115 protein-coding genes, 2 tRNA genes and 2 pseudogenes (2 of these 119 only partly in view) are annotated in these 113,995 nt (G+C 67.6%); 14 read left to right on the plus strand and 105 right to left on the minus strand.

Annotated features, from left to right (window positions below; translation table 11 throughout):
- On the plus strand, positions 1-1,116 hold the 3' portion of the coding sequence (locus ACOGXI_RS05980; protein ID WP_419937974.1) for a peptidylprolyl isomerase. Its footprint begins 720 nt before the window's first position; 1,116 of the gene's 1,836 nt are visible here — the last part of the coding sequence; the start codon falls outside the window, past its left edge; its stop codon occupies positions 1,114-1,116.
- A gap of 64 nt (positions 1,117-1,180) precedes the next feature.
- Here ACOGXI_RS05980 and ACOGXI_RS05985 read toward each other — a convergent pair whose 3' ends face one another.
- From ACOGXI_RS05985 to radC, 20 genes are all read right to left on the minus strand, one after another.
- A complete protein-coding gene (locus tag ACOGXI_RS05985; RefSeq protein ID WP_419937975.1) occupies positions 1,181-1,423 on the minus strand; it encodes a Sec-independent protein translocase subunit TatA/TatB in 243 nt (80 codons plus the stop codon).
- Between the two features lie 39 nt (positions 1,424-1,462).
- Positions 1,463-1,744, minus strand: coding sequence for a DUF4321 domain-containing protein (locus tag ACOGXI_RS05990; protein WP_419937976.1), 282 nt, complete (start codon positions 1,742-1,744; stop codon positions 1,463-1,465).
- A gap of 3 nt (positions 1,745-1,747) precedes the next feature.
- Entirely contained in the window at positions 1,748-2,734 is a 987-nt protein-coding gene (locus ACOGXI_RS05995; protein WP_419937977.1) for a polyprenyl synthetase family protein, read from the minus strand.
- A gap of 64 nt (positions 2,735-2,798) precedes the next feature.
- A complete protein-coding gene (locus ACOGXI_RS06000; RefSeq protein WP_419937978.1) occupies positions 2,799-5,780 on the minus strand; it encodes an LPS-assembly protein LptD in 2,982 nt (993 codons plus the stop codon).
- A 125-nt stretch (positions 5,781-5,905) separates the two neighbouring features.
- On the minus strand, positions 5,906-6,703 hold the full coding sequence (gene tatC / locus ACOGXI_RS06005) for a twin-arginine translocase subunit TatC (protein ID WP_419937979.1): 798 nt from the start codon (positions 6,701-6,703) through the stop codon (positions 5,906-5,908).
- Complete coding sequence (gene nrdR, locus ACOGXI_RS06010; RefSeq protein ID WP_419937980.1) at positions 6,700-7,212, minus strand: transcriptional regulator NrdR; 513 nt, start codon at positions 7,210-7,212, stop codon at positions 6,700-6,702. The genes tatC and nrdR overlap by 4 nt, the downstream gene beginning before the upstream one ends.
- A 42-nt stretch (positions 7,213-7,254) precedes the next feature.
- The gene (locus ACOGXI_RS06015) at positions 7,255-8,055 is read right to left on the minus strand and encodes a tetratricopeptide repeat protein (protein WP_419937981.1); all 801 of its coding nucleotides are present in this window, start codon (positions 8,053-8,055) and stop codon (positions 7,255-7,257) included.
- Complete coding sequence (locus tag ACOGXI_RS06020) at positions 8,056-8,616, minus strand: OmpA family protein (protein ID WP_419937982.1); 561 nt, start codon at positions 8,614-8,616, stop codon at positions 8,056-8,058.
- Positions 8,617-8,850: 234 nt separating this feature from the next.
- Positions 8,851-10,212, minus strand: a complete 1,362-nt coding sequence (locus tag ACOGXI_RS06025) for a hypothetical protein (protein ID WP_419937983.1) — start codon at positions 10,210-10,212, stop codon at positions 8,851-8,853.
- Positions 10,213-10,932: a TonB C-terminal domain-containing protein gene (locus tag ACOGXI_RS06030; RefSeq protein WP_419937984.1), complete on the minus strand. Its 720-nt coding sequence runs from the start codon at positions 10,930-10,932 to the stop codon at positions 10,213-10,215.
- Positions 10,929-11,354 carry an ExbD/TolR family protein gene (locus ACOGXI_RS06035; RefSeq protein ID WP_419937985.1) on the minus strand — a complete coding sequence of 142 codons (426 nt, stop codon included), beginning with the start codon at positions 11,352-11,354 and terminating at the stop codon, positions 10,929-10,931. Before ACOGXI_RS06035 ends, ACOGXI_RS06030 begins: the two co-directional genes overlap by 4 nt.
- Before the next feature lie 51 nt (positions 11,355-11,405).
- Positions 11,406-12,152, minus strand: coding sequence for a MotA/TolQ/ExbB proton channel family protein (locus ACOGXI_RS06040; protein WP_419940162.1), 747 nt, complete (start codon positions 12,150-12,152; stop codon positions 11,406-11,408).
- Positions 12,152-13,495: a glutamyl-tRNA reductase gene (gene hemA, locus ACOGXI_RS06045; protein WP_419937986.1), complete on the minus strand. Its 1,344-nt coding sequence runs from the start codon at positions 13,493-13,495 to the stop codon at positions 12,152-12,154. The genes ACOGXI_RS06040 and hemA overlap by 1 nt, the downstream gene beginning before the upstream one ends.
- The gene (locus tag ACOGXI_RS06050) at positions 13,473-13,913 is read right to left on the minus strand and encodes a single-stranded DNA-binding protein (protein ID WP_419937987.1); all 441 of its coding nucleotides are present in this window, start codon (positions 13,911-13,913) and stop codon (positions 13,473-13,475) included. The genes hemA and ACOGXI_RS06050 overlap by 23 nt, the downstream gene beginning before the upstream one ends.
- Positions 13,914-14,000: 87 nt before the next feature.
- A complete protein-coding gene (rimI, locus tag ACOGXI_RS06055; RefSeq protein WP_419937988.1) occupies positions 14,001-14,480 on the minus strand; it encodes a ribosomal protein S18-alanine N-acetyltransferase in 480 nt (159 codons plus the stop codon).
- Positions 14,464-15,147: a tRNA (adenosine(37)-N6)-threonylcarbamoyltransferase complex dimerization subunit type 1 TsaB gene (gene tsaB / locus ACOGXI_RS06060; protein ID WP_419937989.1), complete on the minus strand. Its 684-nt coding sequence runs from the start codon at positions 15,145-15,147 to the stop codon at positions 14,464-14,466. Before tsaB ends, rimI begins: the two co-directional genes overlap by 17 nt.
- Positions 15,141-15,641, minus strand: a complete 501-nt coding sequence (gene tsaE, locus ACOGXI_RS06065; protein WP_419937990.1) for a tRNA (adenosine(37)-N6)-threonylcarbamoyltransferase complex ATPase subunit type 1 TsaE — start codon at positions 15,639-15,641, stop codon at positions 15,141-15,143. Before tsaE ends, tsaB begins: the two co-directional genes overlap by 7 nt.
- Positions 15,638-17,674, minus strand: a complete 2,037-nt coding sequence (uvrB, locus tag ACOGXI_RS06070) for an excinuclease ABC subunit UvrB (protein WP_419937991.1) — start codon at positions 17,672-17,674, stop codon at positions 15,638-15,640. Before uvrB ends, tsaE begins: the two co-directional genes overlap by 4 nt.
- A 16-nt stretch (positions 17,675-17,690) precedes the next feature.
- On the minus strand, positions 17,691-19,913 hold the full coding sequence (locus tag ACOGXI_RS06075; RefSeq protein ID WP_419937992.1) for a RelA/SpoT family protein: 2,223 nt from the start codon (positions 19,911-19,913) through the stop codon (positions 17,691-17,693).
- 137 nt (positions 19,914-20,050) lie between these two features.
- Entirely contained in the window at positions 20,051-20,734 is a 684-nt protein-coding gene (gene radC, locus ACOGXI_RS06080; RefSeq protein WP_419937993.1) for a RadC family protein, read from the minus strand.
- 266 nt (positions 20,735-21,000) lie between these two features.
- Between radC and ACOGXI_RS06085 the strand changes: the two genes are divergently transcribed.
- A complete protein-coding gene (locus tag ACOGXI_RS06085) occupies positions 21,001-21,678 on the plus strand; it encodes a DUF6263 family protein (RefSeq protein WP_419937994.1) in 678 nt (225 codons plus the stop codon).
- A gap of 7 nt (positions 21,679-21,685) precedes the next feature.
- Here ACOGXI_RS06085 and ACOGXI_RS06090 read toward each other — a convergent pair whose 3' ends face one another.
- The 3 genes and pseudogenes from ACOGXI_RS06090 to ggt (ACOGXI_RS06100) all read right to left on the minus strand — a co-directional run bounded on the left by ACOGXI_RS06090 (position 21,686) and on the right by ggt (ACOGXI_RS06100) (position 27,204).
- Complete coding sequence (locus tag ACOGXI_RS06090) at positions 21,686-23,581, minus strand: CocE/NonD family hydrolase (RefSeq protein WP_419937995.1); 1,896 nt, start codon at positions 23,579-23,581, stop codon at positions 21,686-21,688.
- Entirely contained in the window at positions 23,578-25,317 is a 1,740-nt protein-coding gene (gene ggt, locus ACOGXI_RS06095) for a gamma-glutamyltransferase (protein WP_419937996.1), read from the minus strand. The genes ACOGXI_RS06090 and ggt (ACOGXI_RS06095) overlap by 4 nt, the downstream gene beginning before the upstream one ends.
- Positions 25,318-25,459: 142 nt before the next feature.
- A pseudogene (gene ggt, locus ACOGXI_RS06100) lies at positions 25,460-27,204 on the minus strand (gamma-glutamyltransferase).
- A gap of 166 nt (positions 27,205-27,370) precedes the next feature.
- Between ggt (ACOGXI_RS06100) and ACOGXI_RS06105 the strand changes: the two are divergent.
- Positions 27,371-28,900 (plus strand): hypothetical protein, encoded by a 1,530-nt coding sequence (locus ACOGXI_RS06105; protein WP_419937997.1) that lies wholly within the window; start codon positions 27,371-27,373, stop codon positions 28,898-28,900.
- A 4-nt stretch (positions 28,901-28,904) separates the two neighbouring features.
- Here ACOGXI_RS06105 and ggt (ACOGXI_RS06110) read toward each other — a convergent pair whose 3' ends face one another.
- From ggt (ACOGXI_RS06110) to ACOGXI_RS06120, 3 genes are all read right to left on the minus strand, one after another.
- On the minus strand, positions 28,905-30,644 hold the full coding sequence (ggt, locus tag ACOGXI_RS06110; RefSeq protein ID WP_419937998.1) for a gamma-glutamyltransferase: 1,740 nt from the start codon (positions 30,642-30,644) through the stop codon (positions 28,905-28,907).
- Between the two features lie 70 nt (positions 30,645-30,714).
- Positions 30,715-30,996 carry a DUF3006 domain-containing protein gene (locus tag ACOGXI_RS06115; RefSeq protein WP_419937999.1) on the minus strand — a complete coding sequence of 94 codons (282 nt, stop codon included), beginning with the start codon at positions 30,994-30,996 and terminating at the stop codon, positions 30,715-30,717.
- On the minus strand, positions 30,993-32,309 hold the full coding sequence (locus ACOGXI_RS06120; RefSeq protein ID WP_419938000.1) for an MBL fold metallo-hydrolase: 1,317 nt from the start codon (positions 32,307-32,309) through the stop codon (positions 30,993-30,995). Before ACOGXI_RS06120 ends, ACOGXI_RS06115 begins: the two co-directional genes overlap by 4 nt.
- A 262-nt stretch (positions 32,310-32,571) precedes the next feature.
- On the opposite strand from ACOGXI_RS06120, the gene ACOGXI_RS06125 reads away from it, so the two are divergent.
- From ACOGXI_RS06125 to ACOGXI_RS06135, 3 genes are all read left to right on the plus strand, one after another.
- Complete coding sequence (locus ACOGXI_RS06125) at positions 32,572-34,176, plus strand: BCCT family transporter (protein WP_419940163.1); 1,605 nt, start codon at positions 32,572-32,574, stop codon at positions 34,174-34,176.
- Positions 34,177-34,364: 188 nt separating this feature from the next.
- Positions 34,365-37,511: a WD40/YVTN/BNR-like repeat-containing protein gene (locus ACOGXI_RS06130; protein WP_419938001.1), complete on the plus strand. Its 3,147-nt coding sequence runs from the start codon at positions 34,365-34,367 to the stop codon at positions 37,509-37,511.
- 76 nt (positions 37,512-37,587) lie between these two features.
- Positions 37,588-40,116 carry a GcvT family protein gene (locus tag ACOGXI_RS06135; RefSeq protein ID WP_419938002.1) on the plus strand — a complete coding sequence of 843 codons (2,529 nt, stop codon included), beginning with the start codon at positions 37,588-37,590 and terminating at the stop codon, positions 40,114-40,116.
- Between the two features lie 48 nt (positions 40,117-40,164).
- Here ACOGXI_RS06135 and ACOGXI_RS06140 read toward each other — a convergent pair whose 3' ends face one another.
- From ACOGXI_RS06140 to ACOGXI_RS06490, 71 genes and pseudogenes are all read right to left on the minus strand, one after another.
- On the minus strand, positions 40,165-41,481 hold the full coding sequence (locus ACOGXI_RS06140) for a glycine cleavage T C-terminal barrel domain-containing protein (RefSeq protein ID WP_419938003.1): 1,317 nt from the start codon (positions 41,479-41,481) through the stop codon (positions 40,165-40,167).
- Positions 41,482-41,543: 62 nt separating this feature from the next.
- Complete coding sequence (locus ACOGXI_RS06145; protein WP_419938004.1) at positions 41,544-41,804, minus strand: type II toxin-antitoxin system RelE family toxin; 261 nt, start codon at positions 41,802-41,804, stop codon at positions 41,544-41,546.
- Positions 41,791-42,015, minus strand: a complete 225-nt coding sequence (locus ACOGXI_RS06150; RefSeq protein ID WP_419938005.1) for a hypothetical protein — start codon at positions 42,013-42,015, stop codon at positions 41,791-41,793. Before ACOGXI_RS06150 ends, ACOGXI_RS06145 begins: the two co-directional genes overlap by 14 nt.
- 97 nt (positions 42,016-42,112) lie before the next feature.
- On the minus strand, positions 42,113-43,135 hold the full coding sequence (locus ACOGXI_RS06155; protein ID WP_419938006.1) for an NAD-dependent epimerase/dehydratase family protein: 1,023 nt from the start codon (positions 43,133-43,135) through the stop codon (positions 42,113-42,115).
- Positions 43,035-43,247, minus strand: a pseudogene (locus tag ACOGXI_RS06160) (epimerase); the annotation flags it as partial. The gene ACOGXI_RS06155 and the pseudogene ACOGXI_RS06160, both read right to left, overlap by 101 nt.
- A gap of 83 nt (positions 43,248-43,330) precedes the next feature.
- Positions 43,331-44,515: a pyridoxal phosphate-dependent aminotransferase gene (locus ACOGXI_RS06165; RefSeq protein WP_419938007.1), complete on the minus strand. Its 1,185-nt coding sequence runs from the start codon at positions 44,513-44,515 to the stop codon at positions 43,331-43,333.
- A gap of 63 nt (positions 44,516-44,578) precedes the next feature.
- Entirely contained in the window at positions 44,579-45,058 is a 480-nt protein-coding gene (locus ACOGXI_RS06170) for a hypothetical protein (RefSeq protein ID WP_419938008.1), read from the minus strand.
- A 23-nt stretch (positions 45,059-45,081) separates the two neighbouring features.
- Entirely contained in the window at positions 45,082-48,462 is a 3,381-nt protein-coding gene (gene secA / locus ACOGXI_RS06175) for a preprotein translocase subunit SecA (protein ID WP_419938009.1), read from the minus strand.
- 7 nt (positions 48,463-48,469) lie between these two features.
- Positions 48,470-49,099: a nicotinate (nicotinamide) nucleotide adenylyltransferase gene (gene nadD / locus ACOGXI_RS06180; protein ID WP_419938010.1), complete on the minus strand. Its 630-nt coding sequence runs from the start codon at positions 49,097-49,099 to the stop codon at positions 48,470-48,472.
- Positions 49,080-49,883, minus strand: a complete 804-nt coding sequence (locus tag ACOGXI_RS06185) for an outer membrane protein assembly factor BamD (RefSeq protein WP_419938011.1) — start codon at positions 49,881-49,883, stop codon at positions 49,080-49,082. Before ACOGXI_RS06185 ends, nadD begins: the two co-directional genes overlap by 20 nt.
- Positions 49,884-49,897: 14 nt before the next feature.
- Positions 49,898-50,818, minus strand: coding sequence for a tetratricopeptide repeat protein (locus tag ACOGXI_RS06190; RefSeq protein WP_419938012.1), 921 nt, complete (start codon positions 50,816-50,818; stop codon positions 49,898-49,900).
- A gap of 34 nt (positions 50,819-50,852) precedes the next feature.
- Positions 50,853-51,662: a glycosyltransferase family 2 protein gene (locus tag ACOGXI_RS06195; protein WP_419938013.1), complete on the minus strand. Its 810-nt coding sequence runs from the start codon at positions 51,660-51,662 to the stop codon at positions 50,853-50,855.
- Positions 51,659-52,609, minus strand: coding sequence for a UDP-glucuronic acid decarboxylase family protein (locus ACOGXI_RS06200; protein ID WP_419938014.1), 951 nt, complete (start codon positions 52,607-52,609; stop codon positions 51,659-51,661). The genes ACOGXI_RS06195 and ACOGXI_RS06200 overlap by 4 nt, the downstream gene beginning before the upstream one ends.
- Positions 52,606-53,934, minus strand: a complete 1,329-nt coding sequence (locus ACOGXI_RS06205; protein ID WP_419938015.1) for a UDP-glucose dehydrogenase family protein — start codon at positions 53,932-53,934, stop codon at positions 52,606-52,608. The genes ACOGXI_RS06200 and ACOGXI_RS06205 overlap by 4 nt, the downstream gene beginning before the upstream one ends.
- Positions 53,935-53,956: 22 nt before the next feature.
- Positions 53,957-54,946: a GDP-mannose 4,6-dehydratase gene (locus tag ACOGXI_RS06210; RefSeq protein ID WP_419938016.1), complete on the minus strand. Its 990-nt coding sequence runs from the start codon at positions 54,944-54,946 to the stop codon at positions 53,957-53,959.
- Positions 54,947-54,958: 12 nt separating this feature from the next.
- Positions 54,959-55,936 (minus strand): porphobilinogen synthase, encoded by a 978-nt coding sequence (gene hemB, locus ACOGXI_RS06215; protein WP_419938017.1) that lies wholly within the window; start codon positions 55,934-55,936, stop codon positions 54,959-54,961.
- A complete protein-coding gene (locus ACOGXI_RS06220) occupies positions 55,929-56,738 on the minus strand; it encodes a uroporphyrinogen-III synthase (protein ID WP_419938018.1) in 810 nt (269 codons plus the stop codon). Before ACOGXI_RS06220 ends, hemB begins: the two co-directional genes overlap by 8 nt.
- Positions 56,739-56,823: 85 nt before the next feature.
- Positions 56,824-57,015 (minus strand): 50S ribosomal protein L28, encoded by a 192-nt coding sequence (gene rpmB, locus ACOGXI_RS06225; protein ID WP_419938019.1) that lies wholly within the window; start codon positions 57,013-57,015, stop codon positions 56,824-56,826.
- 19 nt (positions 57,016-57,034) lie between these two features.
- Positions 57,035-57,538 carry a hypothetical protein gene (locus tag ACOGXI_RS06230; protein WP_419938020.1) on the minus strand — a complete coding sequence of 168 codons (504 nt, stop codon included), beginning with the start codon at positions 57,536-57,538 and terminating at the stop codon, positions 57,035-57,037.
- An 18-nt stretch (positions 57,539-57,556) separates the two neighbouring features.
- On the minus strand, positions 57,557-57,919 hold the full coding sequence (gene rplQ / locus ACOGXI_RS06235; RefSeq protein ID WP_310756615.1) for a 50S ribosomal protein L17: 363 nt from the start codon (positions 57,917-57,919) through the stop codon (positions 57,557-57,559).
- Entirely contained in the window at positions 57,909-59,012 is a 1,104-nt protein-coding gene (locus tag ACOGXI_RS06240; RefSeq protein ID WP_419938021.1) for a DNA-directed RNA polymerase subunit alpha, read from the minus strand. Before ACOGXI_RS06240 ends, rplQ begins: the two co-directional genes overlap by 11 nt.
- 76 nt (positions 59,013-59,088) lie before the next feature.
- Complete coding sequence (gene rpsD / locus ACOGXI_RS06245) at positions 59,089-59,721, minus strand: 30S ribosomal protein S4 (RefSeq protein ID WP_419938022.1); 633 nt, start codon at positions 59,719-59,721, stop codon at positions 59,089-59,091.
- Complete coding sequence (rpsK, locus tag ACOGXI_RS06250; protein WP_310756609.1) at positions 59,722-60,102, minus strand: 30S ribosomal protein S11; 381 nt, start codon at positions 60,100-60,102, stop codon at positions 59,722-59,724.
- A 41-nt stretch (positions 60,103-60,143) separates the two neighbouring features.
- Complete coding sequence (gene rpsM / locus ACOGXI_RS06255; protein WP_310756607.1) at positions 60,144-60,524, minus strand: 30S ribosomal protein S13; 381 nt, start codon at positions 60,522-60,524, stop codon at positions 60,144-60,146.
- Positions 60,525-60,534: 10 nt separating this feature from the next.
- Positions 60,535-60,651: a 50S ribosomal protein L36 gene (gene rpmJ, locus ACOGXI_RS06260; RefSeq protein ID WP_310756605.1), complete on the minus strand. Its 117-nt coding sequence runs from the start codon at positions 60,649-60,651 to the stop codon at positions 60,535-60,537.
- 98 nt (positions 60,652-60,749) lie between these two features.
- Positions 60,750-60,968, minus strand: a complete 219-nt coding sequence (gene infA / locus ACOGXI_RS06265) for a translation initiation factor IF-1 (protein WP_310756603.1) — start codon at positions 60,966-60,968, stop codon at positions 60,750-60,752.
- A gap of 1 nt (position 60,969) precedes the next feature.
- Positions 60,970-61,752 (minus strand): type I methionyl aminopeptidase, encoded by a 783-nt coding sequence (map, locus tag ACOGXI_RS06270; protein ID WP_419938023.1) that lies wholly within the window; start codon positions 61,750-61,752, stop codon positions 60,970-60,972.
- Positions 61,749-62,411, minus strand: a complete 663-nt coding sequence (locus ACOGXI_RS06275) for an adenylate kinase (RefSeq protein WP_419938024.1) — start codon at positions 62,409-62,411, stop codon at positions 61,749-61,751. Before ACOGXI_RS06275 ends, map begins: the two co-directional genes overlap by 4 nt.
- Entirely contained in the window at positions 62,411-63,769 is a 1,359-nt protein-coding gene (gene secY, locus ACOGXI_RS06280; protein WP_419938025.1) for a preprotein translocase subunit SecY, read from the minus strand. The genes ACOGXI_RS06275 and secY overlap by 1 nt, the downstream gene beginning before the upstream one ends.
- A gap of 3 nt (positions 63,770-63,772) precedes the next feature.
- Positions 63,773-64,213 carry a 50S ribosomal protein L15 gene (gene rplO, locus ACOGXI_RS06285; protein ID WP_419940164.1) on the minus strand — a complete coding sequence of 147 codons (441 nt, stop codon included), beginning with the start codon at positions 64,211-64,213 and terminating at the stop codon, positions 63,773-63,775.
- A gap of 10 nt (positions 64,214-64,223) precedes the next feature.
- Positions 64,224-64,445, minus strand: a complete 222-nt coding sequence (rpmD, locus tag ACOGXI_RS06290) for a 50S ribosomal protein L30 (RefSeq protein WP_419938026.1) — start codon at positions 64,443-64,445, stop codon at positions 64,224-64,226.
- Complete coding sequence (gene rpsE, locus ACOGXI_RS06295) at positions 64,411-64,935, minus strand: 30S ribosomal protein S5 (protein ID WP_419938027.1); 525 nt, start codon at positions 64,933-64,935, stop codon at positions 64,411-64,413. Before rpsE ends, rpmD begins: the two co-directional genes overlap by 35 nt.
- A 12-nt stretch (positions 64,936-64,947) precedes the next feature.
- Complete coding sequence (gene rplR, locus ACOGXI_RS06300; protein WP_419938028.1) at positions 64,948-65,325, minus strand: 50S ribosomal protein L18; 378 nt, start codon at positions 65,323-65,325, stop codon at positions 64,948-64,950.
- A 26-nt stretch (positions 65,326-65,351) separates the two neighbouring features.
- Entirely contained in the window at positions 65,352-65,894 is a 543-nt protein-coding gene (gene rplF / locus ACOGXI_RS06305) for a 50S ribosomal protein L6 (RefSeq protein WP_419938029.1), read from the minus strand.
- 58 nt (positions 65,895-65,952) lie between these two features.
- On the minus strand, positions 65,953-66,351 hold the full coding sequence (gene rpsH / locus ACOGXI_RS06310; RefSeq protein WP_419938030.1) for a 30S ribosomal protein S8: 399 nt from the start codon (positions 66,349-66,351) through the stop codon (positions 65,953-65,955).
- Position 66,352: 1 nt separating this feature from the next.
- On the minus strand, positions 66,353-66,538 hold the full coding sequence (locus tag ACOGXI_RS06315) for a type Z 30S ribosomal protein S14 (protein ID WP_310756586.1): 186 nt from the start codon (positions 66,536-66,538) through the stop codon (positions 66,353-66,355).
- 14 nt (positions 66,539-66,552) lie between these two features.
- Positions 66,553-67,128, minus strand: coding sequence for a 50S ribosomal protein L5 (gene rplE / locus ACOGXI_RS06320; RefSeq protein ID WP_419938031.1), 576 nt, complete (start codon positions 67,126-67,128; stop codon positions 66,553-66,555).
- Between the two features lie 9 nt (positions 67,129-67,137).
- Entirely contained in the window at positions 67,138-67,485 is a 348-nt protein-coding gene (gene rplX, locus ACOGXI_RS06325; RefSeq protein ID WP_419938032.1) for a 50S ribosomal protein L24, read from the minus strand.
- A gap of 41 nt (positions 67,486-67,526) precedes the next feature.
- Positions 67,527-67,895: a 50S ribosomal protein L14 gene (rplN, locus tag ACOGXI_RS06330; RefSeq protein ID WP_419938033.1), complete on the minus strand. Its 369-nt coding sequence runs from the start codon at positions 67,893-67,895 to the stop codon at positions 67,527-67,529.
- Positions 67,896-67,910: 15 nt separating this feature from the next.
- Positions 67,911-68,180, minus strand: coding sequence for a 30S ribosomal protein S17 (gene rpsQ, locus ACOGXI_RS06335; protein ID WP_419938034.1), 270 nt, complete (start codon positions 68,178-68,180; stop codon positions 67,911-67,913).
- Complete coding sequence (gene rpmC, locus ACOGXI_RS06340) at positions 68,173-68,388, minus strand: 50S ribosomal protein L29 (RefSeq protein WP_419938035.1); 216 nt, start codon at positions 68,386-68,388, stop codon at positions 68,173-68,175. Before rpmC ends, rpsQ begins: the two co-directional genes overlap by 8 nt.
- Positions 68,389-68,799: a 50S ribosomal protein L16 gene (gene rplP / locus ACOGXI_RS06345; protein ID WP_419938036.1), complete on the minus strand. Its 411-nt coding sequence runs from the start codon at positions 68,797-68,799 to the stop codon at positions 68,389-68,391.
- 6 nt (positions 68,800-68,805) lie between these two features.
- The gene (gene rpsC, locus ACOGXI_RS06350) at positions 68,806-69,498 is read right to left on the minus strand and encodes a 30S ribosomal protein S3 (RefSeq protein ID WP_419938037.1); all 693 of its coding nucleotides are present in this window, start codon (positions 69,496-69,498) and stop codon (positions 68,806-68,808) included.
- Entirely contained in the window at positions 69,498-69,848 is a 351-nt protein-coding gene (gene rplV, locus ACOGXI_RS06355) for a 50S ribosomal protein L22 (RefSeq protein WP_419938038.1), read from the minus strand. The genes rpsC and rplV overlap by 1 nt, the downstream gene beginning before the upstream one ends.
- Complete coding sequence (gene rpsS, locus ACOGXI_RS06360; RefSeq protein ID WP_419163609.1) at positions 69,848-70,132, minus strand: 30S ribosomal protein S19; 285 nt, start codon at positions 70,130-70,132, stop codon at positions 69,848-69,850. The genes rplV and rpsS overlap by 1 nt, the downstream gene beginning before the upstream one ends.
- A gap of 14 nt (positions 70,133-70,146) precedes the next feature.
- A complete protein-coding gene (rplB, locus tag ACOGXI_RS06365) occupies positions 70,147-70,986 on the minus strand; it encodes a 50S ribosomal protein L2 (RefSeq protein WP_419938039.1) in 840 nt (279 codons plus the stop codon).
- 3 nt (positions 70,987-70,989) lie between these two features.
- On the minus strand, positions 70,990-71,346 hold the full coding sequence (gene rplW / locus ACOGXI_RS06370; RefSeq protein ID WP_419938040.1) for a 50S ribosomal protein L23: 357 nt from the start codon (positions 71,344-71,346) through the stop codon (positions 70,990-70,992).
- Complete coding sequence (rplD, locus tag ACOGXI_RS06375; protein WP_419938041.1) at positions 71,343-71,990, minus strand: 50S ribosomal protein L4; 648 nt, start codon at positions 71,988-71,990, stop codon at positions 71,343-71,345. The genes rplW and rplD overlap by 4 nt, the downstream gene beginning before the upstream one ends.
- Entirely contained in the window at positions 71,987-72,610 is a 624-nt protein-coding gene (rplC, locus tag ACOGXI_RS06380) for a 50S ribosomal protein L3 (protein ID WP_419938042.1), read from the minus strand. The genes rplD and rplC overlap by 4 nt, the downstream gene beginning before the upstream one ends.
- A gap of 4 nt (positions 72,611-72,614) precedes the next feature.
- Positions 72,615-72,923: a 30S ribosomal protein S10 gene (gene rpsJ, locus ACOGXI_RS06385; RefSeq protein ID WP_419938043.1), complete on the minus strand. Its 309-nt coding sequence runs from the start codon at positions 72,921-72,923 to the stop codon at positions 72,615-72,617.
- Between the two features lie 34 nt (positions 72,924-72,957).
- On the minus strand, positions 72,958-74,151 hold the full coding sequence (gene tuf, locus ACOGXI_RS06390) for an elongation factor Tu (protein ID WP_419938044.1): 1,194 nt from the start codon (positions 74,149-74,151) through the stop codon (positions 72,958-72,960).
- Positions 74,152-74,208: 57 nt separating this feature from the next.
- Positions 74,209-76,305: an elongation factor G gene (fusA, locus tag ACOGXI_RS06395; RefSeq protein ID WP_419938045.1), complete on the minus strand. Its 2,097-nt coding sequence runs from the start codon at positions 76,303-76,305 to the stop codon at positions 74,209-74,211.
- Between the two features lie 52 nt (positions 76,306-76,357).
- Positions 76,358-76,828, minus strand: a complete 471-nt coding sequence (gene rpsG / locus ACOGXI_RS06400) for a 30S ribosomal protein S7 (protein WP_419938046.1) — start codon at positions 76,826-76,828, stop codon at positions 76,358-76,360.
- Positions 76,829-76,947: 119 nt separating this feature from the next.
- On the minus strand, positions 76,948-77,319 hold the full coding sequence (gene rpsL, locus ACOGXI_RS06405; protein ID WP_310779551.1) for a 30S ribosomal protein S12: 372 nt from the start codon (positions 77,317-77,319) through the stop codon (positions 76,948-76,950).
- Positions 77,320-77,558: 239 nt separating this feature from the next.
- Positions 77,559-81,812: a DNA-directed RNA polymerase subunit beta' gene (rpoC, locus tag ACOGXI_RS06410; RefSeq protein ID WP_419938047.1), complete on the minus strand. Its 4,254-nt coding sequence runs from the start codon at positions 81,810-81,812 to the stop codon at positions 77,559-77,561.
- 20 nt (positions 81,813-81,832) lie between these two features.
- A complete protein-coding gene (gene rpoB, locus ACOGXI_RS06415; protein WP_419940165.1) occupies positions 81,833-86,380 on the minus strand; it encodes a DNA-directed RNA polymerase subunit beta in 4,548 nt (1,515 codons plus the stop codon).
- Positions 86,381-86,624: 244 nt separating this feature from the next.
- The gene (gene rplL, locus ACOGXI_RS06420; protein WP_419938048.1) at positions 86,625-86,999 is read right to left on the minus strand and encodes a 50S ribosomal protein L7/L12; all 375 of its coding nucleotides are present in this window, start codon (positions 86,997-86,999) and stop codon (positions 86,625-86,627) included.
- 66 nt (positions 87,000-87,065) lie between these two features.
- Positions 87,066-87,590, minus strand: coding sequence for a 50S ribosomal protein L10 (rplJ, locus tag ACOGXI_RS06425; protein ID WP_419938049.1), 525 nt, complete (start codon positions 87,588-87,590; stop codon positions 87,066-87,068).
- A gap of 4 nt (positions 87,591-87,594) precedes the next feature.
- The gene (gene rplA, locus ACOGXI_RS06430; protein ID WP_419938050.1) at positions 87,595-88,284 is read right to left on the minus strand and encodes a 50S ribosomal protein L1; all 690 of its coding nucleotides are present in this window, start codon (positions 88,282-88,284) and stop codon (positions 87,595-87,597) included.
- A 19-nt stretch (positions 88,285-88,303) separates the two neighbouring features.
- A complete protein-coding gene (rplK, locus tag ACOGXI_RS06435) occupies positions 88,304-88,735 on the minus strand; it encodes a 50S ribosomal protein L11 (RefSeq protein ID WP_310779559.1) in 432 nt (143 codons plus the stop codon).
- On the minus strand, positions 88,735-89,316 hold the full coding sequence (gene nusG / locus ACOGXI_RS06440; RefSeq protein WP_419938051.1) for a transcription termination/antitermination protein NusG: 582 nt from the start codon (positions 89,314-89,316) through the stop codon (positions 88,735-88,737). Before nusG ends, rplK begins: the two co-directional genes overlap by 1 nt.
- Positions 89,309-89,515, minus strand: a complete 207-nt coding sequence (gene secE, locus ACOGXI_RS06445; protein ID WP_419938052.1) for a preprotein translocase subunit SecE — start codon at positions 89,513-89,515, stop codon at positions 89,309-89,311. Before secE ends, nusG begins: the two co-directional genes overlap by 8 nt.
- Before the next feature lie 9 nt (positions 89,516-89,524).
- Complete coding sequence (gene rpmG / locus ACOGXI_RS06450) at positions 89,525-89,674, minus strand: 50S ribosomal protein L33 (RefSeq protein WP_419938053.1); 150 nt, start codon at positions 89,672-89,674, stop codon at positions 89,525-89,527.
- 9 nt (positions 89,675-89,683) lie between these two features.
- Positions 89,684-90,877, minus strand: coding sequence for an elongation factor Tu (tuf, locus tag ACOGXI_RS06455; protein ID WP_419938044.1), 1,194 nt, complete (start codon positions 90,875-90,877; stop codon positions 89,684-89,686).
- A gap of 120 nt (positions 90,878-90,997) precedes the next feature.
- Positions 90,998-91,080: transfer RNA gene (locus tag ACOGXI_RS06460), tRNA-Tyr, on the minus strand.
- Positions 91,081-91,164: 84 nt separating this feature from the next.
- A tRNA-Thr gene (locus ACOGXI_RS06465) sits at positions 91,165-91,237 on the minus strand.
- A gap of 102 nt (positions 91,238-91,339) precedes the next feature.
- Positions 91,340-92,815 carry a cysteine--tRNA ligase gene (cysS, locus tag ACOGXI_RS06470; protein WP_419938054.1) on the minus strand — a complete coding sequence of 492 codons (1,476 nt, stop codon included), beginning with the start codon at positions 92,813-92,815 and terminating at the stop codon, positions 91,340-91,342.
- A complete protein-coding gene (locus tag ACOGXI_RS06475; protein WP_419938055.1) occupies positions 92,812-93,435 on the minus strand; it encodes a hypothetical protein in 624 nt (207 codons plus the stop codon). Before ACOGXI_RS06475 ends, cysS begins: the two co-directional genes overlap by 4 nt.
- A 37-nt stretch (positions 93,436-93,472) precedes the next feature.
- On the minus strand, positions 93,473-93,949 hold the full coding sequence (locus ACOGXI_RS06480; RefSeq protein ID WP_419938056.1) for a YkvA family protein: 477 nt from the start codon (positions 93,947-93,949) through the stop codon (positions 93,473-93,475).
- Positions 93,950-94,105: 156 nt separating this feature from the next.
- A complete protein-coding gene (gene glmS, locus ACOGXI_RS06485) occupies positions 94,106-95,962 on the minus strand; it encodes a glutamine--fructose-6-phosphate transaminase (isomerizing) (RefSeq protein ID WP_419938057.1) in 1,857 nt (618 codons plus the stop codon).
- Between the two features lie 7 nt (positions 95,963-95,969).
- Positions 95,970-97,355, minus strand: coding sequence for a phosphoglucosamine mutase (locus tag ACOGXI_RS06490; RefSeq protein ID WP_419938058.1), 1,386 nt, complete (start codon positions 97,353-97,355; stop codon positions 95,970-95,972).
- Positions 97,356-97,552: 197 nt separating this feature from the next.
- On the opposite strand from ACOGXI_RS06490, the gene ACOGXI_RS06495 reads away from it, so the two are divergent.
- The 8 genes from ACOGXI_RS06495 (at position 97,553) to ACOGXI_RS06530 (ending at position 106,220) form a co-directional block, all read left to right on the plus strand.
- Positions 97,553-98,713 carry a cystathionine gamma-synthase gene (locus tag ACOGXI_RS06495; protein ID WP_419938059.1) on the plus strand — a complete coding sequence of 387 codons (1,161 nt, stop codon included), beginning with the start codon at positions 97,553-97,555 and terminating at the stop codon, positions 98,711-98,713.
- Positions 98,714-98,863: 150 nt separating this feature from the next.
- Positions 98,864-99,853 (plus strand): M48 family metallopeptidase, encoded by a 990-nt coding sequence (locus ACOGXI_RS06500; protein ID WP_419938060.1) that lies wholly within the window; start codon positions 98,864-98,866, stop codon positions 99,851-99,853.
- A gap of 54 nt (positions 99,854-99,907) precedes the next feature.
- Positions 99,908-101,236 carry a phosphoribosylamine--glycine ligase gene (gene purD / locus ACOGXI_RS06505; RefSeq protein ID WP_419938061.1) on the plus strand — a complete coding sequence of 443 codons (1,329 nt, stop codon included), beginning with the start codon at positions 99,908-99,910 and terminating at the stop codon, positions 101,234-101,236.
- Positions 101,237-101,245: 9 nt separating this feature from the next.
- Positions 101,246-102,097, plus strand: coding sequence for a bifunctional DNA-formamidopyrimidine glycosylase/DNA-(apurinic or apyrimidinic site) lyase (gene mutM, locus ACOGXI_RS06510; protein WP_419938062.1), 852 nt, complete (start codon positions 101,246-101,248; stop codon positions 102,095-102,097).
- A 163-nt stretch (positions 102,098-102,260) separates the two neighbouring features.
- Complete coding sequence (locus ACOGXI_RS06515) at positions 102,261-102,854, plus strand: RNA polymerase sigma factor (RefSeq protein ID WP_419938063.1); 594 nt, start codon at positions 102,261-102,263, stop codon at positions 102,852-102,854.
- A gap of 60 nt (positions 102,855-102,914) precedes the next feature.
- Positions 102,915-103,700 (plus strand): hypothetical protein, encoded by a 786-nt coding sequence (locus tag ACOGXI_RS06520; RefSeq protein ID WP_419938064.1) that lies wholly within the window; start codon positions 102,915-102,917, stop codon positions 103,698-103,700.
- Positions 103,697-105,298, plus strand: coding sequence for a hypothetical protein (locus tag ACOGXI_RS06525; RefSeq protein WP_419938065.1), 1,602 nt, complete (start codon positions 103,697-103,699; stop codon positions 105,296-105,298). Before ACOGXI_RS06520 ends, ACOGXI_RS06525 begins: the two co-directional genes overlap by 4 nt.
- Positions 105,299-105,338: 40 nt before the next feature.
- Positions 105,339-106,220, plus strand: a complete 882-nt coding sequence (locus ACOGXI_RS06530) for a hypothetical protein (protein ID WP_419938066.1) — start codon at positions 105,339-105,341, stop codon at positions 106,218-106,220.
- On the opposite strand, the gene ACOGXI_RS06535 is transcribed toward ACOGXI_RS06530, so the two are convergent.
- The 8 genes from ACOGXI_RS06535 to lepA all read right to left on the minus strand — a co-directional run.
- Positions 106,217-107,134: an Mrp/NBP35 family ATP-binding protein gene (locus ACOGXI_RS06535; RefSeq protein WP_419938067.1), complete on the minus strand. Its 918-nt coding sequence runs from the start codon at positions 107,132-107,134 to the stop codon at positions 106,217-106,219. The two genes, ACOGXI_RS06530 and ACOGXI_RS06535, sit on opposite strands and share 4 nt — an antisense overlap.
- 14 nt (positions 107,135-107,148) lie before the next feature.
- The gene (locus tag ACOGXI_RS06540; RefSeq protein WP_419938068.1) at positions 107,149-107,400 is read right to left on the minus strand and encodes a NifU family protein; all 252 of its coding nucleotides are present in this window, start codon (positions 107,398-107,400) and stop codon (positions 107,149-107,151) included.
- A gap of 107 nt (positions 107,401-107,507) precedes the next feature.
- The gene (locus ACOGXI_RS06545) at positions 107,508-109,907 is read right to left on the minus strand and encodes a penicillin acylase family protein (protein WP_419938069.1); all 2,400 of its coding nucleotides are present in this window, start codon (positions 109,905-109,907) and stop codon (positions 107,508-107,510) included.
- The gene (locus tag ACOGXI_RS06550; protein ID WP_419938070.1) at positions 109,904-110,479 is read right to left on the minus strand and encodes a hypothetical protein; all 576 of its coding nucleotides are present in this window, start codon (positions 110,477-110,479) and stop codon (positions 109,904-109,906) included. Before ACOGXI_RS06550 ends, ACOGXI_RS06545 begins: the two co-directional genes overlap by 4 nt.
- A 4-nt stretch (positions 110,480-110,483) precedes the next feature.
- Positions 110,484-111,386 (minus strand): hypothetical protein, encoded by a 903-nt coding sequence (locus ACOGXI_RS06555; protein WP_419938071.1) that lies wholly within the window; start codon positions 111,384-111,386, stop codon positions 110,484-110,486.
- Positions 111,383-112,408: a hypothetical protein gene (locus tag ACOGXI_RS06560; RefSeq protein WP_419938072.1), complete on the minus strand. Its 1,026-nt coding sequence runs from the start codon at positions 112,406-112,408 to the stop codon at positions 111,383-111,385. The genes ACOGXI_RS06555 and ACOGXI_RS06560 overlap by 4 nt, the downstream gene beginning before the upstream one ends.
- Positions 112,409-112,411: 3 nt before the next feature.
- Positions 112,412-113,404 (minus strand): ROK family protein, encoded by a 993-nt coding sequence (locus ACOGXI_RS06565; protein WP_419938073.1) that lies wholly within the window; start codon positions 113,402-113,404, stop codon positions 112,412-112,414.
- Between the two features lie 105 nt (positions 113,405-113,509).
- A protein-coding gene (gene lepA / locus ACOGXI_RS06570) for a translation elongation factor 4 (RefSeq protein WP_419938074.1) crosses the window boundary here: on the minus strand, positions 113,510-113,995 show its end. The gene runs 1,329 nt beyond the window's last position; the window shows 486 of its 1,815 coding nt (coding positions 1,330-1,815); its start codon lies beyond the right edge, outside the window — the gene reads right to left on this strand; its stop codon occupies positions 113,510-113,512.

The following is a 113,995-nucleotide window of genomic DNA, read 5'->3' on the forward strand; positions in this document are numbered from 1 at the left end:
CGCGTGAACATGGTCAGCATCTCGCTCCGACCCTCCGTCGCCGACTCGGTCGCCGCCCGCGAACGTGCCGCCGAACTCGCGGATCGCGTGCGGGGAGGCGAGGACTTCGCCGAGGTGGCGACCGCGGAGTCCGCGGACTCCATCTCCGGCGCCGAGGGCGGTTTCATGGGCAAGCGTCCGATGAGCGCCTTCGACCCGCGGCTCGCCGAAGTGGCCGCGGACGCCCCGCTTGGACAGGTCACGGATCCGGTCGAGACGCCGTTCGGGCTGCACGTCCTGCAGGTCGACGAGCGCACCGCGGACTCCCTGGCGCTGCGCCAGATCTACGTTCCGTTCGAGATTTCCGGCGCCACCGAGGACTCGGTGTTCACGCTCCTCGACGACCTGGAGGACCTTGCGCTACGCACCGACCTCCTGACCGCCGGCGACTCCCTGGGAGTGACGATCCGCACCGACGTGCAACTCCTGGACGGAGTGGACTTCATTCCGGGCGCCGGCCAGCTGGGGGTGGCGAGGGAGTGGGCCCTGGGCCCCGAGAGCGAGATCGGAGACCTGTCGGACTCGTTCGAGAACCCGGCGGGGTTTCACCTGGTCGAACTTCTCGGACGGCGGGACGAGAGCACGATTCCGTTCGAGGAGGCCGAGATCGGGATTCGCGCGGAACTGCTCGTGGAGAAGAAGAAGGAACGGGCCGCCGAACTGGCCGGCGGCCTGCTCGACGCGGTCGCGGCCGGACGTCCTCTCGATGAGGCGGCGGAGGAACTCGGTTGGTCGGTCGAGGAGACCGGATCATTCCGCCGGGGCGATTTCGTCCCGGGACTGGGTCAGGGCACGGAGGCGGTCGGCTTCGGGTTCGGGGCCGAGGTCGGCGAGTTCAGCGGCGTTCTCGACGCCGGAGATGCGGTGGTCGTCGTGGAGGTTCTGGAGCGCGAAGCGGCCACGCGGGACGGGTTCGAGGAAGTCCGCGACGCCGTGCTGGGGCAGCTGAGCTTCGAGCGTTCCCAGCAGTACGTGCAGAAGTGGCTGGCTGCGCTTCGCGAAGACACGGTCGTCGAGGACCATCGCGCGAGGCTCCTCCTGCAGCAGGAGGCCCAGCCCATGATCCCGGGCTTCTGATCCCGAACCGCTGACGACCGGCTCGGCCCCCGCCGGGTACGCCGGCTATCGGCCGGCGATACGACTAGTGTTCGGAGTTGGCGGAGCGGGCCTGCGCGGTCTCCTTGGTGGCGGAGGCCGCCGACGGAGGCGCGGTGTCCCCCGTGATCTCGGCCCGCACGTCGCCTTCGACCTCCTTGATCGAGCCCTTGAACTCACGGATCCCCCGGCCGAGAGAACTCCCGATCTCGGGAAGCCGCTTCGCGCCGAAGAGGAGCAGGATAGCGAGGAAAACAAGCAGCAACTCCCATGGGCTCAGACCGAACATCTCAGACTCCTTGGTTGTGGCTCATCTCCCGTGTCCCGGTCAGAGAAGCGACCGGGCGAACCAGGCGACGAGCACGACCCCGACGACGCTCAGCACGTTCAGGCGCAGGACGATCGGCCCCAGCGTGAAGGCGAGCACCTTGAGATCGAATGCAAGCGGCTGCAGTGAAGCCGCGACCGTTGTAATGAAGAACTGACGCGCCGCTGATGGGGGCAACGTAACCGCCATGAGTTCGGTGAGCAGCCCCCCGAGCACAAATCCCCCCGCGATGATGAGGATCAGGCGGATCGGGGAGCGACTGCGTCTGCTTGCGAAGTTCACTCGCTACCGTACTCTCTCGACGACGTAATCCACGGCGAGGCTCAACGCTTCCAGGCACGGACTCGCCGGTAAGCGCCGGAGCTGGTCCCGGGCCCGGCCCGCCCGCGACCGCGCCTCCTCGCGGGCCGTCTCCACGCCTCCATGCGCTTCCACGAGATCCACGATCTCCTGCACGGCCTCCGGGGAGGGCTCCGGGTCCGCGAAGAGCCCCTCGACGGCGCGTCGCTCCCCCCACTCCATCTTGGGCAGAGCGGCGATCAGGGGCAACGTTACCTTGTGTTCCTGCAGGTCCTGCCCCCGCGGTTTGCCCATCACTCGAGTCGACGATGAATAGTCGAGCAGATCGTCGACGATCTGGAACGCCATCCCAAGGTGATGGCCGTACGCGCGCATGGCGTCCCGATATTGCGGCGCCCCGGACAGCGTCCCGAGTTCGCACGCCGCGGACATCAGGGAAGCCGTCTTGTGTTCGCACAGCCTCTCGTAGTCAGCGCGCGTGAAGTCGAGGCCATCGTGGAGTACGAGCTGCCGCATTTCCCCGATCGTCATGCGGTTCGCCGTGTGGGCGAGGAGGGCGACCTGTTCGAGCTTGCCGAGCGCGACGACCTCGATGACCGCGCGCGAATAGAGGTAGTCGCCCGCGATGATCGCGACCTGGTGCGTCCAGCGGTGGTTGACGGTGGGCCGGCCTCTTCGCCTCGCGGAGTGATCGACCGCATCATCGTGTACGAGGGTCGCCACATGCAGCAATTCGACGATGGCCGCCAGCTTCACGGCATCCGGGGAGGGGCGCCCTCCCACGCCGTTGGCGAGGAGGAGCAGGGTGGGCCGCAGGAGCTTCCCGGAGCGCGCAAACAGGTAGTCGCCCACCTCGTCGAGGGCCTCGAATCCCGATGGCGCCATCCCGCGCAGCTCGCGCTCGACGGCAAGGAGCCGGTCCGCTACGGGCAGGCGGACTTGTTCCAGATCGATGGCGGTGGTCGGGAGCATACCCTCCTCGGCGCGCGAATCGCGCATGAAGTGCACGGGAATGTCGGGAGCCCCGAGAGGAATGTCAAAAGCGCCCGAGGCCCGACCCGCCGGAACCGAAACCGCGCTGGCCGTCCTGCGTCTGCTGGTCGTAGTCGAACTTGATATCGGGGGCGTCCTGGAGGCTGACGCTCATCTGGAAGATGAAGTTCCCGTTCGGCGAGCGGGCGAACATGAAGGTCGCGATCCACCGGTGCAGGGCGCGGTCGAGCGTGATGAGGTGCTCCCCGAACTGCTTGTTCGTGAGGTTGTACGTCGTCCGCCACGCGAGACGCCAACTCGGCGTCGGATTGAGTGAGAGGACCGCGTTGAGCGACTGCCGGTCCTGTGAACTCTGCTCCTCCCGGCCGCGCTGAAGCGAATAGGTCAGCGCCAGCGTCCACGGGCCGCCGGCCCGCAGGCCGGGGTCCGCCGGATCCGGATTCTCGTCGAAACTCTGCAGCCGGTATCGGGAATCGGCCGCATTCCGCAGGCGGCTCTGGGTCGCGGCTCCAGCGGTGCCACTCCCTCCACCCCCGCCGCCCAGTCCGAGCAGCCCGCCGAGACCGCTGGCTGAGCTGAACGTGAAGCTGCCCGTCAGGCTCGACAGGATGGGGGCGAACATCCGATCCTGCCCGGTGCCCTCGAACAGGTCGAGAGACATGTTCAGAGACAGTCCCCTCAGCAGGTCCGAGTTGACGCGGTGCGACCAGCGGTCCGTCGTCAGCGGCGACTCATCCTCGCGGGACCAGTCGAAGGTGAGAGGGCTCGAGTTGATGCCCAGGAGAACGACGTTCCGGCGCGGTTGGGCGCGGCGCGGCGCGTCGGGATCCGCCGGGTCCCCTCCGGCGCGGGCCATCGCCTCCTGCGCGGCGTCGGCCACCCCGCCGGCCGTTTCGGCGGGATCCTCTTCGGCGGGACCTGCTTCGGCCGCTTCGGTCTCCGGCGCCTGAACCCCGACCGAATCTCCGGCCGCGGCGAGGGAATCCGCCTCGGACGCGGCCGCGCCAGGCTCCTGGCCGGTCGAGTCGGCTTCGAGCGAGCGGCCCTCCAGGAGCGCTTCCGCTTCGGCGTCGAGTTCGACTTCTTCGCGCAGCTTGGCTTCGAAGGTCTGGTTCAGCGTGATGCGAAGCCGATTCTCCTCCTTGGCATTCGACACCGGGAACCCGGGGATCGACAGCAGCGAATCGGAGGCCTGCACGGCCGGCGAATAGTCGTAGTGAAAGCGTGGCGAGACCTTGTGGCGGATCCGCTCGAACGGCCCGACGCCGGGGAGAAACCCGTAGACATCGGTGGACACGGCGGCTCCGAAGCGGAGACGCGTCGGCGCGGTGATGAACTCTCCGTTCGTGTCATCCGACTGGAACCGGCTCGCGTCCACGCTCAGCGTGGGACGAAGCGTCGTGCTCCCGATGAGGTCGATCTGGTAGTCCGCCTGCGCTCCGTAGTCCAGCTTCGAAACGCTCCCGGACACCGCGGATGCGGTGGTGTCGGCGCCGGGCAGCGGCTGGAACGGAAGTACCGTGTTCCGGTTGAAATTCGTCCTGCCGCTGACCCCGAAGGAGCCGATTCGGATGGCGCTGTTCGCGGACGCAACTTCGGTTCTCCTGCCGTCGTCCTCCTCCTGGGTCCGGTCCAGGCGCGAAGCGGAGAAACCGCCGTTGACGACGATATTGTTGAACGGCCCGCTGCGGTTGCGCGGCGCGCGGAAGAGGGTCAGGGGGGAGAAGGTCATCTGAAGCTTGGGCAGCGTGAGGTCCGTCCGCCCCTTCTGCGCCCCCAGATCCTGGCGCCGGCTTCCGCTCAGGTTGACGGACGCGAAGGGGAACCGGTGCTGGACGCCGACATCCGACGCGATACGCTGCGTCTGAATCGTCGGGTCGAAGGTCTGACGCTCGAAGACGGTGGTGTTCGAGATGAAGTTGGCGTTGACGCGGATATCCGTGACGGGGGTCAACTCGTGGCGGTGCCGCATCTGGAACTGCAGCGTCTTCTCGTTCCCGAAGCTGTAGCTCGCGATGACATTCCCGCGGAAGAACTTCTTGATCGAGCGGTATCGGACCGCCCCGTTGAGGCGCGTGAACCGTCCGCTGAACCAGTCGGCCGTCGCCTGCGCATCCATGAAATCGTTCAACGCGAAGTAATACCCGAAGTCGGTGATGCTCCGGCGGGCGTTGGTGGAGGATGCGACGACATCGTTGAACCCGAAGCGCGGAGGCAGAAAGCCGCTCCTGCGTTCTTCGCGAATGTCCTGCGCGAAGAACGGGAGCCAGGCGACCGGCACATTCTGGATGTAGAGGGTCACGGGCCAGGCCACGACGATGTCGTCCGACACAACCTTGATCTGCCCGGCGCGGAAGTAGTAGTGCGGTTCGTCGGCTTCGCACGAGGTGAAGTTCCCGGTCTCGACGAAGGCGGTGCCGGAGCCGCGCATGGTCATGAGGCCCCGGATGAACCAGTCCGCCCCCTGCTGGGCGAACGAGGTTCGCGCATCCGCGACGGTGCCCTTGGTGGCGGAAACGTCGTAGTTCAGACACTCGTCGGAGATGACGTTCTCCCCTTCCCCGGTGAGCGAAATGTTGCCGCAGCCCGTCACGAACTGCAGACCCGCCTCGTAGGTGATCGTGTCCGCATCGATGGTGGACTGCTCGTACATCACCTGTGCCTCTCGCGTGAGCTGCACACGCTGCCGGTCGACGTCCAGATCGACCTCGCGCCCCTGGTATCGGACAGCCTGATAGCCCGGTTCTCCGAGGAGCTGTCCGAAGATGTCGTCCTGTTGCGGGAAGGGCGGGTCCGTCGGGCCGGCATCGACGGTGTCCGCGGCGGCCGAGTCCGGAAGCGCGGGGACCGCCGCGGCGGCCGAGTCGCCGACCGCGGCTGGGTCGCTCACGGCGGTGGAATCGTCGGCCGCTGCGGAATCCCCGACGGCTGCGGAGTCGCCGGCCGCGGCGGAGTCCGCCACGGGGATGTCCAGCGTGTCCCGCGCGGTGGAGTCCCGCGGCAGGGAGTCTCGCCCCGCGACCACGACCGTGTCGGTATCCGCCCGAGCGGTGAACTGGAGCGGGCGGGCGCCCGCGGGCGCGGCGCGCGCCGTTTCGGTTGCGCCGAGACCGCCGAGCAGGACCGCCAGCGCCAGGAGCGTGCGCAGCCTCAGTCGGAACTTCCTTCCCCGGAGGTCTGCTCCGCCTCCCGCTCCTGCCGGCGCCGCCGGAGCACCTTCGTAATGATGATGGAAGCCTCGTAAAGCAGCATCATCGGGACCATCATCGCGAGCATCGAGTAGGGCTCGGCCGGCGTGAGGAACGCCGAGATCACGGCCATGCCGACGATCGCGTGCCGCCGGTACTTCGCGAGCCCCTCCGGCGTCACGATCCCGAGCAGCGAGAGAAAGACAAGAACGACCGGAAGCTCGAAGATGAAGCCGAACGCCAGCATCAGTCTGATCGAGAAGGTCAGATACTCGTTGATCATGATGACGGGGTTGAGCTGCTCGCTGTAGAGCGTCAGAAGCACCCTGAGCCCCAACGGGAGCACCAGGAAATACGCCATCGCGATGCCGGCGCCGAAGAGGACGGTTCCGGCGGCTATCGCGGGAATGGCAAACTTGCGCTCCCTCTCGTACAGGGCCGGAGCCAGGAAAGCCCAGGCCTGCCAGACGAGGTACGGGAAGACGGCGAGAAGTCCCACGATGAACCCGAGCTTCAGCGTGATGACGAAGGGAGTCACCACATTCGAGAAGTTCAGGTTCTCGCCCGGGAGGAGTGCCGCGATCGGCCGTTCGACGATTCCGAGTACGTCCCACTGCGTGACGGCCACGAGCCCGACGACCATGCCGACAAGAAGCGCGAGGAGCGCCCGGATCAGGCGAGTGCGAAGCTCATCCAGGTGATCCAGGAAGGGCATCTCCGCCTGATCGGTCGCACCCGGGGTCTGTGGCCGCAGCCTCATCCGCTCTGGTCGCCTCCTGCTGAGAACAGATCGACCTGCCCCGCCGCACTGTGCCCGGCGCGTCGCAGCAGTTGTCGCACTTCCTCCATGAACTCCGTGGTGTCCTGGAAGTTCCGGTACACGCTGGCGAAACGCACGTACGCCACCTGGTCCATGGCGCGGAGCCGCTCCATCACGAGTTCGCCCAGCCGCAGGCTGGCCACATCCCGCTGGTCCGCGGCCGCCAACTGTTCCTCGACTTCGTCAACGAGAGACTCGATATCGCGGTTCGATACGGGTCGCTTCGCGCAGGCCACGCGGATGGAGGCGAGGAGCTTCCCGCGATCGTAGGTCTCCGAGCCGCCATCCTTCTTCATGACGAGCAGGGGCTCCTCCTCGACCTGCTCGTACGTCGTGAAGCGTTCGCCGCAGGAGAGGCACTCGCGCCGGCGGCGCGTGGCCCGGCCGCCGCGACTCGTGCGGGAGTCGACGACCCGCGCCTCCAGGTGGTTGCAGCGGGGGCACTGCACGCTAGCCTGCGGTCACCGGACGACGAGTGTCATGTCGCAGAGCTAGCCGCCCAGCTTCTCGCGTTCCCGGCGGGCCTCAGGCGCCTCGGGGCTGTTCGGATAGCCGCTCTCGATCTGGGCGAACAACCGCCTCGCCACCGCCGTGTTGCCCCGTCCCGCCTCGATCATCGCTCTTTGAAAGAGCGCCGCGGGAGCCCGGCTCGAATCCGGATAGAGTTCCGTGAGCCGGCGGTATTCCTCGAGCGCACCGCCGGGATCGTCTGCGTCCTCATAGGTCCGCGCCACCCAATACTGGGCGTCCGGCGCGAACTCGTTGCCGCCGTAGACGGCGAGAAAATCGCGGAAGGCGTCGCGGGCGGTCTCCAGGTTGCCGCGCTGGTACATATCGAGCGCCAACTCGTAGAACTGGGACGCCTCTTCGGACCCGGACGCGGCGGCAGGGCCGGGGTTCGCTTCGGTGACCGTCCGGCCCCCGGCGGGCGGACCCTCCCCGGCCGGCGCGGGGAAACCCATCGGCGAGGGAGTGCCCAGGCGGCGCTGAATCTCGTAGATGTCGTTGAGCAACTGGTTGTTCTGGGCGGACATCTCGATCAGCTGCTCGAAGAAACCCTCGATCCGCCGGATCAGGCGTTCGACTTCTCCCCGACCCGTGGTCTCCCGGCGCTCGCTCGAACTCTCGATCGATTCCAGGTCCGCCTGAACCGCATCGGCCAGCCGGCGCTGACCCTCGGCGAGACCCGCGATTTCATCCCGCAGGGCGTCCCCCATCGTCTCGACATCGCCCCTGGACGCGCAGGCGGCGGCCGCGACGCTCAACAGCACGGCGACCGCCGCCTTCCGCATCTAGATATCTCCGTCCGTGATGACGAACTCACCGCGACGATTCTGCCGCCAGGCCGACTCGTTGCTTCCCCGGGCCAGCGGCATCTCCTCCCCGAACGTCACGACATCGAAACGGCCGGCGTCCAGCCCGAGGCTGGAGAGATAGTCGACCGCGGCCTGGGCCCTCTCCAGGCCGAGCGCCTGGTTGTACTCCAGGGAGCCCCTCTCGTCGCAATGACCCTCGACCCGGAGGCGGATGCCGGGCCGATCCCGCAGCGCGTCCGCCTTGCTCTGCAGGATCGTGGCGGAAGCGTCGGTGATCTCGGATTCGTTGTAGTCGAAGTGAATCCGGGCCACGATCGCCTCGCCGTCCATCGCGCGCTCGATGTCCGCGGGCGCGGACTCCGCGCACGTCGTGCCGGGATAGTCGCTTACGGCCTGCTCGAGCAATCGGCGCGCGGTGGCGAAGTCTCCCTCCTCCATGGCCGCCATCGCCTGGTCGCAGAGCCGGGACGCGGCCGCCTCGCGCTGCGCGCTGTCATCCACGACCGGGGGCGGAGGGGGCGGCGGTGGCGGGGGCACCGGTTCCGGTTCCGGGTTGCCGCTACACGCAGTCGCCAGAAGTGCAACGAGAAGCATGGGAGCGAATCGGTGGCTCAGCCGCATCGAGGTCTCCTTGTTTACGAGTCGCGGGACGAAAATTCGGCGAGGACAGGGCGAACGCCGGCGCTCAAAACGCTGGCCCGATCCCGGTTTCAACACGGATTCGTAACCTATCAAAGACCCGTCAAGTCGCAACCCGCCGGATGACCCCGGTCATCGGCCCGGCGGGATGGGGGGCGACCAGTCCGGGAGACCATCGAGCCGTCCCGCCGTCAGGGGCCGGGACCTTCCCGTAAACACGTCGAGGATCCACACGGTCGAGCCCTGTGAGTCGAGCGACGAAAAGACGAGGTGACGGCCATCGGGCGCCCAGCTGGGATCCTCGCTCTCGCCGCGCCGCGTCAGCATGCGCCGGTCGGTGCCGTCGGGGTTCACCGTGAAGATCTGCCAGCGGCGGTCGCTCAGCGCGGAATAGGCGATTCGGTCGCCGTTGGGCGACCAGTCCGGGCCGGCCGCGTTCGTATCCTCCCGCGGATGGTAGATGCTGACGCGGCGGGCCGGGCCTCCCGCGACGCGACGCACGTAAACCTGCTGTTCATTGGCCGGATCGGCCTCGTACGCCAGCGACTCCCCATCCGGCGAAAAACTGGGATTCAGTGACTGGATCCGTCCCTCCGTCAGCGGCGCATCGCCCTCGACCACGATACGCGTCGTGCCGCCGACGCCTTCCGCGTACGCCAGCCGCCCGTCCGGTGTCCAGGTCGGCGTCTGAATGAGCCTCCCGGACACGACCGTTCGGCGGCTCCCCGTGATGAGATTCATCTCCACGAGCGAAAAGTACCCCGTCTCATCCTGGATCGTGTACGCGATGCGGCTCGCGTCCGGCGAGAAGGCGGGCGAAAAGACGTTGCGCCCTCCGGTCTCGATCCGCTGCGGGTTCCGGCCATCGCTGTCGATGAGCACCAGGTAGGACGACCCGTCGCCATCCCTCCGGCGCAGGGCGATCCGGGTCGCCGCGATGCCGCGCTGGCCTCCCGTCGCCCAGGAGACGATCCGGTCGGAGACCCGGTGGACCGACATTCGGAAATCGGTCGCGTCCATGGAGGGCAGACTGAACGCCTGGACGTTCTCGAGGTTCCCGTACACGACATCGTGCAGGCTGACCCTCAGGAGCGGCGTCTGAGTCCCCGGTGCGACGGAGATGTCCGAGGTCACGAGCCACACCGCCTCGAGCTGGTTCCAGAGCGCGTAGTTCGGGGGGGCGCTCAGGGTGGCCGTGTCGGGCACCGCGAGGATGTCGAACCGGTCGGAATACTCGAGGTCCGTGCGAAGAATCTCGCCGACGGCCGCGCCCAGTTCCTCGAATCCGGCGCTCGTGGAGACGGGCGCGACGACCATGCCCGGCACGTAGCCGGCCTCGTAGGTGAGCCCCAGGCGGAGCGCCCCCCCCTCCTGGCCTTCGAGCGGCGACGACGCCGGCGCCAGCACCGCAGCAACCAGGGCGAGCGCCGCGGCGGCGACCCGGAGTCCCCACGCGGCGGCACGGCGTCGACGAAGGATCCTCGATCCGTCCATTCAGCGAGTGCTCGGATCGAAGAAGAACGAGACGGCAAGCGCGTCGGCCGGGAAGTCGTCGGGAAGCGGGCCGAAGGCCCGGTCGCGGCCCGCCGATTCCACGGCTCCCATCGCCTGCGTATCGAAGATCAGGCTCCCGGATTTCGCCACCCACTCGAACCCCGTCACCCGCCCGTCCCGGTGGATGATGAAGTAGACCTCGGCCCGAAGCTCGCGCGCCCCGACGGGGGGCCGCCAACGGCGCTGGATCTGACGGATGATGTTCTCGCCGTATTCGGGCCACGCCGAGGCCTCGCCGGCGATCCGGATGCTGCGCACTTCCTCGCCGACTTCCTCGGTGCGCGCGGGTTCCGGCTCCGCCTCGCGCTCGATCTGAACCTCGGCCTCCACCGTGGGCGTCTCCACCTGCGGCACCGGATCCGGCGTCGGTTCGGGGGGAGGCGGCCGGTTCTCCTCTTCCGCGACCTCGGGCGGCGAGGGATCGACGCGGACCGGCGCATCCTCCGGAGCGAAAGCGACCATGTTCACCCGCATGGTCCTGGGCATTTCGGCCGGGCGTATCACCACGTCGCCGAGCAGGGCGAGCACGACGATGCCTCCGTGGACGCAGAGCGACCCGTACAAGGCCCGCCTGGGCGGACGTCCGTGACGCTGCGGCCCTCCGCGCCGCCATGCGCGCCGGCGCCCGCGCCCGGCTTCCGCCCCTCCGCGCAGGCTCATGGACTGCGCCGGCTCGGGTCCGGGTCGGTGACGATGTTCAGGACGGCTCCGGCATCCTGAATTCGACCCATCACCCGGGTCGCCTGCCTGAGGGCGAGATCGCCATCCGCCCTCAGAAACACCTGGTCGGATTCGAAGCGGTCGAGCGCCAGGGGGAGCGCGGCATCGAACTCTTCCCACGTCACCGGCGCGTCATCCACGTAGATCTGCCCGTCCGCGTCGATCGAGACCACGAGCGCGTCGGCGGCGCTGAGCGGCGCCGAGACGCCCTCCGGCAGGTCGACTTCGATGCCGCCCTGGAGAATGGGCGCCGTGATCATGAAGATGATGAGGAGGGTGAACGCGACGTCGACGAGGCTGGTGACGTTGATCTCCGCCACGACGCCGATCCCGTCGGCCTGCTGCGTGAAGCGCCTTTTCATGCCGCGGTCCTCATCCGGCGGTCCTCCTCCTCCGGCCTTCGGGGCGCCGGCTCACAGGCGGCCCTCGCGCGCCAGCGTCCCCACGAACTCGCTCGCGAACCCTTCCAGTTCTCCCACGAAGAGACGCAGGCGGGAAGCATAGTGGTTGTACGCGATGACCGCGGGAATCGCGACGGCCAGCCCCGCGACCGTGGTCGTGAGCGCCTCCGCGATGCCCGGCGCGACCGCCGCGATGTTCGCCGAACCCTGCGATGTGATCCCGATGAACGAGTTCATGACGCCGACGACGGTCCCCATGAGGCCGAGGAGGGGACTCACGGAGCCGATGATCGCGAGCCAGGGCAGCCCGTGCGCGAGTTCATCCTTCTCCTCCGAGAGGCTCTTCTCGAGCACCAGCCACAGCGCTTCGAGCTGCGTGGGGCTCAACCCGTCCCCCACGTGCGTGGTATCGAGCGCGCCCGGACGCAGTTCGGAAAAGAAGGCGATCCCCTCGCGGAACACCCGTCTGAAGGCGGAGTCGTCCAGTTCCGCCAGCGCGTCGTTGAGGTCCACGAGGCCGTTGGCCCCCGCCATGGCGAACACGAAGTCGTCCGCCCGCGCGTTCACGGCGCGCAACTCCCGGAACTTCCAGATGATGAGAACCCAGGACACGAGCGAGAAGGCGGCGAGCACGGTGAGGATGATCTTCGTGGGCAGGGTCGCGCCCAGGATCATGTCGAGGGGGGAATCGATCACGCGAGCAGAAAGATCCTGCACGATCTCCAGCCCCCCTCCGACCCCGATCCCGATCCCTGCCATCACGTGCGCCCCCCCTGCACCCTGTCCGGGCTCATCCGTTCCCTCCTCACTTCCCTCACCTCCCCGCCAAGCCACGGTTCCATCCGACGAAGACACTCCTCGCCGTCGGATCGTTCCGCGAGCCACCGGATCGCGCGTGTCGGCCCATGCAGAACCTTGTTGAGCGCCGCCTGGCTCGCCAGCCGCAGGGCTGCGTCGGCGTCGCCGGGGGCCGGGGCGCGGGCGGCGAGGGCGTCGGCTACGAGTTCGCGAGCGGTGTTCCTCAGCGCCCGCACCGCCGGGTCGGCGCGCCGACCCCGACGCCAGGCCCTGTATTTTGCGACCTGCCGCTCGATGATCGCCTCCGCGCGCTCGCGCTCACACTCGCGAGCCGCCCGGGCCCGGTCCACGACCTGCCGCAGGTCGTCGATGTTGTACAGGAACACGTCGGAGATGTCGGCCACGCCCGGATCGACGTTGCGGGGCACGGCGATGTCGAGGATCACGAGCGGCGCGCGCCCCGTGCGTGGGCTCCGGGCGTGTCCGGCCCGGACGAAGGCCGCCTCCGACTCCGTGCAGGCGACGACGAGATCCACGCGATCCAGGGCCTCCAGCGCCGCACTCCTTCGCATCGGGAGCGCGTCGAGAGGCCGGCTCACGCGCTCGGCACGGGCCGGGTCGCGGCTCGCGAGGAACACGCGCCTCGCCCCCTCCCGCTTCAGGCACTGCACCGTGAGTCTCCCCATTTCGCCGGTCCCGAGCACGAGCACGCGACGGTCGCCGAGTGAGCCGAACACCTTCCGGGCGAGGCCGACCGCCGCGCCGGGGATCGAAGTCACGCCGCTCGCGATCAACGTGTCCGCCCGTATGCGCCCGCCGACCTCGAGGGCCGACTGGAACAGGCGATGCAGCACGGGCCCCACCATGGGACGTCCATCCTGGTAGGCGCCCCGGACCTGGCCCTGAATCTGCGGTTCGCCGACGATGAGCGATTCCAGTCCGCCCGTCACGCGGAACAGGTGGCGGACGGCGCTCGCCCCTTCGAGCGTGGCCAGATACGAATCCCCCGCGGGCCCCAGGCCCGAAACCCCGCATAGCGCCTCGCGTCCGAGGCGGTCGAGTGCTCCCGCGTCACTTCCCGCCAGGTAGCATTCCGTCCGGTTGCAGGTGGAAAGCACGACGCACTCGGAGACGCCCGGTCGGGCCGTCAGGTTCTCGACCCACTCGGCCCGTCGCCGTTCGCCGAGCGCGAAACGCTCGCGGATGTCGATGGGGGCCGTCCGGTGGCTGAGTCCCACCGCGACGAGCGCGTCGGCGGAAGCGGTCGCGGCGCCAGGCGCCTCAGAAGGGGAGATCGTCCTCACCCGCGACGGACCGGTTGGAGAACTCCGAGAAATCCGAACGCTCCTGCCGCGGTTCCGCCGCCGAATAGCTCTCTCCGCCGCCACCGCTGCTCCCGAGCATGATCATCTCGAGCGCGCGGATCTCGGTCGTATACCGCTTCTGACCATCCTGGCCCTCCCACTGCCGGTACTCGATCCGGCCCTCCACGTAGACGCGGTCGCCCTTGCGCAGGTACTGCTCGCAGATCTCGGCAAGGCGGTCCCAGCAGACCACCCGATGCCACTCCGTCTTTTCCTGTTGGTCACCGGCGCGGGTCGTCCACCGGCGGCTGGTCGCGACTGAGAGCGTCGCCACCCGCGTGCCCGTGTTCGTCGATCGCACTTCCGGGTCCGCGCCCAGGTTTCCGATGAGTGTTGCCTTGTTCAGACTGCGCGCCATTCCCGCCTCCCCGCTGATCGACTCGAAGGTTCATGGTGGTGCTAACATGGTGGTGCTGACGAAGGGGATCAAAGTAACGGAAAACGATCAACGGACCAGCAATCGCCGCATGATGAGAGCGTCTTCCTTCGGACCCGCATAGTATCCGCGACGCCGCCCGACGATCTCGAATCCCCGGCTTCGGTAGAGGCCCTGTGCACTTTGGTTCCCCTCGCGCACCTGGAGGAAGATCCGGACGACGCCCCGGCTCCGCGCTTCCTCGAGAACCGCTGTCACCAATTCGCCCCCGATGCCGCGCCGGCGATCGCCCGGGGCCACGGCGAGGTCCCCCAATTCCGCCTCCCGCCCGACGAACCACACGGCGGCGTAGCCCGCGACACGCTCCTCTTCGTACAAGGCTTCGTACACGGCGGAGAGGAGAAACGCGTCGGGGCGCCGCAGCAGGTTCCTGAACGTTCGTTCGGACCAGGGGGCGGTGAAACAGGCCTCCTCGATCGCCGTGACCTGTGCGAGATCCGACTCGAGGAGCGGTCGGATTCGAAGGGTCCGCCTACCGGGGTCCGCCAAGGCGTCCGACCTGGCGTTCGGCTCCCGAACTCCGGACGTAGCGGGGTTCCCACGCGTCGACGTCCATGACACGGCCGGCCGGAAGCCTCTCGGCCAGCCACAGGAGCGCGCCCGCGCGCGGTACGCCGAGAAACGCGGGGAGCACCCTCGCGCCGCGAGCCTCGATCCTGGCGCGGTGCCGGATCGCGCCTTCCCCGGCGAAGGACCATGATCCGCGATCCTCCAGCCCCTCGATCCAGCGATCGATGTCGCACGCCTCCGGCCCGCGGATCGGGGCCTCCAGCGGCCCGTCGGCGTAGGCGGCGCCGTACACTTCACCCCGCCGAGCGTCGAACAGCGCGCAAACGCGTGTACGCCCTGCGGAGGCGGCGACGGAGCGAAGGCTCGAATACGCGAAGAGCGGCACACTCCTCGCGTGACACCAGCCCTTCGCCAGCGAAGCCGCGATCCGCACGCCGGTGAAGGAGCCCGGCCCCGCCCCGATGATCACGCGTTCAATGCCGTCGACGCCGATCCGGGCGCGCGTGAGCATGCGCTCCACCTCGTCGAGCACAGTCTCCGAGTGCGTCGCACGTACGGCCAGCGCACATTCCGAGATCAAGGTGTCGCCGTCGCCCACCGCGATGCTGCCGAGGCTCGTACTCGTCTCCAGCGCCAGACTCAGCACGCGGACGTCTCCGCCCCATCGGCGTACGGACCCGGATCGGGAACCGGCGCGACGCGGCCCAGCCCGCGCGCCGTCACCCGCCGCAGCGCATCCGCGGCACCGTCGGCCCCGTCGGCAAACTCGAGCCGAACTTCCCAGCGGTCCATCGGAAGCTCGTCCCCGGCTCGCTCCGCCCACTCGACGAAGACCGCCCCGGGGTGGGCTTCGAGCTCCTCCCACCCGAGGGCGAGGAGTTCGGACGGATCGCGGAGACGGTACAGGTCCGCGTGCCCGACCGGCCCTCGACCGCCGGCATACCAGTGGACGAGCGTGTAGGTCGGGCTCGTCACGGCTTCGCCCACGCCCGCTCCGGCGCACGCCGCCTGTGTGAGTCGCGTCTTCCCGGCGCCGAGCGGTCCGGTGAGCGCGACGAAGATCCCCTCGCGACTCGCGACCGCGCCCACCTCCCGCCCCCAGCGCACGAGTCCCGCCTCGTCCAGCACGGTGCTCCTCATGCCGGATCCCCCGCGGAGATCGGCAACCCCGGCGGTCGCGCCCCCTTCCCGTCGCCGATCCGGGCGCGGATCTCGAACAGTTCGTCTCGCAGTCGGGCCGCCGTCTCGAAGTCGAGCGCCGCCGCCGCGGCGCGCATGTCCTTCTCGATCACTTCGGCCAGCGCCTCCGGCGACAGTTCCTCGTAGGAGCTTTCCCGCTCGTACACCGCGGGCTGCGCCTCCCGGGCATCGGCCACCGCGGTCGAGAATCGGATCTCCCTCACCGACTTCACGATCGAGCGCGGCTCGATGCCGTGCTCCCGGTTGTATTCCGCCTGCACTTCACGGCGGCGCGCCGTCTCATCCATCGCCCGCCGCATCGAATCCGTCACCTTGTCGGCGTACAGAATCGCTTTCCCCGCGAGGTGCCGGGCCGCGCGCCCGATCGTCTGCACGAGCGACCGATCCGAACGAAGGAAGCCCTCCTTGTCCGCGTCGAGGATCGCGACGAGGGAGACCTCCGGCAGATCGAGGCCCTCTCGCAGCAGGTTGATCCCGACCAGGACATCGAACGTCCCCAGCCGCAGATCGCGGAGGATCTTCACACGGTCGATCGCCGCAATGTCCGAGTGCATGTAGCGCACCCGCACGCCCCGCGCCGCGAGAAACTCCGAGAGGTCTTCCGCCATCCGCTTCGTGAGCGTCGTCACGAGCACGCGCTCGCGCCGTTCCGTCCGCCGGCGAATCTCGCCAAGCAGGTCGTCCACCTGTCCGCGGACCGGCCGCACCTCCACTTCCGGATCCAGCAATCCCGTCGGCCGAATCAACTGCTCAACGACGACGCCGCCGCTCTTCCGCAACTCGTGCTCGCCCGGCGTCGCGCTGACGAAGATCGCGCTCGGCACGAGGTCTTCCCATTCCCGGAACGACAGCGGCCGGTTGTCCAGCGCGGAAGGGAGCCGAAAACCGAACTCGACCAGCGTCGTCTTTCGACTCCGATCCCCCTCGTACATGCCGCCGATCTGCGGGATCGATACATGGGACTCGTCCACGACCACGACATGATCATCCGGAAAATAATCGAGGAGGCAGTAGGGACGGCTGCCGGGCGCCCGGCCGTCCAGGTGTCGGCTGTAGTTCTCGATCCCGGGACAGAACCCCACTTCCGTCAGCATCTCGAGATCGAATCGCGTGCGCTGCTCCAGGCGTTGCGCTTCGAGGAGCCGGCCCTCCTGCCGGAGGTGCAGCAGTCGCTCCTCCAACTCCACGTAGATCGCGTGCCGGGCCTCCTCCAGCCGATGGCCGAGCGTCGCGTAGTGGGTGGCCGGATAGATCGAGGTCTCGGGCAGGCGCGTGATCGTGACGCCGGTCATCGGATCGATCTTCGAGATGCGTTCGATCGCGTCGCCCCACATCTCGACCCTGACGCCCTGCTCCTCATACGCCGGCAGGATTTCGATCACATCGCCCCGCACGCGGAAGGTGCCGCGCACAAAATCCAGATCGTTCCGCGAATACTGGATCTGCACGAGCCCGGAGAGGATCTCCCGGCGGGAGATCTCCTGACCCTCGCTCAGCGTGAGCATGAGTTCGCGGTAGCCGACCGGATCCCCGAGGCCGTAGATGGCGGACACGGAGGCAACGACAATCACATCCCGCCGTTCCATGAGGGCGGACGTGGCCCGGAGCCGCAATCGGTCTATGTCTTCATTGATAGACGCATCCTTTTCTATGAAAGTATCCGTCGCGGGAACATAGGCCTCGGGCTGATAGTAGTCGTAATAGGAGATGAAATATTCGACGGCGTTGCGAGGAAAGAATTGCCGCAGTTCCCCATACAACTGAGCGGCGAGCGTCTTGTTATGGCTCATGACCAGCGTCGGACGATTGACTTCCGCAATCATCGCCGCCAGCGTCACGGTCTTGCCGCTGCCGGTCACGCCGAGGAGTGTCTGCCACTTGTCGCCGCGGCGCACGCCTTCGGCCAACTCACGGATCGCGGTGGGCTGGTCGCCCATCGGCTCGAATGGAAGCTGCAGGTCGAAGGGGGGCATGGTCTCGGTCAGCCGGTCACTCGATGGTGAGCCCGCTCTCCCCGAATGACTCCTTCCGTTCGACGGAGATCACACCCTTCACGCCCTGCACCTTGCGCATGACCTTCTGCAGGTGGTTCAGGTTCTCGACTTCGACGACGAACTGCCCGCGCATCCCTCCCTCGACCCCCTTGATGTCGGCCGACTGAATGTTCGTGCCCGTGTCGCTGACCGCGCGCGCGATGTCCGCGAACAGACCGTGGCGATCCGTCCCCTCCATGACGATGCGGATCAGGAATCGGCGCTCTCCGTGCGCCTGCCACTCGATTTCCACCCGGCGTTCCGGGGCGTTGGAGAGGTTCAGGACGTTCGGACAATCCTGCCGGTGGATGGAAACGCCGCGGCCGCGCGTGATGTAGCCGATGACCCTGTCCCCGGGGACCGGCTGGCAGCACTGGGAATAGCGCACCATGAGGTTTTCCATCCCCTGGATCCGGATCCCCTGACCGCTCCCGCCCCAGACCTTGTCCACCAGCTTGTGAAGCGGACTCGGACTCTTCTGCGGCACGTCCGGGATGACCTCCGGGAGGATCGCCCGCATCACGCGCGTGAGCCCCACGTCCCCGCGGCCCGCGGCCGCATAGAGGGCGTCGGTTCCGTCGTAGCCCAACGTGTCGCAAGCGGCCTTGAGGGCCGCCTCATCCACCTTTCCGCGGCGGCGGCGCCTCCACTCCCGTTGAACGATGTCCTTCCCCAGCCGGAGAGCGGATTCCTGCTCCTCATCGCGGATCCATTGCCGGATCTCGTGGCGGGCCTTGCTGCTCCGCACGAAACCCAGCCAGTCCCGGCTCGGCGTCTGCGAATCGGAGGTCAGGATATGTACGGTGTCCCCGTTCCGGAGCGGGCGGCTGAGCGGGGCGATCCGTTCGTTCACCTTCGCGCCCTTGCAGCGCAACCCGACCTCGGTGTGAACGGCGAAGGCGAAGTCGATGGGCGTGGCCCCCTTCGGCAACTGCTTGACGTCTCCCGCCGGCGTGAAGACGAAGATCTCGTCCTGGAACAGATCGATGCGGAGGAACTCCATGAATTCCTCGGGCTCGCGCGTCTCCTGCTGCCACTCGAGCACCTGGCGGAACCACGCGAGTTCGTCGTCGACCTCGTCCCCGGATCGACCCTCCTTGTAGCGCCAGTGGGCCGCGATCCCGTACTCGGCCGTGCGGTGCATTTCGCGGGTTCGGATCTGGATCTCGTACAGCGCCCCGCCGGGACCGAAGATCGTCGTGTGCAGGCTCTGGTACATGTTCGACTTCGGCGTGGCGATGAAGTCGTGAAAGCGTTCCGTGAGCGGCGTCCACTTGTTGTGCACGATCCCGAGCGCGTGGTAGCAGTCGCGCACCGAGTCCACCAGGATGCGCATCGCGAGCGTGTCGTACACCTCCTCGTAAGGCGTGTCTCGCTTGACCATCTTCCCGTAGATGGACCACAGGTGCTTCGGCCGGCCCGTGACCTCGCAATCCATCCCCGCGGCGTTCAGTTCGGTCCGCAGCGGCTCCTCCATGCGCCGGATCAGTTCCTCGCGTTCGTCCCGTGTGGCGTTGACCTCCTTGACGAGCTTCCGGTACCCCTTGGGCTCCAGGAACTTGAAGGCGAGATCCTCGAGTTCCCACTTGAGACGGGCCACTCCGAGACGGTGGGCCAGGGGTGCGTAGATCTCCCGGGTCTCGAGCGCGATCCGCTCGCGGGCGCCGACCGGCATGTGCTCCAGCGTCCGCATGTTGTGAAGGCGGTCCGCGAGCTTCACCATGATCACGCGCGCATCGCGAGCCATGGAGAGGAGGAGCTTGCGGTAGGTCTCGACCTGCCGTTCCGCCATGGAGCCGAACGCGAACAGCGCGATCTTCGTGAGGCCGTCCACGATGAGGGCGATTTCCTCGCCGAACTCGGTCCGGATCTCGTCCACGGTGGTATCCGTGTCCTCCACCACATCGTGGAGGAGCGAGGCCGCGATGCTCACCGTGTCGAGCCGGATCTCGATGAGGATCTTGGCCACTTCCACGCAGTGGCGAATGTAATCCTCGCCGGAGCGACGCTTCTGGCCCTCGTGTTTCTCCAGGCTGTACTGGAACGCAAGCGCGAGCAGATCCAGGTCGAGCCGGTCCTCGTGGCCCTCGATCGCCTTCATGAAGTCCGCGGGCAGCAGCGAGCGCGGGCCCGCTCCCGGCGCGGCCCGGCCGACTTCCCGCTTGAGGCTGCTCTCCACGCTTCGCGCTCCGTCCCTGAGACGCCAACGCCCGAACGGCCGCGATCCAATGGCCCGGGCAACCTGTAAAGGTAGCAGTAGCGTGCGATTTCGGCGCGGGCCGGCCGAGAGCGAGTGTTGCGTGGGAGACGCGACGTTTAGCAGACGCCGCGTTCGCGAAGGCTGACGTAGGCCCGGTCGCCGAGGATGATGTGGTCGCGGACAGGGATGCCGAGGAGCCGGCCGCTCTCGACGAGTTGGCAGGTCACGGCGATGTCCTCGGGCGACGGTTCGGGCTCGCCGCTCGGGTGGTTGTGGGCGAGGATGACGGAGGCCGAGGCCGTGGCGATCGCCGGCGCGAATACTTCTCGCGGGTGGACGAGCGAGCTGTTCAGGAGCCCCACGGTGAGTCGCCGCTCGAGCAGCACCTGGCTCTGCGTATCGAGGTAGATGACCCAGAACTCTTCCTGCCGACGATCGCGCAGCAGGGGGCCGAGGCGGCCGAACACGTCGGCGGGACTGCGGATGCGCGCACTGGCGCGGGCGGGTTCAGCCGCCTGGCGCCGCCCAAGCGCGAGCGCCGCGGCCACGGCGGCCGAACGGGCGGGTCCGACTCCCCCGGTCCGCTCGAGTTCAGCCGGCTCCGCCCGCCCCATCTCGCGCAGCGAACCGCCGAAGTCCGCGAGCAGCCGCCCGGCGACATCCACGGCCGAGCGGCCCGCCGCGCCCGCGCCGAGCACGACGGCGAGCAGTTCCGTCGTCGAGAGCGCGTCGGGGCTGAAGCGGCGGAGCCGCTCCCGCGGACGTTCGCTGGCCGGGAGTTCGAGGATCTTCGGAGCCATGCGTCATGTATCCGCGCGGCCATGAATCCCGTCTCAACTCCGGGGTAACGCGAGGTATATCGCTCACGGGGCCGTGGCACATCCGCGCCCGGTCGCGCAAGTTTCGACCGCTTTGGCGGTCGAGGGCGCATGCCGGCGAGCGTGGGAGAACGAGGGAGAACCAGGGAGAACCAATGACCCGAATGAGAATGAGAGCCTTGACTCGAACGGCGGCCGTGGCCGCCATTGCCGCCGCTTGCGCGGCGCCCCTCCATGGGCAAGCGACGATGCTTCGCCTGATGCCGGACGAGGGACAGGTCTCCCGGTACGTCATCGAGTTGGAAACATCGATGGCCGGAGCCGTGATGTCCACGCAGCAGATCTACCGGACGGAGACGATTGCAAGCGTGGCGGGCGACGCCATCGAGATCCAGGCGGTCGTCGACTCGTCCGCATCAACGGCGGCGATGCCCGGGATGGGCGCACCCGACCTCTCGGGAATGAGCTATGCGTTCGGCCTGGATGCGCGGCACCGAGTGACGGGATTGACGGACGCCGGGACCTTGTCGCCCGCCGGGGAGGTTGTGGTGCGCGCAATGCTCGACAGCAGTTTCTTCGAGCTTCCCGAAGGCGAGGTGAGCCCGGGCGACTCCTGGTCGGGGCAGGGGACAGCCGAAATGCCGGCCGCAGGGGGCGGCACGCTGACGATGGAGACGGACATCGCGTACACGCTTGCGGGTCTCGACGGAGATCTCGCGGAGATATCGATCGAGGGCACGCTCACGATGTCGGGAAACGCCGGCGGGATGCCGGTCGCTGGCACCGGCACGGTCAGTGGGACCGCCATCTTCGATGCGGGCCGAAGCCGACTTCAGAGCCACGACCGCGTGCTGGCGATGGACCTCACCGCCGGCGGGATGCCGATGTCCATGCAGATGAGCACGACGCGCGGCGTCATCCCCTGAGGCGGAGTCAGTCACCTCTCGTGGGCAGAACGATCCGGGATGCGGACACGCTGTTGCGCTGCACCGTCCACTCCGGGACGCTCCCGTCGCGGGGATAGCGGAGGAAGGTGTCCGCGTCCGCGCCGGCGATGGCGACCCGGATGCGGTGGCCGGCCCGGAACAGCACCGAGGTCGCCCACAGGTCGAAGCTCAGTTCCGCGACCTCCCCGGGCACGAGCGGAAGCACGTCCTCGCGTGACTCGCTGCGGTGCGGTCCGTACTTCCGGTACAGCGGAGGATCCTCCGTGACCGCCCGCATGACGCCGCGGAGCTGTCCCTCGGTGATGTACCGCACGGTGCCGTCCGGAGCGACGTCTTCCAGATAGACGATGAAGGCGCCGTCCGTCTCGGTGGATGCCAGGTGCAGGGTGACGACGGGGTGGCCCGTGACCTCGGTATCGACCGGTAGCGGAGCGCTCGTGTAGGTCAGCAGCTTCTCGTCCTCCGCGCGGCGGTCGCCGTACACGACATCGCCGCCCCCGCCGTTCGTGTACCAGCGGTTGCGGGTCCCCGTCGTGGCGGTGAAATCGACGGTGTAGGGATCCTCCCCCGCTTCCGAGGCGGGAGCTTCCGTCGATAGCATGCCTCCCTCGCGGAAGTACCAGGTCACTTCGTCGAAGCCCTCCGGCGGCCAGCGCTCCGTCCGCGTCCAGCGGTCGGCGCCGAGCGTGTAGTAGCGGATCTCGGTCGGCGTCTCCCCTGATCCGTCCTCCTTCAGGTGTGCGTCGAAGAACGCCACGAGTTGCTCGAACCGTGCGTCCGCGTCGGGGGCAACGGGCGTGTCGTCCGCCTTGAAGGGGTCCGTGTCGTTGCGGGCCCCGTGGTCCCACGGGCCGATGTAGACCTGCTGGGCGTTGGAGATCGTGTTGTAGCGGCCGAGCGTTCCGTTCACCGTGGCGGCATCCTGCCACCCCACGCGGATGAACATGGCCACGCCGGATTCCTCGATCTGCGGCAGGTGACCGGAGGGACTGCGGCGGTGCCCGACGTTCGTCTCGCCGTAGGGGCCGAAGGGGTCGTCCCGGAACTCGTACTCCAGCGCCGCCTCGAAGGGCACGGTATTGGCCTGGTGCTCCGCCACCGCGGCCGCGAGCAGCGACCCATCGATGTCCGCGTCGACGGGCTTCACGCCGGTGACCCGGCTCCGCACCTCGTCGCAGGCGGCCCCCACCGCGTCGGACAGGCCGCAGATGTCGTTCAGGTCCTGCATGCGCGTGCGGTTCGACCAGTCCTCGAGAAAGCCGACCGTGAGGACCCCTCCGGGAAAGATGAGGTGACCGAAGTTGTCGAAGTCGTTGAAGAGGGGCGCGACCGCCTTCACGGCGGGGCTGCGGCTCACGGCCAGCATTTCGGCCGTGTTTCCGGCGTAGGAGACCCCGTAGGCGCCCACGCGCCCGTTCGACCAGGGCTGGTCGGCGATCCAGTCCGCGACCTCTCCGTAGTCGGTGACCTCGTCTTCGGCGAGTTCGAAGCGGCGGATCCCGAACGAGGCCCCGCTTCCCCGGCCGTCCACGAGGACGAGCGCGTACCCGGCGCGGTTCCAGCGCTCCGCCTCGGCGAAGTTCGAGGTCTCCCCGAGGGGGACGCCGACCTCTCCCCGCGCGCGCCAGTAACGGGTCGCCCGCATCATGGCCGGGAGCCGGTCCCCCGGCTGGATGCCGTCGGGCAGCCACACGTCGACGGCGATACGCACGCCGTCGCGCATGGGGACGTGAAGCGCCTGGTTGCGCGTGAGCGCGCTCACGGGAGCCTCGCCCGCGCGATCGACGGCGGCGGTGGAGGCGCCGTCCCCGCAGGCGAGACCGGCGAGCGCAACCGGCACCGCCAGCGCCCCTGCCGCGGTGAGGGGCCGCCCCGGGCTCACCACGCGATCGCGTGGCCGTCGCGGCGCGGATCCGATCCGCCGGCGAGGGCGCCCGTCTCCGCATCCCGGTACACGCCCTGTACGCCGCCGAGGTTGCCGGGCTCGACAAGGTAGTGGCCGCGGTCCGCCAATTCCCCGTACACGTCCGGTGGAAAACCCGCCTCCAGGTACGTGACGGAATCCTCCGGAATCGGCGTCAGGCCGCCACCCCGGTTCAGACACATGCGGGGCGACGCGATCGCGAGCTGCATGTCCATCCCGCCTGCCGTCAGCTTCGTGATCACCTGCCCCACGGTCTGAGGGATCGTGTAGCCGCCCGCGGCGCCGACGGCCGCGACGAGATTCCCGTCCTTCATGACCACGCACGGCGTCATCACGCCCTTCGCCTTCTGGCCGCCCGCGATGTAGTTGACGTGCCCTTCCTCGAGGGAAAAGCCGAACATGTGGCCGTTGTTGAGGAAGATTCCCGTGTCGCCCGCGATCACGCCGCTCCCGTAGAGGGCGACGAGAGACTGGGTGAAGGCGACGGCGTTCCCCCAGCGGTCGGCGGAGGAGAGGCTCGTCGTCCCGAAGAACGGGAGCGGGGCGCCCGAGAAGGACGCGATGCGCGCGGGATCGATCGTTGCCCTCTGCTCGTCCGCGTATTCCTTCGAGATGATCGTGTCGACGGGAATCTCGGCGTCTTCGTTCCCGGTGTTGTACCGTTCGTCGTCGATCAGGGCGAGGCGGTTCGCCTCCAGCCACAGGTGGGCGAACTCGGAGCCGTAAAGATCCATGTTCGCGAGATCGAAGCCGTCCATGATGTTCAGCGCCTGGAACATCGTCATCCCGCACGATCCCGGCGGCATGGCGTACAGGTCGTGTCCCTGGAAGGTCGTCGTGATGGGCTCCCTCCACGCGACCTCGTAGCTCTCGAGATCGGCCTTCGTCATGTGGCCGCCGTTCTCGGCGAGGAAGGCGACGATGCGATCTCCGATCTCGCCCCTGTAGAAGTCGTCGGCGCCCTCGCGCGCGAGCCGTCGCATGCTCGCCGCAAGTTCGGGCTGCCTGATGATCTCGCCCATGCGCGGCGGACGGCCGTTCGGGAACATGATCCGCGTGCTCGACGGGTAATTCCCGAGCTTGTCCGCGCTCCCGGTGGTGTGGAGTTCATCGAACTTCGAGATGACGAAGCCATCCTCGGCGAGCTGGATCGCGGGCTCGAACACGTCGCCGAGGCTCATCGTCCCGTAGCGCTCGAGCACGGCGGCCCAACCCTTGAAGGCGCCGGGTACGATCGGCGCCTTGTAGCCCATTTCGACGTCATCGGGCGCGATCGTGCTCGCCGAGGAGGCCGCGGGCGCCCGTCCGAGCGCGTCCAGGCCGACGACCCGGTTCTCCTCCGCCAGGTAGATGAGCATGAAGCCGCCGAAGCCGCCGAGCCCGGACATGTAGGGCTCGGAGACGTTGAGCGTGGCGGAGGCGGCGACGATCGCGTCGATCGCGTTCCCGCCCTGCATCATGATCGTCGTGCCGGCGAGCGAGGCGTAGTAGTCGGCAGCGGCCGTCACGCCGCGGCGGCCCCACACGGTCCCGTGCGCGGGCCCGAGCAGGCCGGGGACGTTCGAATCTCCGGCGGGGCCCCATTGTCCGATCCCGTCGGGGGGCGCGGCGGCCGTCTCGGGGGCGCGGCAAGCGATCAGACCGGATCCGGCGGCGGCCGCGGCGGAGGTGGCGAGGAAGTCTCGGCGCTTCATGACTCGACTCCTGGGCAGGGGGGATCGCAACCTCTGATCCTAGACCCCGAGTCGCTCGCCGCTCAAGACCTCCGTTGACGCCCGGCTGCCGCCACGGCGGCGCACACTTCCGAGCACGCCGCCGATACCGCGGGTTGGAGCCCTACCAGGCGATGGCGTGGCCGTCCCGGCGCGGGTCGGATCCACCGGCGAGGGCGCCGGTCTCCGCGTCGCGGTACACGCCCTGCACGCCGCCGGGGTTTCCGGGCTCGGCCAGGTAGTGGCCGCGGTCCTCGAGTTCTCCGTACACCTCGGGCGGGAAGCCCGCCTCCAGGTACGTGACCGAATCCTCCGGGATCGGCGTGCGTCCCCCGCCCCGGTTGAGGCACATGCGCGGAGAGGCGATCGCGAGCTGTATGTCCATACCGCCCGTCGTCAGCTTCGTGATCACCTGCCCCACCGTCTGCGGGATCGTGTAGCCGCCCGCGGCGCCGATGGCCGCCACGAGATTCCCGTCCTTCATGACCACGCACGGCGTCATCACGCCCTTCGCCTTCCGGCCGCCCTCGAGGTGATTGACGTGCCCCTCTTCGAGGACGAAGCCGAAGGTGTGGCCGTTGTTGAGGAAGATGCCGGTGTCGCCGGCGATGACGCCGCTCCCGTAGCCGCTCACGAGCGACTGCGTGAAGGCGACCGCGTTCCCCCAACGATCCGCGGAAGAGAGGCTCGTCGTGCCGAAGAAGGGGAGCGGGGCCCCGGCGAAGGAGGCGATGCGGGCGGGGTCGATCCCGGCCCGCTGCTCGTCGGCATATTCCTTCGAGATGATCATGTCGACGGGGATTTCGACATCTTCCTTCCCCGTGTTGTAGCGGTCGTCGTCGATGAGGGCGAGCCGGTACGCCTCGAGCCACAGGTGTGCGAACTCCGAACCGTAGAGGTCCATGTTCGCGAGGTCGAATCCGTCCATGATGTTGAGCGCCTGGAACATCGACATTCCGCACGAGCCCGGCGGCATCGCGTACAGGTCGTGCCCCTGGAAGGTCGTCGTGATCGGTTCCTTCCACGTGACGTCGTACGACTCCAGGTCGCCCATCGTCATGTGGCCGCCGTTCTCGGCGAGGAAGGAGACGACGCGCTCGCCGATCTCCCCCCTGTAGAAGTCTTCCGCGCCTTCGCGGGCGAGGCGGCGCATGCTCGCGGCGAGGTCGGGTTGCCGGATGATCTCGCCCATGCGAGGGGGGCGGCCGTTCGGGAACATCACACGGGTGGTCGACGGGAACTGCCCCAGCTTCTCGGCAGCAGCGCCGTTCGTGTGGATCTCGTCGAAGCGCGAGACGACGAACCCGTCCTCGGCGAGGCGGATCGCGGGCTCGAATACGTCGCCCAGACTCATCGTCCCGTAGCGTTCGAGGGCGGCGGCCCAGCCCTTGAAGGCGCCGGGCACGATGGGCGCCTTGTAGCCCCCGCGGCGAAGTCGTCGAGCGTCATCGTCGCCGGAGACGAGGCGGCGGGCGACTTGCCGAGCGCGTCGAGTCCGACGACCCGGTTCTCCTCGGCGAGGTAGATGAGCATGAAGCCGCCGAAGCCCCCGATGCCGGACATGTAGGGCTCGGAGACGTTGAGCATGGCCGACGCGGCCACGATGGCGTCCACGGCATTCCCGCCCTGCATCATGATCGTCGTGCCGGCGAGCGAGGCGTAGTAGTCGGCGGCCGCCGTCACGCCCCGCGCCCCCCACACGGCCCGGTGCGCGGGTCCGAGCAGGCCAGGGACGTTCGAATCTCCGGCCGGGCCCCATTGCCCGCCGCCGGAGGTGACCGCGCCCGCGGTTTCGGGAGGCCGGCATCCGATGAGACTGGATCCGGCGGCTGCGGCGGCGGAGGTGGCGAGGAAGTCTCGGCGTCTCATGGGACGGCTCCTGGGCAGGGGGGATCGCAGACCTTGATCCTAGGCTGCGGGTCGCTCGCCGCTCAAGACCCGGCACACGGCGACGGGAACCCGTGCAATAACCGCAGGACTGCCGCCTATGGGCTATCGTAGACGGCATCCACCTCATTCTTCCAGGATATCACACGTGCTCGACCCCATCACAGCTGCCCCCCATCGCCCCGACAGCACGGTCATCTCCGCCCTCCGTGGCCTTCAGGGACGCGCCACCGTCGGCGATGTCGTCTCCGCCACCGGATTGCCGGACCACGAGGCCGAGGTCGCCCTGAGGTCCCTCCTGGAGACGCACCGCGGCCACCTCGAGGTCTCCGATTCGGGCGACCTCCTCTACCGGTTCGATCCCACGCTCATCGAACGGGACGCGGAACCGTTCCGGGCGCGCTTCCGCAGAGTCGCCTGGTCGGCCTTCAAGGTCGGCTTCAAGATCTGGACGGCCGTCATGCTGGTCGTCTACTTCGTCGTCTTCGTCCTGATTCTGATCGCGCTGATGACCGCCAACCGCGACGGCCGCGGCTCCGGCGGGCGCAGGGGCTTCAGCCTGGGGGACTTCTTCATCCTCCACTGGCTTCTCGGGGGCCGCGGGTGGGACCGGAGGGGCCTCTACTACGGCGACCGCCACGCCAGGCGGCTCCCGAAGGACGCGCGGCCGCCCTTCTACAAGAAGGTCTTCGCCTTCATCTTCGGCCCCGAGGAGCCCAGGCCGACGCAGCTCCAAAAGGATCGTACGGTTGTCCAGTTGATCCGGGCGCGGAAGGGCATCCTGACGTCGTCGGAGTTGATCGAGCACACCGGCCTGCCGATCGACGACGCCGTCGAAGAAATGGGACGCCTCACCGGCGCCTACGGAGGCGACCCGCGGGTGTCGGACGCGGGCGAGGTCGTGTACGCCTTCCCCGAGCTGATGAGAAGCGCCCACGGGGAGGTCCGCGCGCGAGAGCCCGAACCGGCATGGATGCGGTTGGAGTACCCGAAAAAGCTGACGGGCAACAGCGGCGGGGCCAACGTCGGCATCGGCGCCATGAACGGCTTCAACCTGGCGATGGCGAGCGTGATCGGGCTGCCCTCCTCGTTCGATCCGGTCACCTTCTACGGGCTGGGCGTCGTGCCGTTCACCTACAGCAGCCTCTTCTTCGCAATCCCCATCGTCCGCTCGTTGACTCTGGCCGGGGAGAACCGCGCGCGTATGCGGCGCAACGTGCGGCGCCTGCTCGTGGGCCTGGTCTACTCCCGCAGCGTCGGGACCAGTCAGTGGGTCGCGGCTGGCGACGCGATCCGCCACGTGACGCGCGCGCTCGATGGCCAGCAGGTGCCGCCGAAGATGATCCTGGCGGAGCTGGAGCGCCTGGCGGCCGAGTTCGACGCGGAAGTGGAGGCGGAGGATGAAGGATTCACGTATCGTTTCCCCGCGATACGCGAGACCTTCGTCGAGGCGGAACTCATGCGGCGCCGGCTGAAGCTCCAGGATCAGCGTCTCGGCCGCATCGTCTACGCAACCTCCGACACCGCCGCGGAGGCCTCACGACGAGATCTGGCCGCCTTCGACCGCGAACTCGAAGGAGCCCGACTCGACCTCTCCCGCTACCTCCCCTCCCACACCCGGGTAGGCTACGAGGAAGACTTCGAGGTGGTCATGGATCCGGACCCGGCGAGGATGTAGAGGACTACCAGGCGATGGCGTGACCGTCGCGTCTCGGGTCCGACCCGCCCGAGAGGGCGCCCGTCTCGGCATCGCGATGCACCGCCTGCACACCGCCGAGGTTGCCGGGCTCCGCGAGGTAGTGGCCGCGGTCTGCCAACTCCCCGTAGACCTCGGACGGGAACCCGGCCTCGAGATAGGTGACGGAGTCCTCCGGAATCGGCGTCCGGCCCCCGCCCCGGTTCACGCACATGCGCGGCGAGGCGATCGCGAGCTGCATGTCCATGTCGGCCACCGCGAGCTTCGTGATCACCTGGCCCACCGTCTGGGGGATCGTGTAGCCGCCCTGGGCCCCGACGGCCGCGAAGAGGTCTCCATCCCTCATCATGATGCACGGCGTCATCACGCCCTTCGCCCGCTTGCCGCCCTCGAGGTGGTTCACATGACCCTCTTCGAGCACGAAACCGAACATGTGGCCGTTGTTGAGGAAGATCCCGGTGTCGCCGGCGATCACGCCGCTCCCGTACGCGTTGACGAGCGACTGCGTGAAGGCGACCGCGTTCCCCCACCGGTCGACGGTGGAGAGGCTCGTCGTCCCGAAGAACGGAAGCGGGGCCCCGGAGAAGGAGGCGACCCGCATGGGATCGATCTTCGCGCGCTGTTCGTCCGCGTACTCCCGGGAGATGATCGTGTCCACGGGGATGTCCGCGTCTTCCTTCCCGGTGTTGTACCGGTCGTCGTCGGCGAGCGCGAGCTTGAACGCCTCGAGCCACAGGTGCACGAACTCCGACCCGTACAGGTCCATGTTCGCGAGGTCGAACCCGTCCATGATGTTGAGCGCCTGGAACATCGACATCCCGCACGAACCCGGCGGCATGGCGTGCAGGTCGTATCCCTGGAAAGTCGTCCTGATCGGCTCCCGCCATTCGACCTCGTACGACTCCAGATCCGCCTTCGTCAGGTGGCCGCCGTGCTCGGCCAGGAAGGCGACGATGCGGTCCGCGAGTTCACCTCGGTAGAGATCGTCGGGCCCCACGCGGGCGAGATGCCGCATGCTCGCGGCGAGTTCGGGCTGCCGGATGACCTCGCCCATGCGCGGAGGACGCCCATTGGGGAAGAACACCCGCGTCGTCGACGGGTAGCGGCTCAGCTTGTCCGCGCTCGACGCCGTGTAGCGCTCGTCGAACTTCGAGATCACGAAGCCGTCCTCGGCAAGCTGGATCGCGGGCTCGAACAGGTCGCCGAGACTCATCGTGCCGTAACGCTCCAGGGCGGCGGCCCACCCCTTGAAGGCCCCGGGCACGATCGGCGCCTTGTAGCCCATGGCGAAGTCGTCGAGCGTCATCGTCTCCGGGGACGAGGCGGCGGGCGACTTGCCGAGCGCGTCGAGTCCGACGACACGGTTCTCGTCGGCGAGGTAGATGAGCATGTAGCCGCCGAAGCCGCCGATCCCGGACATGTACGGATCCGACACGTTCAGCGTGGCGCACGCCGCGACCATCGCGTCGATGGCGTTCCCGCCCTGCATCATGGTCTGCGTGCCCGCGAGCGACGCGTAGTAGTCGGAGCAGGCCGTCACGCCCGTGCGGCCCCACACGGTCCCGTGCGCGGGGCCGGCCAGACCGGGCACATGCGAGTAATCGCCCGACCCCCACTGCCCGGAGGTGACGGGCGGCGCGGCGGCGGTCTCGGGAGGACGGCAGGCGACGATGCTCGATCCGGCGGCGGCCGCGGCGGAGGTGGCGAGGAAGTCTCGGCGTTTCATGGAACGGCTCCTGGCAGCGGGGATCGCAGACTCTGATCCTAGACCCGGGCCAGCTGATCGTTCAAGACGTCTAGAGCGTGATGTCGCCGCCGGGATCGCGGCGTTTCAGGCGTTCCAGTACCTCTTCCGCCTCCCGCAGCCGGGCGCGGCGCTCCTCTTCGTCGAGCGTGGCCGCCATCCAGTCGGGCCGCCCGTCAACGACCGGCACGCACAGCACGGTCCCTGCTCGACTCCCCGCGGGAAGCATCTCGATCGGCACGTCCTCGGTGCGCTCGTCCCCGTCGCGAACGAGCACGGCGACCGACCCCTCCACGCGATCGACGACCCAGATGTACTCCGCTTGCCCGGTCAATAGTCGAACACGATGACGACGGCCCCCGCGTCATCGTAGAGGGTCGCGGTGTCGCCGTTGTTGTTCCACACGGCCCGCCGTCGGCCCATGTAGTAGCGGGCGCCATCGGGACGCCCGGAACCGGTGTGCACGACGAGTTGCCCGCCGGCCTTGAGCACGGCGCCCACCGGGAACCGGAAGCACTGGTTGGCCCGGTCGCACAGCGACCAGCCCCCGATCGGCCGGTCGCCGGACTCGATGCTTCGGATCACGGCGTACTCCCCGTTCGGATTCTCGTGATCGTTGCCGGGCGCATCGGCGTGTACCCAGAGCCGGAGTCGCGCAACGCCCGCCGGCCCGGGAGCCGCCACGGGCGCGTCGCCGGAAGGATGGTTTCCGGCCCCGCCCGTCAACGCCACCTGCCCGCCGAATGAGACGTCATAGTCGCCGCTCTCGCGTCCCCGCACGGACACGTGGCCGTGCCTGTCCGTGCGGAAGACGGCGGCGCCCGAAGCCTGGAAGGCGTCCAGGGCCGCAGGCCTGGGATGGCCGTACTGGTTGTTCCGGCCCGCGGAGATGACCACCACGCGGGGCCTCGCCGCAGCGAGAAAGTCCCACGTAAAGCCATCGTCGCTCCCATGGTGGGGGGCCTTGAGCAGGGTCGCCTCGGGGACGACGCCCCGCCCGACGAGGTGAGTGAGCTGCCGCACCTCCGAGTCGCCGCTCAGGAACGCCTTGAAGCTTCCGTAGCGCACGACCAGGGCGACCGAGCGGTCGTTGTGCTCCGTCGTTCCGCGCGGGAGCAGTGGCAGAACATCGATCTCGACCTCTCCGAGCGTGAGCGTCCGCGGCGAGGCCTCCAGATAGGTGATCTCCGGACGCGCATCGAGAGCGGCGAGGAGTCGCCGGTACGTCTGCGTCGTGTGCGGCTCGCCGTTGTCCATGTAGAAGCGGACCGGGAACGCCGCGATGACGCCGGCCATGCCTCCGATGTGGTCTGCGTGCGGGTGGGTCGCGACGAGCAGGTCGATCTCGCTCACGCCGAACTGCCGCAGGAGCGGGACGATGTCGCGGCGGCCCGCGTCCACCAATGCCGTCCGGCCACCCGGCGCCTGGATGAGGACCGCATCGGCCTGTCCAACATCGAGAAAGGTGATGCGCAGAACGGAGTCCGCCGCCTCTTCGAACAGCGACGCAACCGCGGCGGCGCGTGACGTCTCAAAGCCGGCGGCTCCCTCGTACGCGCGGACGGATGCCACGGGAACGGTGACCGACGCACAAATCGCCAGCAGGACGGCATTCACCGCGCCGACCCTCGCACCGCGCCCGATCATTTGCACTGCGCCATCTCCTGCTTTCCCGCGCGACATAACTCCTTTACATGACGCCCCCAACGCGATGTCGCAAGAATCGATGTATGACGTTCTCAGCATGTTTGGACGATTTCGTCGCAAAATCGTCCATGGGTTGGACGGTTTTGTTGCCAAATCGTCCATGAATGTGAGATTGCCGTTCCCGGAGGAATCGGGAGCGTGACGCTGCGATGGCCGCAGCCGGGCGCCTCTCGACCTTCGACACCAGCGGGGACGGGCAACGATCTCCAGGCAAACCTTCGGATCGCGCGGCTACCGGGTGGGGCAGGACAACATCACGCCCCTCGGCCTCGACATCCACCACCCGGTGTTTGCGATCTCCGCCCTGTCCATCGTGGGATTTGTCGCGTGTACGCTGCTGTTCCCGGCGCAGGCGGCCGCGTTCTTCGGATGGCTCCGGCCCGCGATCGCAAGCACGTTCGACGGTTTCCTCCTCCTGGCCGGCAACCTGTTCGTGGTCTTCGCCCTGTTTCTGACCCTGCCGCCCTGGGGACGGGTGCGCCTCGGAGGGCCGGACGCGAGGCCGGACTTCGGCCGGGGCAGCTGGCTCGCCATGCTGTTCGCGGCCGGCATGGGGATCGGCCTCATGTACTTCGGCGTCTCCGAGCCCCTGGCCCACTACGAGGCGGCGCTCGGCGGCATCTCGGCGGAAGGCGGGGTGCGCACGGACATCGCCCCGCTCGGCGGGGCCGCGGGCCAACCGGCGGCGGCGCGCGACCTCGCCATGGCCGCGTCCATCTTCCACTGGGGGCTCCACCCGTGGGCGATCTACGCGGTGGTGGGGCTGGCGCTCGCCTTCTTCGGCTACAACCACGGCCTCCCCCTCACGCTGCGCTCGGCCTTCCACCCGATCCTCGGCGACGGCGTGCGGGGCTGGCGCGGACACATCATCGACGTGGCGGCGGTGTTCGCGACGCTGTTCGGGCTCGCCACCTCGCTGGGGTTCGGGGCCACGCAGGCGCTGGCGGGGTTCAACTTCCTGTACGGCTGGGGGACGGGCGGGTTGGCGGCGGTCGCGCTCATCGGGGTCGTCACCTCCGCCGCCGTGGTGTCGGTGCTGCGCGGCCTCGACGGCGGCATCAAGGTGCTGTCGCAGGTCAACCTGCTGCTCGCACTCGGGCTCATGCTGGCGATCATCGTCGCCGGCCCGACCCTCGACATCATCGTCACCGCCGCCAGGGGCGGCCTCGCCTACGCGACCGAGCTGATCCCGCTCTCCATGCCCTTCGGGCGCGACGATGAAGGCTTCTCCCGCGACTGGACCGCCTTCTACTGGACGTGGTGGATCTCGTGGTCGCCCTTCGTCGGGATGTTCATCGCCCGCGTGTCGCGGGGCCGCACCGTGCGCGAGTTCGTGACCTGCGTGATCCTCGTTCCGACGCTGCTCTCGGTCGTGTGGATGGCGGCGTTCGGGGGCACGGCGATCTCGCAGGTGATGGCGGATGCGGCGGCTCCGGTGGCGAGCGCGGCGCAGGAGGTGAAACTGTTCGTGCTGGCTGAGGCGTTCCCGCTGCGGTCGGTGCTCTCGTTCGCCGGCATCGTGCTCGTGCTGGTGTTCTTCGTCACCTCGTCCGACTCCGGCTCGATGGTCATCGATACGATCACGGCGGGCGGGAAGACGGAGGGCATCCCCAGAACGCAGCGCGTGTTCTGGGCCACGCTCGAGGGCCTGGTCGCGTCGGTGCTGCTCCTGGCCGGAGGCGCGGAGGCGCTGGGCGCGCTGCAGGCGATGACGATCTCCGCCGGGCTTCCCTTCACCCTCGTGTTGCTCGCGCTGTGCTACAGCACCTGGGTGGGACTGCGCGCCGCGGCGAGGGACGACGGATAGCCTGGCTGGACGTCCACGAGGCTACCCGATGGCGTGTTCAAGTCCCGTGCGGAAGATGTCTTCGTCCGTCAGATAGCCGCGAGCTTCGGCTTCCGCCGGGGTTGTTCTTGCGCGCCGGGGACGGGACCAGCCACTGTGCGGAAGGCCCTGTGTCGCCGCAGTCATCCGCCGTCACCCCGGAGGTTCAGATGGCGTTCCAGTCGAAGTTCCCGCGATTCTCCCGGCTCTTCGTGTCTCTCCTTCTTCCTCTGGCCCTCGCGACGGCCCTTCCGCGCACCGCTCAGGGACAGACGGCTTCCGAGCGGGCCGCCGACGCGGCCTCCGGGCTCGAATTCCGGGAACTGGGGCCGGCGATCATGGGCGGGCGGGTGTCCGACCTCGCGGTCGTGGAGAGCGATCCGCGCATCTTCTACGTGGGGCTCGGCGCGGGCGGCGTTTGGAAAACGACGAACGACGGGATGACGTGGGACCCCGTGTTCGATGACCAGCCGACGGCCTCGGTCGGAGCCGTGAGCGTGGCGCCCTCCAACCCCAACCACGTGTGGGTGGGCACGGGCGAACCCGCGAACCGCCAGAGTTCGCCGTGGGGCGTCGGCGTCTTCAAGTCGACGGATGCGGGCGGCACCTGGACGCATGTGGGACTCGAGGACACGCGCCACATCAGCAGGATCAAGGTCGACCCACGTGATCCCGATGTCGTCTACGTGGGCGCGGTGGGCCACCTGTGGGGACCGAACGAGGCACGCGGCCTGTTCAAGACGACGGACGGCGGCGCGACGTGGGAGAACATCCTCTACATCGACGAGCATACCGGGATCATCGACCTCGTCATGGATCACAACGACCCGAATACGCTCTTCGCCGCGACCTATCAACGGCAGCGCACCGGCTTCGGTTTCGCGGCGGGCGGCGGCGGGTCGGGCCTGTGGCGCACGACGGACGGCGGGGAGAGCTGGACGCGGCTCGAGGAGGGGCTGCCGGAGGGCGAACTGGGCCGCATCGGGCTCGACATCTATCGGCGGGACGGCAACCTCGTGTACGCGATCGTGGAGGCGCACGAGGGCCAGGGCGTGTACCGCTCCACCGACCGCGGCGAGACGTGGGAGTTCATGAGCGACCGCAACCCGCGGCCGATGTACTTCTCCCTCATCCGGATCGACCCCAACAACCCGGAGCGGATCTACCTGGGCGGCGTCCAGTCATCGGCCTCGGACGATGGAGGCCGCACATGGTGGCCCGGCAACGCGACGGACCAGATCCACTCCGACCACCACGCATTGTGGATCAATCCCGACAATTCGAACCATCTCATCAACGGGAACGACGGCGGGTTGGCCTTCTCGCGCGATGGCTCCGTCACCTGGCGTTCCATCCGGAACATGGCGATCGGCCAGTTCTACGAGATCGACGTCGACATGAGCGATCCGTACAACGTGTGCGGCGGGCTGCAGGACAACGGGAACTGGTGCGCTCCGCACCGCACGCAGTCCACATGGGGCGTGCGGAACCGCGAGTGGACGCACATGTGGTTCGGCGACGGGTTCCACAACCACTCCGACCCCGAGGACCCGAACATCATGTTTTCGGAGTCGCAGGGCGGGAACATGGCGCGCATCGACGTGGCCACGCGCGAGGGGCAGTCGATCCGGCCTTTTCCGCGCCCGACGGGAGATGAGGCGGAGGACGACGAGCCGCGCCGCTACCGCTTCAACTGGGACTCGCCGTTCGCGATCTCGCGCCACGACCGGGCGACGATCTACCTGGGCGGGAACCACCTCTTCCGGTCGCGGGACCGGGGGTTGAACTGGGAGGAGGCGAGCCCGGACCTCACGAAGCAGATCGACCGCGACACGCTGGAGATCATGGGCCGGGTGGTGACGGACGAGACGCTGTCGGACAACGACGGGATCGCCTCATACGGCAACATCACGGCGTTCGCCGAATCGAAGCACTCGCCCGACGCGCTCTACGTGGGGACCGATGACGGGAACCTGCAGGTGACGCTCGACGGCGGCGCGACGTGGACGAACGCCATCGACCAGATCCCCGGCGTGCCCCCGCGGACCTACGTGAGTCGTCTCGAGACGTCGCATGCGGTGGACGGACGGGTGTACGTGACGTTCGACGGGCACCGGAACGACGACTACGCGCCGTACGCCTACGTGAGCGAGGACCACGGGGCGAGCTGGCGGCAGATCACGGCCGGGCTCCCCGACGGCTGGTCGGTGAACGTGATCCGGGAGCACCCGAGGAACCCCGGCCTCCTCTTCCTCGGGAATGAGATCGGCGTCTACATGTCGATCGACCGGGGCGAGTCGTGGGCGCGCATGGTGAACAACCTCCCCACGGTTCCGGTGGACGACATCGCGATCCACCCGCGCGAGAACGACCTCGTGGTGGGGACCCACGGGCGCAGCATCTGGATCCTCGACGACATCACGCCGCTGGAGGAGATGTCCGCGGACGTGTTCGCGTCGGACTTCCGGCTGTTCGGCGCCCGGCGCGGCACGATGTGGTCGATGGGCATGGACTGGCCGTTCCAGCCGGCGACGTTCATCGCGCCCAACCCGGCGGCCGGGATCCCGCTCCGCTACTACCTGGGCGACGGGGTCGACTCGGATGGGGCGAGCTTGGAGATCCTCGATGGCGGGGAGGTCGTGCGCACGATGGACGCCGCCGGCGAGGCGGGCCTGAACGAAGTCCTGTGGGACTTCAGGGTCGATCCGGCCTTTGACGTGGATGGAGGCGGGGGAGGCTTCTCGCGTGGACCTCCGCCTGGCGCGGGGCCGCGCGTGCTGCCGGGCACCTATACGGTGCGGCTCACGGTCGGCGAAGAAAGCCAGGAGACCGACGTTGGCGTCAGGCTCGATCCGCGGCGGGAAGCCAGCCGGGTGGCGCTCGTCGCGCGGCAGGAGGCGATGATGCGGGCGCACGCGCTGGCCGGGCCGGTGCGCGATGCGCGGCAGCGGATCGGCGCCATGAACGGCCGGCTGGACGAGATCAAGGCGCTGGTGGACGGCGCGGAGATGGACGACGGGGACCGCGAGCGGATCGAGGCCATGGCCGAAGAGATTTCCGGCGAACTCGAGGAAATCGACGACGACCTGGATGACGCGGCCGGGGGCACCGGGATCTCGCAGATGGAAGGGTGGTCCGGCGAGCCCACGGCGGACCAGATGTACCGGATCGACCGGGCCTGGGAGGCGCTGCCGCCGGTCGCGGAGCGCATCAACACGCTCCTGGCCGGGAGGATGCCGGCGCTGGAGGCGCTGCTGGGCGATTTGGGCGTGATGCCGGATCTGGGCGACCCGATCCGCATCCCGCCGCGCCGCTGACGCCGGCAGGGCGGCGGGCCATGGGCAGGCGGCCCGCCGCCGCGCCGGGCGTGCGGCTCCGCAGGCACGCCGCACCGTGAGCGGCCGCGCGTCACAACCGCCATCGGCGAGCATCGCCGTCATCGGGGCCGGCATCGTCGGGAGCTGCCTCGTAGAGCACCTCGCGCAGCGGGGCTGGGACGATATCGTCCTCATCGACAAGGGGCCGCTGCCCGACCCCGGGGGCTCCACCGGCCATGCGTCGAACTTCATCTTCCCCACCGACCACAGCCGCGAGGACTCGATGCTGACGCTGGAGAGCCTGCGTCAGTACGAGGCGCTCGGCGTGCGGACGACGTGCGGCGGCGCCGAGGTCGCCCGCACGGAGGAGCGGATGGAGGAACTGCGCCGCCGCATGACCTCGGCGTGCGCGTGGGGCATCGACGCCGAACTGCTCTCGCCCGCGGAGGTGGCCGAGCGGATCCCGTTCGTGAACCCCGACGTCATCCTCGGCGGCTTCTGGATGCCGTCGGTGTCGGTCGTCGACTCCGTGCGGGCCGCGACTCTGATGCGGAAGCGGGCCCTTTCCCGCGGCGCGCTCACGGTCCTGGACGACACCGAGGTGACGGGATTCGAGGTCGAGCAGAGGTCCTTCGGCCGCCCGCGCCTGCGGGCCGTCGTCACCGCGCGCGGCCGCATCGAGGTCGAGCACGCGGTCATCGCGTGCGGCGTGTGGAGCCCTCTCATCGCGGAACTGGCCGGCGCTTCGATTCCGCTCACGCCGGCGGTCCACCAGATGGCGGACTTCGGCCCGGTCGACCTCCTCCGCGCCACCGGGGACGAGATCGGCTACCCCATCGTGCGGGACATGGACGCCTTCATGTACGAGCGCCAGAAGTACGAGGCGATGGAGGTCGGATCCTACGCGCACCGCCCCATCCTCGTGCGCCCCGAGGAGATCCCCTCGCGCGACGCGTCGGAACTCTCTCCCACGGAGCTGCCGTTCACAGGGGACGACTTCGCACCCCAGCTCGCACAGGCGCGCGAGATCATGGGAGGGCTGCTCGAGGGCACAAAGATGGGGTACGGGATCAACGGCCTTCTCTCCCTCACGCCCGACGCGCACGCGGTGCTGGGCGAGACCGCCGAAGTGGCCAACCTGTGGTCGGCGGCGGCGGTGTGGATCAAGGAGGGTCCGGGGGCGGCGCGGCTCCTCGCCGAGTGGATCACCCACGGCCACCCTCGCCTCTGCGACCCGCACGAATCGGACGTCACGCGCTTCCAGCCGCACGAGCGTACACACCGGCACGTCCGGGCCCGCGCCCGCGAGCACTTCAACAAGACGTACGGGATCGTCCACCCGCGCGAGCAGTGGGAATCCTGCCGCGACGTGCACCGCTCGGCGCTCCACGCCCGCACCGAGGCCCTGGGGGCCGTGTACTACGAGGCGCGCGGCTGGGAGCGCCCGCAGTGGTACGCGTCGAACGCCGACCTCGTCGCGCGATACGGCGTCCCGGATCGGCCGCACGAATGGGATCGCCGGTGGTGGTCTCCCATCATCGAGGCGGAACACCTGCACCTGCGCGAGAAGGCCGGCGTCGTCGATCTGGGCGCGTTCCAGATCTTCGATGTGTCGGGACCCGGGGCTCTCGCCTACCTGGAGGGGGTGGCGGCCAACGCGTGCGAACGGCCGCCGGGGACGTCCATCTACACCCCGCTGCTGACGCCGGACGGGGGCTTCAGGGCCGACCTCACCATCCAGCGGCTGGCGGCGGACCGTTTCCGCGTCGTGACGGGCGCCTTTGACGGGGCGCGGGACGCGGCCTGGTTCCGCAAACACCTGCCGCAGGATGGCTCCGTCCACTTCGAGGACCGGTCGTCCGAGATGAGCGCGCTGGGCGTGTGGGGCCCCGCGGCGGAGGCGCTGCTGGCGAAGATCTCCGAGGAGGATTTGTCGCAGGCCGCGTTCCCCTACGCGACGGTGCGCGACATCGCGCTGGACGGACTCCCGACGACGATGTGCCGCATCTCCTACGTGGGGGAGAGCGGCTGGGAAGTCTACATGGCGGCGCCGCTCGCGACGCGGGTGTGGGACGCCGTGCGGGAGGCGGGCCGGGCGTACGGCCTGCGGCCGGTGGGCGGTGGCGTGTACGGCACCACGGGCCGTATGGAGAAGGGCTATGCCCTCATGGGGGCCGAACTCACCTCGGAGTACTCGCCGGTGGAGGCGGGCCTGGCGCGGCCCCGCGTGAAGCAGGCGGATTTCATCGGCCGGGCCGCCTACCTGGAGGCCCGGGAGGCGGGGCCGGCGGCGATGCTCCGCACGCTCACGATGGATGACCACGCCGACGCTTCCGGCCTGGCCAGGTTCCCCACCGGAGGCAACGAGCCGCTGCTGGGGCCGGACGGGGAGCGCATCGTCGACGCGCGCGGAAGGGAGTCCCGCGTCACGTCGGCGGGGATGGGCCCCTCCGTCGGCAGGTACCTCCTCATGGCGTACCTGCCGCCGGAACTCTCCGCCCCCGGCACGCGACTCCGGGTCTTCTACATGAACGAGGCCTTCCCGGTCACCGTGGCGGCCGAACCCGCCCTCTTCGACCCGAGCGGCGCCCGCATGAGATCATAATCCGGGCGGGGCTACATGGTCGCGACGCGTCCGGCTCCGGGGGTCGGGCTACAGGGCGGCGTCGCGCCCCTGGGCCAGGGCCACCTCGCGGGTGCTCGGGTTCGCGGAGGGCCTGAACGGGACCTCGCACACGCGGGCGGCGTCGGGCTTGCCCGGCTCGCTCGCGTACTCGTCCGGGAGCCACACCGCGAGTTCCGTGCCGATGGCGGAGTCGGCGGGCGGGACGTACCCGAGCGCGATGTTGCTGCCCAACTCGGGGGCGTGCCACGGAGACGTGAGGTATCCCACCGGGTCGCCGCCGTCCGCGCGCGACACGTGCCAGAAGTCGGGCGCGTAGTCGTCGATCGGCTTTCCACCCAGCTTCATGCCCACCATCACGAGGGCGAACGGAGAGCGTCCCGCTTCGATCTCGGCACGCTGGCGCTCCAGCGCGGCGCGCCCGATGTAGTCGCCCGGTTTCTCGCGCGGCACCTGGTAGGCGAGGTTGCACTGGAACGGACTCGTCTCATGGTCGATGTCCTGTCCCCACGACAGGATCCCGGCCTGGATGCGGCGCTGGTGCCCGGGCGCCGTGACCATCAACTCGTGCGCCTCCCCCGCCTCGAGCACGGCTTGCCATAACGCTTCCGCGTGCAGGGTCGCGTCCCGCAGGTAGATCTCGTAGCCCTTCTCCCCCGAGAATCCGGTCTGCGAGATCACGACCGAGCAGCCGGCGATCTCCGCTTCCATGAGCCCGTAGTAGGGCATGTCCCGGACGCCCTCCCCCACGAGATCGGCCATGAGATCGACCGACCGCGGGCCCTGAATCTGCAGCGGACAGACATCGATCTCGTCGATCTCCACCCGCAGCCCGAGCCCGACGTTCACCCCCTGCAGCCAGAACAGGAGGTCGGAGTCGGCGAGCGAGAACCAGAATTCGTCCTCGGAGAGCCGCAGCAGCACCGGGTCGTTGAGGATGCCGCCGCGCTCGTTGCAGAGGATGACGTACCTCGCGCGCATCGGTTCGATCCGGGTCGCGTCGCGGGTGATCACATAGTCGGTAAACGCCTCCGCGTCCGGTCCCTTGACGCGAATCTGCCGTTCCACGGCGACGTTCCACACCGTGACGCGATTCGTGAGCGCCTCGTGTTCGACCGCCGCTCCTCCTTCCTCGGGCCGCGCGTAGCCCCGCGGGTGGTAGATGCGGTTGTAGACGGTGGCCCGCCAGCAACCCGCCGCGTGCGACAGGTGCCAGTAGGGCGACTTCCGGACCCGGGTGGAAATGAGCATCTCGACCGGCGTCCGCCCGCTCTGCCGCAGGTTGATGGGGACGATGCGGTCCGACTGGTCCACGCTCGCGGGCTGGCCCGCTCCCGTTGTCGCCATCGAACATCCTCTCGTTCTGAGGTGCCGGGTGGGACCGGGCCTCCCGCCGATGACAGTCTTCGCTAACGATAGACGTCACCGCGGTGCCCGACCTTCAGGATGATGATGATCAGTGTCTTCGTGCCGACGCTGTACAGAACCCGGTAAGGCCCCACGCGCACGCGAAAGACATCCTCGTAGCCCGTGAGCTTTCTCGTTCCTCTCGGGAACGGGTCGCGCGCCAGACTCGACATCCTGTGCGCCACTCGCTGCCGATCCGCATGGGGGAGCTTGCGCAGCTGCTTCTCCGCCGTTCGCGAGATCTCGATCTCATAGCGAGCCATCGAGGCCGAGTTCTCCGAGGACGTCTGCCAGCGGGCGAGTGGGTTCGTGCCTGATCTTCTTCAGATCCTCGATGTCTTCAAGTTCCTCGAGACGGTCGAGCAACGCTTCCTGCACGAAGTGATTGATGGCCACGCCCCGCGGCCGGCAGTATCCCTCCACCGCGTCCTTCACCACCGCATCCACGCGGACGTTGATCTGCACTTTTTCCATCGTATGCCCTCATTTCGGCGGACACGCAGGGTTCCATGATAGCAATTGCTATCACGGAGAACAATCGCAGTCGCCCCGGGGTGATCCCGGATGGGCCCTAAGCGCTCTTCCAGTCCGCCAGGATCCGCGCGTCGCGGTCGAGGTTCAACTGAAGCTCCGCGCGGCGCTCCTCGGGTTCGCTCAGGAACCAGTCGAGCGTCTCGCGCGCGGTCACCGCGAGCGGGCGGAAGCGCAGCCCCGCCTCGACGCCCCGGTGCGACCGGACGCGCGCCAGCGCTCTCGCGCGGCCGTTCACCGAGTACCAGAGGGGAAATCGCGCCGGCGGTTCGCGGTTCGCGAGGAAGTCCTCGTCCACCCACGTGAACGACACGCGCGACGTGGTGACCGCGCGGATCCCGTACAGGAACTCGTCCATCCGGGTCTCGTCGAGCGTCGGACCCGCCACGTTGAAGATGCCGCCCGTGTCCTCCTCCAGCAGGCGCATGCAGAACTCCGCCAGGTCCCGCACGTCGATGAACTGCACGGGGTTGTCCATCTCGCCCGGCGCAATCACCTCGCCGCCGCGATGGATCCGGACCGGCCAGTACGTGAAGCGGTCGGTGGGGTCTCCCGGCCCCGCAACGACGTGCAGCCGGGTGACCGTGCCGCGGTCCCCGTAGATCTCCCGCACCGCCTCCTCGCACATCACCTTCAACTCTCCGTAGTACCGTCCCACATCCTCGCTCTCGGGATCCGTCACCTCGAGCAGGCCGGCGTCTTCCGGCAGTTCGTCCTGGTCGAAGTCGTATACGGAACCGGTGGAGGTGAACAGGTACCGGCCGACGGCGTCGCGCAGGAGGTTGCCCGAGTCGCGCACCAGGCGCGGCACGTAGCCGCTGTTGTCGATGACGTAGTCCCATTCCTTCCCGCGCAGCGCGTCGAGCGCGCCGTCGCGGTCGCCGATGAGCGTCTCGACCCCGGGGAAGAGATCGGGGTTCGTGCGCCCGCGGTTGAATGAGGGTGACCTCGTGGCCGCGCGCGAGGGCGTGCCGCACCATGTGAGGGCCGATGAAACCCGTGCCGCCCAGAATGAGCAACCGACCGGGCCGGGCCGCACCTTCGCCGGTGGCGCCTGCGGCATCGGTCGAGGGCCGGGGCTCCCCGGCGCATGCCGCCACCCCGGCGGCCGGGAGTGCCGCCGCCCCCGCGACGGCGAGCGAAGTCCCCGCGAATTCACGTCGCGTCATCGTCATCGGATGTCCTCCTCTCCGTCGCTGCGCGTTCCCGCGGGAACGCCGGGATGTCGCCGCCCGGCCAGCCGGCGGCTGAAGACCGCTCAGGATCGCATCTCGCCTAGCGCCTCGCCAAGCAGGGCAATGTCCGCCTCGAACGACTCCGGGGCGAGGGGGCCGAAGGAGAAGCGGAAGAAGCTCGACAGCGGCGAGTCGTCGCCGAGGCGCTCCATGTCGCAGTCGGTCCCCTTCAGGATCGCGGCCCCGCGCGTGAAGAGGCGCTCGTTCAGTTGCTGGGCGGTCCAGCCGTGCGGGAGCCGGCACCAGTGGTAGAAGCCGCCGTCGCCCGAAAAGAGTTCGAGGCCGAGATCCTCGAAGGCTCGGCCGTAGCGCTCCCGCTGCATGGCATAGAAGGCGGGGACGGCTGTCCGGACGTGGCGCATGCGCTCGGGGTCCAGGAGTTCGACCGCGTAGCACTGGGACGGATGGGACACGCCGCCCATCCCGAACGAGGAGAAGTTCGCGAGCACTTCGATGTGCCGCTTCGCCGCCACGGCCCACCCGATGCGGATGCCGGGCGCCTGCAGGCCCTTCGTGGCGGCGCCGACGACGAACAGGTTGCCGCGCTCAATGTCGTCCACGTGCGCGAGGGCGCTCACCGGCTCGTCGTGGAGAAGCTCGTAGGCCTCGTCGACGAGGAGCCCCAGGCCGTCTTGCGCGCTGGCCGCGACGAGCGCCGCGAGTTCCTCCCCGGTCCGCGTCACGCCGGTCGGATTGCACGGATTGCTCAGCAGCATCAGGGTGCGCCCCTCCCGCGGAGCCGTGTAGGCCGGGATCGGGGGGCGGAACCCGTTGTCCACGCCGCTGTGCACGAGATGGTAGGGGCGTCGCAGCCGCTCGAGGACATCGTAGTACGGCGTGTATTCCGTCGACGCGAGGCGGACCTCGATATCGGGTTCGAGGAAGAGGAGGAGCGCCACGATCGCGGGACGCCCGCCCGCGAACACCATCACGTTCTCCGCCGTGATCTCGACGCCGTACGACTGCCGGTAGTAGGCCGCGATCGCCTCTCTCAGCGCCGGGAGTCCCCACGCCTTGGGATACTTGCGGTGCTCGGAGGTCACCGTCACGGTCGAGGGAAGCGGCGGGCCGTCCGGCAGGGCGACGGTCCGCGGGAACCCCTGGCTCCACGGGTTCGTGCCGGGTTCGCCCATGTAGGTGCCGAACGCCCCCAGAAAGGCGTAGAGCGTCTCGTAGATCCCCATCGGGGGCATGTATCTCAGGTACAAACCGGTCGCTCCTTCCGGTTGGCGGCCCGCGGCAAGGGATGGCCAGGCGCGGTCAGGACATGGTCAGGGAGCCGGGGAAGCCTCCACGGTGAGCGTCATGAGCATCCCGCGGCTGTCGTGGCCGGCGACATCGCACACCACGGTGTAGCTCCCGGGAGCAAGGTCGAGTTCCACCAGGCGAACCTCCCCGGTATTCACGTCCGACTCGGTCTCCCAGAGGACCTCTCCGCTCGCCGGCTCCACGAGCTTGAGGTTGTGCATCTCGAAGCCCTGGTTGCTGAGGCGGAGCACCGTGGGGCCGGCCGGCAGCCGCGACGGCATGCCGATGGCGTACTCCAGGAGGGCCACGTCGACCGCCTCGACGGCGTACACGGCCGACAGATCCGGATCCGAAGCGGAACCGGTCGCCTCCGGGGCGGCGGCTGCGCTGGCCGGGGTGGCGGCCGCGTCCGCGGACTCGCCTGCTCCGCCGCATCCGAACGCGAGCACCCAGGCGGCGGCGGTGGCGATGGGCATGCGGCGACGACGCGCCGTCCGGGGCACCATCCGCCTCGCTGTCGGCAATCTCATCCAGGGCGGCCGTGGCACTTCTTGTACTTCCGGCCGCTGCCGCAGTGACACGGCTCGTTCCGCCCGGGGGTCTTCGTGGCCGTCGCCGGAGCGCCCGTCCGGCGGGGCCGCTGGCCGGCGCGGAGGGCCGCGCGGGCCGCGGTGTCATCGGGCGCCAGTTCCTGCACCGCGGCGGAGGCCGCCACGCCCGTGGCCGAGAACGCCGGCTCGCGCGCGGGAGGCTCGCCCACCGCGCCGGCCGGCCCGGGCGCCGCTCCCCGGCCGGGGGCGACGCCGGCCGCGGCGCCGACCGCACCGGCCCCCGGCTCCACCGGGCCGCTCATCCCCGTGATCTGCGGCGCACGCGGCCGGACCGGCGGCCGGCGCTCGATGCGCACGCGGAAAAAGCGATTCGCCACCGTCTTCCGGATGTCCGTGATCAGGCTCACGAACATCTCGTACGCCTCCTTCTTGTATTCGACGAGCGGATCCTTCTGTCCCCACGACCGGAACTGGATCGAGGAGCGCAGATGGTCGAGGTCGTAGAGGTGGTCCTTCCATTTCTCGTCCAGGACCGACAGCACGATGAAGCGCAGGACCTGCTCCCAGTCTTCGCCGAAACTCTCGAGCTTGGCGCGGAACTGCTCGTGGGCGCTCTCGAGCACCGCCTCGTACAACTCGCCGGTCCCCGCCCAGTTGTCGGCGCTCGCTTCCTTCTCCGCCTCGGGCGCCTCGCCCCGGTCCGCTCCGACCCGGGGCAGGAACTCGTTGTGCAGGAAGTACTCGATCAGGAGGTGCTCCCGCAGTCCCGGCAGGTTCCACCGGTCGTGCGAACTCTCCTCGGGCACATAGGCGTCCATCTCCTCGCGGATCGCCTCCTCGACCATCTCCCACGTCTCGCCCTTGAGATCTTCCCCACCCTCGAGCGCATAGAGGCGCAGGTCGTAGACGACCTCCCGCTGCTGGTTCATCACGTCGTCGTAGTCCAGCAGTCGTTTGCGCGCGTCGAAGTTCTGGGTCTCGACCCGCTTCTGCGCCCGCTCGACGGACTTCGTGATCCACGGATGACTGATGACCTCGCCCTCCTGCACGCCCAGCCGATCCATGACCTTCGCCACGCGCTCATGCATGAAGAGCCGCATGAGATCGTCTTCCAGCGACAGGAAGAAGAGGCTGGCGCCGGGATCCCCCTGGCGTCCGGAACGGCCGCGGAGCTGGCGGTCGATGCGGCGAGACTGGTGGCGCTCCGTGCCCAGGATCTGGAGGCCGCAGGGCGGCTCCTCCTCGCACCCCCGCTCCTTGATCTCGGCTCGCGACAGGTCCGGTTGCTCGGCGCTGCGGCCGAAGGCCGGGGTTTCGGACCGGATCCCGCACACGTCGCACTGCACGCACGGGGAGGCGAGTTTGATGTCGGTGCCGCGCCCGGCCATGTTCGTTGCGATCGTGATCGCGCCCGGCTGGCCCGCGTTGCGCACGATCTCCGCTTCCCGGGCGTGCTGCTTCGCGTTCAGCACCTCGTGCGCGAGGCCCCGCCGTTTCAGCATGCGAGCGATGATCTCCGACACTTCCACACTCGTCGTCCCGACGAGGATCGGAAGGCCCTCCCCGTTGATCCGTTCGATCTCGTCGATCAGGGCGGCGTATTTCTCCTTCTTCGTCTGGAAGATCGCGTCGTCGTGATCGAGTCGCCGCACCGGCCGGTTCGTCGGGATGACGACGACCTCGAGGCCGTAGATGGCGTGGAACTCGCCCTCCTCCGTCTCGGCGGTACCGGTCATGCCGGCCACCTTGTCGTACATCCGGAAGTAGTTCTGGATCGTGATCGTGGCGAGTGTCTGCGTCTCGCCCCGCACCTTGACCTTCTCCTTCGCCTCGACCGCCTGGTGGAGCCCGTCCGACCAGCGCCGCCCGTGCATCTTGCGGCCGGTGTGTTCGTCGACGATCAGGACGTCGCCGTTCTCCACCACGTACTCCACGTCCTTCTCGTACAGGGAGTACGCCTTCACGAGCTGGTGGATGACGTGGATCTTCTCCGACTTCTCCGCGTACTCGCGTTCGAGCCGCTCGATCTCGCCACGCTTCTCGTCCGTGGTCAGCGATTCGTCGTCCTCGACCTGCTGGACGTCCTCCGAGATGTCGGGGACGACGAACGTCTCGGGGTCGTCGGGCGAGAGCACGTCGAGGCCCTGCTCGGAAATCTGGATCGTCTGCCCCTTCTCGTCCATCGAGAAGAGGAGCATCTCGTCGATCTCGGGCAGCCGCTTCTCGCGCATGAGGTCGGCTTCCGTCCGCTGAATGAGCTGCTTCACGCCGGAGCGCGTCTTCAGCTTGAGCAGCCGCTTGTTCTTCGGCGCGCCGCGTTGCGCGGCGAGCAGCTTCAGGCCCGCGTCCCGGCGCTGCTCCGTATCCTCATCGGCTCCGGTCTCTTCGAGCAACTCCGTGCCCTCGGCCACGAGCCGGTTGACGATCCGCGTCTGCCTGCGGGCGATCGCAGCCACCTGCGGGTTGTGCTTCTGGTACACGTCGCGTTCGTCGCGACCCGCGGGTCCGGAGATGATGAGCGGGGTGCGGGCCTCGTCGATGAGCACCGAGTCGACCTCGTCGATGATCGCGTACGCGTGTCCGCGCTGCACGCGATGCCGGAGTTCGATCACCATGTTGTCGCGCAGGTAGTCGAACCCGAATTCGTTGTTCGTCCCGTAGGTGATGTCGGCCTGGTAGGCGGCCCGCCGCTCGACGCTTCCCGGCTCCGTATCTTCGAGCACGCCCACGGTGAGACCGAGGTAGTCGAAGACTGTGCCCATCCACTGGGCGTCGCGCCTGGCGAGATAGTCGTTGACGGTAACGAGGTGGACGCCCCGGCCGGGGAGGGCGTTGAGGTACATCGGCATCGTGGCCACGAGCGTCTTCCCCTCGCCGGTGGCCATCTCGGCGATCTTCCCCTCATGGAGAACGATCCCTCCGATGAGCTGCACATCGTAGGGGATCATGTCCCACGTCATCTCGTTCCCCGTGACCTCGATCTCCGTGCCGAGGAGTCGCCGGCACGCCTCCCGGACGGTCGCGAAAGCCTCGGGAAGAATCTCGTCGAGCACGGCCTGCAGCGCCTCGTTGAGGTCGCCCTCCGTCGTCGCGATGCGTTCGGTGAGATCGGCGCGGCGCGCCGGATTCTCGGTGAAGCGACGCTTTTCCCGCAGCGCCTCGACGGCCTCCTCGAACTCGGCGGTCCGCTCCTCGATGACCGCCCGGAACTTCCCCGTCTGCGCCTTGAGGGCTTCCTCCGGGAGATCCGCGAACCGCGACTCGTGTTCCTTGATCTGCGAGATGATCGGCCGCATGCGCTTCATCTCGCGCGTGAAGCGCGTTCCGAAGACCTGCGTTACGACGTTCTTCAACATCCGGGGCTCACTGGGTTACATGGCGCGACCGGCGTCCGGCCCAGGCGCGCTCGACTTGGTGTCGGATCGTTTCCGGAACGAGGAGGCGGACCGAACGCCCCTCCTCGAGGCGCTGCCGGATCCGGCTCGCCGAGATATCCACTCGCGTGACGTGGGCGACAACATACTCGATCGGCATCGATTCCGGGGAGGGCGCGGGCTCTCCGCCGCCCCGCGGCATCACCGCAATGCGGGCCAACTCCGGAAGCCGGCGCCAGCGTTCCCAGCGGTGGATCGCCGCGAACTGGTCCGCGCCCATCGCGAGGACGAGCCGGTCGGCAGGAAAGCGCCGCGCGAGGGCTTCCAGCGTGTCCACCGTGTAGGAGGGACCGGCCCGCTCGATCTCCATCGGGCTGACCTCGATGCCGGGCAGGTCCGCAAAGGCCCGGCGCGTGAGGTGGAGGCGCACCTGCGCGGGGAGCGTAACCTCGCGGTGCGGTGGATCGCCCGCGGGAATCACGAGCAGCCGGTCGAGGCGCAGCTCTTCGAGGAGGTCGCGCGCCACCGAGACATGGCCCAAGTGCGGAGGATCGAAGCTCCCGCCGAGGATGCCCGTCCGGCGACCGCCCGCCGGGACTTCAACGCGGGGACTCGACATCCCCCGCCGGGTCCTCCGCCGCCGCCGGGTCTTCGTCCGCCCGCAGCAACCGGGCTTCCTCCGAGTCGGGAAACTCCGACAGCAGCCGCTCCCGGATGACGCCGGCCTCGGTTTCGTACCCCACGACACGGTAACTTCGATACAACCGCAACAGGAGATCCGGCAGAAAATCCCCGGTCGGCTCCTCCGCCAGCGATTTTTCGAAGTAGACGATCGCGGATTCCGCCAGTCTCATGCGATCCTGATAGTACTTCCCGATTTCGTAGCTCTTCTCGGCCAGCTTCGCCCGCGCGTCCGCCATCAGGCCTTCGGCCTGCTCCCGGAAGGGGGTCGTCGGGAAGAACTGCAACAGACGCTGGCATTCCTCGAGGGCCCGCCGGGTGAACTCCTGGGAGAGAGTGACCCGGGGCGAGGCCGCGAGGTACGCCCGGCACAGCCCCAGCTGCGCGTCGTCCGCGAGGGGACTGTTGGGCCGGTTCGTGGCCATGCGCCGGAACTCCTCCACGGCGTCGAGCTCGTTGCCCGCCCGGAGCTGCCCCTCGGCAGCGAGGTACTGCGCGCTGTCGACGAGCGGATTCAGGGGATCTCGAACCATGAAAGCGAGGAAGCCCTCGGCCGCCCTGCGATATTCTTCGGCGTCGAACCGATCCTGCGCCCACTGGAAGAGATCCGGTGGCTCGAGATCGCCCGGGGGACCGGAACTCGAGCAACCCGCGAGCATGAGGACCGTGGCGGCGAGCGCCGTGCGGAGGGCATCGCGAGCCCTCCCCGTGCGGCCCTTCATTCCGGTTGGGCCGCTCATTCGAAGCCGAAGCGGATCTGTCGGATCCGCTCCTCCGCCCGGCGGACCAGCGCGTGTGTGCGTGTCGGGTTCAGTTCCAGCACGCGAGCGTAGTTGACGAGAGCTTCGTCCGTCTCGCCGAGCGCGAGGTGGAGTTCGCCGATGAGGAAGTGCGCCTCGACCATGTGCGTCCGCGGCACGCCGAGTTCGACCATTTCGGCCAGCTTCTCGAGGGCGGCGGCGGGGCGGCTCTCCGCCCGGTCTTCATCGGCGGACACGTAAAGACAGTTCCCGTAGCGGTAACGGGCGTCCTCCGGGTTCGAGCGGCTTGCCTCCATCGCCTCGAGGAAGTCGCGATAGAACGGCAGCGCGCGAGTGCACGCGCCGAGTTGTTCATATGCGAGGCCGACATCGTACAGCACCGCCGGCTCCGGATCCCCCTCGCCGGCGAGGAGCGCGAGGCGCAGCGAGAGGGAACGTGCGTAGTCACCCTCAGCCGCATGATAGGCGGCCAGCGAGCGCTGGAGGTCGGCGGGAAGATAGCCCAATCCCCAATCCACGAGGGGCTGGAGCGCGCGGGACATGTTCTCCGCCGCGCCCCGCTCCCGCGCGGACCACGCAAGTCCGGCGAGCGAGGCCGCCGCCTGGTGCCGCAGCCGCGGGTCGCGCTCCGCGAGCGTCTCGTAGACGGTGAGCGCCTCGTCGACATCGCCGCGCACGGCGTAGGCATGCCCGAGCCGGAGGAGCAGGTCGTCCGTGTCCCCGCTGACGCGCCGGGAAAGGAGGTACTCGGCGATCGCCTTGTCCGCATCCCCGACGGCCAGGTATCGGTCCCCGCGCACGACGGACCGGTCCACCGGATCCTCGCACGCCGCAAGCGCAAGCGCCGCCAGGACCCCGGCGGTCCCCCGAACGATCCGCTGTCGGACGGTCACCATGGGCGCCCCTGCCGGCCTTCGTCCCCCGAATGTCTCAACTCTCCCCGCTTTCGACGCCGCCATGGATGTCACCCGTTGCCTCGCGAGAGGCGCGCGGCCCGCCCCTGCGCGTCCAGCGCCGCACGAGGCCGTACAGAAAGATACAGCGCAGCGCGGAGATGCCATCGCGCCACCCGATCTTCTTGCCCTCCGCGTACGTCCGCCCCGCGTAGGAGATCCCCACCTCGTACACGCGCCATCCACCCATGGCGACCTTCGCCGTGATTTCCGGTTCGACGCCGAAGGCCCGCTCCTCGATCGTGAGCCGCTCGATCACTTCCCGGCGGAAACACTTATAACACGTCTCCATGTCCGTGAGGTTGAGGTTCGTCATCATGTTCGACAGCAGAGTCAGCCACCGGTTCCCCACGTAGTGCCAGTAGTAGAGGACGCGATGCGGCTGCCCGCCCATGAACCGCGACCCGTAGACGACATCCGCTCTGCCCGCGAGGATCGGCTCCAGGAGGCGAGGATACTCGGCGGGGTCGTATTCGAGATCCGCGTCCTGGATGATGACGATGTCGCCGCCGACGCCCCGGAACCCGGTGGAGAGAGCCGCGCCCTTCCCCTGGTTCCGCTCGTGGACGAGCACGCGGTCGACCAGCCCCTCCGCCTCCAATCGGTGGAGGATCGACGCGGACGCGTCGGCCGAGCCGTCGTCGACCGCGATGAGTTCCACGTCCGGGGCGACTTCCTTCACGCGCCGGACGATCGCCTCGAGCGTCGTCTCCTCGTTGTATACGGGCATGACCACGGAGACCCGGGCTCGCCCCATGTCCTCCTCGCCTCCCCGCTGTGCGATCATGCGGGTGCTGCTCCGAGCAGCCGCATCTCCCGAAAATACTCGACCGTTCGCTTCAGCCCGACCTTGAGCGGGACTCGGGGAGTCCAATCCAGCCCCGCAGAGGCGAGAGAGATGTCCGGAGAGCGCATTCTCGGGTCGTCTTCGGGCAGCGGACGCACTTCGATCGTGGACGCGGAGTCCGTGGTCGCGAGCACGAGATCGGACAACGCACGAATCGTATACTCCTCGGGATTGCCGAGGTTCACCGGCTCGTGGATGTCGGCGTTGAAGAGACGCCAGATCCCCTCCACGAGGTCGGACACATAACAGAAGCTCCGTGACTGGGAGCCGTCTCCGTAGACGGTGAGCGGTTCGCCCCGGAGTGCCTGGACGACGAAGTTCGACACCACGCGACCATCGTCAGGACGCATGCGCGGGCCGTAGGTATTGAAGATTCGCACGATGCGCGTATCCACGCCGTGCTCGCGGTGGTAGGCCATCGTGATGGCCTCGGCGAACCGCTTCGCCTCGTCGTATACGGAGCGCGGGCCGACCGGGTTCACGTTGCCCCAGTACGTTTCGGGCTGAGGATGGATGAGCGGGTCTCCGTAGACTTCCGAGGTGGACGCGAGCAGCAGCCGGGAGCCGCTCGCTCTGGCCAGGCCCAGGACGTTGCGCGTGCCGAGAGCGCCCGCTTCCAGCGTCTGGATCGGGAAACGAAGATAATCCACCGGGCTGGCCGGCGAAGCGAAGTGGAAGACCCCTTCGATCTCCCCCTCGATCTCGAACGGCTCCGACACGTCCCACTCCAGAAACGCGAACCTCGGCTCGTCCCGCAGGTGGGCGAGGTTGCGTCGCGTCCCCGTAATCAGGCTGTCGATGCCGACGACGGAGTGCCCCTCGGCGAGGAGGCGGTCGGTGAGGTGCGAACCGAGGAAGCCGGCGGCGCCGGTGACGACCAGTCTCATGCGATCTCCGCCGGACCGATCTGCCTGCGCCCGACCGGGTAGTGTTCGAACCCCCGCGAAGCCATGCGATCCGGTTCGAACACGTTGCGCCCGTCGAACACGATCGGGCGGGCCATGCGCTGCGCAAGTTGCGACCAGTCGGGACGCCGGTACTGGAGCCACTCCGTCACAACGACGAGCGCGTCCGCCCCGTCGAGCGCCTCGTACTCGTTCGCCGCGTATTCCACGGCGTCCCCGAGGTAGAACTCGCGCGACGGTTCCATGGCGGCGGGGTCGTGCGCCACGACCGACGCTCCCCGCTCTCGCAGCCCTTCGGCGACCGCGCGCGAGGGCGCTTCGCGCATGTCGTCCGTGCGCGGCTTGAACGCAAGCCCCCAGAGCGCGAAGCGCAGACCCGTGAGGTCATCTCCGAACCGCTGCCGGATTTTTCGGACGAGGACGGTGGTCTGGCGATCGTTCGCCTCGCTCACGGACTTCAGAATGCCGAGGTCGACACCCTGCTTCTTTGCGGAGCGGATGATCGCCCGCACATCCTTGGGAAGGCAACTGCCGCCATACCCCGTGCCGGCATAGAGAAAGGCCGACCCGATGCGAGGGTCCGAGCCCACGCCGCGGCGAACGCGCTCGATGTCGGCTCCGGTTTGCTCGCAGAGTTCGGCGAACTGGTTCATCATGCCGATCCGGGCGGCCAGCATCGCGTTCGCCGCGTATTTGGTCAGTTCCGCCGAGGCGATATCCATGAAAATCAGCGGGTTCCCCGAGCGAATGAAAGGCTCGTACAGCTCCTCCATGCACCGCCGGGCGCGGTCCGAGTCCACGCCGCAGACGACCCGGTCGGGGTACAGGAAGTCCCCTACGGCGTCGCCTTCCTTGAGGAACTCGGGGTTGGAGCACATGTGGAAGGGCAGGTCGGCCCGTCGGGCGATCTCGGCCCGCACGATCTCGCTCGTCCCCACCGGAACGGTGCTCTTCATTACGACGACCGCGCCGGGGCGCAGATGGTCTCCGATCACGCGAGCCGCATCCAGCACGAAGTCGAGGTCCGCCAGCCCGTCCTGACCGGGCGGCGTGCCTACCGCGACAAAGATGGCGTCGGCCGTCCGGACGCCCTCCGTCGCGTCCGTTGTGAATCGAAGCCGTCCGGCGGCGAGGCCCTCCGAGATCAGACGCTCGATGCCGGGTTCGTAGATCGGGACATCTCCGGAGTTCAAGCGCCGGATCTTCTCTTCGTCGACATCGGCACAGGTGACGCGGTTCCCGGACCCGGCGAGACAGGACCCTGCCACGAGCCCGACGTATCCGGTGCCGATCACGGTGATTTCCATCGAGTTCTCCGTCGCTCCTCGTTCAGGGGGCCGTGTCGCCGCTCGACCGACGGGCGGCTCCGGAACTCGCGACCCAGTCCAGGGTGGCGTGCGCGCAGGCCCGCAGGTCGCGTTCCGCGCGCCACCCGGTTGCGGCCCGCAGCCGCGCGGGATCACCGACCACGGCCGCCGGTTCTCCGCTCCGGACCAGGGCCGGATCGCGCACGATCTCGGGCTCGATCTCCGCCCTCTCGAGGACCCACTCGAGCAGGCGGCGGATCTTCGTTGCAATCCCGGAGCACACGTTGTACGCCATGTGGGGCGTCCCGTCGAGGTCGGCGATGTCCGCGAGCGCCCGCACCCCGTCGCGTACGTCCGTGAAGTCGCGCTCCACGTCCAGATTGCCGACGGCGAGCCGAGGCTCCGCCATTCCCCGCCGAATCGCGAGGGCGCGACGGCAGAAGCTCGGGAGCACGAACACGGGACGCTGTCCAGGACCGACGAGCGGAAAGAGCCGCGCGACGACCACACGGACGCCGAGTGCCGTGCCGACTCCGCGGGCGACAACGTCCTGGGCGGCCTTGGTGGCGCCGTACACGCTCGTCGGCCGAAGCGGCGTACGCTCTTGCATCGGCCCGCCACCGCCGCCGCCGTACGAGTCCGCGGAACCCGCCACGACCACTGTGTGCACGGCCGCGGGGGCCCGCGCAACCGCCTCGACGAGGTTCAGCGTGCCCGCGCCGTTCACCGCGAGAGCGTCCCGGGACCGCTTGCCGGCCTCGGCTCCCGACGAGAAGCCGGCCAGGTGGAAGATTCGGCGCGGACGGGCGGCGTTCACGGCCGAAGCGACGGCGTCGGCGTCTCGCACATCGAGCCGCGTCCAGGCGGCCGCCGCGCGACCGGCCGGCGAAAGAGTCCCGCCGGAGGGGGCTTCCCCCAGCATCGTCGCCGTCACCTCGTAACCCCGGTCCAGCAGATGCTCGACCAGGTGCTGTCCGATGAACCCGTCGCCGCCCGTCACAAGGACCCTCACCGACGGCACCCGCTAGAGCACACGCGCGAGGCGCCGCGCGGCATAGGTCACGATGAGGTCCGCCCCCGCGCGCCGGATGGCGCGGATCGCTTCCAGGCTGGCCGCTTCCGGGTCGAGCCAGCCTCGCGCGCCCGCAGCCTCGATCATCGCGTATTCCCCGCTCACCTGATACGCGGCGGTGGGCATCCGGAACTCATCCTTGACTCGTCGGAGGATGTCGAGATTCGGCAGCGCCGGTTTCACCATGACCAGGTCCGCCCCCTCGGCGATGTCGAAACCGACCTCGCGGATCGCCTCATCCGCGTTCCGCACGTCCATCTGATACCCGCGCCGATCCCCGAAGGCGGGGGCGGAGTCCGCCGCGTCACGGAAAGGGCCGTAGAAAGCGCTCGCGTACTTGACAGCATAGGACAGAATGGCCACGTCCCCGAGGTTGGCTTCGTCGAGCAAGGCGCGAATCACGCCGACCCGACCATCCATCATGTCCGAGGGGGCGACGATGTCCGCCCCTGCGGCCGCGTGACTCACGGCCTGGGCGGCGAGCCGCTCGAGCGTCGGATCGTTCACGACACGACCGCCGTCGAGGATGCCGCAGTGGCCGTGATCCGTGTATTCGCACAGGCAGACATCCGTGATCAGGACCAGATCGGGAAGCGCGCCGCGAAGCGCCCGCAGCGAGCGCTGGATCACGCCGTCCGGCTGGTCCGCTCGCGAGCCCCGTGCATCCTTGCTTGCAGGCAGGCCGAACAGGAGAACGGCCCGTATCCCTTCCTCGAAGGCGGCGCCCGCTTCTTCGACGGCCGCCTCGACACTCAAGCGGTCGATCCCCGGCATCGAAGGGATCCGCTGTCGCGGCGGTCCCCGGTCATCGATGAACATGGGGTAGACCAGATCGGAAGCCTCGAGCCGAGTCTCCCGTACGAGTTCGCGCAGGGAGGCCGTACGACGCAGGCGGCGTGGCCGGGAGGCGGGGAACGATGCGTCAGGCATGGCCGTGAGTCGCGGCGAAACGGCCGGGGCGGGCGGCGGATGCCACCAGAGCGTCCACGAGCCCGGGCATCGAGTGCATGGCCGCCACGACATGCACGGGCAGACCAAGTTCGGCGAGCGTCGATGCAGTCACGGGACTGATGGCGGCCACGAGAGCGCCGCCGGTCTGCGCACCGACGAGTTGCACGAAGGCACGGGCGGCGGACGAGGCCGTGAAGGTCAGCCAGTCTCCGCGACCCAGTTCGATGAACTCCCGGAGAACGTCTCGCACGTCGGGGTTGACCTCCACCGCGTAGGCCGGGGCGACATCGACCCGCGCTCCGGCGGCGACCAGTCGTTCCCGCAGCACGGGACGCGCTCGCTCGGCCTGCACGAGCAGGACCCGCGCGTCTGGACGGCTCTCCGGCCCGGTCGCCGCCACGATCTCATCCGCGAGCGCTTCGCCCCGATAGATCGGCGGCACGAGGCACTCCGCCACGCCGAGGGCGCGTAGCGCGTCCGCGGTCGCCGGCCCCACGGCGGCGAACCGGCCCGTCGCCAGCGCGCACATCGAGTCCGCCTCCGACACGGCGTCTCCCAGACGCCGGACGGCGTTCACGCTGGTCGGCACGATCCAGTCGTATTCGGCCAGCCGCGCGGCCGCCCGCGCCAGCGCCTCCGGGTCGGCTGCGGGCACCAGCCGGATCGTCGGCGCCGTCGTTACGGTCGCCCCCGCGGCCTCCAGGAGAGTGCGGAAGCCTTCGGTCTGCCCGGCGGGCCGCGTGACCAGTACATGCTGGCCCGCGAGCGGGGGGGAGGTCACCGGACCACCGATGCGAGACGACCGGCCGCGGGAACCCCCGCGTCCGGTCGCCGGTCAGCGGTCGAAACGTCGCCGCGAGGCGTCGTCAGGACGCCTTGACGACTTTTCCCGCCTTGATGCACCGCGTGCAGACGCGCACACGCCGACGACCCGAACCCTCCACGATCCTCACCCGCTGGAGGTTCGGCATGAAGCGCCGCTTGCGCTTGTTATTCGCGTTGCTGACGTGGTTCCCGACGCCGGGTCCCTTGCCGCAGACGTAACAGAAATTCGCCATGACTCCCTCTGTATTCCGCTCAGTGAACGAACACGGAGTCGGCAAGAAGGAAGGTCGGGGACGATGGGATCAGTTCGCCCATGGACTCCATTACCGCTCCGGATTCGATCCACACGCCTGCGATCGAATCGTTGAATGTGTAGATCTGCCCCCGCACGAAGACACTGTCGCCTCCGTAGATCGTCGTCTCGGCCATCCGGAGGATCTGGATCGGGTCGGACTGAAGCAGCACCGGATAGGCGATGTCGTCCGCAAGCTGAAGAGCGAATGCGCCCTCCCCCAGCCCCGTCGCGACGCGGATTCCCGCGATCAAGACGCGGCGACTGACGGCTGCCGCCGGATCGGAAAGCAGGTCGGAGGCGTCCAGATCCCGAGCCGCCTCGATCTCGGCGGCGTCGGCGTCGGCGCGTGCCTGTTCGATATCGCGCGACTGGAGGTTCAGCCAATACATGAACCCTCCGATGGCCGCCAGCGCGACGATGCTGAGGATGACGCCGAGCCCACCTTCACCCTTGTTGGACATGTCTCTTCTCCCGGTTCCTCACGCCTCGCGATCGGTGAATTCGATGAGCGCCAACTCCGCTCCGTCACCCTTCCGCGCGCCCAACTTCAGAATCCTCGTGTATCCGCCCGGTCGATGTTCGAAACGCGGGCCGATCTTCTCGAAGAGTTTCCGCAGTGCGGCGCGGTCCGCGATCTGCCGACCGGCCAGTTGCCTGCTGTGCAGATCGCCTCTCTTCGCCAAAGTGATGAGCTTTTCGGCGAACGGCCGCAACTCCTTCGCCTTCGCCTCGGTCGTACGGATCCGCTCGTGCAGGATGAGACTCGTCGCCATGTTTCGCAGCATCGCCTTCCGATGGCTGCGCGTCCGACTGAGTTCCCGCCCCTTCTTTCTATGCCTCATCGTCGCTCTGAACTCCGTTTCCCGCCAGATCATCCTGCAGGTAGAGGTTCCCGTCTTCATCCCGCAGGAACGACATGCCGAACCGGAGTCCGTGCCGGCCGAGGACCTCCGCAAGCTCCTCGAGAGACTTCTCTCCGAAATTCTCCAACTTCAGGATATCGTCCCGCGATCGCGTGACGACATCGCCCAGCGTCGACACGCCCTGCTTTTCCAGCGTATTCCTCGAGCGGGCCGAGACCTCGCTGAAATCCTCGAGCGAGCGTTCGAGCAACTCGACAAGTTCCGCATCGACGGGCTCGCTTGCGCGGTCCTCCTGGACCGGCTCGACGGCCTCCGGCAGCGTGGGCACGGTCCCCATCTGACTGAAATACGACAGGTGCAGCCGGACGATCTCCGCCGCCTGCGAAACCGCCTCCGCCGGCTTGAGGGCTCCGTTCGTCTCGACGTCCACCTCGAGCCGGTCGAAGTCCGTGCGCTGGCCGACCCGGGTCTCCCTTACATTGAAATTCGCGCGGGTCACGGGGTTGTAAACGGCGTCTATCCGGATCGTCCCGACCGGAAACTCACGCTTGGTTTCGGTCTCTTCGGGAGGCGCATGGTGCTCCGCCATGACGAAGCCGCGACCGCGATTCACCCACAGGTCGAAGGTGAGAGGACGCTTCTCCGGCAGATCCTCCTGCAGCGTGAACAGCACGAGGTCCGGGTTCACCACTCGAACCGACGCATGCTCCACGATCTGCTCCGCCGTTACCGGACCGGCCTTGTGCGCCGTGAGCGAGAGCTTCGCTTCCGCTTCGTCCTCATCCATCACCAGAACCAGACGCTTCAGGTTCTGAATGATCTGATGTACGTCCTCCGCGACCCCATCGACCGTCTGGTGTTCATGCTGAACGCCGTCCGCCCGGAAGGCCCAAACCGCCGCTCCGGGAAGCGACGACAACATGATCCGCCGGATCGAGTTGCCGATCGTGTGTCCGAACCCGCGCTCCAGCGGCTGCAGGAGGAACGATGCGCGCGACCCATTGGGGGATCGCCTCTGCTCCTCCATCGCTTCCGGCAGCACGAGACCGGCCAGATCTACCAACACCGTCATATGCGCTTCACTCCCTGTTTTTTGCTCAGCGACTTCGCCGGCCGGACACGGGGCATGCCCCCCCGGCCGCGCGGGCCTACTTGCTGTAGAGTTCGACGATTAACTGTTCTTCGACGGCGAGCGGAATGTCGGATCGGGAGGGGCGCTCGATCATGCGTCCGCTCGCCGCGTCGTAGTCGACGCCCAGCCACGACAGTTGATCGCGCGACCGGCGATCCTCGATCGCCTCGATCACAACCGGCAACTTCCGCGCTCTCGGCGCCACCGACACCTCCGCACCGGGTCCCACGGAATAGCTCGGCACGTCGACCATCGCCCCTTCGACCCGAACGTGGCGGTGCCGAATGAGCTGCCGCGCCGCCTTGCGAGAAGGCGCGAAGCCGAGACGGTAGACGATGTTGTCGAGTCGGCTCTCGAGCGCGACGAGCAGGTTTTCGCCCGTGACGCCCGGGACGCGGGAAGCCTTCTTGAAGAGAGAGCGGAACTGCTTTTCCGCGAGTCCGTAGATCCGCTTCACCTTCTGCTTTTCCCGCAACTGCACGGCGTACTCCGACTGGCGCCGACGACGACGACCGCCGCCATGCTGCCCGGGGGGGAACGCGCGACGCTCGATCGCGCATTTCTCCGTGAAGCAACGCTTCCCCTTGAGGAAAAGCTTCTCTCCCTCACGCCGGCACAGCCGACAAACGGGTCCCGTATAGCGAGCCATCTATACCCTCCGCTTCTTCGGCGGACGGCATCCGTTGTGCGGAATCGGCGTCACGTCCTTGATTGAACGGATCGCGAGACCGGCCGCCTGCAGCGCCTGAATCGCCGACTCACGTCCCGACCCGGGGCCCTGCACTTCCACATGGACTCGCCGCATCCCCATGCCGGCCGCCTCGCGTCCCACCGTCTCGGCCGCGATGGTGGCGGCAAAGGGCGTGGACTTCTTGGAGCCCTTGAACCCCGCCTTTCCGGCACTGGCCCAGGCGACGGTGTCCCCGGTCAGGGTCGTGATCGTGATGATCGTATTGTTGAAGGTCGCCTTGATGTGGGCGACGCCCTCGGCATCGACCTGGCGCTTCTTTTTTCTTACCCGCTTTGCCATTCCCTGCGCGTCCTCCGTTTGGACCGACGTGGTTGCCGCACCTACTTCCTGGGTGCCTTCTTCTTACCGGCCACGGCGCGCCGCGGCCCCTTTCGGGTACGGGCGTTCGTGTGTGTTCGCTGGCCGCGCACGGGCAGATTCCGCCGGTGCCGCATCCCGCGATAGCATCCGATGTCCATCAGACGCTTCACGTTCATCGAGGTCTCGGTACGCAGCGAACCCTCGACCTTGTAGTGGTTCTCGATGACTCGCCGCAGCTTGTTGACGTCGTCATCGGACAACTGATAGACGCGAACATCCGCATCCACGCCCGTTTCGGCCAGGATGTTGCGCGCCGTCGAGTGGCCGATTCCGTAGATATACGTGAGGCCCACCTCGATCCGCTTGTTCCGCGGAAGATCGACTCCGGCTATACGTGCCATGTATTTCTGCCTATCCCTGCCGCTGCTTGTGCTTCGGATCTCGACTGCAGATCACCCGGACGACACCGCGCCTGCGGATGACCTTGCAATGCTCGCAAATTCGCCTGACACTCGAACGAACCTTCATGCTTCCGTCCTCTGGTGGCGGTTCGATGGCAACCCTTCAAAATACCAGCCCGAACCGATCCGAACAAACTCCATCGCCGTAACCGGAACTTCCCCGGCTCACTTGTACCGGTACGTGATCCGCCCTCTCGTCAAATCGTAGGGCGACAACTCGACCGCGACCCGGTCTCCCGGCAGGATCCGTATGTAGTTCATGCGAATCTTGCCGGAGACGTGGCAGACGATCTGATGCCCGTTCTCCAACTCCACGCGAAACATCGCGTTGGGAAGCGCCTCGGCGACCTCCCCCGTCATCTGGATCGGTTCTTCCTTCGCCACCTCAGGCCTCCCCTGCTGCTCGCGCCGGACTCGCGACGCGCGTCAACACGCGCGGGCCTTCCGGCGTCACCGCAACCGTGTGCTCGAAATGCGCCGAGAGGCGTCCGTCCCCCGTCACCACCGTCCATTCATCGTCGAGTGTGCGGATCTCCGGCCCGCCCGCGTTGACCATCGGCTCGATGGCGATGACGAGCCCCGGCTGCATCCGGAACCCGCGGTTGCGCACCCCAAAGTTCGGAACCTGCGGTTCCTCGTGGGGGGATTCTCCCACGCCATGCCCGACAAGCTCCCTGATCACACTGAAGCCCTCGGCTTCGACGTGCGTCTGTATCGCCCAGCCCAGGTCGCCGAGCTGGGCTCCGGGACGCGCCGCCTCGATACCCACGTCGAGCGCCGTTCGGGTCACACCCAGGAGACGCTCCGTAGCCGGCGCCACCTCTCCCACGGGAATCGTGACGGCCGCGTCCGCGAACAGACCCTCGAGCCTGACGCCGACATCGACGCTCACGATGTCGCCCGACTGCAATTCACGCCGGAACGACGGTATGCCATGGACAACCTCATCGTTGATGCTCGTGCACAGCGTGGCCGGAAACCCGTACAGCCCCTTGAAGGCGGGCGTCGCGCCCGGGTTGTCGCGAATCAGCGCCTCCGCGATGTCGTCCAGCTCCCCGGTGCTCCGACCGGGGATGGCCTGCTCCGCCGCCATCTCGAGGACCTCCGCCACGATCGCCCCCGCAGCGGCGATGGCGTCGATCTGGGCGGACGATTTCAGCCGGATCAACCGGCCATCTCCGCTACGCGCAACGTCTCGAAGAGACGATCCCGCACGGCCTCCAGCGTTCCCGTGCCGTCCACCGCGGTCAGTCCTGTCGCGGACCGGGCGTAGTAGGCGAGCAGAGGTTCGGTCTGGGCGCGATAGACCGCGAGCCGATTGCGAACGGTCTCGGCGCGGTCGTCCGAGCGCTGCACGAGGGCGGCTCCGCAATCCGGACAGGCGGCATCCTCTCCCACGGCGCGCACATGAGTCACGAGGCCGCACGATCCGCACACCCGCCGCCCGGAAATGCGGTCGACGAGTTCTTCCTCCGGCGCCTCGAGGGAAAGCACCGCGTCCAGTTCGATGTCCCGGTCGGCCAGCAGCTCGCCGAGCCCATCGGCCTGAGGGATCGTGCGCGGAAATCCGTCGAGCACGAACCCCCCGCTTGCCTCCGAACCGTCGAACGCCTCCGCGATGAGTCCCAGCACGACCTCGTCCGGCACGAGTTCGCCCGCTTCGTAGTAGACGCGAACCCTTTCGCCGAGCGGGGTTCCGGCGTGAAGCGCGGCGCGGATCATGTCGCCGGTGGAAAGGCGCGGAACGCCAAAGCGTTCGGCGAGAAACTCGCCCTGAGTGCCCTTTCCGACGCCGGGAGGACCCATGATGATCAGCCGGACGCCCATCACATGTAGCGCTGTCTGCCGCGATACTTGACGCGACCCTTCTTCATGAATCCCTCGTACTGGCGCAGCAGGAGATGCTGTTGCAGTTGCTGCATCGTATCGAGCGCGACGCCCACCACGATGAGCAGCGAAGTGCCGCCGAAGAAGAAGGTCTGAAGATCGAAGATCGAGAAGATCAGGTAGGGCAGAACGGCGATCAGCGCCAGGTATACCGAGCCGGGCAGCGTGATCCGCGTGAGCACGTGATCGATATAGTCCGCCGTCTTCGCGCCGGGCTTGACGCCCGGGATGAACCCGCCCTGGCGCTTCAGATTCTCCGCCAGATCCGCCGGGTTGAAGATGATGGACGTGTAGAAGTAAGTGAAGTAGATGATGAGAACGACGTACAGCACGTAGTACCACGCCGTCCCCACCTGGAGCGCCTGGCTCATCTCGTAGATGAAACGCCGGGCTCCGGAGCTGCCCGGTCCCGGATTGCCCATGAACGCGGCCAGGGTTCCCGGAATGATGATGATCGACTGGGCGAAAATGATCGGCATCACGCCGGCGGAGTTGATCCGCAGGGGGATGAACGACCGTTGCCCTTCCCGGATCCGGCCCCTGCCCACGACCTTTCGCGGAATCTGCACCGGAATCTTGCGCTGGGCCATCGTCAGAGCGACGACCGCGGCCATGACGGCGACGAGAGTCGCCGCGAGGGCGGCGAGCTTGATGATCGAGATGCCGCCGGCCTGGTAGAGTTCGAAGGTGTTGAGCACCGCTCCCGGGAAGCCCTGCAGAATCGAGAAGAAGATGAGCAGGGACATACCGTTGCCGACGCCGCGCTCGGTGATTTGCTCCCCGAGCCACATGACGAACACGCCCCCGGTCGTGAGCATCAGCACGGTGAGCAGGCGAAAACCGAGACCGGGATCGAGCACCGCACCCGGCTGAGCCTCGAGGAAAAGCGCGTAGGTGTAGGACTGCCCGATACACAGCACCACGGTCGTGTACCGCGTCCACTGCGTGAGCTTGCGGCGGCCTTCCTCCCCTTCCTTCTGCAGCTTTTCGATCGCCGGCATCACGGCGGCGAGGAGCTGGAAGAGAATGCTTGCCGAGATGTAGGGCATGATGCCGAGGGCGAACACGGTCGCGCGCTGCAGGCCGCCCCCCACGAAGAGGTCGTAGATGCCGAAGATCGTGCCCTGGAACTGTCCGGCGAGCGCCTGCAGGGCGACGACGTTCACACCCGGCGTCGTGATGTGGGAGCCGAGCCGATACAGGGCGAGACAGAGCAGAGTGAAGAGAATCTTCGCCTTAAGCTCCGGCACCTTGAAGATGTTCGCCGCGGCAGCCGCCGCGTTCTGGCCGTTCGCCATGCCTTACTCGATCACCTTTGCGGTGCCGCCGGCCGCCTCGATCTTCTCACGGGCGGAGGCACTGAAGGCATGCGCGCGCACGTCGACCGCCCGCCCGACCTCCCCGCGCCCGAGGATCTTCACAGGACGATCCGTTCCGCGGATAACGCCGCTCGCCCGCAGCGCTCGAGGATCGATCCCGCTTCCCTCCACGCGGTCCAGTTCCGAGAGATTGACGATGTGCCACTCGGTCCGCCGGTGCGGCTTGAACCCCCGCTTGGGCGTGCGCCGGTAGAGCGGCATCTGGCCGCCCTCGAACCACGCCGGAATCGACGCGCCACTCCGCGACTTCTGGCCCTTGTGGCCGCGTCCCGACGTCTTGCCCAGGCCGGATCCGTGACCGCGGCCGCGACGTTTTGCGGAGGACTTCGAACCGCGGGGCGGAGAGAGATTGTCGAGCCCGATCCGCTCGCGTTCAGCCATCTTGTCCGACCTCCTCGACTTCGACGAGATGCGCCACCGCGTGGATCATCCCGCGGATCGCGCGATTGTCCGGCTGCACCACCTGGTCCTGGTGGTGCTTGAGGCCGAGAGCACGCAGCGTGTCCCGCTGCTTGCGCTGCGCCCCGAGCCCGCTTTTCACCTGACGAATCCTTAACCGCTCACCCACGCATGGCCTCCCGGATCGTGGCAACATCCACTCCGCGTTCGGCCGCAACCTGCTCCGGCGTGACCAGATCCTGCAGTCCGCTCATCGTCGCACGAACGATGTTGAGAGGATTGTTGGTGCCGAGGCTCTTCGTGAGGATGTCCTGCACGCCGGCGCACTCGAGTACCGCGCGAACCGGACCGCCGGCGATCACGCCGGTTCCCGGACCGGCAGGCTTGAGCAGGACCCTGCCCGCGCCATGGCGCCCGAGAATCTCGTGGGGGATGGTCCCGTTCACGATCGGCACGACGACCATGGCCTGACGCGCCTGCTCGAATCCCTTGCGTATCGCTTCGGCGACTTCGTTCGCCTTGCCGAGGGCCATACCCACACGGCCCTGCCCGTCACCGACCGCAACGAGCGCGGTGAACGAAAAGCGGCGGCCGCCTTTTACGACCTTCGAGACGCGATTGATGAAGATGACATTCTCCTTGAAGTTGTCACCGTCGTCGCGCCGTTTTCTTCCCCCTCTTGCCATGAAGCCCTCTCGTTAGAAGCGGAGACCGCCGTCGCGGGCGCCTTCGGCAAACGCCTGAACGCGGCCGTGGTAGGGATACCCGCCGCGGTCGAACACGATCTCGCCCACATCGGCCGCGACGGCCTTTTCCGCAAGTGTCCTGCCTGCAAGATACGCGTCGGCGACCTTGCCGGAGCGCTCTCCCGCGTCGCCGTCCGGGCCGGCCAGCGTCGAGACGCCGAGCAGCGTAACGCCACGATCGTCGTCCACCAGTTGGCCCTCGAGATGCCGCAGGCTTCGGAACACGACGAGGCGCGGCCGTCCGGCCGTTCCCCGGATCTTCTTCTTGATCCGGGCGTGTCGACGCGTCCGCAGTCGATGCCTCTGTTTTGTCCGACCCCTGATGTCCATCGTCTTCCCTCTGGTTTGGTCGCAGATCAGGCTGTGGCCGTGGCCTTGCCGGCCTTGCGGCGCACATACTCGCCCACGTAGCGAATGCCCTTCCCCTTGTACGGTTCGGGCGGACGGATCGCGCGGATCTCCGCCGCCATCTGCCCGACCTTCTCCTTGTCGTTCCCCGCCACCTTGATCAGCGTCGGCGTCTCGACGCTCAACGCGATGCCCTCGGGCGGTTCAACGGTGACCGTATGGCTGTATCCGACGCTGAACACGACGACGACGCCCTTCTGTTCCGCCCGGTAGCCGACGCCGTGGATCTCCAGGCGCTTCTCGTACCCCTGCGACACGCCCGTGACCATGTTGGCGATCAGGGATCGCGTGAGCCCATGCAGAGCCCGGTGCCGCGCCTCATCCGAGGGGCGCTTCACGGACACCACACCGTCGGACTGCGTGATCTCCATATCGGAGTCGAACGATCGCTCGAGCGCACCCCGCGGGCCCCTCACCTTCACGTGCGCGCCATCGATCCTCACCTCGACGCCGTCCGGCACGGGGATGGGCAGCTTTCCGATTCTCGACACGCTGTCTACTCCCTCGCGGAAGCAACCGCCGGCAACCGACTCCCGGCAGCTAGCTCCGCTAGTAGATTCTCGCGACGATTTCCCCGCCGACGTGCTGCCGACGGGCGTCACGGTCCGTCATCAATCCGTTCGATGTCGACATGATCGCGATCCCCATCCCGGCACGAACCTTGGGTATCGAGTTCGCGTCGACATATTTTCTGAGGCCGGGTTTCGACACGCGTTCGAGCAGCCGAATCACGGGCCGGTCGTCCGACGTGTACTTGAGATACACGCGCAGGCGGCCGTGCCGGTTGTCGTCCAGCACCTTGTAGCCGCGAACGAAGTGGTTCTCCGCCAGGATCCTGGCGACCTCGATCTTTATCTTCGAGAGCGGGATGTCGACGCGCCGGTGTCCGGCCCGGCCGGCGTTGCGGATGCGCGTCAGCATGTCCGCGATCGGATCGGTCATGCTCATCTCACCAACTCGCTTTCCGAACGCCCGGGATCTCTCCGCGGAGCGCCTGCTCGCGGAAGCAGATCCGGCATAGACCGAACTTCCTCATGTAGGCGCGGGGCCGGCCGCAGCGATTGCAGCGTCGTACCGTGCGCGAACTGAACTTCGGCTTCCGGTTCGCCTTCTCGACTAGTGCCGTCTTTGCCATTCAGCCCTTTCCCGCTAGATGACGACCGGGACCTCATCGCGAAACGGCATCCCCATCTCGCGAAGCAGGACGAGCGCCTCATCGTCCCGGTTGGTCGTCGTGACGAACGTAATGTTGAGACCGTGGATCTTGACGATCTCGTCGTAATCGACTTCTGCGAAGACCATCTGCTCCCGGATCCCGACCGTGTAGTTGCCGCGTCCATCGAACGCCCGGCTCCGGAACCCTCTGAAGTCCCTGATACGAGGCACGGCCGTACTGATGAACCGGTCGAGGAACTCGTACATGCGGGCATTGCGAAGCGTCACCATCGTCCCGATCGGCATGCCTTCTCGCAGGCCGAAGTTCGAGATCGAGTTCCGCGCCCGCGTAACGACGGGTCGCTGACCACTGATCACGGCGATCTCGTTCGAGGCGGACTCGATCAGCCTGGGATTGTCCTTCCCTTCGCCGAGTCCCGCGTTGATCACGATCTTCTCGAGCCTGGGGATCTGGTGCGGGTTCTCGAAGCCGAAAGCATCGGCAAGCTTCGCCCGGACCGTGTCCTCGTAGTATTGCCGCAGCCGCGGCTTTCCGTTTTCCGAACTCATCTTTGCCTGCTAGCCCGCCGTCGGGATGGGGTTGTCACAACGCCTGCAGATCCGCTCGATCGTGCCGTCCGCATCGCGCTGGCGGCGCACCCGCGCCGGCTCGTCGCACTGGGGACACACGAGCATCACGTTCGAAGCGCTGATCGGCTCTTCGTAGGTGACGATGCCGCCTTCGGTGATCCCGCCCTTCGCGTTAGCCACGGGACGCTTGTGATGCTTGCGCATGTTCACGTCCTGCACCACGACGAGTCCCCGCGAAGGGATCGTCCGCAGGACCTGGCCCTGGGCGCCGGCATAGTTGCCCGCGATCACCCGGACCGTGTCCCCGGCTCTCATGTTCAGTTTCTTCCGTGTCATCTTCGGTTCAGTTCCTCGTGCGACACCTGGCGGCCCCGCGGCTAAATCACTTCGGGGGCAAGCGACACGATCTTCATGAACCTCTTTTCGCGAAGTTCACGTGCCACCGGCCCGAAGATACGTGTCGCGGTCGGCTCTCCCGCATCGTTGATGATCACCGCCGCATTCTCATCGAAGCGGATGTAGCTACCGTCGCGCCGCCGGCTCTCCTTGGCCGTCCGCACGACGACCGCGCGGACGACCTCGCCCTTCTTCACGTTCCCGTGCGGGGTCGCGTCCTTGATCGTCGCGACGATCACGTCGCCCACGCGGGCGTACCGGCGACGCGATCCGCCGAGGACTCGAATGCAGAGAGCCCGGCGGGCACCGGAATTGTCCGCGATGCGGACCATCGATTCCTGCTGAATCATCTCGTCGTGTCCCCGTTACTCCGGACGCTGGACCAGCTCGAGCACGCGCCAGCGCTTGAGCCTGGAGAGCGGACGGGTCTCCTCGATCCGCACCACGTCACCCACCCGGTATTCGTTCTCTTCGTCGTGTGCCTGGTACCGTTTGCCTCGGCTCACCTGCTTGCCGTACAGCGGGTGCGCGAGCCGCCGCTCGACGGACACCACGACGGTCTTTTCCATGCGGTCGCTCACGACCGTCCCGAGCCGGACCTTGCGCCGGCCCTTCGTCGTCGATTGGTCAGCCAACCTGATTCTCCTCGCTACGCGCTCGCTCGACCTGCACGGTCTTCAGTCGCGCAATCTCGCGACGCAACGTCCTCAGGAGCGACGGGTTCTCAAGTTCCTCGAACGCGGCCCTGTAGCGCAGACGAGCGATTTCGTCCTTCGCGCGGGTGAGTTCCTCGACGAGTTCCTCGTCGGTGAGTTCGCGGATCTCCATGGCGTCGAGCAACACCTAGTCCTCCCGCTCCAGAAAGCGTGTCTTGACCGGAAGCTTCGCCGAAGCCAACTGCATCGCCCGCCGCGCGAGTTCGATGTCGACCCCCTCGAGTTCGAACATCACCCGACCCGGCTTCACCGGCGCGACCCAGTACTCGGGGTTCCCCTTACCCTTCCCCATCCGGGTCTCCGCGGGCTTCTGCGTGAGCGGCTTGTCCGGAAAGATGCGGATCCAGACTTTTCCGCCGCGCTTGATGTGCCGCGTCATCGCGACTCGAGCGGCTTCGATCTGACGGTTCGTGATCCAGCCCGGCTCCACGGCCTGAAGCGCGTAGTCGCCGAACGAAACCTTGTTCCCGCGATGCGCGGCGCCGCGCAAGCGCCCCTTCTGCTGTTTCCGGTACTTGATCCTCTTCGGCTGCAGCATGTGTCTCTATCCTCGCCCGCGGCCCGTACGGCGGCGGCGCCCGCCTGCCGTGTACGTCTGACCACGGCGGTCTTCCACGATCTCGCCGTGAAAGATCCACACCTTCACGCCGATCGTTCCGAAAGTCGTCCGGGCCTGTCGCTCCGCGTAATCGATGTCCGCTCGCAGCGTGTGCAGCGGCACGCGCCCTTCGTGATAGCCCTCCGAGCGCGCAATCTCGGCCCCGCCGAGCCGCCCGCCGCACTGAATGCGGATGCCGCCGGCGCCGGCTCGCATCGCCGCCTGCACGGCCCGCTTCATCGCGCGCCGGAAGCTGATCCGCTGCGTCAACTGATGGGCCACGTTGTCCGCCACGAGCTGAGCCTGCGTCTCCGGCCGGCGGATCTCCTCGACGTTGACGGAAACTTCCGCATCCGTCAGCAGAGCGAGTTCGTCACGCAGCTTGTCGACCTCGGCCCCCCGCTTGCCGATGACGACGCCGGGGCGGCCGGTGTGGATCGTAACAACGATCTTGGACGGCTTGCGCTCGATCTCCACCTGGGCGATCGCCGCGTGTCCGAGCCGCGCTTGCAGGTACTTCCGCAGCTTCTCGTCTTCGGCGAGGAGCTTCGGGAACTCCTTGCCCTGTGCGTACCAGCGCGACCGCCACGGCTTGACCGCGCCGAGTCTGAATCCGTACGGGTGTGTCTTCTGGCCCATTATTCTCTCGTGTCCACGACGACCGTCACATGGCTGCTCCGCTTGAGCCGGGGGGTCGCCCTTCCGTAGGCGCGCGCGCGCCAGCGCCGAAGCGTCCTGCCTTCATCCACGTACGCCTCGCGCACATAGAGTTCGTCCACGTCCAGCGTTTCGCCGCCCTCGTCCGCTCTATATACGGCGTTGGCGACGGCCGAACGGAGCACTTTTCCGATCGAGTGCGCCGCCTTCTTCTTCGAGAATTGCAGGATGGCGTAGGCCTCGTTGACGTCGCGCCCGCGAATCTGGTCGATGACCAGACGCATCTTTCGCGCGGACATCCCGAGGTTCTTCGCCCTGGCTGTCGCCTGCATCAGACTCTGCCCCTCCGGTCTCGCGCGGAACCGGCGTGCCCGCGGAAGGTTCGCGTCGTCGCGAACTCTCCGAGTTTGTGCCCCACCATGTTCTCCGTCACGTAGACCGGGATGAACTTGTTGCCGTTGTGCACCGCGAGCGTGTGTCCGACGAAATCCGGACTGATGGTCGAAGCCCGGGCCCACGTCTTGATGACCGACTTGTCTCCGGAATCGTTCATCCGCTGCACCTTCATCAGCAGCTTCTCATCGATGTACGGTCCCTTTTTCACGCTTCTCGGCATCGGATCTCTCGCTCCTACTTCGTGGCTTTGCCGCGCTTGCGGCCGCGCACGATCAACTTGTCGCTCGGCTTGTGCTTCTTCCTCGTCTTGCGACCCTCCGGCTTGCCCCACGGCGAGACGGGTGGACGACCGCCGGAACTGCGCCCCTCCCCGCCCCCGAGGGGATGATCCACGGGGTTCATCGCCACGCCGCGCACCTTGGGCCGACGGCCCTTCCACCTCGAGCGGCCCGCCTTCCCGGCTCGAATGAGTTCGTGGTCGACGTTGCCGACCTGTCCGACCGTGGCCCGGCACGATTCCGGCACCATGCGCATCTCGGTGCTGGGGAGCCGCAACGTGACCGTTCCCCGCTCTTTCGCGACGACCTGGACGGACGCGCCGGCCGAGCGGGCAAGCTGCGCGCCCTTGCCGGGCGCGAGTTCCACGCCGTGGACGACCGTCCCGAGCGGGACCTCGCGCAGCGGCAGGCAGTTCCCCACGTTCGGGTCGATCCCCGATCCCGAGAGGATGGTGTCACCGACACCGAGACCTCGCGGGTGGAGGATGTAGCGCTTTTCCCCATCCGCGTAGTGGATGAGCGCGATGCGGGCCGAGCGATTCGGATCGTACTCGATCTCCGCGATGACGCCGGGCACGCCGTCCTTCCTGCGCTTGAAGTCGATCCGGCGGTAACGCCGCTTGTGGCCGCCCCCGCGCCTCCGGCTCGTGATGTGTCCGTGATGGTTGCGGCCGGACTTCTTCGGCAGACCCTCCGTCAGCGACCTCTCCGGCTCGCTGCGGGTGATTTCCTCGAACGTCGATACGCTGCGGTATCGGGAGGCGGCCGTCACCGGCTTGAATTTGCGAATCGGCATCGATCAGGCTCCCTCCAACACATCGACGGGACCGTCGGCGACCTCGATGATCGCCTTCTTCCAGTGCGGCCGACGCCCCATCGTGCGCCCCATGCGCTTCTTCTTCCCCCGCACGTTCATCGTGCGCACGGAGGTGACTCGCCTTCCCTCGAAGATCGCCTCGAAGGCACGGCGGATTTCGATCTTGTTCGCGTCCGGCGCCACCTCGAAGGTGTACTTGGGACGCGGTTCCACCTCGCCGCGGTCGATACGCGCCTGGAGACGCCGTCCCACCCCGTCGGTCCCCTCGGATTGCAGGCTGGTCGACGTCTTTTCCGTGAAGAGCGGACGCAGGATGATCTCGTTCGGCGAGCGCCTCATGCTTCACCTTCCCCGGCGGTATCGTCGACGGCATCGTCCGCCGCGTCGAAGACCGACGACTCGACGAGTACGAGGTCGGACCAGAGGATGTCATACGCCGACGCCTCTCCCCATGGGAGCACGCGCACCCCGGGCAGGTTCCTGGCCGACAGATGGACATCGGGTTTGTGACCTACCGTCAGGAGAAGGACGTTCTCGGACTCGCGGCCAAGGCTGGCCAGCAGAGCCGCGATGCGCCGGGTCTTCGGCGGATCGAAACCCAGAGGCTCGATGAGCGCGAGGTCGCCGTGCATGGCTCTCGTATTGAGTGCGGAGCGGATCGCCAGCCGACGGATCCGCTTCGGTACCCGCACCCGATAGGAGCGCGGCTGCGGGCCGAAGACGACCGAGCCGCCGCGCCACAGCGCCGAACGGATCGAGCCGGCCCGGGCGCGTCCCGTCCCCTTCTGCCGCCACGGCTTCCGCGATCCGCCGCGAACGGTCGAGCGGGTCTTCGTCGACGCGGTCCCCTGTCGACGGTTCGCCAACACGGCGGTGACGACCTGATGGAGCACGTCTTCATTGACCATGCCATCGAACGGGGTCTCGGGCAGGGCCCGTTCGGCCCCTGCGGTGCCGTCGGAGCTGTACGTCGCGACGTTCATCGACCCGACCTCACCATGACGAGGTTGTTTCGCGCTCCCGGGATGGAACCTTGAACGATCAGCAGGTTCCTTTCGGCGTCGACCCGGATGATCTTCCGGCTCATCGCCATGCGCTGCGTCCCGCCCATGCGGCCTGCCATCTTCCGCCCCTTGATGACGCGGGACGGATCCGTACCGGCGCCGATCGAGCCGGGGGATCGGAGAATGGACGTTCCACCGTGGGAGCCGCGACCACCGGCGAAGCCGTGCCGCTTCACGACGCCCTGGAACCCGCGACCCTTGGTCGTTCCGGTCACGTTCACCCGCGAACCGACGTCGAACATGCCGACCGTGAGTTCCTGACCCAGTTCGAGCTTCTCGCCCTCGAAGTCGAACTCCGCGAGGACGCGCGGTACGTAGTCGAGGCCGGCGCGCGCGGCGTGGCCCGCGGCCGGCTTCCGCACGCGGCTCTCCTTCACGCGACCGAAGCCCAGCTGCACGGCATCATAGCCGTCCTGCTCGGTGGTCTTGATCTGGACTACCGGACAGGGTCCGACTTCCAGAACGGTGACACCGACGGCCTTCCCGTCGTCGTCGAAGATCTGCGTCATGCCGATTTTTCGGCCGATCAACCCGGGCATCTCGCTACTCGACTTTGATTTCCACATCGACGCCGGCCGCGAGATCCAGCTTCGTCAGCGCGTCGATCGTCTGCGGACGGGAGTCATGGATATCGATGAGCCGCTTGTGCGTCTTCAGTTCGAACTGTTCCCGCGATTTCTTGTCCACGTGAGGACTCCGCAGGACCGTGAACAATTGACGGCGCGTCGGAAGCGGGATCGGCCCGCTGACGGACGCACCGGTCTTCTGCGCGGTCCGAACGATGTCCGACGCCGTCTGGTCGATCACCGCTGGATCGAATGCTTTCAGCCGAATCCGAATCTTCTGCGCCATATGTGTGCGCCGTCTCGTTTTCCGGGGGTGTCCGCTAGTCGTGGATGGCGGTGACGACCCCGGCGCCCACCGTCCGGCCTCCCTCGCGGATCGCGAACCGGAGGTTCTCCTCCATCGCGATCGGCGCGATCAACTCCACCGCCATATTCACATTGTCTCCCGGCATCACCATCTCCACACCCTCGGGAAGCTCCGCCGAGCCCGTCACGTCCGTCGTCCGGAAGTAGAACTGCGGACGGTATCCGTTGAAAAACGGCGTATGACGTCCGCCCTCGTTCTTCGTCAGCACGTACACCTCCGCCGAAAACTTCCGGTGAGGCGTGATCGACCGGGGGTGCGCCACCACCATCCCGCGCTCCACCTCCGTCTTCGCCACGCCGCGCAGCAGAAGCCCCGCGTTGTCCCCGGCCTGGCCCTCGTCCAGGATCTTCCGGAACATCTCCACCCCCGTCACCACCGTCTTCTTCTCCGAGCCCAGGCCCACCAACTCCACGCCCTCGCCCGTCTTCACCACTCCGCGCTCGATCCGGCCCGTCACCACCGTCCCGCGACCCGTGATCGTGAACACGTCCTCCACCGGCATCAAAAACGGCTTGTCCGTCGCTCGCTCCGGAACCGGAATGTAGCTGTCCAACGCCTCCATCAACTCCCCGATGCACGCCGTCTCCGACGCCGACGGATCCCCGCTCTCCAACGCCTGCAGCGCCGAGCCCCGCACCACCGGCACATCATCGCCCGGAAACTCGTACTCGCTCAGCAACTCCCGTACCTCCAACTCCACCAGGTCCAGCAACTCCTCGTCGTCGACCTGGTCCACCTTGTTCAAAAACACCACGATGTACGGCACGTTCACCTGACGCGCCAACAAAATGTGCTCCCGCGTCTGAGGCATCGGACCGTCCGCCGCCGACACCACCACGATCGCTCCGTCCATCTGAGCCGCGCCCGTGATCATGTTCTTCACGTAGTCCGCGTGCCCCGGGCAGTCCACGTGCGCGTAGTGGCGTCCCTCCGACTCGTATTCCACATGCGCCGTCGCGATCGTGATCCCCCGCTCCCGCTCCTCCGGAGCCTTGTCGATCTGATCGAACGCCACGTACTCCCCGTATCCCTTCTGAGCCTGTACCTGCGTGATCGCCGCCGTCAGCGTCGTCTTCCCGTGGTCCACGTGACCGATCGTTCCCACGTTCACGTGAGGCTTCGTTCGCTCGAACTTTTCCTTCGCCATCGCCCCTCGTTCTCCTGTGTCTCGTCTGCGTCTGTTGGCGGACGGCCGCTTCGCCGCCTACGAACCGTTGGCGGAGACAATCTCCGCCGTCTTGGAACCCGGAACTTCCTCGTAGTGCGAAAACTGCATGGTGTAGACCGCCCGACCCTGGCTGATCGAGCGCAGGGTCGTCGCGTAGCCGAACATCTCCGACAGCGGCACGGACGCGCCGACGACCTGGGCCGACGAACGCTGCGTCATGCCGCCGATCTTGCCCCGCCGACTGGAGAGGTCTCCCATCACGTCCCCGAGATAATCGTCGGGCGTAACGACTTCCACGTTCATGACCGGTTCGAGCAGGACGGGTTGCGCCCTGCGCGCACCTTCCTTGAGCGCGATGGAGCCGGCGATCTTGAAGGCCATCTCGCTGGAATCGACGTCATGGTACGAGCCGTCGATCAGCGTGGCCTTGATGTCGATGATCGGGTAGCCGGCGACGATCCCCGAATCCAGCGCCTCGCGAATCCCCTGTTCCACCGAGAGCACGTACTCGCGGGGCACGTTTCCGCCCCGGATCTCGGAGTCGAAGATGAAGCCGCCGCCGGGATCCGTGGGCTCGAGGTTGATGATCACGTGTCCGAATTGCCCGCGGCCACCGGACTGCCGCACGAAGCGGCCTTCCACCTTGCGGACGGCTTTGCGGATCGTCTCGCGATAGGCCACCTGCGGACGGCCCACGTTCGCATTGACCTTGAACTCGCGCTGCAGCCGGTCGACGATGATCTCGAGATGGAGTTCGCCCATCCCGCTGATGATCGTCTGCCCCGTCTCCTCATCGGTGTAGACGCGGAACGTCGGGTCTTCCTCGGCCAGCTTCGCGAGAGCCCCCGACAGCTTCTCCTGATCCGCTTTCGTCCGGGGCTCGATCGCCACCCGGATCACGGGTTCGGGAAAACTCATCGACTCGAGCACGATCGGATCGGTCGCCGACGAGAGCGTATCTCCCGTCCTCGTATGCTTGAGTCCGATCGCGGCCGCAATGTCGCCCGCGAATACTTCATCGCGCTCCTCGCGCTTGTTCGCGTGCATCTGGAGCAGCCGCCCGAAGCGTTCCTTCCGCGCCCTGGACGAATTCAGAGCCTTCGAACCGGCCTTCGCCGTGCCGGAATAAACCCTGAAGTAGGTCAGGCGTCCCACATACGGATCGGTCGCGATCTTGAACGCGAGCGCCGCGAAAGGGGCCTCCTCGTCGGCCGCACGCTCGACCTCCGTCTCATCCCGCTGCGGAAGGTGGCCAGTGACGGGAGGGACATCGAGGGGGGAGGGGAGGAAGTCGATCACGGCGTCGAGCAGGCGCTGTACGCCTTTGTTCTTGAAGGCCGAGCCACACAGGATCGGCGTGATCCCGTTGGCCAGCGTCGCCTTCCGCACCGCGCCGCGGATCTCATCCTCGGTGAGCTCGTCCCCTTCGAGGTACTTCTCGAGCATGGGTTCGTCGTACTCGACCACGGCCTCGATGAGGGCGCTCCGCAGTTCCGCCACCTGGTCCGCCAGGGCGTCCGGCACGGGGCCTTCGGTCCAGCGCGCACCCAGGGATTCATCGTCGTAGACGACCTTGATCTCACGAATGAGGTCGACCATGCCCGTATAGAGTTCACCCTCGCCGAGGGGAATCTGAAGCGGATGCGCGTTCGCCCCCAGGCGGTCGCGCATCATCCGGACGACATTCATGAAGTCGGCGCCGACGCGATCCATCTTGTTGACGAACGCGATGCGCGGGACCCCGTACTTGTCGGCCTGCCGCCACACGGTCTCGGACTGCGGCTCCACGCCGCCGACGGCGCAGAAAAGAGCCACCGCGCCGTCGAGCACGCGGAGGCTGCGCTCCACCTCCACCGTGAAATCGACATGCCCCGGCGTGTCGATGATATTGATGCGGTAGGGTTCGCCGTCGTGAGTCCAGTTACAGGTGGTGGCGGCCGACGTAATCGTGATGCCGCGTTCCTGCTCCTGTTCCATCCAGTCCATCGTCGCGTCGCCATGATGCACTTCGCCCAGGCGATGCGTCCGGCCGGTGTAGAACAGCACCCGTTCGGTCGTCGTCGTCTTTCCGGCATCGATGTGCGCCATGATGCCGATATTCCGAAGCCGCTCGAGCGGCGTTCTTCTCTCCATGAGTCGATCTATTGGTCTCTATCTGTCGAACCTCGGGTGCCGGACGGACTCACTACCAGCGGTAGTGCGCAAACGCCTTGTTCGCGTCCGCCATCCGGTGCACATCCTCCTTCTTCCTCACCGCCCCGCCATCGCCGCGGGCGGCGTCGAGCAGTTCACCGGCGAGCCGCTGCGCCATCGTCTTGCCCGAGCGGGATCGCGAGTGCTGCACGAGCCATCGGCGGGCGAGTGAATCGCGCCGTCGGTACGACACTTCCATCGGCACCTGGTACGTCGCGCCACCCACGCGCCGACTGCGGACCTCGAGGATGGGCTTCGCATTCTGCAGTGCCTGCCGGAATACGTTCATCGCCGGCTGTCCCGTCTTCATCTCGATGCTCTGCATCGCTTCGTAGAAGGTCCGCTCGGCGAGGGATTTCTTTCCGTCCAGCATCAGCATGTTGATGAATTTCGTGACCTCCGTGCTCCCGTATCGGGAATCCGGAATCACCTCACGCTGTTCGGCACGGTTTCGTCGTGGCATCTCGTTTCGCCATATCCGGCTCCGGGTTCATCCGGAGACTTCGCAATAAAGCCCGGCCGCGGACTCCGAGGCCGGGCCCAACGGTGTCCGGCCCGCTCGAATTTCCGAAGGATCCCGAGCTATTTTCTCTTCTTCGAACCGTACTTCGACCGGCCCTGGTTCCTGTCGTCCACGCCCGACGCGTCAAGGGTCCCGCGGATGATGTGGTACCGCACACCCGGCAGATCCTTCACTCGTCCGCCCCGGATCAGGACGATGCTGTGCTCCTGGAGGTTGTGGCCTTCGCCTCCGATGTACGCGGTGACTTCGTATCCGTTCGTGAGTCGCACGCGGGCGACCTTCCGCAGAGCCGAATTCGGCTTCTTCGGCGTCGTGGTGTAGACGCGCGTGCACACGCCGCGCTTCTGGGGGTTCCCCTCCAGCGCCGGCGCCTTGCTCTTCTTCCGGACCTTCCTGCGGCCCTTGCGAACCAGTTGATTGATGGTCGGCATTCCCGCTCCATCGCTCCCTTCGGCCGCACCGGTGCGCCGATCACCGAACTCGGGGCCCGGCCGTTGGGGGTAAAAAAATCGGGGACGGATCCGAACCGCCCCCGCGGCGACTGCCGACCGGTCGGTCGACAGACGAGAGAGAGTAGTCTTGAGGCCTCTCCGTGTCAAGAAACTTCCGTCGCGGAGAGGGGGCGCGGAGATCCCGTAAACGCACCCCCTGCTTCGGTGTCGGATGGACGTCAGGTCGTCATGACCGCGCCCTCCTCCGCCACGGCGGCCTCGTCTTCCTCGGCCTGATCTCGGAGGTCCGAGAAGAGACTCCTGGGCATCTCCTCGGGCACGACCCTGCGGCGCATGGAGTCGATCTGCGCCTTCAGCGCGTCGTCCACGAGGAATTCGATATCGGAGAATCGGTGCGTCCCCGTACCCGCCGGGACCAGGTGCCCGATGATGATGTTCTCCTTGAGCCCTCTGAGGCGGTCCTTCGCCCCGCGCACGGCGGCGTCGGTCAGCACGCGCGTCGTCTCCTGGAAGGAGGCCGCGCTGATGAAGGATTCCGTGGTGAGGCTCGACTTCGTGATCCCGAGCAGGATCGGCTCCGCCCGCGGTGGCTTGCCTCCACCCTCGAGAACCTCGCGCGTCGCATCGCGGAACTCCATCCGATCCACATGCTCGCCTTCGAGAAATTCCGTGCCGCCCGGATCCGTGATGCGGACCTTCTGCAGCATCTGACGCACGATCACCGCAATATGCTTGTCGTTGATCCGCACGCCCTGCAGGCGGTAGACCTCCTGGATCTCGTTGAGCAGGTACTCCTGCACCGCCCGGGGTCCCCGGACCCGCAGGATGTCGTGCGGATTCACCGGACCCTCGGAGAGCCGGTCCCCCGCACGCACGAGATCTCCCTCGTGCACGCGAAGGTGCTTGCCGACGGGGATCTGGTACACCATCTCCTCGCCGTCGTCCATGGTCACGATGATCTCGCGCTTCCCGCGCTTGATCCCGCCGAACGAGACGCGACCATCGACTTCGGTAATCGTCGCGGGATCCTTCGGCCTCCGCGCCTCGAACAGCTCGGCAACCCGGGGCAATCCACCCGTGATGTCGCGGGTCTTGTAGGCCTCGCGGCTGATCTTGGCGAGCGTCTCTCCCGCGTTGACCGCCTGTCCGTCCTGCACGAGCAGCTGCGTGCCGACCGGTACGATGAACTCGCGCAGCTTGGCGCCCTTCCCGGTCACGATGTTGATCACGGGATGGAGCTTCTTCTCGCGGTCGTCGATGATGACCTGCTGACGCCGTCCGGTCGCCTCGTCCAGCTCCTCGCGCACCGTCTCTTCCGGTACGATGTCCGTGAACCGGATCTGCCCCTTCTTGTCCGCAACGATCGGTTCGGAGTACGGGTCCCATCCGAAGAGCAGATCCCCATGCCCCACGTCGGTGTCGTCCTCCACGAAGAGCGTCGCCCCGTAGGGAATGGCGAGCCGCGACAGGATGCGGTCGTCCGGCGTCTTCATGAGGAGTTCGCCCTCACGGCTGGTAACGATCGTGTCGTCCGACGGACTCGTGACGGTCGTCACGCGCTCGAAAGCGATCCGGCCTTCCAGCTTGGAGCGCCTTTGCGTCTGCGCCGCGATGCGTGCCGCCGTCCCGCCGATATGGAAGGTTCGGAGCGTGAGCTGCGTGCCCGGCTCACCGATCGACTGCGCGGCGAGAATGCCCGCTGCCTCACCCAGATCGACGAGTTCCATCGTCGCGAGATTGCGGCCGTAGCACTGCTGACAGATTCCGCGCCGGGACTCGCACGTGAGCACCGAGCGGATGCGGACCTGCTGGACACCGCTCTCATCGATGGCCCGCGCCCTCGCCTCCGTGATCATTCCCCCGGCCTCGACGATGACGTCGTCGTCGATGGGATCGATCACGGCTTCCGCCGCGATGTTGCCGGCGACGCGATCCGACAGCGGCTCGATGATGTCCTCGCCCTCCTTGAGCGCCGTGACATCGAGCCCGAGGATGGTGTTGCAGTCCTCCTCGATGATCGTGACATCCTGCGCCACATCGACGAGCCGGCGCGTGAGGTAGCCGGCGTCCGCCGTCTTGAGGGCCGTATCGGCGAGCCCCTTCCGCGCGCCGTGCGTCGAGATGAAGTACTCGAGCACGCTGAGGCCCTCCCTGAAGTTGGAGCGGATCGGGCTCTCGATGATTTCCCCGATGCCACCGGTCAACTTCTTCTGGGGCTTGGCCATCAGACCCCGCATCCCCGCGAGCTGCCGGATCTGGTCGCGAGAACCGCGGGCGCCCGAATCGAACATCATGAAGATCGGATTGAAGCCGTGTCTCGATTGCTGGAGTCCGCGGACCATCGCGTCGGCGACATCGTTGTTCGCGTGGGTCCAGGCATCGATCACCTTGTTGTACCGTTCCCCGAAGGAGATTACGCCGCGGTGGTACGCCTTCGTGAACCGGTTCACGTCCTCCTGGGCCTCGCCGAGGATCTCCTGCTTCTCGACCGGGATTTCCATGTCATCGAGTCCGATGGAAATGCCGGCCTTCGTCGCGTTGCGGAACCCGAAGTCCTTGAGTTCGTCGAGGAACGCCGTGGTGTCCTCGAGTCCGGCGAGCCGGAACGACCGGAAAACGAGGTCCCCCAAGGCACCCTTGCCCAGCGTCTCGTTCACGTACGGCACCCGCGAGGGCAGGATCGCGTTGAAGAGGGCGCGTCCGACGCTGGTCACGATCCACTTCCGCTCGACCTGGCCGTCGTCGGCCTCCTCGTCGATGAGCAGCCGAATCGGCAGGTGGTGGTCCGGCGTCCCCGCCTGCGAGCGCAGATATCCCGCTTCGAGCGCCATTTCAACCTGGTCCGCGCTCGCGAAGTGAGGGAGGTCCGATCCCGACGCGTGTTCGTCGAAGTCCGGCCGAACCTTCGTCATGTAGTAGCATCCGAGGACCATGTCCTGGGACGGCGACGCGATCGGCCGGCCGTTCGCGGGTTTCAGGATGTTGTTGCTCGACAGCATGAGGATCCGCGCCTCGAGCTGCGACTCGAACGACAACGGAACGTGCACCGCCATCTGGTCGCCGTCGAAGTCCGCGTTGAACGCCGCGCACACGAGCGGGTGAATGCGGATGGCCTTCCCCTCCACGAGCACCGGCTCGAAGGCCTGGATCCCCAGCCGGTGAAGCGTCGGGGCCCGGTTCAGGAGCACCGGGTGGTCCTTGATGATGTCCTCGAGGACCTCGTAGACGGTCGGGTCGTCGAGTTCGACGAGCTTCTTGGCGCGCTTCACGGTCTCCGCGTGCAGCCGCCGCTCGAGTTCGTGGATGATGAACGGCTTGAACAGCTCGACCGCCATCTTCTTCGGCAGCCCGCATTGGTGCAGCCGGAGTTCCGGACCCACGACGATGACCGACCGGCCGGAGTAGTCGACGCGCTTTCCGAGCAGATTCTGCCGGAACCGGCCCTGCTTGCCCTTGAGCATGTCCGACAGCGACTTGAGCGGCCGCTTGCCCCGTCCGCGAATCGCCTTGCCGCGCCGCCCGTTGTCGAACAGCGCGTCCACCGCCTCCTGGAGCATGCGCTTCTCGTTGCGGAGGATCACCTCCGGGGCGCGCATTTCCAGCAGCTTCTTGAGCCGGTTGTTCCGATTGATCACGCGGCGGTAGAGGTCGTTGAGGTCCGATGTCGCGAACCGTCCACCGTCCAGCGGGACGAGGGGACGCAGATCCGGCGGAATCACCGGAATCACATCCATGATCATGTGCTCGGGGCTGTTACGCTTCGAGACTTCGTCGTCGCTGTTGCGGATCGCGTCGATCACCTTGAGCCGCTTGAGCTTCTTCTTCTTCCGGTGCTTCGAGGTCTCGTGAACGACCTCGTAGCGCAGCTGCTCGGCGAGTTCGTCGACGTCCAGTTGTCCAAGCAGCGTCCGGACTCCTTCCGCCCCGATTTCGGCGCGGAACTCGGTATCTCCCTCCTCGCGCGCCTTGTCCGTCAGCTCCCAGTATTCATCCTCTTCCAGAACCTGCTTGAACTCGACATCCTGCCGGCCGGGCTCGGTGACGACATGCGCCGCGTAGTAGATGACCTTCTCGAGATCCCGCAGCTTCATTCCGAGCAGGTAGCCCATCTGGGAAGGAAGGGTCTTGAAGAACCAGATATGAGCCACGGGCACCGCGAGTTCGATGTGCCCCATCCGCTCGCGGCGAACCTTGGAGAGCGTGACCTCGACTCCGCACTTGTCACATATGTGGCCGCGGTACCGGATCCGCTTGAACTTCCCGCAGTGGCACTCCCAGTCCTTGACCGGCCCGAAGATGCGCTCGCAGAAGAGGCCATCGCGCTCCGGCTTGAACGACCGGTAGTTGATCGTCTCCGGTTTCGTGACCTCCCCGTGACTCCACGAACGGATTTCCTCGGGCGAGGCGAGCTTGATCTGAATCCAGTCGAACTCGGACGAACCGGCACTGCGATTTCGCGGAAAATCGATCATCTGTCACCCTCTTGTTTTCGCTAGAACAGCGGCTCCGACTCGTCGCCGCCGAGCGACACGCTCAGCCCCAGCGCCTGCAGTTCCTTGACGAGCACGTTGAAGCTCTCGGGCACCCCGGGCTTGGGCAGGTTGTCGCCCTTCACGATCGCCTCGTACACCCGGCTCCGTCCCGTCACGTCGTCCGACTTGACGGTCAGCATCTCCTGCAGTGTGTGGGCCGCGCCGTAGGCTTCCAGCGCCCACACTTCCATCTCCCCGAAGCGCTGCCCTCCGAACTGCGCCTTGCCGGCCAGCGGCTGCTGCGTGACAAGGCTGTAAGGACCGATGGAGCGCGCGTGGATCTTGTCGTCGACAAGGTGCGAGAGCTTCATCATGTAGATCTCGCCCACCGCGATATCCGCCACGAACTCATCGCCCGTGCGACCATCTCGCAGCCTCATCTTGCCGTTCGGACGCAGGCCCGCCCGCTCCAGCAGCTCGACAACGGCCTCGTCCACGCCCGAGGTGATCTTGCGCCGCCCCGAGAGCGCGGCGGTCTTCGGCCAGCCCTCGGACTCCAGCTTTGCCGCCGTGGTCGCGCCCGAGACATCGCGCACGACCCGGAGAACGAAGGAGGCCAGGCTGCGCAGGTACGGAGCGAGTTCACCTCCCCCTTCGAGATAGGCGTCGAGCGTGCGTCCGAGACTGGTCGGGTCATCCGACCCCGGATCGTCTCCCTCCCAGGCCTGAATCTCGTTGACGAGCGCTTGAATCGTCTCGTACGGCAGTTCGGGCGGTTCCACGTCCGATCCGAGCGTACGAGCGGCCCAGTAGGCGCCCCCGATCTTCAGGAGAACGCCGATCTCGTGCTCGGTCGCTCCCTGGAAGACGGGCGTATTCGCCTCGAACCCGAGAGCCCGCGCCGCCCAGCCCAGCGTGGTCTCGAGAATCTGTCCCACGTTCATCCGGCTCGGTACGCCGAGTGGATTGAGCACGATCTCGACGGACTGTCCGTCGGGCAGAACCGGCATGTCCTCTTCGGGAACCACGCGGGCGATGATGCCCTTGTTCCCGTGCCGGCCGGCCATCTTGTCTCCCACCGAGATCTTTCGCTTCTCCGCCAGGTAGACCTTCACGAGCTGGACGACGCCCGGGGACAACTCGTCGGGCTGGAAGATCTTGTCGATGCCCTCTTCGGTACGCTCGCGTATCCGTTCCACTCGCGTGCGAGCCTCGGCCTCCACCCGGCGGATCAGGTCGTTCGACTTCTCCGTCTTCACCTTCAGCGTCGAGAGGTCGATCTCTCCCAGGTCGATGCTCCGCAGTTTCGTCTTCGTCAGCTTCGTGCCCTCGGCGAACAGCGGCTCGAGGGAGCCCCGGCCGAGACACAGAACCACCGTCTCCCCCTGTAGCAATTCGAGGATCTCCTCGTCCCGGGCTTCCATCACGCGTGCGATTTCCTCCCGCTCGCTCTCGCGCAGTTCGGCGATGCGCTCGCCGTGTTCCCGTTCCAGCAGCGGATCGTCGATTCGCCTCGAGAAGATCTTGACGTCGATCACGGTCCCTTCAACGCCGGGGGGGACGCGCAGCGAACTGTCCTTCACATCCTTGGCCTTCTCCCCGAAGATCGCCGTCAGCAGCTTTTCTTCGGGCGAAAGCTCGGTCTCCCCCTTCGGCGTGATCTTGCCGACGAGGATGTCTCCCGAGCGGACCGCCGCGCCGATGCGGACGATCCCCCGGTCGTCGAGGTCGACGAGCGCTTCCTCCGCCACGTTCGGGATCTCGCGCGTGATCTCCTCCATGCCGCGTTTCGTATCCCGGACGTGGAGTTCGAGTTCCTGGATGTGGACCGAGGTGTAGACGTCGCCCTTGACCAGCTTCTCGCTGATCACGATGGCGTCCTCGAAATTGTGTCCGAACCAGGGCATGAAAGCGACGAGCGCGTTACGGCCGAGCGCGAGCGAGCCGCCATCCGTGCCGGCCCCGTCCGCGATCACATCGCCCGCTTCCACGGGGTCCCCGACCCGGACGATCGGCCGCTGGTTGATCGCCGTGTCCTGATTCGTGCGCCAGAACTTCCGGAGCCGATAGGAGTCGTACTGCGTGAGGCGGGCGAGGGGAATCTCGCCGGCCGCCCGGCGGGGCTTGCCCGTGTCGACCTCGACCTCGTCCGCCGTGACCCGCGTGACCGTCCCGGCGCGGCGCGCAAGCACGACGGCGCCGGAGTCGCGGGCCACCTTGCCCTCCAGGCCCGTGCCCACGAGCGGACGCTCGGGGAAGAGAAGCGGCACGGCCTGCCGCTGCATGTTCGACCCCATCAGCGCCCGGTTCGCGTCGTCGTGCTCGAGGAACGGAATGAGCGCGGGCGACACGGCCACCAACTGGTCCGGCGCGACATCCATGAAGTCGATCGCTTCCGGCGGCAGCAGCGGGTAGTCGTCGCGCCGCCGGCAGAGGACGAGCGAGCGGGCGAACGTCCCATCGGGGTTGAGTTCGGCGTTCGCCTGCGCGACCGCGTATTCCTCCTCTTCGCTCGCCGAGAGCCAGACAATTTCGTCCTGGGAAACCCGCTCGTTGACCACCCTGCGGTAGGGGGTCTCGAGGAAGCCCAGCTCGTTCAGACGGGAGTAGGTGGTCACGGACGTGATGAGCCCGATGTTCGGGCCCTCCGGGGTCTCGATGGGGCACATCCGTCCGTAGTGCGAGTAGTGCACGTCCCGCACTTCGAAGCCCGCGCGTTCCCGCGTCAGTCCACCCGGACCCAGCGCGCTCAGCCGTCGCTTGTGCGTCAGTTCCGAGAGCGGGTTCGTCTGGTCCATGAACTGGCTGAGCTGCGAACTTCCGAAGAAAGCCTGGATGACGGCGCTTACCGTACGCGCGTTCACGAGATCGTCGATGGAGATCTTCTCGGGGTCGCTGTTGATCGACATCCGCTCGCGAACCAGGCGGGCCATGCGCGACAGTCCGACGGAAAACTGGTTCGCGATGAGTTCGCCGATGGACCGAACGCGGCGGTTCCCCAGATGATCGATGTCGTCCGTGTATCCACGGCCCTCGTGCAGTTCGACCAGGTAGCGGATAATCGCCACGAAGTCGGACGGGTCCAGCACCACGAGTTCGCCCTCGGGGATCTCGAGACCGAGCAGTCGATATACGTCCTTGAGCCGGTGGTTGATCTTGTGTCGCCCCACCCGGCCCAGATCGTATCGCTTGGGGTTGAAGAAGAGCCGGTCGAGCGCGCCGCGAGCCGTCGCGAGGTTCGGCGCCTCGCCGGGTCGGACGAGCGAATAGATGGAGTGCAGCGCGGCCGCCTCGCTCGCCGTCGGGTCCTTCGCGAGCGTGTTGCGCAGCAGCGGCGACTCCCCCCGCGGACCACCCGTAAACACCAGGGCCTCGCGAGCCTTCTCCGCCTTGAGCTGCGCGAACAGGCTCGAATCGAAGCGCGCGCCCTCCTCGGCCAGGACTTCTCCCGTGTCCTCGGCCACGACATCGGCGGCGAGCTGCGGACTCGAACTCCAGTCGCGGCGCATGGCGAGATCCTCGTAGGTCCCGCGCAGCGGTACGAACGTCGCGCTCGAGAACACCTCGACATCCAGTGCGCCCGCGCGCACGAGGCGCTCGAGGGCTTCTTCGCTCAACAACTCCCCGCGGCGCACGATGAAGGCGTCCTCCTCATCGAACACGTCGACACTCGTGATCTCCTGGTCGAGGATGCGCTGCAGCAACTCCGCGTCGAGCAGGTCGCCGAGGGCCGCAATCGGCTCTCCGCCATCCGCGCCGGGAAGGTCGTGCGCCAGCCAGTGCGGCGCGTCCGGAGCGGGCTCGTAGCCACGCAGTTCCAGCGCCTCGGGATCATCTTCGAAGTCAGGGTTCGCGATGCTCTGAGCCACCAGCGTCCCCGTGACCTCGCGATGCGCCGACGACTCCCCATCATCCTCCGCGTCGATCCGGACGAGCCGACGCCGGCAGAAGCACTCGAGGATGTCCACGTCCCGTCCGTAGCCGAACGCCCGCAGCAGTGCGGTGGCGGGGAATTTCTTCTTCTTGTCGATGTGGACGTGGATCACGTCGTGGATATCGAGCGTGAATTCGACCCAGGAGCCGCGGAACGGGATGATCCGGGACGAAAAAAGGCGCGTGCCGTTGGGGTGCAGCGTCTCTTCGAATACGACGCCGGGGGAACGGTGAAGCTGGCTCACGATGACCCGCTCCGCCCCGTTCACGACGAACGTTCCCTGCTCCGTCAGGAGCGGCAGATCCCCGAGATAGACTTCCTTCTCCAGGATATCGCCCGGGCGCTTCTCGCCGTCCTTCCCGACCGTCTCGAAGATGACCAGCCGCAGCCGCGCCTTCAACGGCGCGGAGTAGGTCATGTCGCGCTCGATGCACTCCTCAACCTCGTACTTCGGCTCTCCGAGCGAGTAGCTGACGAACTCGAGCGAGAAGTTCTCGTTGACGTCCGTAATCGGGAAAATCTCCCGAAAAACACGCTCGAGACCGAGATCCCGGCGCTCCTCTTCCATCGCCTTCGATTGCAGCAGACGCTCGAACGCTTCCCGCTGGACATCCAGGAAATGCGGCATGTGCATGGGGCGGGCGAGCTTGTCGAACGAGACCGCAAGTCTGCCGTTGGCCGTCAAATCGTACCTCCCGCGGGGAACCCCGCGAGTACATGGGAGATGCGCAAATACCGGAGACCGCCCGCAAGCGGTCGCGCCGGTTCGTGCATGGTGTGAGGTCGGACCCCCGCGTTACCGGCCGGGCTGCGATCCGTCCGCAGCCCGGAACCGATCGGATGATCGACGCCGGGGCCCGCCACGCTCTTCAGCGTGGCTACTTGAGATCCGCCGTGGCGCCCTGCTCTTCGAGCTTCGCCTTGATCTCCTCCGCCTCCTCCTTCGACACGCCTTCCTTGACGGGTCCGGGGGCGTTGTCGACGACGGCCTTCGCTTCCTTGAGACCCAGGCTCGTCACTTCACGCACGACCTTGATCACCTGGATCTTCTTGCTGCCTACCGCCGTGAGGACGACATCGAACTCCGTCTGCTCCTCCTCGGCGGCGTCTCCTCCGCCACCGGGAGCGGCGGCGACGGCGATCGGCGCGGAGGCCGACACGCCGAAGGTTTCCTCCATTTTGTCTTTCAGCTCGGCGGCTTCGAGCACCGTCAGCGAGCCGATCTGCTGCAGAAGATCGTCGATTTTGGACATGTTCTTCCGTTCCCTGGATCCTGTACGCATTCCGCACGCCCGCACGTCACGGGCATGCGTACCACCTCAGGCGGACTCGTTCTTCCTTCCGACCTGTTCAATCATGTCTGCGATGTCGCGGAAGAGCGCATTCAGAGCGCCGGCGATGCCGGCAACGCTCGCCGTGAGCCCGCCCGCGATGCCGCCGAGCAGAATCTCTCGCGAAGGAAGATCGGCGAGGCGCTCCACTTCCTCCGGCGACGTTTCCACTCGGTTGATGACGCCGACCTTTACCACCGGCCGGTCTTCGTTCGCTTTCGCGAATTCCTTCAGCACCCTCGCCGGCGCGACCGGGTCGGCGTCGCTGAGGATGAGCCCCGTCGGACCCTCGAGATGGGCGCTCAGATCCGGGAGATCCAGATCCTCGAGCGCCCGCTTCATGAGGGTGTTCTTCACGACCCGATAGCTCAGGCCCTCGTCTCGGAGTCGCGTTCGGAAATCCGTGATCGCCTTCACGTCCAGCCCGGTGAAGTCGGTCAGGTAGATCGTCCCGCTCTCTTCGATCTGCGCAGTGAGTTCCTGCGTGACGCGCTGCTTTTCTTCGAGTCTCATGGATCTATCGGTACAGGTCCTCGTCGACGGGAATACCGAGACCCATCGTGCTGGTCACGGTCACGCTCTTCACGTACCGGCCCTTCGCCGCGGCGGGCTTCAACCGCACGATCTCGTCCATGAGCGCATCGAGATTCTCGCTCAGCTGGTCGAGTTCGAAGCTCACCTTTCCGATCGGCGCGTGCACGTTGCCGGTACGGTCCACCCGGAATTCGATCTTGCCCGCCTTCGATTCGCGAACGGCGCGACTCACGTCCATGGTGACCGTGCCGGCCTTCGGCGTGGGCATGAGGCCACGCGGACCGAGTATCCGGCCCAGCCTGGCAACATCCTTCATCAGGTCCGGCGTCGCGATCGCCACGTCGAAGTCGAGCCACCCCTCCTGAATCTGCTCGATGTAGTCGGTTCCGACGTAGTCCGCGCCAGCTTCCGTCGCTTCGGCCGCCCGGTCCGCCTTCACGAGAGCGAGCACGCGCACCTTGCGCCCCGTGCCCGCAGGCAGGATGACCGTGCCACGCACGATCTGGTCCGCCTTGCGCGGATCCACGCCCAGGCGGACCGCGGCTTCGACCGTCTCGTCGAAGTTCGCGAACGCCGTTGCCTTCACGCGCTCGAGCGCCTCGCGAGGCGCGAGGGCGCCATTCGACGGAGCGTCCCCTACGGCGGAGCGGTATTTCTTGCCGTGTTTCGGCATGTCTCCCGGTCTCTCCCGATCAGTCGGCCCGCTCGATCCCCATGGATCGTGCGGTGCCCGCGATCATCCGCATCGCGGCCTCTTCATCGGCCGCGTTGAGATCCTTCATCTTGATTCTGGCGATCCTGCGCAGCTGGTCGTCCGTGACCTTGCCGACCTTCTCCCGATTGGGGACCGGGGAACCCGATTCGAGACCGAGTTCCTTCTTGAGCAGTTCCACCGCCGGCGGCGTCTTGGTGATGAAACTGAACGTCCGGTCCTTGTAGACCGTGATCTCGACCGGGATGATCGTGCCGGCTTCCTGCTGCGTCTGCGCGTTGAACGCCTTGCAGAAGTCCATGATGTTGAGACCGTGCTGGCCCAGCGCCGGACCCACGGGCGGGGCCGGATTCGCCTGCCCCCCCGGAATCTGCAGCTTGATGAACCCGGTAACCTGTTTCTTCGGCGGCATCAGAACCCCTGCAACTGCGTGTAGTCCAGTTCAACCGAGGTCGGGCGCCCGAACAGGCTCACCTGCACGCGCACCTTGCCCTTCTCCGCAAACACTTCTTCCACCGTTCCGCTGAAATCGCTGAACGGTCCTTCCATGACTTCCACGACCTGCCCCGGCCGGAAGGGGATCTCCGTTTCCGGGCCCGCCTGCTCGAGTTCATCCGCGATCCCGAGGATCTTGTTCATCTCCTCGGTCTTGAGCGGCTGGGGATCCTTCCCGCTCCCGACGAACTTGATGACGCCGGGCACGTTGTTCACGACGTACATCGTGTTCTGGTCCAGCAGCATCTGAATGAGCACGTAGCCCGGGTAGAGCCGCTTCGTCGATTTGACGCGCTTCCCTCCCTTGATCTCGACAACTTCCTGCGTCGGGACGATGACCTCGCGAATCGGGGGCTCATCCCCGTACTCCTGGATCTTCTGCTCCAGAAGCGTCTTCACTTTCTTCTCGTGGCCCGAATACGTCTGCAGCGCGTACCAGCGCAGCACAGCCTCGGGAGATCCCGTCTGCGCGGCTCCCGCGCCCGCCGACTCAACCACCGAACGACCTGACGACGAACCGCACCGACGCCGCGAAGACCGAATCCATGGCCCCGATGACGATGGCCATGATGAAGACGAAGATCAGGATGCCGATCGTTGCACCGCGCAACTGATCCTTGTCGGGCCATGTGACCCGACGCATCTCGACCTGTACCTGTTCCGCGAATTCCTGGGTTCTTCTGACGATGCCGGCCAATCGAATCCCTTACCGTGTTTCTTTGTGCATTGTGTGTCCGTTACAGCGGCGACAGTACTTCTTCTGCTCGGCCCGCTGCGGATGGGTCCGCCGATTCTTCGTCGTCGAATAGTTGCGCTCTTTGCATTGCGTACATTCGAGCGTAATCCGAGCCCTCATTTGTGTTTCCTAGTCGTGGATGGCGGTGACGACCCCGGCGCCCACCGTCCGGCCTCCCTCGCGGATCGCGAACCGGAGGTTCTCCTCCATCGCGATCGGCGCGATCAACTCCACCGCCATATTCACATTGTCTCCCGGCATCACCATCTCCACACCCTCGGGAAGCTCCGCCGAGCCCGTCACGTCCGTCGTCCGGAAGTAGAACTGCGGACGGTATCCGTTGAAAAACGGCGTATGACGTCCGCCCTCGTTCTTCGTCAGCACGTACACCTCCGCCGAAAACTTCCGGTGAGGCGTGATCGACCGGGGGTGCGCCACCACCATCCCGCGCTCCACCTCCGTCTTCGCCACGCCGCGCAGCAGAAGCCCCGCGTTGTCCCCGGCCTGGCCCTCGTCCAGGATCTTCCGGAACATCTCCACCCCCGTCACCACCGTCTTCTTCTCCGAGCCCAGGCCCACCAACTCCACGCCCTCGCCCGTCTTCACCACTCCGCGCTCGATCCGGCCCGTCACCACCGTCCCGCGACCCGTGATCGTGAACACGTCCTCCACCGGCATCAAAAACGGCTTGTCCGTCGCTCGCTCCGGAACCGGAATGTAGCTGTCCAACGCCTCCATCAACTCCCCGATGCACGCCGTCTCCGACGCCGACGGATCCCCGCTCTCCAACGCCTGCAGCGCCGAGCCCCGCACCACCGGCACATCATCGCCCGGAAACTCGTACTCGCTCAGCAACTCCCGTACCTCCAACTCCACCAGGTCCAGCAACTCCTCGTCGTCGACCTGGTCCACCTTGTTCAAAAACACCACGATGTACGGCACGTTCACCTGACGCGCCAACAAAATGTGCTCCCGCGTCTGAGGCATCGGACCGTCCGCCGCCGACACCACCACGATCGCTCCGTCCATCTGAGCCGCGCCCGTGATCATGTTCTTCACGTAGTCCGCGTGCCCCGGGCAGTCCACGTGCGCGTAGTGGCGTCCCTCCGACTCGTATTCCACATGCGCCGTCGCGATCGTGATCCCCCGCTCCCGCTCCTCCGGAGCCTTGTCGATCTGATCGAACGCCACGTACTCCCCGTATCCCTTCTGAGCCTGTACCTGCGTGATCGCCGCCGTCAGCGTCGTCTTCCCGTGGTCCACGTGACCGATCGTTCCCACGTTCACGTGAGGCTTCGTTCGCTCGAACTTTTCCTTCGCCATCGCCCCTCGTTCTCCTCTCGGACTTCGGGTTCGGCGGAGTGGCCCGCGACGGGCGCTTCTCCTGCTCGTCCTGCTCGCGCGCGGGCTACGCCCTTTGTTTCGTCAGTGGTCTCGTGAAGGTGGTGGGGGGAGGATTCGAACCTCCGAAGGCATAAGCCAGCAGATTTACAGTCTGCCCCGTTTGGCCGCTTCGGTACCCCACCGCCGGTACCTGGCGCCCGATCGACGCCCGATCGATGAGTTCCAGGGTGCGCCGCTTCGGGGCGGCTGTTCGTCCGACTCGACCGAGCTGGCGGTGGGACTCGAACCCACAACCTCCGGATTACAAATCCGACGCTCTACCGGTTGAGCTACGCCAGCGACCCTTCCGCACAATAGTCTTCTAACATATCGGCATGCGTGACCCACCGTCAAGGTGTTTTCGAGCATCCGATTCGGGCGCCGTTCGCGAGCGCCGGCGCGTCATCTTGCCGCCCCGAGCGGACGCGGCACCTGGACCGTGCGACCCCCCATCCGAAGGCGCGTGAACTCCGCCAGATCCTCCACGATCACCCCACGGGCCTCGAGTTCGGCGCGAATCGCGTCGGCGCGCGCGAAGTCCCGGCTCGCCCGGGCGCGCTCACGTTCCCCGACGCGCGCCGTGGCCCAGGCGACGAGCTCGTCGTCGTCACCGGATGACTCCCGGTCCCGCACGGCCAGCACGCCGAAGACGCGATCGAATGCGTCGATCACGTCGAGGGCGGCCTCGGTGCCCGACGGGGCCAGGGGACGGGCGCCGTCGAGTAGGTGATTCGCTTCCCGAACGAGCCCGAACACGGCCGAAAGCGCTTCACTCACGTTCAGGTCGTCATCCATCGCCGCCTCGAACGCAGCGCGCGCGCGCGCCGCGACCTTGCCGAGATCGGTCGACGCATCCGTCTCCGCCTCGCCGGCCTCGCGCGCGCGGTTCCTGAACTCGTAGAGGCGGGTCACGGCCTTCGCCGCGGCCTCCAGGCCGTCGAACGTGAAGTTCAGCTGGGCCCGGTAGTGTCCGCTGAGCAGCAGATACCGGATCGCGGAGGGCGCGTGTCCGCGTTCGACCAGTTCCGGGATCGTGAAGCAGTTGCCGAGCGACTTCGACATCTTCCGGCCTTCCACCAGAAGGTGCTCGGCATGGAGCCAGAACTCCGAGAACTGCTTCCCCGTCGCCCCTTCCGACTGAGCGATTTCGTTGGTGTGATGCGGGAAGAGGTTGTCCACGCCTCCGGCATGGATGTCCAGCGTTTCACCCAGATGGTGCATCGCCATCGCCGAGCACTCGAGGTGCCAGCCCGGCCGGCCCGGCCCCCACGGAGAGTCCCACACCGCTACGGTTCCGTCGCCACCGCGGTCGCCGCCCTTCCAGAGGACGAAATCTCTCGGGTCGTCCTTGTCGTACTCCTCATCCCCGGCGGCCCTGCCGGCCGCCTCGAGTTCCCTGGAGTCGATGCCCGCCAGCCGCCCGTATTCGGGGGAACGCCCGATCGCGAAGTACACGGAACCGTCGCTCTCGTACGTGAGTCCTCGCTCGGAGAGGACCTCGACCAGCCGGATCATCCCTTCGATGTAACGGGTCGCGCGCGGCCGATGCTCGGGTTCCTCGAGCCCCAGCGTGTCCCAGTCCTCGAGGAACATCTCGATGACGGGATCCGTGACCTCGGCCAGCGGCACGCCCCGGGCGGAGGCCGCCGCGATCGTCCGATCATCGACGTCCGTCAGGTTCATGACCTGGCAGACCTCGTATCCCCTGAACCGGAGGTAGCGACGCAGCAGATCTTCCCACGTAAAGGCGCGGAAGTTCCCGATATGCGCGCGGTCGTACACCGTCGGCCCGCAGGTGTACATCCGCACCCGGCCCGGTTCGACGGGCTTGAACGGGCGGAGCCGCCGCGTCAGGGAATCGTAGAGTCGGAGGCTCATCGCCCGCCCGGGGGAAGGTAGTGTTCCGTTCTCCAGATGCGGTAGGCGGCGATTTCCTCCGCACGACGCGCGCGGGAGATCTGCAGACAACCACCCAACTGGCGATCCGACCGGTCGAGGATGAGTCCCGCGAGGACGCCGGCCTCGCGCGCGAACGCGAGTTCGTCCAGCGGCTCGTACGCGGGACCGCCGAAGAGGAGTCGCGCCGCGATCCACCCGTCGACGAACCCGTCGACCGCCTCGACTTCCCGGGAGACGAGCACGTCGCAGGCCACGTCGGGATCCTGACGCACGGCGTGCATTCGCAGGACCGCGTAACTCTCGTAGGCCCGGCCGGCCTCCCGCAGATTTCCCGGCATCACGAGCGCGGCGCTCGAATCCGTCACGACCTCGACCGCGTTCCACGGCCACGCGTCCCGCGCCTCGGACTCGTCGAGGTCGCGGCCGAACGACCGGAAGTAGAGCACGAGAGGGTCCTCCACGAGATCGGTCATGAGGGAGTCGGAACGATCCCGGAAGCGGAGGAGGAGGTCGGCCTCGAACTCCGCGACACTGCCCGAGGGGGCCGTCAGGCGATACTGGGCGTCGACCGACTCCGCACCGACGAACCCGGCGAGCACGACCAGCGCCGCAGCGACCCGCAGTCGGCGGCTCCGGCTACCGGCCGTCCGCCGCGAGGACGAGTTGGGGGCGTTCCGCTTCGGAGTCCGACCGCCGGTCGAGGAGGCCGGCGAATTCGAGAACGTCATCGCCCGCCCCGCCGAGCAGTTCGCACTCGCGGGCGAGCAGATTGTTCGAGACTTCGAGCGCCGAGCGCTCGCCGGTCCAGTGCTCCTCCACCACATCCCAGCCAAGCTCCTCTCCGATCCGATGCGTCACATACGCACAACAGAAAACATCATCCAGAAAACCGTACGGCCCGACCTCATCTTCCGGGATCACATCGTCCGGGCTCACGAGGTAGGCGATGGCCGCATCCACCAGAATCCTCTGCTGCCGAGTCAGGCGCGGGTCCTTCATGAGGGTGAACATCAACAAACCGTAGACGGGCGCGAGGATGACGACGTCACGCAGCGTGCCGGCGTATCGTGCGACCTGATCCTTCAGACCCTGGAGGTAGGCGCTGCTTGGCATCCCCTTCCAATCCCGATCCCGGTGGATCGCGCTACCGGGCGGCCAGCCTGACGGGTACGACCCGGCGGCGGGCGCGACGCCCAAAACATACAACCGGCTCTTTCCCCCTGTAACCCCTTCACTCCGCGCGGTGGCGGGGTCCGGGCGTGCGACGGACTACTCGACCGTCACGGTCTTCGCGAGGTTCCGGGGACGATCCACGTCGCAGCCCCGCAGGACCGCGATATGATAGGCGAGAAGCTGGAGCGGAACGACGTTGACGATCGGTTGCAGGAGAGGCAGCGTCGCGGGCACCGGGATCAGGTGATCCACCTTCCGCGCGAGTTCGGCCTCCCGGCGGGTCACGAGCGCGATCACGCGGCCGCCGCGCGTCTTAACCTCCTCGATGTTCACGAGCACCTTCGAGTAGACGGCGCCGCGCGGAGCCATGAAGACGACGGGCATGTCCTCGTCGATGAGGGCGATCGGGCCGTGCTTCATCTCGGCCGCCGGGTATCCCTCGGCATGGATGTAGGAGATCTCCTTCAGCTTGAGCGCCCCCTCGAGGGCGATCGGGAAATTCGGGCCCCGTCCCAGATAGAGGAAGTTGCGAGCAGGGGCGAACTCCTCCGCCACCCGCCGGATGTGGTCCTCCGTCGCCAGAACTTCTTCGATGAGGGCGGGAAGCCCGTCGAGGGCGCGCACGAAGCCGCGGCCCTCCTCGCGGCTCATCCCGCGCCGCCTCGCCATCATGAGGCCGAGGAGCGCGAGGGACACAACCTGCGCCACGAAGGCCTTCGTGGACGCGACGCCGATTTCCGGACCGGCGTGCGTGTAGATTCCGGCGCGCGTCTCCCGCGCGATCGTCGAGCCCACCACGTTGACGACGCCGAAGGTGGGGGCCCCCAGCCGTCCGGCTTCCCGCACGGCCGCGAGCGTATCCGCCGTCTCTCCTGACTGCGAGATGCCGCCCACCAGCGTCCTCGGGGCGATGATCGGGTTCCGGTACCGGAACTCGGAGGCGTACTCCACTTCGACCGGAAGGCGCGCGAGTGCCTCGATGAGGTATTCCCCGACGAGCGCGGCATGCCAACTCGTTCCGCACCCGGTGAGGACGATGCGCTCGGCCCCGTCGAGGTCCGGGCGGAACTCGTCGAGCCCGCCCAGCCGAGCCGTGCCTTCCTTCGCCAGCAGCCGCCCCCGCATCGCATCGCGCACGGTGTGCGGCTGTTCATGAATCTCGCGGAGCATGAAGTGGGGGTATCCCGCCTTTTCGATCTTCTCCAGGTCCCAGTCGACGCGGCTGACTTCCTTCGGGACGGGCTCCCAGCCGACGCGGCCGCGGTCTTTCCCGACATCGATGGTCTGGTGCCCCGACGACGTGAGGACGGCCATTTCGTCGTCCTCCAGATACACGATGTTGCGGGTGTGTTCGAGAACCGCCGCCACGTCCGAAGCCACCCAGGTCGCTTCTTCGTCCGTCTTTCCGATCCCGAGCAGCAGGGGGGCGCCGCGGCGGGCGACGACGATGCGCGCGGGGTCGTGCACGCTCATGGCCGCAAGCCCCAGCGTGCCCTCCACCTGGGTCAGTGCGGCGGCGACGGCGCGTTCCAGGTTCCCCTCGAACGCTTCCTCGATCAGGTGCGCGACGACCTCGGTATCGGTCTCCGACGTGAAGCGGTGGCCGAGTTCCGAGAGCTTCGTGCGCAGTGCGTCGCAGTTCTCGACCACACCGTTGTGAACCAGCGCCACGTCGCCGCGGCAGTCCGTCAACGGGTGGGCATTGGCGCGGGTGGGCGCGCCGTGCGTCGCCCAGCGAGTGTGAGCGATTCCGGCCTTTCCGGAAGGCGGGACTTCGACGAGCCGCTCCGCCAGGTCGTCGACGCGGCCCGCGCACTTATGGAGATCGAGCCCCGAACCGGTGTGGACGGCGAGGCCCGCCGAGTCGTACCCGCGGTATTCGAGGCGGCGGAGTCCGTTCAGAAGAAGGGGGGCCGCGTCCCCTGCACCGACGTATCCTATGATGCCGCACATTCGCCGATCAGACCCCGCGTCGCACCAGGGCGTCGATCCAGTCCGCGCGTTCGCCCGCCAGTTCCTCCCCGGGCGCCTCCGCCATGATGCGGAAGATCGGCTCGGTCCCGGACGGTCTGGCGTGGATCCACGACCCATCCGGCCACTCGAGCCGGATCCCGTCCTGCCGGTCCATCTCCGCTTCGGACGGGGCCGCGGCCGCGATCGCGGCGAGCGACTCCTCCATGCCCAGTCCTTCCCGGGAGATCGTGCGCTTCACGATCCGGTACGAGGCACGCTCGGCGACGACGGCGCCGAGCGTGGAACGGCTCTCCGCGAGGAACTGCAGGATCAGGGCGGCGGCCAGCGGGGCGTCCCGCGTGAGGTGGAGTCCCCCGTAGATGACGCCGCCGTTTCCCTCTCCCCCGATCGAACTCCCCACCTCGAGCATGCGGGCGACGACGTTGGCCTCCGCTACCGGCGTGCGGATCAGCGGTACGCCGACGCGATCCGCCGCGTCCTGTATCAGGCGGCTCGCGGAGAGGTTCGTCACGACGGGCGCGGGCTCGCGGGCGGCGACGAGTTCGACGGCCAGCGCCAGCGTCCAGTCTTCGCCCACGGGACGCCCGTTCTCATCCACGAGGGCAAGCCGGTCGACGTCGGGGTCCACGGCGAAACCGATGTCCGCGCGCACCTCCGTGACACATTCGGAGAGCTTTCCGAGGTTCTCCACCAGAGGCTCGGGAGGGCGGGGGAAGCGGCCGTCCGGTTCGAGATCGAGCCCGCTCACCCGACAGCCGAGACGCTCGAGCAGCGGGAGCATGATCGGCCCCCCGGCGCCGCGCACACAGTCGAGTGCGACGTGGAACGCGTTCGACGCGATGAGTTCGCGGTCGATGATCGGCAGCGACAGAATCCGCTCGACGTGGGCGCGGCCGGCGCCTTCCCGCGCGCTTCGGTCTCCCATGCGGGCGGACCCTGCGTATTCGATGGATTCGATCTCTCCCTCGAACCTTCGCTGGACATCCCGTCCGGCCGCCGGCGAGAGAAACCGCCCCTCGCGCGCCACCAGCTTGAGCCCGTTCCACGGCGCGGGGTTATGGGAGGCCGTGACGAGGAGTCCGCCCACCGCCGCCTCGTCCTCCTCCACGGCGAGGAGACCCGTGGGCGTCGCCACGATCCCGAGGTCGCACACATCCAGCCCGGCGGCCCGGACCCCCGCCGCCACGGCGTCGAGCAGCACCGGTCCGGAGACGCGGCTGTCGCGGCCGATCAGGACATGCCCCCGGCCGGGAGCCCCGGCGGCGATGTGGGTGGCGAAGGCCGCGCCGTAGCGGGCGGCGATGTCGGGCGTGAGCCCTCGTCCCACGATGCCGCGAATGCCTGAGGCAGAAACGATGAGCGACCTTGACACGCTGCGTTCTCCAAGTTTTCCGGCGGGATCGAATCTGCCGACCGTGAGACGGACGCGGGATCTTAATGGTTGGGCGTCCGCGCGGCTTGCGGCGCCTCTCCGGTCGCCCTCCCCTCACGGCGGGAATACCTTGCGCGCTCGACCGCGATGCGTCGTGCCACGCGTCGTCTGCCTCTACCCGAGCCGGAGATGAAGACGTGGACCCAGCCGCCCGACGGTTCGGAACCCGGGCCATTCACGCCGGGCAGCGCCCCGATCCCACGACCGGGGCGATCATGATGCCGATCTTCCAGACATCGACCTACGTCCAGGACGCCGTCGGTTCGCCGCGCGACGGTTACGACTACGCGCGCGTCAGGAACCCCACGCGCGACGCCCTCCAGGCGAATCTGGCCGCTCTCGAGAACGGGCGGTACGGCGCGGCGTTCTCCTCGGGTCTCGCCGCGACCGAAGCCATCGTCAAGACGGTGCTCAACGCGGGCGACCACCTCATCTGCGGCGCGGACGTCTACGGGGGCGTCGATCGCATGCTGCGCCACGTGTGGGAGCGGTTCGGAGTCGACTTCGATTTCGTGAACACGGGGGATCTCGATCAGGTTCGCGCCGCGATCCGCCCGGAGACGCGTCTCATCCACGTCGAGACGCCGAGCAATCCGACGATGACGATCACGGATATCGCGGCGTGCGCCGCGATCGCTCACGAGGCGGGGGCCGTATTGTCCGTCGACAACACGTTTGCGACGCCTTTTCTCCAGCGTCCGCTCGACGATGGCGCGGATGTCGTGATGCACTCGACGACGAAGTTCCTCAACGGTCACAGCGACATGATCGGCGGCGCGCTGCTCACGAACTCCGGGGAACTCGCCGAGGGTTTTCACTTTCAACAGAAGACGAGCGGAGCCATCCCGGGCCCCTTCGACTGCTGGCTCGTCCTGCGCGGCACGAAGACGCTGCACCTGCGCATGCCGGCCCACTGCCGCAACGCGCAGCGGGTCGTCGATGTCCTGCAGGGGCACGACGAAGTCGAATCCGTGCGCTATCCCGGGCTCGAAAACCATCCGCAGCACGCCCTGGCCAGGCGCCAGATGCGCGACTTCGGCTCGATGGTGAGCTTCGACCTGGGCACGGAGGAACGGGCCAACCGCTTCGCCGGACTCACAGAGGTGTTCCAACTGGCCGAGAGTCTGGGCGGGGTCGAGAGTCTCGTATCCATTCCCTTTTCGATGACCCACGCTTCGGTACCTGACGAAAAGAAGCGGGAGATCGGGCTGGGGCCGGGACTCGTCCGACTGTCGGTGGGCGTGGAAGACGCGGACGATCTTGCGGAAGACATCGAGCAGGCCCTCGCCCGTCTCTGAGCGGCGGGGAACGCGGTGCCGCAGTCTCGACCATCGAAACAGGGAGTTGAAACAGGGAATCGGGGCCGGACGTAAAGCCGGGAGCGCGGAAGCCGGTCCCGCGAATCGGCCGGCTCACATGGGCGCGACTTGACGCGCAGGGGGGGATTGATGTCGGCAGGCGACGAACACCAGAGACGGATCCTCACACAGATCGCCGCGGTCTCGTGGGAACACCCGGCGGACCGGGCGGCACTGAATGCGCTCCGCAGGATTCCGGGGTTCGACCTCGCCCTGCGAAAGATCCTCGCGCTGTTCGGGGAGCGCGCGCTGCGGCTGGCCTTCAAGGCAAACGCGGTGCGCACGTCGGAAACGCAGTACGCATGGGTTCATGCCCGTCTCGCCCGCGTCTGTGAAGTGCTCGACGTGGCGAAGCCGCCGGAGTGCTACATCTCGCAGACGCCGATCGTGAACGCGGGGGCGGTCGGCTTCGGCGAACCGTTCATCGTCCTCAATTCCTCGATGCTCGAGATCCTCTCCGAGGATGAGGTCGAGAGCGTGCTCGGTCACGAGGTCGGACACATCCTGTCCGGTCATGTGCTCTACCGGACCCTGCTGATCCTGATTCTCAACCTGGTGATTCTCCGATACACGCTCGCGGGATTGGCGCTGCGGCCGATTCTCATGGCCCTCATGGAGTGGTACCGGAAGAGCGAACTCTCGTCGGACCGGGCCGGGCTCCTCGCGGTGCAGAATCCGCGGGTCGCGATGTCCGCGCTGATGCAGCTTGCGGGCGGCGGGCGGGGCGTCACCCTCAACCTGGACGAGTTCATCGCGCAGTCCGACGAATACCGGGCCGGCGGCGATCTCCTCGACGCCGTCTACAAGGTGCTCAACGTGCTCGGCCAGACCCATCCGTTCGCCGTGATCCGCGTGGCCGAACTGCGCGACTGGATCGAGAGCGGCGAGTACGACCGCATCCTGGCGGGCGAATACCAGCACCGGGACGAGAACGACGACCGCCCGTATCGCGAGGATCTTCGCGAGGCGGCGAAGGGCTACCAGGACGGCGCGCGCGAACTCTTCGACGAGGTCGACGCCGCGGTGGATCGATTGCGGGATCGGCTGACCGGCGCCTTCAAGGGACGCTCGGAAGACTAGCAACCCGCGGCAAAAGCCGTTGCCGGGACGCGGCCGGCACGTCATCCTGCCGCCATGAACCTCCTCATCATCGGAAGCGGCGGCCGGGAGCACGCCTTCGCGGACTGCCTCCGCCGCGACGCACCGGACGCCAGGATCTACGCGGCCCCCGGCAACCCGGGCATGCTCGGCGCGGCGGAACTCGTCGACATCCAGGCCGGAGACGTAGGAGGCCTGCTCGACTTCGCGGCGGGGCGGGGCATCGACCTCACCGTCGTCGGCCCCGAGGCCCCTCTCGCGGCGGGCATCGCCGACCGCTTCGCCGAGGCCGGCCTGCCCGTCTTCGGGCCCGACCGGGCGGGAGCCCGCCTCGAGGCTTCCAAGGCGTTCGCCAAGCAACTGATGCGCGACTGCGGCGTGCCGACGGCGGATCACGAGACGTTCGACGATGCCGCGGCGGCGCTGGACTACGTCGCGGGCCACGAGGAACCGCTCGTGGTCAAGGCTTCCGGCCTCGCGGCCGGCAAGGGCGCCATCGTCTGCGAAACGCGCGGGGAAGCCCGGACGGCGATCCGGGAGATGATGGTCGACCGCAAGTTCGGGGACGCCGGCGGGCGGGTCGTGATCGAGGAGTTCATGCGCGGCGTGGAGCTGTCCGTGTTCTTCGTGGCGGACGGCGAGCGCGCCGTCCCCCTGCTCACGTCCCGGGACTACAAGCGGGTCGGGGAGGGCGACCGTGGCCTGAACACCGGCGGCATGGGGGCGTACTCCCCCGCGGCCCCGGCGGGCCCGGACTTCATCGACGAAGTGCGCCGCGAGATCGCGCAACCGGTGCTCGACGCGATGGCGGAGTCCGGCGCCCCCTATCGCGGTTTCCTGTACGCCGGGCTCATGCTGACCGCCGACGGGCCGCGCGTCGTCGAGTTCAACTGCCGGATGGGAGACCCGGAGACGCAGGTCGTACTTCCGCTCACGAGGTCGAACCTGCTCGAGCCGATGCTGCGGGTCGCGCACGGCGAATCGCTCGCCGGCTGGCGCCCCGAAGCCGCCTCCGGGCACGCCCTCGTCACCGTCATGGCGAGCGCGGGGTATCCCGAAGGCTCCGATTCCGGGCGGCCGATCGAGATTCCGGCCTTCGACTCCGCCAAGGTGAGGGTGTTTCACGCCGGGACCGCGATGAAGGAGGGGCGGCTGGTCACTGCCGGAGGGCGGGTGCTCGGGATCACCGGGTTCGGCGGGACGCTTGAAGAAGCGGCGCGGCGCAGCCGCGCGGCCGCGGCCCGGATCCGATTCGATGGCGCCCATTCGCGATCCGACATCGGGTGGCACGAACTGGATTCCGGCCGGCTCGGTCCGGACGAAGCGGCGCGGATCCATCCTTCGGGAACCGCCTCGGACGGTTAGCGGCTCATCGTGCCGGAACTTCCCGAAGTCGAGACGATGCGCCGGGACCTCGCCCCGCTGCTCCGGGGCCGGCGGATCCGCCGCGTCCGCGTCCATCACGACGACTTGATCCTCGGAGGGCTTTCGGCGCGGTCGTTTTCCCGCGCCGTGCTCGGGCGCGCCTTCGGAGACGCGGACCGCCGGGCCAAGTACCTGCTCTTCCCGCTCCACGCGGCGGAGGGGATCGACGGTCCGGTGGAGCAATTGATGCGCGTCCAGGTCCGCATGACCGGCCGTTTCGCGCTCGCCTCGGAACGTCCCGACTCCCCGGAGTTCCGGCATCCGGGCCTCGACCTCGAACTCGACGATGGCCGGACGCTGTTCTACGACGACGTCCGACGTCTCGGCGGCTTCGACCTGCTGACGCCCGAGGCATGGAAGGCCCGCGCGGACGCGCTCGGACCGGAACCCCTCGGCCGAACGTTCACCGCCGCGCGGCTGGCTCGGATCGTCGCGCCGCTGCGGGCCCCGATCAAGAACACGCTGCTGGACCAGCGGCGGGTCGCGGGTGTGGGGAACATCTACGCCAGCGAGGCATTGTACCGCGCGGGGATCGACCCGCGCCGACCCGCCGGCTCGCTCGACACGGAAGAGGTGCGCCGCCTGCATCGGGCGGTCAGGGCGGTCTTGCGCGAGGCGCTCGAGAGCGCGGGGACGACGCTCAGGGACTATCGCGCCGTGAACGGCCGCTCGGGCTCCTTTCAGACGCGGCTGGACGTCTACCAGCGCGAGGGAGTCGGGTGCCCGGGTTGCGCCCGGCCGATCAGTCGGATCGTGCAAGCCGGACGGAGTTCGTTCTTCTGTGCCGGCTGCCAGAGCTAGCGTCGCCCCCCCGGTGACCGGATCGGCGCATGCCGACGACGGCCTTCGGTGCGCATATTGGTCGCGGAACGGGGTAGGGTGGGTCGAAACCCGGCACGCCACGTCGGCGGCGGCGATCCGGCCGCTGCCGGCGCGCCGCCGCGACCCGGAGGGACAGGATCGAGTGAGCTACTCGGATCACAGCGAGCAGACGCTGGTGGAGATGTGTCTCCGCGGCGACGAGCGGGCCGCACGCGAGATCGTGCTTCGGTTCGAACGTCCGGTCTTCTCTCTCATCTTCCGAATGGTGCGGGACCGTGAACTGGCGGAGGACCTGGCCCAGGAAACGTTCGTCCGCACGCTGAACAATCTCCGCAGGTACGATCCCTCCTACAAGTTCTCCTCCTGGCTCTTCAAGATCGGCTACAACCTGACGATAGATCATCTGCGCAAGAAGGAACTCGATGTCGTTTCCATGCACGGGGCGCCGGACGCCGTGACCCCGGATCGCCAGGCCGCAACGGAAATCACGCTCGTCTCGGGCGACGAACGACCGGATGAACTTCTCGAGGCCCGTGAACTCGGATCCGAGATCGAAGCGGCCATCGGACAACTGCGACCCGAATACCGAACCGCGATCCTCCTGCGGCACATCGAGGGCTACGCGTACGACGAAATCGCGCAGGTGATGGAGATCCCGCTCGGGACGGTGAAGACCTATATCCACCGGGCGAGAAACGAATTGAAGGCCGCTCTCGTACATCTGACGGAGCCGTAGCAAGCCCGCGGGTGCTTCTTCCGCGGGTTGCCGACGCCTCCAGGGAGAACAGGAGTGAACTTGTCGCACCTTACACCTGAGGAAATCGAGCGATTCGCCAGCCGGAGGTCGGCGGCGTCCCCGCACGGGACGATGGCCGCGCATCTGGTCGCGTGCGCCCGGTGCCGGAAGGAAGTGGAGGCGCTGCGGGACGTCGTCGCGTTTCTCGAAGGCCTGACCGCGCATCGCCCGACCGACGGATTTGCGGAGAGGGTCGCACGGCGGATCGACTTCGCGGGCGCCGCGCTCGACCGCCGGTTGGCACAGTTGCCCGAGTGGTCGCCCACGCCTTCCTTCGCGAGCGATGTCCTGGCGCAGGTCGACCTGCCTCATCCGGCGCTCGACCGCGCGCTCTCCGGGCTCCGCGCCTGGTCCCCCGCTCCGGCGTTCGCCTCGGCCGTCATGGCCCGCGTGCGATTGCCGGTCCCGTGGCCCGAGCGCCTCCTCCGCTTCGCGCGGCGGCGCCGGGCGGCGCTGGCCACAGCGGGTGCGGCCACGCTGACCGTGTCGGGAGGCGCCGCGGCCTGGCTGTTCGGCGCGCAGGGCCTGGCCCCCGGTCAGCTTCTCGCAGTCGCCTTCAGCGGTGCGCGGACCGTGCTTGTCGACGCCATGCTCGCGGCGGGCCGCCTGGCGTACCGTTTCGGCCTCGTCGACGCGGGCGGATCGATTGCCGACCGGATCAGCCCGACCGCCGCGCTCGGCAGCCTGGCGCTGTCGAGTCTCGTCGGGCTCGCCTCTCTCTGGTACATGGCCAGACTGTTCCGGCAGCCGCTCCCACGACGCGTTCGCATCGAGAGGGCCGCATGACCCGGGGGCTGGCGTTCCTGGCCTGTCTCGCGGTCGCGCTTCCCGTCAGCGCGCAGGAGGTCGGCATCGCCGACGCCGCGATCACGCTCTCGGCCAGCGGCCGGGCCGAGCTGTGGTTCGAACTGGAGAGCGGAACGGAGCATCGACTTCGTTTCGAGGGCGAGACCGTCGAGGTCGACGGAATCGGGGTCGGATCCTATGCGGTGCGCGGCGGCCTGGAGAGCGCCTGGCGTGAGTTCCTCCGCGAACACGCGGGAGAGGATGCTTCCGCGGTGCGCGGCGGCCTGGTCGATTTCCGGCGGTTCCTGGAGGAGTGGAGATCGTCGGAGGAGGCCACCGACCGGCACGCGGCCCTGGCCCTCGCTGGTCGGATCGACGCGATTCTCGGGCTCGCCGCGCCGTCGCCGACCGGCGCGGCGCCGGCCCTTCCGACGGGCGAGGCGGCGCCGGCGGTGTCCGGTCGATCCGGACCCATGCAGATCGTTCCCGGCGGATTGGGTTTCGACGTCACCGGCGAGCTGGATCGCCTGCGCGACGCGCTCGATCGGCTCGGCGAGTCCGGCGAGTCCATCGAGGATGGGCTGGCCATGATCGTCCACGGCGACCATGAGGTCCTCGCCGAGGCCACGATCCCCGGAGACATCGCCATTCTCGACGGAACACTGAGACTCGCCGGGGGCGTCGAGGGCGACATCCTCGTGCTGGACGGCACGCTCGTGCTGGACGGCAGCGCCCGCGTGCGAGGCGACGTGCTTCAGGTGGGAGGCGACGTCGACTTCAGCGAAGATGCGTCGAGCGTCGAAGGGGAGATTCTCTCCGACATCCGGCTGGCGCCTTCGGAACCCTCCGCGAGGTCGGCACCGGACGCTCCCTCCGTTCAGCGGGTCGAGTCGTTCGAAGCCCCGATGCGGATGCGGCCGGCGCAGCCGGGCCTCGGATCGCGTCTCGCGCGCAACTTCGGACGGGCTGCCGAGGGCGTGGTCGCCGCGGGGTGCGCGTTCATCGTCCTCGCCGCCCTCGGCTTGCTGCTCGTGTATTTCGGGCGCCGCCGACTGGAAACCGTCTCGGATACGGTTCGGCTGGAGTTCGCCCGTTCGTTTGCCATGGGCCTCGCCGGCGAGGTGCTGTTCCTTCCCGTGCTTCTCGTCCTCACGGTGCTGGTCATCACCTGGCTGGTCCTACCGTTCTTCCTTCTCGCCGTATGGCTCGCCGGGGTCTTCGGATATCTCGCGGCGGCGCACGCCGGCGGCGAGATCTTCGCCCGACGCCGCTTCCGCTCCGAATGGCTGGAGAGACTCCGTCGCTCGAACTCCTATTACTACGTCGTCAGCGGACTCGCGCTTCTGATGCTCCCCTTCGCCGCCGGCGCCGTCCTGTGGGTGTTCGGCGGCGCGGCGGACTTCGTACGCGGCCTGATCCTCTTCGTGGCCATCGTCGGCACATGGGTCGTCGTCACGGCCGGTTTCGGGGGCGTCCTGCTCACGCGGGCCGGCGGAAGGAGCGTCGTGATCGACTGGTCCGCGGACAGCGCCCCCGATGGCGGTGCGTCGCCGGCGGCCGCGGCCGATACGCCCTCCGACACCGTAGACGATGCCTGATGCCCCGCTAGCGCGCCCGGCGGCACGGATGCTGCCGGGCGTGCTGATTCTGCTGTTGTTCGGCGGAGCGCGGATGCCGGTCGTGGCGCAGGAGTGGCGGGATTTCCGGACGGCACGGCAACTCGGCGACCTGGAAGCGCTGGAAATCGAACTGATGTACGCGGGCGGGCGGCTCGACGTATCCCCGTCGGACACACATCTGCTTTATGACGTGCGGCTCCGGTACGACGCGGAACGTTCCCTGCCCCGTCGCGAATGGCGCCGAGTCGGTCGAACCGGGCACCTTCGGCTGACCACGGCTTCGTCTTCCGAGGACCGGCGCGATGCCGACGATGCGATGCGGTCCGGCGAGTTGGAACTCGAGCTCGAGGATCTCCCTCGTAATGCGGACGCGACGGGAAGGCTGGACCTGTCGCTGAACTCCTCGGTGCCCACGGATCTGCGGCTGGGGATCGGTGCCGGACGAGCGCGCCTCGACCTCGGCGGCGCCCACCTTACGGCGCTCGAGATCATCACCGGAGCCGGCGACGTGGAGGTCGGTTTCGCCCGCGAGAACCGCACGGCGATGGAGTTGCTGTCCATCAAGTCTGGCGCGACGGCCTTCACGGCCGAGAACCTCGGCAACGCCCGCTTCCGGCGCCTCGAGTTCTACGGTTTCGTCGGCGACGTGGTCCTGGACTTCTCGGGATCGTGGCGATCGAGCGCCGAGGCCGAGATCAGGATGGGGCTGGGCGAACTCCTGATGCGGATTCCGGCGCATATCGGCGTCCGCGTTCGGCGTAGCGGCCTCGCCTCACTGAACGCCGCGAGCTTCGAGAAGGTGGGAGATTACTGGTTAAGCCCAAACTGGGACACGGCGCGCGTGCGGCTGGAGATCACGCTGGTCGCCGGGCTCGGCTCGGTCATCGTGGAGCACGGCTAGCCGCCGGCCGCCTCCTGGCGTGTGGCCTCCACCGCCTCCAGGCGGGTGACGGCCTCGGACGCGATACCTGCGAAAGCTCGGGATTCCGGTGCATCGGGTCTTCCGATCGACGTCGGGACCCCTCGATCGCTCTCCTCGCGAACCGCCACGCCGAGCGGCACGGCGCCCAGGAAGGGTACGTCGATCGAACCGGCGAGTCGCTCACCGCCGCCGGCGCCGAAGATGTCGTGCGTCTCGCCACAACCGGGACACGCGAAACCGCGCATGTTCTCGACGATGCCGAGGACCGGCACCTCGAGCTTCTCGAACATCCGGATACCGCGCAGCACGCCGCCGACGGCCACATCCTGGGGGGTGGTCACCATTACCGCTCCGTCCACGCGCACGAGTTGACACAGCGACAACTGGGCGTCGCCCGTCCCCGGCGGCAGATCGATCACGAGGTAGTCGAGTTCCCCCCATGCGACCTGCTGGAGGAACTGGCGGATGACCCCCATGATGATGGGTCCGCGCCAGATCGCCGGGGCGTCCTCTTCGATGAGGAAGCCGATGCTCATGAGCTTCACCCCGTGCGCCTCCAGGGGCACGACCTCTTCGCGGTCGATCCGGGGCTTCTCCTGGATACCGAACATCGTCGGGATGTCCGGGCCGTAGATGTCGGCGTCGAGCAGGCCGACGCGATGGCCCTGCCGGGTCCAGGTGGCGGCAAGATTCGTCGAGATCGTGGATTTTCCGACGCCGCCCTTACCCGAACTCACCGCGACGACGCGACCCACGCCCGGCATGGGCGGCGCCTGCGAGGGATGCCGACGCGCCTCTTCGCGGGGGCCCTCCTTCGGCGGCGGCCCCTGGCCCCCGGGCGGGGGGTCCATGATCGGAAGCGGCCGGGAGCCGCGGGTCGGTGTGTCGGACACGGGTCGGCGCTCGACTACGCGACGGCCTCCACGGAATGGACTATTGGAAGCGCATGGCAGAGGTGCTGTTCGATCCCGGCACGAAGCGTGGCGGTCGACATGGGACAGTCGTAACAGGCGCCGACGAGCCGGACCGCGACGCGTCCGCTTTCCGCGTCGAACGAAACGAGTTGAATGTCCCCTCCATCCGCGCGCACCGCGGGACGGATGTCGTCGAGGAATCTCTCGATCTCATCGAGTGTGCTCTCAACGGTGGCGATGCTCAAATCGTTTGGATCCTGGCGCGGGTCGGGGAGCGCTTCCGTGCCCTGCCGACACCTCGAAGTCGACGGGCCAGCGGGCTTGAGAAAGGTAGGATTCCGCCGTCCGGCGGTCAACGAGAGCCGGGCAGAAATCGGAGCTCGCTTTCCACCGTTGCGGACGGCCGGCCCGGGCGGAGTTCGATGAGCGGACTCTCGGTCCACACGGCGCCCATGTCTCGATAGTGTGGATCGAGCGGGTTCCCGGCCTGGCCCGTGGGCAGCAGGAAGTAGCCCGCCATGTCCGCGGGCGCGGCGCGAGCGACGAATCTCGCGCTGGGGCCGTATTCGCTCACGACCGGGGACCTCCACGCCGTGGAGTCGAGACGCGATCTCAGAGACGGGGCGTCGGGGCGAACCGTGTGGGGCCCGCCACGCGACGGATAGGGTCCGACGTGGAAACCGAACAGGCGGTCGAGCCACGCCACGGTTCCGAGCGGGTGGGCCGACCGCTCGCGATGGATTTCTCCCCACGAGCTCCCGGGCACGCCCGCTGCGGTGCGGGCCGCCTCTTCCTCCAGCGTCTCGAGGCGCTCGACCTCCGGCGTGCGCGAATCGTCGACCCAGGCGCTGTCGCCGGTCTCGACGATCTCCATGAACGCGAGATCGGGGAACCACCCGTCTCCGTCCTCGAATTCGTCGGCGACGATGAGCTCGCGCAGGCGGTAGAGCCAGGTGAAGAAGGGGACGGCGCCCCGACTTTCCGTTTCGATGCGCAGGTCCCAGCGCTCGAGCCGAAGCGCGAGCGAATCGAGGCCCGCGCGGCGCGCGGCGCGGACGGCGCGTGGCCGGTAGCGCTCGGCCCAGAGGCTGTGGCTGTCCAGCTGCGTCTCGCGCATCTCCTCCACCGTCCAGTCCGACGCGCGAGACACGAGGTCATCGATGCGCCGAGCCCGGAACGGCGCCGGATAGTACGCGCCCACCCGTCCGAACAGGGGCCGTGCCTGGAGGTTGTTCGCGCTGACGAGATATCCCCGTTCCGGATCTCGCAGCGCCGGCATCGCCTCCGGCGGCCAGAAGCCCGGCCAGCCCGCGGGCAGGCGCTCGAAGGAGATCGGGGAGGCGCCCTCTCCCGCCGGACGCAGGGGCACGGACCCCGCCATGCGGTAGCCGATCTCTCCGCTCGACGCCGCATAGATCACGTTCTGGTGAGGCGAACGAAAGTGCGCGACCGCCTCCACGAACGCGTCCACGTCGGAGGCCCGGTTCATCCGGAGGAGCGCCGCAAAGGGACCCCCGGGCTCAAGGCCCGTCCACAGCAGCGACAGCGTGAGTCCTCCGGCCGGGACGACGTCGGTGATCACCGGTCCGCGCGCCGTCGAACGTACGACCCAGCTCTCCGGCTCGTCGCGACCCCGCACGTGGATCTCCTCCGTACGGGTTTCGAAGGGTCGCCAGTCATCGGCGTCGCGATACATCGACCCGTCCAGGTTGATGCCTTCGACGACGAAGTCCGCGTCGTCCACCTCCCCGTTCGTGAACGACCATGCGACATGGCGGTTGAGCCCGACGATGACGCCGGGAGCTCCCGGGATGGAGAGGCCCGCCACGGCCAGGTCCGAATCCTCGGCCACGATGGAGTTGAGGTACCACGTGGACGGCGCGCGGAGGGCGAGGTGCATGTCGTTTGCGAGCAGTGGAACGCCATCCGCGGTGCGCGAACCCGCCAGAGCCCACGAGTTCGAGGCGTGGAAGCCGAAGCGGGAGAGATAGGTCAAAGGGTCGGGGGATGAAGCCGCGGCGCCCGGGTCCGGAGGCATCGGGGTCTCCGCGAAGGCGATACGCGGCGGCGCGGTGCCGGAGGGGAGCGTGTCCTGGAGGATGGTGGGCCCCCACGCGGGGTATCCGGTCCCCAGCGCCCGACGGTGATCCGCGTCGAGCGTCGCGAGCGCCGTGATCCGGTCCAGTTCCTCCCGCCACTCGGAGAGATCCAGGGACATGATGCGCCCGATCGAAAGGGACGCCTGCGGACTCCAGCGCTGCGGCTCGATGCCGAGGATAAGGAATTCGGGGGGCCACGGCCCTCGCCAGCTCGCGATGCGGGCGTTGACGCCCTCCGCGTAGGCTTCGAGCAGGGCCTGCTCCGATCCCGCCATCTCGTCGAGTTCGCGGCCCGCCGCCGACCACAGGTCCAGCGTGCGCGCGAGGCGGTCCGCGTCCAGGGCGATCGGACCGAAGAGTTCGGCCAGGCGTCCGCGCGCGACCCGCTGGAAGAGTTCCATCTGCCACAACCGATCCGAGGCGTGCATGAACCCCTGGACGCGCATGACGTCGAGTTCGGTCCCGGCGGCGATGGAGGGAACCGCCCACTCGTCGAACGTGACGACGGCCGGCTCCGCCAGGCCCGGGAGGACGTGCCGGCCGGATCGCGGCTGCATGGATCGTTGCAGATGGAACCACGCAAACGTCGTGAGAACCCCCACGATCACAAAGCCGGCCGCCAGCACGACTCCCGCTCGGCGCCGAAGGCTCATGGGTCCCCGCCGTCCGCCGGAGCGGGAGACTGCGGCTCCGCATCGAGCAGGGCGTGGTGTAGCGACACATACCGCTCGCCGTCACGAATGACGAGCGCCCGGGCGACAAGGTCATCGAGCAGCCCGCGCACCCGGTCGAGAGGAAGTTCGAGCCGGTCGGCGAGCGGAGATGCGCCGGTGCGGCCGAGACTCCATATCTCGCGCCACACCGCGCAGGCGCCGGGATCGAGCGCGCCCATCAGCAACGGTTCCCCGTCGGTATTCTCGGCGGCGGCCGCGAGCCCCCGGTGCCGCAGGACCGAATCGATCGGTCCGAGGTGGTGCTCCGCGATCCCGCGAAAGAGGATGAAGGACCGGCGCGGCGAGGCGTCCGAACCGAGCAGGACCAGCTTCGCGACGATTTCGTCCGCGCAGGAGAAATCGATCACGGGGACGTGGCGCAGGTCGAGGACCGCGAGGACCGCGCGGTCGGCATCGGCGATCTGGCGTTCGACCGTCGCCCGCACCGTCCGTCCGGTCGGACGCGTGACGAGGTAGCTGAACAGCGTCGTGTGGGCGACCGCCGGTCTCACGCGATCATGCCCTTTCTCTCTCGACCCGCTCGGGCAGGACGATCAGCACCTGAGCGCCGGGAAAACGGGGCAGATCCGTGCTGAGCGGCTCGCCTTCGTCCCAGTCCGGCACCCTTGCGATGCTCGCATCGCCGCTTCGGATGCGGATGGCGCCGTTCCACTTGATGATCTGGCTTCGGATCGCCTGCAGGCCCTGGCCGCGACCGGGATCCGCGAAGCGCGACTCGCCGCGCAGAAAGGCCGCCTCCAATGCGGCTGCCGCCGACCACCGCTCTCCATAGCGGCGCGCATGCTCGGCGCCCAGGGAGCCCTCGAAGCCCACGCCCACATCCATCACGGCGAGCACGACGACGTCGCGGCCCAGACGTCGCTGCCACCGGTACCGCTGCGCACACACCCAGCCGATCGAGTTGGCGTGTTCGAGGATGTTCTGGCACACCTCCGACAGCATGACGGAGAAGTGGATCACGGCGGGGCGGGGGTAGCCGAGCCGGTCGTGCAGGATGCGCTGCGCCCGGTCCCGCACACCCTCCACGACCGAATGGACGTCCTCGTGCGAGCGGATCGTCGTGACTTCGATGAGGGCGTCGGAGATCTCGAGGGACGGCTTCGGCAGCTGCTTCAGGTCGAACACCTGTGCCGCGGCGGGCCAGAAGCGCATGCGGTTGATGTAGGAACGGACCTCGGAATCTCGCGGAGGCTCGATCAGCGGAGGCAGTCCCGTGCGAAGGCGCGCCTCCTGACCGACCGCCAGCAGGCCGATGAGCCCGTACGGCGACACCCAGCCGACGGAGCGGGCATCGAGCAGGAGACGGGCCGTCGGATTGCCCTCCGAGCGGGCGCGCCGGACCAGCGTCTCGAAGGAGGCCTCGTCCAGGCGTTCGGGGACGCGGACGACCCGGCTCACGCGGAACCCGCCGCCGGACATCCGGCCCTGCCGGTCAGGACGCCCGTCTCGGAGCGCAGGTACTCGCCGAGCCCGGATGCGCCGCGGAATCCGGCGTTCCGTTGCGCCGCCCGCGTAGCCGCCCCGACGGATGACTCGAGATCCTCGCCGCTCAGCATCGTGACGAAGCAGGTCGCCCCCCACACGTCTCCGCAGCCGGTCGGGTCGCCCCCGGATACCGGCGCCTCGGGCTCCACCTTCCCGCTCACGAGCGCTTCCGCGGGCGCAACGGCGCCGGGCGGCGGGGGCGGATCGGCCGGCGCCCGCCAGAAGCTGCGGGTCGCGACCCAGGCGGCGCCCCGCTCCCCGAGCGTGACGAGGAGGCCGCGCGTGACCGGACCCACCACGTCCGCGGCGAGCGCCCATGGATCTTCCCAGCCCGCCGCCAGCGTGCCGAGTTCGTCCTCGTTCAGCTGCACGACGTCGAAACAGGAGAGCCAGGCGCGCCAGTCGTCGAGCGGACGCGGAGATCGCACTCCGTCCGTCCCCACGCCGAGCATCAACGAGTGCAGATCCGCATAGACCGGACCCCCCGTCGCCGCCCGCAGCGCCGCGGCGGCGGGGAGGTCCACCTCCCAGCCGGCGATGAAATTCACGTAGATCGCGTCGCACGAGCGTGCGAGGGGCACGAGTTCCTCCCGGGTCCAGCCCGGCACTCCGCCGGTGAGCTTCTCGGAGCGCCGCGCGTCATCGAGGTAAACGAGTTCGACCCGGTTGTTCGGTTCCGGCACTGTCCACACGCCATCGAAGGAGTCGACCCGCTCGAGTCCCCCGAGGAAGAGGTCCGCCGCCTCGCGCATGTCCCTTCCGATCTTGAGAATGGGAAACAGCGTCCAGCCTTCCCCGGCCTCCGCCACGGCGGCGTCGGCCGCAGCGAGCGCATAGGCGATCCCTCCCCATTCCTCCACCGGGCCCTCCCGGCCGATGTCCCGGGCGCGGATCGTGTCCCAGACCATCGTCCCCACGACCCCGAGCCGCGGCATGACTCAGAGGGGTCCGAGCCGCGCGACGCGGAACACGGCGGCGGCCCCGATGACTCCCGCCATGCCCCCGAGTTCGGTGCGCACGATCCGGCACGCCTCGGCCGCCGGCCGGAACGCCCGCTTTCTGACCTCACGGCGCAGGGGATCGAAGAGGTGCTTGCCCGCCCGCGTCACCCCCCCGGAAACCACGATCATCTCCGGGTTGAGAATGTTGATGAGGTTCGCCAGGCCGGTCCCGAGATATCCCGCCGTCTCGCGCATCACGTCGGCGGCATACTGGTCGCCCGCCACGATGGCATCGGATACGGCTTCGGCCGTGACCGCCCGCAGGTCGCCGCCCACGAGATCCAGAAGCATGCTCTCGGCGCCTGCCTTCAGTCCTTCCACCGCGCGCGCCGCGATCGCGGGCCCGGAGGCGTAGGCCTCCAGGCAACCGTAGCTGCCGCACGCACACTTCCGGCCCGTGGAATCGATCGTCATGTGTCCGATCTCCGCGGCCGCGTCCGAGGCTCCGTGGTAGAGTTCGCCGTCGAGCACGATTCCGCCGCCGATCCCCGTCCCCAGAGTGATGCCCACGAGGTTGTCGACCCCCCGCCCCGCGCCGCGCCACCACTCCCCGAGCGTGGCGGCGTTCGCGTCGTTGTCGAGTTCGGCTTCGAGTCCGGTTCCCTTCACGATCAGGTCGCGGAGAGGGAAGTTTCGCCACCCGAGATTCGGCGTCTCGATCACGGTGCCCGTGTCGCGGTCCAGCGGCCCGGGCGCCCCCGTTCCGACGCCGACGATCGCGTCCTCGTCGAATCCGCCCTCGCGCGCGGCATCGCGCTTGACGTCGCGGATCATCGACACGATCCGGTCCACGACGAATTTCGCGCCGATGTGGGCGTCCGTGGGCAGCGAATGCATGCCGAGCACGGTGCCGCCGTCCACAGGAACGGCGCCGACGTTGATCGTGGTTCCCCCAAGATCGACGCCGATGATGTGGTTTCTTCCGCTCACGCCCCTACCCGCCTCCCGCTGGTGGGACACCCCGCCGCCCGGCACGCTTCGGAGAATCATAGACCGGCGAGCCGAACCGCTCCAGCCGCCGCCGGCACGGCGGCGCTAGTCGCTTTCGACCTGCAGGACGGCGAGAAAGGCCTCCTGGGGGATCTCGACGCTCCCGATCTGCTTCATGCGCCGCTTCCCCTCCCTCTGTTTCTCGAGAAGCTTCCGCTTTCGCGTGATGTCGCCTCCGTAACACTTGGCGGTCACGTTCTTGCGCAGCGCCTTCACTGTCGTCCTCGCGATCACGTCCCGCCCGATCGCCGCCTGGATCGCCACGTCGAAGAGCTGCCGCGGGATAAGTTCCTTGAGCTTGCGGGCCATCTTCTGCCCGAAGTCGTATGCCCGGCTCCGGTGCACGATAACGCTCAGTGCGTCCACGGACGCCCCGTTGAGGAGGATATCCAGCTTCACCAGGTCCGAACGCTCGTGGCCCGTCACCTCGTAGTCGAGCGAAGCGTATCCGCGAGAGACGGACTTCAGCTTGTCGTAGAAGTCGAGCACGATCTCGCCCAGGGGCATCGAATAGGAGATCTCGACCCGGGT

The organism is Candidatus Palauibacter sp. (assembly GCF_965208055.1).
GTDB lineage: Bacteria > Gemmatimonadota > Gemmatimonadetes > Palauibacterales > Palauibacteraceae > Palauibacter.

Coding starts and splice junctions, on each gene's coding strand:
- rpsH (WP_419938030.1), bottom strand. CDS start 66,351: ATGAGCATGACCGATCCGATCGCGGACATGCTGACGCGCATCCGCAAC.
- rpoC (WP_419938047.1), bottom strand. CDS start 81,812: ATGATCGATTTTCCGCGAAATCGCAGTGCCGGTTCGTCCGAGTTCGAC.
- ACOGXI_RS05995 (WP_419937977.1), bottom strand. CDS start 2,734: ATGCTCCCGACCACCGCCATCGATCTGGAACAAGTCCGCCTGCCCGTA.
- rpoB (WP_419940165.1), bottom strand. CDS start 86,380: ATGCACATGCCGCATTTCCTGGATGTCCAGCGGGAAGCGTTCGAGCGT.
- rpsL (WP_310779551.1), bottom strand. CDS start 77,319: ATGCCGACCATCAATCAACTGGTTCGCAAGGGCCGCAGGAAGGTCCGG.
- ACOGXI_RS06050 (WP_419937987.1), bottom strand. CDS start 13,913: ATGGCGCGCAGTCTGAACAAGGCAACACTCATCGGAAACCTGGGCGCG.
- ACOGXI_RS06145 (WP_419938004.1), bottom strand. CDS start 41,804: ATGGCTCGCTATGAGATCGAGATCTCGCGAACGGCGGAGAAGCAGCTG.
- rplV (WP_419938038.1), bottom strand. CDS start 69,848: ATGCAGGCGACAGCCAGGGCGAAGAACCTCGGGATGTCCGCGCGAAAG.
- ACOGXI_RS06120 (WP_419938000.1), bottom strand. CDS start 32,309: ATGATCGGGCGCGGTGCGAGGGTCGGCGCGGTGAATGCCGTCCTGCTG.
- ACOGXI_RS06275 (WP_419938024.1), bottom strand. CDS start 62,411: ATGGGCGTCCGGCTGATCATCATGGGTCCTCCCGGCGTCGGAAAGGGC.
- ACOGXI_RS06230 (WP_419938020.1), bottom strand. CDS start 57,538: ATGTCCAACAAGGGTGAAGGTGGGCTCGGCGTCATCCTCAGCATCGTC.
- rplK (WP_310779559.1), bottom strand. CDS start 88,735: ATGCCGCCGAAGAAACAGGTTACCGGGTTCATCAAGCTGCAGATTCCG.
- rpmJ (WP_310756605.1), bottom strand. CDS start 60,651: ATGAAGGTTCGTTCGAGTGTCAGGCGAATTTGCGAGCATTGCAAGGTC.
- rpsS (WP_419163609.1), bottom strand. CDS start 70,132: ATGCCGAGAAGCGTGAAAAAGGGACCGTACATCGATGAGAAGCTGCTG.
- radC (WP_419937993.1), bottom strand. CDS start 20,734: ATGGCTCCGAAGATCCTCGAACTCCCGGCCAGCGAACGTCCGCGGGAG.
- ACOGXI_RS06500 (WP_419938060.1), top strand. CDS start 98,864: ATGTCGGCAGGCGACGAACACCAGAGACGGATCCTCACACAGATCGCC.
- tatC (WP_419937979.1), bottom strand. CDS start 6,703: ATGAGGCTGCGGCCACAGACCCCGGGTGCGACCGATCAGGCGGAGATG.
- rpsC (WP_419938037.1), bottom strand. CDS start 69,498: ATGGGCCAGAAGACACACCCGTACGGATTCAGACTCGGCGCGGTCAAG.
- ACOGXI_RS06130 (WP_419938001.1), top strand. CDS start 34,365: ATGGCGTTCCAGTCGAAGTTCCCGCGATTCTCCCGGCTCTTCGTGTCT.
- uvrB (WP_419937991.1), bottom strand. CDS start 17,674: ATGCCCCCCTTCGACCTGCAGCTTCCATTCGAGCCGATGGGCGACCAG.
- ACOGXI_RS06200 (WP_419938014.1), bottom strand. CDS start 52,609: ATGAGACTGGTCGTCACCGGCGCCGCCGGCTTCCTCGGTTCGCACCTC.
- ACOGXI_RS06155 (WP_419938006.1), bottom strand. CDS start 43,135: ATGCCGCAGGCGCCACCGGCGAAGGTGCGGCCCGGCCCGGTCGGTTGC.
- ACOGXI_RS06190 (WP_419938012.1), bottom strand. CDS start 50,818: ATGGTGACCGTCCGACAGCGGATCGTTCGGGGGACCGCCGGGGTCCTG.
- rpsJ (WP_419938043.1), bottom strand. CDS start 72,923: ATGGCGCAGAAGATTCGGATTCGGCTGAAAGCATTCGATCCAGCGGTG.
- hemB (WP_419938017.1), bottom strand. CDS start 55,936: ATGCCTGACGCATCGTTCCCCGCCTCCCGGCCACGCCGCCTGCGTCGT.
- rpmG (WP_419938053.1), bottom strand. CDS start 89,674: ATGAGGGCTCGGATTACGCTCGAATGTACGCAATGCAAAGAGCGCAAC.
- ACOGXI_RS06525 (WP_419938065.1), top strand. CDS start 103,697: ATGACCCGGGGGCTGGCGTTCCTGGCCTGTCTCGCGGTCGCGCTTCCC.
- rplR (WP_419938028.1), bottom strand. CDS start 65,325: ATGGACATCAGGGGTCGGACAAAACAGAGGCATCGACTGCGGACGCGT.
- rpmB (WP_419938019.1), bottom strand. CDS start 57,015: ATGGCGAATTTCTGTTACGTCTGCGGCAAGGGACCCGGCGTCGGGAAC.
- ACOGXI_RS06205 (WP_419938015.1), bottom strand. CDS start 53,934: ATGGAAATCACCGTGATCGGCACCGGATACGTCGGGCTCGTGGCAGGG.
- rplW (WP_419938040.1), bottom strand. CDS start 71,346: ATGAGGCGCTCGCCGAACGAGATCATCCTGCGTCCGCTCTTCACGGAA.
- rplQ (WP_310756615.1), bottom strand. CDS start 57,919: ATGAGGCATAGAAAGAAGGGGCGGGAACTCAGTCGGACGCGCAGCCAT.
- ACOGXI_RS06560 (WP_419938072.1), bottom strand. CDS start 112,408: ATGCCGCGGCTCGGGGTCGTGGGGACGATGGTCTGGGACACGATCCGC.
- ACOGXI_RS06240 (WP_419938021.1), bottom strand. CDS start 59,012: ATGACGGTGTTGGTAGATCTGGCCGGTCTCGTGCTGCCGGAAGCGATG.
- fusA (WP_419938045.1), bottom strand. CDS start 76,305: ATGGAGAGAAGAACGCCGCTCGAGCGGCTTCGGAATATCGGCATCATG.
- rplE (WP_419938031.1), bottom strand. CDS start 67,128: ATGAGTTCGGAAAACGGAAAGCCGCGGCTGCGGCAATACTACGAGGAC.
- ACOGXI_RS06140 (WP_419938003.1), bottom strand. CDS start 41,481: ATGGCGACAACGGGAGCGGGCCAGCCCGCGAGCGTGGACCAGTCGGAC.
- ACOGXI_RS06195 (WP_419938013.1), bottom strand. CDS start 51,662: ATGATCGCACAGCGGGGAGGCGAGGAGGACATGGGGCGAGCCCGGGTC.
- rplC (WP_419938042.1), bottom strand. CDS start 72,610: ATGCCCGGGTTGATCGGCCGAAAAATCGGCATGACGCAGATCTTCGAC.
- ACOGXI_RS06015 (WP_419937981.1), bottom strand. CDS start 8,055: ATGCGGAAGGCGGCGGTCGCCGTGCTGTTGAGCGTCGCGGCCGCCGCC.
- rplD (WP_419938041.1), bottom strand. CDS start 71,990: ATGAACGTCGCGACGTACAGCTCCGACGGCACCGCAGGGGCCGAACGG.
- ggt (WP_419937998.1), bottom strand. CDS start 30,644: ATGAAACGCCGAGACTTCCTCGCCACCTCCGCCGCGGCCGCCGCCGGA.
- secA (WP_419938009.1), bottom strand. CDS start 48,462: ATGTTGAAGAACGTCGTAACGCAGGTCTTCGGAACGCGCTTCACGCGC.
- tuf (WP_419938044.1), bottom strand. CDS start 74,151: ATGGCGAAGGAAAAGTTCGAGCGAACGAAGCCTCACGTGAACGTGGGA.
- rplP (WP_419938036.1), bottom strand. CDS start 68,799: ATGCTGCAGCCGAAGAGGATCAAGTACCGGAAACAGCAGAAGGGGCGC.
- tsaE (WP_419937990.1), bottom strand. CDS start 15,641: ATGAGGAGCACCGTGCTGGACGAGGCGGGACTCGTGCGCTGGGGGCGG.
- ACOGXI_RS06480 (WP_419938056.1), bottom strand. CDS start 93,949: ATGCCAAGCAGCGCCTACCTCCAGGGTCTGAAGGATCAGGTCGCACGA.
- ACOGXI_RS06030 (WP_419937984.1), bottom strand. CDS start 10,932: ATGAGCCTGCGCGGAGGGGCGGAAGCCGGGCGCGGGCGCCGGCGCGCA.
- rplN (WP_419938033.1), bottom strand. CDS start 67,895: ATGATTCAGCAGGAATCGATGGTCCGCATCGCGGACAATTCCGGTGCC.
- ACOGXI_RS06185 (WP_419938011.1), bottom strand. CDS start 49,883: ATGAAGGGCCGCACGGGGAGGGCTCGCGATGCCCTCCGCACGGCGCTC.
- ACOGXI_RS06315 (WP_310756586.1), bottom strand. CDS start 66,538: ATGGCAAAGACGGCACTAGTCGAGAAGGCGAACCGGAAGCCGAAGTTC.
- tuf (WP_419938044.1), bottom strand. CDS start 90,877: ATGGCGAAGGAAAAGTTCGAGCGAACGAAGCCTCACGTGAACGTGGGA.
- rplA (WP_419938050.1), bottom strand. CDS start 88,284: ATGCCGAAACACGGCAAGAAATACCGCTCCGCCGTAGGGGACGCTCCG.
- rplB (WP_419938039.1), bottom strand. CDS start 70,986: ATGCCGATTCGCAAATTCAAGCCGGTGACGGCCGCCTCCCGATACCGC.
- rplJ (WP_419938049.1), bottom strand. CDS start 87,590: ATGAGACTCGAAGAAAAGCAGCGCGTCACGCAGGAACTCACTGCGCAG.
- ACOGXI_RS06545 (WP_419938069.1), bottom strand. CDS start 109,907: ATGAGCCTTCGGCGCCGAGCGGGAGTCGTGCTGGCGGCCGGCTTTGTG.
- rpmD (WP_419938026.1), bottom strand. CDS start 64,445: ATGTTGCCACGATCCGGGAGGCCATGCGTGGGTGAGCGGTTAAGGATT.
- ACOGXI_RS06085 (WP_419937994.1), top strand. CDS start 21,001: ATGCTTCGCCTGATGCCGGACGAGGGACAGGTCTCCCGGTACGTCATC.
- purD (WP_419938061.1), top strand. CDS start 99,908: ATGAACCTCCTCATCATCGGAAGCGGCGGCCGGGAGCACGCCTTCGCG.
- ACOGXI_RS06040 (WP_419940162.1), bottom strand. CDS start 12,152: ATGGCAGGGATCGGGATCGGGGTCGGAGGGGGGCTGGAGATCGTGCAG.
- ACOGXI_RS06150 (WP_419938005.1), bottom strand. CDS start 42,015: ATGGAAAAAGTGCAGATCAACGTCCGCGTGGATGCGGTGGTGAAGGAC.
- rpsK (WP_310756609.1), bottom strand. CDS start 60,102: ATGGCAAAGCGGGTAAGAAAAAAGAAGCGCCAGGTCGATGCCGAGGGC.
- ggt (WP_419937996.1), bottom strand. CDS start 25,317: ATGAAGCGCCGAGACTTCCTCGCCACCTCCGCCGCGGCCGCCGCCGGA.
- rpsM (WP_310756607.1), bottom strand. CDS start 60,524: ATGGCACGTATAGCCGGAGTCGATCTTCCGCGGAACAAGCGGATCGAG.
- glmS (WP_419938057.1), bottom strand. CDS start 95,962: ATGTGCGGCATCATAGGATACGTCGGTGCAGGGGACGCGGCCCCCCTT.
- ACOGXI_RS06025 (WP_419937983.1), bottom strand. CDS start 10,212: ATGGACGGATCGAGGATCCTTCGTCGACGCCGTGCCGCCGCGTGGGGA.
- cysS (WP_419938054.1), bottom strand. CDS start 92,815: ATGAGCCTCCGACTCTACGATTCCCTGACGCGGCGGCTCCGCCCGTTC.
- ACOGXI_RS05985 (WP_419937975.1), bottom strand. CDS start 1,423: ATGTTCGGTCTGAGCCCATGGGAGTTGCTGCTTGTTTTCCTCGCTATC.
- nadD (WP_419938010.1), bottom strand. CDS start 49,099: ATGTCGAGTCCCCGCGTTGAAGTCCCGGCGGGCGGTCGCCGGACGGGC.
- ACOGXI_RS06035 (WP_419937985.1), bottom strand. CDS start 11,354: ATGAAAAGGCGCTTCACGCAGCAGGCCGACGGGATCGGCGTCGTGGCG.
- rpsD (WP_419938022.1), bottom strand. CDS start 59,721: ATGGCTCGCTATACGGGACCCGTTTGTCGGCTGTGCCGGCGTGAGGGA.
- rplX (WP_419938032.1), bottom strand. CDS start 67,485: ATGACACGGAAGAAACTGAACATGAGAGCCGGGGACACGGTCCGGGTG.
- secY (WP_419938025.1), bottom strand. CDS start 63,769: ATGGCGAACGGCCAGAACGCGGCGGCTGCCGCGGCGAACATCTTCAAG.
- rpsE (WP_419938027.1), bottom strand. CDS start 64,935: ATGGCAAGAGGGGGAAGAAAACGGCGCGACGACGGTGACAACTTCAAG.
- rpsG (WP_419938046.1), bottom strand. CDS start 76,828: ATGCCACGACGAAACCGTGCCGAACAGCGTGAGGTGATTCCGGATTCC.
- rplL (WP_419938048.1), bottom strand. CDS start 86,999: ATGTCCAAAATCGACGATCTTCTGCAGCAGATCGGCTCGCTGACGGTG.